Source organism: Pseudomonas sp. EA_15y_Pfl1_P101, assembly GCF_963970835.1.
Lineage (GTDB): Bacteria > Pseudomonadota > Gammaproteobacteria > Pseudomonadales > Pseudomonadaceae > Aquipseudomonas > Aquipseudomonas tritici.
The window spans coordinates 1-95829 of the sequence record NZ_CAXAPA010000020.1 but is presented as its reverse complement, the minus strand read 5'-3'; the positions used below and the strand labels follow the sequence as shown (position 1 = coordinate 95829).

Sequence of the window (95829 nt, the reverse complement as noted above, 5' to 3'; positions counted from 1 at the left end):
AGCCGTGATCGGCAGATGCGCGCCTTGGAACGCAAGGCACGCAAACTTGGATTGCAGCTGGTTAAAGCGGCTTAAATTTTAAGAGCAAAAACAATGAGTTATTTTTTGTTTGATAAGAGCGGGCTTGTTAGGTAAAGAGCACACACAAAAACGCCCGGCATAACCGGGCGTTTTGTATTGACTTGCTTAGCGAGCGCGGTAAGTGATGCGCCCTTTGCTCAAGTCATAGGGCGTCAGCTCGACGCGCACTTTGTCGCCGGTAAGAATACGAATGTAGTTCTTGCGCATCTTGCCGGAGATATGCGCGGTTACGACGTGCCCATTTTCCAACTCCACACGAAACATGGTGTTGGGCAGGGTGTCGACGACAGTGCCTTCCATTTCGAAGCTGTCTTCTTTCGACATGCAGTAAAGCCCTCGGTATCCAGTGAATGGCCCGGTGCAACTGCGCCAGGCAAAAGCGGCGTGCATTGTGCCCGAAAAAGGGTGTTTAAGCCAAGGGGTTCTAGTTATGTGTGACCCATCTTTGATTAATCAGCAGTTCAATGGGTCGATATTGGGTCTTGTAATTCATCTTTTTGCAGTTCTTGATCCAGTAGCCGAGGTACACCGCCTCCAGTTCCTGGCGCAGGGATTCGCCAATTTGCCAGAGGATCGCGAAGCGTCCCAGGCTACGGCGTTCTTCGTCAGGCTCATAAAAGGTGTAGACCGCTGAAAGCCCGTTAGGCAGCAAATCGGTCACGGCGACGGCCACCAAGCGGCCGTCCGCACGAAACTCGTAGAAGCGTGAGAAGGGCAGGTCGCGCACCAGGAACGTGGAAAACTGGTCGCGACTGGGCGGAAACATATCGCCGTCGGCGTGTCGTTGCTCGATATAACGCTGATACAGGTCGAAGTATTCTTCGGTGAAGCGCGGCTTGGCTGGCATCACCGTCAGGTCGGCGTTGCGCTTGAGGATGCGCTTCTGGTTACGGTCCGGCAGAAACTGCGCCACAGGGATGCGCGCCGGCACGCAGGCATTACAGTTCTGGCAATGCGGCCGGTACAGATGATCGCCACTGCGCCGAAAGCCCATTTCCGAGAGATCGGCGTACACATGCACGTCCATCGGCTGGCTGGGGTCGAGGAACAGTGTGGTGGCCTGCTCGTCGGGCAGATAGCTGCAAGAGTGGGGTTGAGTGGCATAAAACTTCAAACGCGCCAACTCGGTCATGATCAACCCTCGGATAAGCTTTGAAGTAAGTGTAAGTCAGGAGTGCGCAAGTCGCTTAAGAAACCCAAGGCCCGGCGTTGGGCTGGTCCAGATGGTCACGCAGGAAGCCTGCGAAGTCGCTGCGGGAAATGGCGCGGGCACCCAGGCTGTGCAGGTGGTCGTTGGGCATCTGGCAGTCGATCAGCACAAAGCCCCAGGCCTGTAGTTGGCGAGTCAGCGTGGCAAAGCCGAATTTCGAAGCGTTGTCGGCGCGGCTGAACATTGATTCGCCGAAAAACAATTGGCCCATTGCCAGGCCATACAGGCCGCCCACCAGTTCCCCGTCGTCCCAGACCTCTACCGAATGGGCGTAACCGCGCTGATGCAGTTCCAGGTAGGCGCTCTGGATGCTTTGGGTGATCCAGGTTCCATCGGTATAGGCGCGCGGTGCGGCGCAGGCCTGGATGACTGCAGCGAAGTCCTGGTCGAAGGTGACGCTGTAGCGCTGCTGGCGCAACAGTTTGCCCAGGCTGCGGGACACATGCAGCTCGTCGGGGAGTATGACGGTACGTGGGTCGGGCGACCACCAGAGGATCGGCTGGCCCTCCGAGAACCATGGGAAGCAGCCGTGACGGTAGGCTTGCACCAGTCGTTCGGCCGACAGGTCGCCACCGGCCGCGAGCAGGCCATTGGGCTCACGCATGGCCTTGGCCAGCGGGGGGAAGGTCAGTGAATCGCGTTGTAACCAGGTCAGCATGGCATCCAGGCTTGCGGAAGGGGAGGGGAGTGACAGGTATGACACCTGCTTGCGCAGTGCTGATTATTGTCGACATGGCGCCATCGGGCCAGCCCGAATCGGCCTTTCATGCGTATTAGCGTGAGCAGGTGTTTCTGCAACTCTGTGTCGGGGGCGCGGTCGTAATCGGGTTGGTTCGATGCAGGCCATTTGCCAAGCTGGCCTTGATTGATAAAAACAGCTCATAAGCCTTTGTCAGCAAAGACAATGCATGCTCAAATTGAACATGTTGTGAGACTCGATTGGCTAGGCTGCCGGGTGAAGGGCCAGGGCGTGGCATCGCAGTCACAAACCCGTACAATGCGGGCATTGTGGCGCTTTCCTCATTTCATCCAGCAATCGCCCAATGTTAAAAAGTAGATTCAACGACACTCGTTCATTTTTCAGCTGCTCGGATTGGGCAGTATTTGCAGTCATTCAACAGATGGACGCGCTAAAGGCGCAGGAAAAGACCCGTTTTGAAGAAATCCGCCGCAACACCTAAAGCAGCAGTCGTGCCGGCCTGGCGCCAGCACCTGCATTATCGCCTCAAGGAAGGTGCGCTGATCGCTATCGGCGCGCTGTGCCTGTTCCTGATGATGGCCTTGCTCACGTATGGCAAGGACGATCCCGGCTGGAGCCATAACAGCAAGATCGAAGACGTGCAGAACTTCGGCGGCCCCGCCGGTTCCTACAGCGCCGATATCCTGTTTATGGTGCTGGGTTACTTCGCGTATATCTTCCCGTTGCTGCTGGCGATAAAGACCTGGCAGATCTTCCGCCAGCGTCACGAGCCATGGCAGTGGAGCGGTTGGCTGTTTTCGTGGCGCCTGATCGGCCTGGTGTTCCTGGTGCTGTCCGGCGCGGCCCTGGCCCATATCCATTTTCATGCGCCGACCGGCCTGCCGGCGGGTGCGGGCGGTGCGCTGGGCGAAAGCCTCGGCGACCTGGCGCGCAAGAGCCTGAATATCCAGGGCAGCACCCTGATGTTTATTGCGCTGTTCCTGTTCGGTCTCACCGTGTTCACCGATCTGTCGTGGTTCAAGGTGATGGACGTGACTGGCAAGATCACCCTCGACCTGCTGGAGCTATTCCAGGGCGCGGCTAATCGCTGGTGGTCGGCCCGTGTGGACCGCAAACGCATGGTGGCCCAACTGCGTGAGGTGGACACCCGCGTCAACGAGGTGGTGGCCCCGAGCACGCCGGACCGACGCGAACAGGCCAAGGTCAAGGAACGCCTGATCGAACGCGAGCAAGCCCTGAGCAAGCACATGTCGGACCGCGAGAAGCAGGTGCCGCCAGTGATTGCCCCGGCGCCGCCCAAGGCCCCCGAGCCCAGCGCTCGCGTGCAAAAAGAGAAACAGGCGCCGTTGTTTGTCGACAGCGCCGTCGAAGGTACCTTGCCGCCGATCTCGATTCTCGACCCGGCCGAAAAGAAACAACTTAATTATTCCCCTGAATCCCTGGCGGCCGTCGGCCACCTGCTGGAAATCAAGCTCAAGGAATTCGGCGTCGAAGTGACGGTGGACTCGATCCACCCCGGCCCGGTGATTACCCGTTACGAGATCCAGCCGGCGGCGGGCGTCAAGGTCAGCCGTATTTCCAACCTGGCGAAAGACTTGGCGCGTTCCCTGGCCGTGACCAGCGTGCGCGTGGTGGAAGTGATCCCCGGCAAAACCACCGTGGGTATCGAAATCCCCAACGAAGACCGCCAGATCGTGCGCTTCTCCGAAGTCCTGTCGACGCCGGAATACGATAGCTTCAAATCGCCGGTCACCCTGGCCTTGGGTCACGACATCGGCGGCAAGCCGGTAATCACTGACCTGGCGAAAATGCCTCATCTGCTGGTCGCGGGTACCACCGGTTCCGGTAAGTCGGTGGGTGTGAACGCGATGATCCTGTCGATTCTGTTCAAGTCCGGCCCGGATGACGCCAAACTGATCATGATCGACCCGAAGATGTTGGAATTGTCGATCTACGAGGGCATCCCGCACCTGTTGTGCCCCGTGGTCACTGACATGAAGGACGCCGCCAACGCGCTGCGGTGGAGCGTTGCCGAGATGGAGCGCCGCTACAAGCTGATGGCGAAGATGGGCGTACGTAACCTGTCGGGTTTCAACGCCAAGGTCAAGGAGGCCCAGGACGCCGGCACACCGCTGGCCGACCCGCTGTACAAGCGCGAAAGCATTCACGACGAAGCGCCGCTGCTGACCAAGCTGCCGACCATCGTGGTGGTGGTCGACGAATTTGCCGACATGATGATGATCGTCGGCAAGAAGGTCGAAGAACTCATCGCACGTATCGCCCAGAAAGCTCGGGCGGCCGGTATCCACTTGATCCTCGCCACCCAGCGTCCCTCGGTGGACGTGATCACCGGTCTGATCAAGGCCAACATCCCGACGCGCATGGCGTTCCAAGTGTCGAGCAAGATCGACTCGCGGACCATCATCGATCAGGGCGGTGCCGAGCAACTGCTGGGCCACGGTGACATGCTCTACATGCCGCCAGGCACCAGCCTGCCAATCCGGGTGCACGGCGCGTTTGTTTCCGACGATGAAGTACACCGCGTGGTGGAAGCCTGGAAACTGCGCGGCGCGCCGGAATACAACGACGACATCCTCGCGGGCGTCGAAGAAGCCGGCAGTGGCTTTGACGGCGGCAGCAGTGGTGACGATGATGCCGAGACCGACGCGCTGTACGACGAAGCCGTCGCCTTCGTGCTGGAAAGCCGTCGCGCGTCGATTTCCGCCGTGCAACGCAAGCTCAAGATTGGCTACAACCGCGCCGCCCGCATGATCGAATCCATGGAAAATGCCGGCGTCGTGACCGCAATGAACACCAACGGCTCGCGCGAAGTCATTGCCCCTGGGCAGATGCGCGACTGACCCCGTGCCGCGTGGCAGCACGCGGCACGCTAACGACTCAATGAGGACTCCCATGCGTCTTATCCGCATGCTGTTGTTGCCGGCACTGGCCCTGACCGCTGTTTCGGCTCACGCTGACCCGGCTTCCGTCGCCAGCCTGAAGAACCTGTTGGACAAATCCCAAACGCTGACTGCGCGCTTTTCCCAGATGACCCTGGATGCCGGCGGCACCCAGTTGCAGGAAACCGCAGGCGAAATGGCTGTAAAGCGCCCTGGCCTGTTCTACTGGCATACGGAAGGCAAGGCTGAACAGACCATCGTTTCCGATGGCCAGAAGGTCACTCTGTGGGACCCGGACCTGGAACAGGCGACCATCAAGAAGCTCGACCCGCGTCTGAACCAGACCCCGGCGCTGTTGCTGTCGGGCGATGTGTCGAAAATCAACGACAGCTTCGACATCACGTCCAAGCAAACCAGCAACGTCATTGAGTTCACCCTCAAGCCGAAATCCAAGGACACCCTGTTTGACACACTGTCCCTGTCGTTTGGCAACGGCGTGATCAATAACATGCGACTGGTCGACAGCGTCGGCCAACGCACCGATATCCTGTTCTCCGGGGTCAAGGCCAACCAGCCTGTGCCGGCGTCCAAGTTCAAGTTCGACATCCCCAAGGGTGCCGACGTGATCCAGGAATAAATCCCCCAGAGGTTTCAAACGCTGCCCATGGATCTGTTTCGAAGTGACCCGATTGCTCAACCCCTGGCCGCGCGCTTGCGTTCGACCAATCTGGATGAGTACGTCGGTCAGGAACACCTGCTCGCGCGCGGCAAGCCTCTGCGTGAAGCCTTGGAGCAGGGCGCGCTGCATTCGATGATCTTCTGGGGGCCACCGGGCGTGGGTAAAACCACCCTGGCGCGGCTGCTGGCGAAGGTCTCGGATGCACACTTCGAAACGGTCTCGGCGGTGCTCGCCGGGGTCAAGGAGATCCGCCAGGCGGTGGAAGTCGCCAAGCAGCAGGCCGGGCAATACGGCAAGCGCACCATCCTGTTTGTCGATGAAGTGCATCGCTTCAACAAATCGCAGCAGGATGCGTTCCTGCCCTATGTTGAAGACGGCACGCTGATCTTTATCGGTGCCACCACCGAGAACCCTTCTTTTGAATTGAACAACGCCTTGCTTTCGCGGGCGCGCGTCTATGTGCTGAAAAGCCTGGACGAAGCGGCGATGCGAAAGCTGTTGCAGCGTGCGTTAAGCGAAGACAAGGGCCTGGGCAAGCGCCAGCTGAGTCTCAGCGATGAAGGCTTCAAGATTCTGATGAGCGCCGCAGACGGTGACGGGCGCCGCTTTCTCAACCTGCTGGAAAACGCCTCGGACCTCGCCGAAGACGGCAATGAAATTGGCGTCGAGCTCCTGCAAAGCCTGCTCGGCGATACGCGTCGGCGCTTCGACAAGGGCGGCGAAGCCTTCTACGACCAGATCTCGGCGCTGCACAAATCCGTACGCGGTTCCAACCCGGACGGCGCGCTGTACTGGTTCGCGCGCATGATCGACGGTGGCTGCGACCCGCTTTACCTTGCCCGCCGCGTGGTGCGTATGGCCAGCGAAGACATCGGCAACGCTGACCCGCGTGCGCTGAGCCTGTGCCTGGCGGCGTGGGAAGTTCAGGAGCGTCTGGGCAGCCCGGAAGGCGAGTTGGCAGTGGCCCAGGCCATTACCTATTTGGCCTGCGCACCTAAAAGCAACGCGGTGTATATGGGCTTCAAGTCCGCCCTGCGCGCAGCTGCCGAACACGGCTCCCTGGAAGTGCCGCTGCACCTGCGCAACGCGCCGACCAAGCTGATGAAACAACTGGGCTACGGTGATGAATACCGTTATGCCCACGATGAACCGGACGCCTATGCTGCCGGTGAAGATTACTTCCCCGACGACCTTGAGCCACAGCCGTTCTACCAGCCGGTGCCCCGTGGCTTGGAGCTGAAGATCGGTGAAAAGCTCAATCACCTCGCCCAACTCGATCAACTCAGCCCAAAACAGCGGAGAAAGTAGTGCTCAAGATGATTCTTGCCGTGTCCGCAGCCGGCATCGCTGGTACATTATTGCGTTTCGCCACTAGCACCTGGGTCAGCGCCAACTGGCCGAAGCATTTTTATGCGGCGACCCTGGCGGTCAACCTGGTGGGCTGTTTGATCATCGGGCTGTTGTACGGCTGGTTCCTGCTGCGCCCGGAAGTACCGATTGAAATTCGGGCTGGCTTGATTGTCGGCTTTGTAGGCGGTCTGACGACCTTTTCATCCTTTTCACTGGATACGCTGCGCCTGCTGGAAAGCGGGCAGGCCCTGGTTGCTTTCGTGTACCTGGGCATCAGCGTGTTCGGCGGGCTGCTCGCCACCTGGGCTGGCCTGTCCTTGACCAAACTTTGATAACGAGAGACCGACATGCTCGATTCCAAACTGTTACGTAGCAACCTTCAGGACGTAGCGGACCGCCTGGCATCCCGTGGCTTTGCCTTGGATGTCGCGCGCATCGAAGCGCTGGAAGAACAGCGCAAGACCGTCCAGACCCGCACCGAAGCACTGCAGGCTGAGCGTAATGCGCGTTCCAAATCCATCGGTCAGGCCAAGCAGCGCGGCGAAGACATCGCGCCGCTGATGGCGGATGTCGAGCGCATGGGCACCGAGCTCTCTGACGGCAAAATCGAGCTGGAAGGCATTCAGACCGAGCTGGATTCCATCCTGCTGGGCATCCCCAACTTACCGCATGAGTCTGTGCCGATGGGCGAAGACGAAGACGGCAACGTCGAAGTGCGCCGGTGGGGCACGCCAAAAGCCTTTGATTTCGAGATCAAGGACCACGTTGCCCTGGGCGAATTGACCGGCGGCCTGGATTTTGAGACTGCCGCCAAGATGTCCGGCGCACGCTTTGCCTTGCTGCGCGGCCCGATCGCGCGCATGCACCGCGCCCTGGCGCAGTTCATGATCAATCTGCACACCGCCGAGCACGGTTACGAAGAAGCCTACACCCCATACCTGGTGCAGGCGCCGGCGCTGATGGGCACCAGCCAGTTGCCGAAGTTCGAGGAAGAGCTGTTCAAGATCAGCCGCGACGGTGATGCCGATCTGTACTTGATCCCGACCGCCGAAGTGTCGCTGACCAATATCGTTGCGGGCGAGATCCTCGACGCCAAGCAACTGCCGTTGAAGTTCGTGGCTCACAGCCCGTGCTTCCGCAGCGAAGCCGGTGCATCGGGTCGTGACACTCGCGGCATGATCCGCCAGCACCAGTTCGACAAGGTCGAGATGGTGCAGGTCGTCGAGCCGTCGACCTCCATGGAAGCCCTGGAAGGCCTGACCGCCAACGCCGAACGCGTCCTGCAACTGCTGGAGCTGCCGTACCGCGTGCTGGCGCTGTGCACGGGCGACATGGGTTTCAGCGCCGTGAAGACCTACGACCTCGAAGTGTGGGTACCGAGCCAGGACAAATACCGCGAGATTTCGTCGTGCTCCAACTGCGGTGATTTCCAGGCGCGTCGTATGCAAGCGCGTTTCCGTAACCCGGAAACCGGCAAGCCGGAGCTGGTCCATACCCTCAACGGTTCCGGCCTGGCCGTAGGCCGTACGCTGGTGGCGGTGCTGGAAAACTACCAACAGGCTGACGGCTCGATCCGTGTGCCTGACGTGCTCAAGCCTTACATGGCTGGCGTTGAGGTCATCCGCTAAATGGAATTTCTGCCGCTGTTTCATAACCTGCGCGGCAGTCGTGTGTTGGTCGTCGGTGGTGGGGAGATTGCCTTGCGCAAATCCCGGCTGCTGGCCGACGCCGGTGCGGTGCTGCGGGTGGTTGCTCCCCAGATCGAAGACCAGTTGCGTGAGCTGGTGCAGGGCAGTGGCGGGGAACTGATGTTGCGCGGTTATCAGGAGGCCGACCTCGACGGTTGCACCCTGATCATCGCGGCAACGGACGACGAGCCGCTGAACGCGCAAGTGTCCAGCGATGCCAAGCGTCGTTGTGTGCCGGTCAATGTGGTGGATGCGCCGGCCTTGTGCAGCGTGATCTTCCCGGCGATTGTCGACCGTTCGCCCCTGGTGATCGCGGTGTCCAGCGGCGGCGATGCGCCGGTGCTGGCGCGCCTGATCCGCGCCAAGCTGGAAACCTGGATTCCGTCCACCTACGGTCAGTTGGCCGGGTTGGCGGCGCGGTTTCGTGCCCAGGTCAAAGGCTTGTACCCGGATGTGCAGCAACGTCGCGCGTTCTGGGAGGAAGTATTCCAGGGCCCGATTGCCGATCGGCAACTGGCCGGGCAGGGCGCTGAAGCTGAGCGTCTATTGATTGAAAAGGTCAACGGTGCACCACCAAATGCCCCGGGTGAGGTTTACCTGGTCGGCGCAGGCCCGGGCGATCCGGACCTGCTGACCTTTCGTGCCTTGCGCCTGATGCAGCAAGCCGATGTGGTGCTGTACGACCGCTTGGTAGCGCCGGCGATTCTCGAGTTGTGCCGCCGTGATGCCGAGCGCGTGTACGTCGGCAAGCGTCGCGCCGACCATGCTGTGCCGCAAGATCAGATCAACCAGCAACTGGTTGACTTGGCCAAGCAAGGCAAACGCGTACTGCGCCTCAAGGGTGGCGATCCATTCATCTTTGGGCGAGGTGGTGAAGAGATTGAGGAACTGGCAGCCCACGGCATCCCGTTCCAAGTGGTGCCGGGGATCACGGCGGCCAGCGGTTGCGCAGCGTATGCGGGCATTCCGCTGACCCACCGCGACTACGCGCAGTCAGTGCGATTTATCACCGGGCATTTAAAGAACGGTACGTCGGAACTGCCTTGGGATGACTTGGTGGGCCCCTCGCAGACCTTGGTGTTCTACATGGGCTTGATTGGTTTGCCGATCATCTGCGAACAGCTGATCAAGCATGGGCGGGCAGCTGATACCCCGGCGGCATTGATCCAGCAGGGCACCACGTCCAACCAGCGTGTGTTTACTGGCACGCTGGCCGACTTGCCGCGCATGGTGGCGGAGCATGAAGTGCATGCGCCGACATTGGTGATCGTTGGTGAAGTCGTGGTGTTGCGCGAGAAGCTCAAGTGGTTCGAAGGCGCTCAGTCGCAAGTCTGAACACCTGATGTAGTGAGCGGGGCAAGCTCGCTCACTACAAACCAAATACCGATTGGCCGGTCAATTTGTACCGATCATGTCCGGCATCAAACGCTTGCAACGGCCCCTTCGGTACAATCCCCGTCGGATTGATTGTCCGGTGGCTGGCGTAGTAATGCCCCTTGATGTGTTCAAAATCCACCGTCTCGGCCACACCTGGCCACTGATATATCTCCCTCAGCCAATTCGACAGATTTGGGCAGTCCGCAATCCGCCGCAAATTGCATTTGAAGTGGCTGTAATACACCGCATCAAAGCGAATCAGCGTGGTGAACAGGCGCACATCGGCTTCGGTCAGGTACTCCCCGGCCAGGTAGCGATGATCGCCCAGATGCTGTTCCAGGTGATCCAGTTCGGCAAACACATCATCAAATGCACTTTCATACGCCTGCTGCGAAGTGGCAAAGCCTGCGCGGTACACACCATTGTTCACCGCGGGATAAATGCGCTCGTTCAGCGCGTCGATGGTAGGGCGCAGCGCTTCTGGGTAAAAGTCCAGGGTGTTGCCGGTCATCCCGTTGAACGCACTGTTGAACATGCGGATGATTTCCGCCGATTCATTGCTCACGATGCGCTTCAGTTTTTTGTCCCACAGCACCGGCACAGTGACGCGCCCGGTGTAGTCGGCGGTATCGGCAGTGTAGCGCTGGTGCATGAAGGCGAAATCGTCGAGCGTGTCGCCGGTCGAGCCGTGGGCCTTGTCGAAGGTCCAGCCGTTTTCCAGCATCAGCCAACTGACCACGGACACGTCGATCAAGCTTTCAAGGCCCTTGAGCTTGCGCAGGATCAGGGTGCGATGGGCCCACGGGCAGGCGAGGGACACGTAGAGGTGGTAGCGACCGGCCTCGGCCTTGAAGCCGCCTTCGCCGCTCGGGCCTGGCGAACCGTCGGCGGTCACCCAGTTGCGGCGTTGCGCCTGTTCCCGTTGGAATGCGCCGTCTGCGCTACTTTCGTACCACTGGTCTTTCCAGCGTCCTTCAATCAGCAAACCCATGACTGGCTCCTCTGCTATTAAGCGTTGGAGGCCAGTCTAAAGGGCTGAGTTCGATTTAAAAGCGCAAAGACTGAAGGTGAATGATCGATTAAATCGATTTGTCCCGCGCGTCCCAGTATTGCTGGGCCAACACGAACGCCTGTTCCCGTGAGTGATCCAAGCCGCGCAAGGCCAGGGCCATGGTGGCGATCAGGGCCAGTTGTGGGTAGCTGTCTTCGACATCCCCGCGCCACACGGCCTTCAAGTGCTCGGGTTCCAACGTGGCAGGTTTGACGTGGCGCTGGGCGGAGAGGGCGCGCCATTCTTCGTCCCAGCTTTCGCCACCGCTGGTGCCGTACAAGTGGCTGGCCGAGTCGGGGTTGATCTCGATTTCGCCGCCATCGCCCTTCACGACAATCACATTGTCGCCGAGTAGGCCGCTGGCATCGCGGTGCACGCCTTGGTAACCGGGGTGGAAAATGCTTTGCAGGCCCAGGCGTGCATTCATCGGGTTAAGCAAGCGCGCCAGAGAGTGAATCGGCGAGCGCAGGCCCAGGGTGTTGCGCAGGTCGATCATGCGCTGCAACTGCGGCGCCCAATCGCCCAGTGGGATAAACGCCAGGTTGCCTCGTTGATAGGCGGCCTCGACCTGCTGCCAGTTACGGCACAGCGGGATCTGCAAGCCTTCCAGCAATTGCTCGGTGTACAGCCGCCCCGCCGTATGCGCGCCACCGCCGTGCATCAGGATGCGCACGCCATTTTGTGCCAGGCACTTGGCGGCAAGCAGGTACCATGGCAGGTGACGCTTCTTGCCGGCGTAGGTGGGCCAGTCGACATCCACGTTCAGCGCCGGGGCGTTGAGGCGTTCGCGCACGGCTTCGGTGAAGCCGGCGAGTTCTTCCGGGCTTTCTTCCTTGTGGCGCAACAGCATCAAGAAGGCGCCGAGCTGGGTGTCTTCGACTTTTTCGTCGAGCAGCATGCCCATGGCTTCGCGGGCTTCCTCGCGGGTGAGGTTGCGCGCGCCGCGCTTGCCTTTGCCCAGGATGCGCACGAACTGCGCAAACGGGTGCTCTGCAGGGGTTTCAAGGGTCAGCGGGGCAAAGTCGGTCATAAGCAATTCGTCGGCCTGGGCAGGCCCGCCAGCTTGGCGGCGAGTTTGGCGGGAGTGCCGTTGAACAGTTTGTTCAGGTGCAGGCTGTTGCCCTTTCCCGGGCCCAGCTTCAAGGCGGTGTACTTGATCAGCGGGCGGGTGGCGGGCGACAGCTGGAATTCGGCGTAGAACTGGCGCAGCAGTTGGAGGATCTCCCAATGGTCCGGGGTCAGCTCCAGCGTCTCAGCGGCGGCCAGGGCGATTGCCACCTCATCGGACCACTCGTTCAGGTCAACCAGGTAACCGTCCTTGTCCAGTTCCAAGGTGCGTGCGCCGACGGTCAGGGTGTTCATAGCCAGCTGTTGACCTTGTCGTAGTCGATCGACAGCTGCACGAAACCTGGGTAGTCCACGCTGTCGGCCCAGTCCGGCAGAGGCAAATGGCGCGCCTGCATGTCTTCGGCCAGCACAAAGACCTTCACGCCCTTGGTGTGCAGCGCCGGGTTGTGCAGCGCGTAGGCGCCATCGCCGCAGAGCAGGATGGCGTCCTTGGCGCCACAGATGCGCAGGCAGCTGTCGAGGCGGCTATCGGTAAACGGGGAGTGGGAAACCACATGGAGAGTCGACATCAGAGGGTCATCACCTGGTCGTAACGGTCAATCAACTGGGAGATCGCTTCGCTGTCCAGCGGCTGGGCGCTGGCGGGCGGCGCGAGGCCGCGCTCGGCCAGGCTGTGGCGGCAGACAAATACGTCATCGATGGCAAAAAGGCCCAGTGCCTGCAAGTTGGCGCTGAGGTCTTTTTGCTGCACGGCCTTGGCGTCCTGGTGCGGCGCCAGTTGGAACACGCCGTCATCGAGGAACAGCAGGCCAATCGGTAGATCGAAGGCGCCACCGGCCAGGACGATATCCAAGGCTTCCCGGGCACTTGGCCCGGACCATGGCGCCTGGCGGCTGATCACCAATAAGGATTTGGACATGTCACGGCCCTCCAAAGCAGATCAGGCGGTCAGCGGCCTGGGCGGCGTCATGCAACTGACCCAGGCCCGACAGCGCCCACGGCGCGTCCAAGTTCACCGCGCTGCGTTGATAGCGCGTGGCTTCCTCCTGGTTGAGCACGCCACGCCGCAGGGCGGCGGCGATGCACACCACGCCGTCGAGCTGGTGCTGGCTGACAAACTCACGCCATTGGCGGGCGATGTCTTGCTCATCCTGGGGCGCAACGATGTTATTGGACGCGCTATGCACGCCGTCCTGATAGAAAAACAGCCGCACAATCTCATGCCCGCCGGCCAACGCCGCTTGAGCGAACAGCAGGGCACGGCGCGAAGAGGGCGCATGGGCGGCGGAAAACAGTGCAATCGCGAACTTCATGGAACACTCTGCAAGCAAACGTGGGGCAATGATAAAGCCGCTGCCACGAAAAAGCCCGCCGTGATCAAAACGGTCACTGTTGGTGACTGTTCCGGCGATTGCCGGTCAGCGCAAGGCTGCCTAGTCTGTGTGCATTCAAAACAAAAATGGAGTGCCCATGTCAGGTCCCTTGGCGTCCCTCAAAGTGTTGGATTTTTCCACCTTGCTGCCTGGCCCGTTTGCATCGTTGATGCTGGCGGACATGGGCGCCGAGGTCCTGCGTATCGAATCGCCCACGCGCCTGGACCTGCTGCGGGTATTGCCGCCCCATGATCAGGGTGTTTCGGCGAGCCATGCCTACCTCAATCGCAATAAACGCAGCCTCGCGCTTGATCTCAAGCAGCCTGAAGCGCTGGAAGTCGTGCGGGCGTTGGTCAAGGCGTACGACATCGTGCTCGAACAGTTCCGGCCAGGGGTGATGGAACGCCTGGGCTTGGGGTATGAGGCGTTGAAGGCGATCAACCCAAAGCTGATTTACGTGTCGATCACCGGTTACGGCCAGACCGGGCCCTATAAGGACCGCGCCGGGCACGATATCAATTACCTGGCACTGGCCGGCGTGGGCAGCTACACCGGCCGTGCCGACAGCGGGCCGCTGCCGTTGGGCGTGCAACTGGCGGACGTGGGCGGTGGTTCGCTGCATGCGGTGGTGGGTTTGTTGGCGGCTGTTATCGCCCGACAGCAGAGCGGGGTCGGCCAATACCTGGATGTGAGCATGACCGATTGCTCGTTCAGCCTGAATGCCATGGCCGGTGCGGGTTACCTAGCGTGTGGGGTGGAGCCGGAGTGGGAGAGCCATGTGCTCAACGGCGGTAGTTTCTACGACTATTACCGCTCGCGGGATGGGCGCTGGATGTCGGTGGGCAGTTTGGAGCCAGGGTTTATGCAGCAACTCTGTGAAACGCTGGGACGGCCGGAGTTGGCGGCACAAGGCTTTTTGCCCAAGCCGGAGCAGCAAAAAGACCTTAAGCTGGCGCTGAAAGTCGAGTTTGAAAAGCGTAGCTTCGAAGAGTTGTGTGAGTTGTTTGCCGGGGTCGACGCTTGTGTCGAACCGGTGCTGAGCCTGAGCGAGGCAGTGGATCATCCGCAGTTAAAAGCGCGCGAACTGATCACCCAGGTGCCGCGGGGTGACGGTTCGACCCAGGCGCAACTGGCCTGCCCGTTGAAGTTTTCCGAGGGGGTGCCAGTGCCTCGGCATATCGGGGTTGCAGTGGGGGCGCACAGTGATGAGGTCTTGGCGGAGTTGGGGTTCAGTGCTCAGCGAATAGAGGAATTGCGCAGTGCCAAAGTCGTTGTGTAGCGCCTGAACCGGCGTCTTCGCGAGCAAGCCCGCTCCCACATTCGACTGTATTCCAAGGTCAGAACACGGTCGAATGTGGGAGCGGGCTTGCCTGCGAAGAGGCCCTCACTCCACCCGAGTTTCCCCGGTAAATACCAACGTCTGCCGACACCGCCGACACAAATACCGCCGCCCCTGCGCCACCATGCCATGTCGCTGCGACGAAAACGGAAAGTCGCTATCGGCACACGGGCATCGGTAAATGTAGCGAGTCACCTGACGACGCTTCACCTCATACGTGTGGCAACGGTCAGGCGGCAGTTCGTAAACCCCGCGCATGATCAATTGCCATTCCTCGCCATGGGGCTGAATGCGCTCGCCGAACAGTTGGTGGGCGATCAGGTGCGCCACTTCATGGGCCACGGTCTGTTTCAGGAAATGCTGGCTGTTTTCACGGTACAACTGTGGGTTGAAGCGCAGCAGGTTCTCGTGCAAATGCGCGACACCGGCCTTCTGGCCCCGCAGCTTGAGGCTGACCTGGGGGCGTTTGAAGCTTCGTTTGAAAAAGGATTCAGCTTGTTGGAAACAATCTTCGACGCGGGTATTGAGTTGCTCGGGCATGCTGTACATATCTCCAGAGACCCCAGTATGCCGCAAAGCTGAGTGTTTCCGAATCTGTCAGGCGCCGAATGGTCATGCATAACGCACAAAGCCACCTTGCGGTGGCCTTGCCTACGGTTTAAACGGATCAGTTGGTATAGATCGGACCTACGCCGAGGCCCCAGACAATCACGGTAAACGCCATGATCGCCACCAGTACCACCAGGCCTACGGCCAGCACCGAGCTGGAAAACAGGAAACCCTCATCCGGGTCGATGTTCATGAAGGTCGGCAACCCCACGTACAGCAGGTACACCGTGTAGCAAATCGCCGCCGTGCCCACGACCATGCCCAGCCACATATGCGGGTAGAGCGCCGCCAGCCCGCCGATGAACAGCGGCGTGGCGGTGTAGGTGGCAAACGCCACGCAGCGCGCCATGCTGGGGTTGGCGTCGTAGGTACGGGCCATCCAGTGGATGAACGCGCCCATCACCGCCACACCGCCAAGCATGGCGGCGTAGGACATGAGGGTCATCCACAGCGCGCTTTCCTGGGTCAGCATCACCGGCGAGCGGTTGCCGATGACCCAGCCAACCTGGGTGGTACCGATAAAGGCTGATACGGCGGGGATCGCCGCGAGAATCAGTGTGTGAGTGAGGTACATGTGGCTGATGCTTTCTTCTTTATCGCCACGAATTTCCCGCCACTCCTGGTCGGGATGGGTAAAAAGCCCCACGACGTGATGGATCATGCGAGTCACTCCTGTCGTTATTGCCATCGCCCCCCATCGGAGCGCCCACGGGCCAAATGGCCTCAAAGGTCCTGGATAGCTGTGCGACCTCTAGTCGCAGTATAGGAAGGTATGCCCGGAATAACTGTAGGGCCTTTAGAGCAAATTGCGCTGTAAACATTGGGCTTAATCGCGGCTAGGTCTGTCGGCGCCAAAGGGTCAACTGTGGCAGATGGCTTGCATGTGATCGCAACCTGTCAGAACTCGATAAGTTGACGGGCCCACCGCTATCGCAGGCAAGCCAGTTCCCACATTGGATCGGCGTCGCCCATTGAAGTATTTTTGCGTAAAATGCAGCGCTTTTCGTCACACACCTCCAGCGGATCCAAGCGCCATGGGCACACTTACGGTCAACCAGAACAAACTGCAAAAACGCCTGCGTCGCCTGGCCGGTGAAGCGGTCGCCGATTTCAACATGATCGAGGACGGCGACAAGGTCATGGTCTGCCTCTCCGGCGGCAAAGACAGCTACACCCTGCTTGATGTGCTGCTGCACCTGCAAAAGGTCGCGCCGATCACGTTTGAGATCGTTGCCGTCAACATGGACCAGAAACAACCGGGCTTCCCCGAGCATATGCTGCCGGCCTACCTCAAAGCGTTGGGCGTCGATTACCACATCGTCGAAAAAGACACCTATTCGGTGGTCAAGGAACTGATCCCGAAAGGCAAGACCACCTGCTCGCTGTGTTCGCGCCTGCGCCGTGGCACGCTTTATACCTTCGCCGATGAGATCGGCGCGACCAAGATGGCCCTGGGTCATCATCGCGATGACATCGTCGAAACCTTTTTCCTCAATATGTTCTTCAATGGCTCGCTCAAAGCCATGCCGCCCAAGCTGCGCGCCGATGACGGGCGCAACGTGGTAATCCGCCCGCTGGCGTATTGCAACGAGAAGGACATCCAGGCCTACTCCGACCTCAAGCAATTTCCGATCATCCCGTGCAACCTGTGCGGGTCCCAGGAAAACCTGCAGCGCCAAGTGGTCAAGGAGATGCTGCTGGACTGGGAGCGCAAGATGCCCGGTCGCACCGAAAGTATCTTCCGCAGCCTGCAGAACGTGCAGCCGTCGCAGTTGGCCGACCGCAACCTGTTTGACTTCACCAGCCTGAAAATTGATGAGAGCGCCGCTTCGCGCTTCGTTAATGTTGTGAACCTCTGAGCCTATTCAATGCTCTGACACACGGCGCTCGCGAGCGCCGTTTTCAATTCGAATCTCAGGAGAGGGCATGCGCGATTACAAGTGGCTGCACGAATATTGTCTGAACCGCTTCGGTTCGGCGGCCGAGCTGGAAGCCCACCTGCCTGTACCCAAGACCCCGGCGCAGTTACGCAAGATCAGTGATGACCGCTACCTGTCGACATTGGCGTTGCGGGTATTTCGCGCGGGTTTGAAGCACAGTGTGGTGGACGCCAAGTGGCCGGCGTTCGAGCAAGTGTTCTTCGGCTTCGATCCGGAAAAAGTTGTGCTGATGGGCGCCGAACACCTGGAGCGGTTGATGCAGGACACGCGGATCATCCGCCACCTGGGCAAGCTCAAGAGCGTGCCGCGCAATGCGCAGATGATCCTCGACATTGAACAGGAGAAAGGCAGCTTTGGTGCGTTTGTCGCCGATTGGCCGGTGACCGATATCGTTGGGCTGTGGAAGTACCTGAGCAAGCACGGCCACCAACTGGGCGGGCTGTCAGCGCCGCGTTTTTTGCGCATGGTGGGCAAGGACACGTTTGTGCCGAGTTATGACGTGGTCGCGGCGTTGAACGCGCAGAAGATCGTCGACAAGGCGCCGACCAGCCTGCGCGATTTGGCGACGGTGCAGGGCGCTTTCAACCAGTGGCATGCCGAGAGTGGCCGGCCGATGTGTCAGTTGTCGATGATGTTGGCCTATACGGTGAATCACTAACCTGTAGCAAGGCGGCGATTCAACTGGTGCCGCCACCGCACATAAAGCAACGCCGTACAAAACACCGCCAGACTCGCCAGCATCTCCAACACCCCGAACCACTGCCGGTTCGGGTCGTATGCCGCCAGCGCGCCTTTGATGAAATACAGGTTCACCACAAAACACATCCACGAATGCCCGCGCGCGCTGCCCAGCAGCATGCCGGGTGCCAGCACCAGCAGCGGCACCAGTTCGATCAGTAGGATCACCCACGGCCGGGCACCGTGCAGGTCGGCGACGAACAGGTAGTAAACGCAGAGCAACCCCGCCAAGCCCAAAAACGCCAGCAGGCTCAGCGTGCGCGCCACCTTGACCCGTGGCTCCAGCCACGCCTGGGGGGGCAGGACCTTAGGCTTCCTGGCCACGGCCGTTCTCCAGCAACGTAGCGGTTTTAGCCAGGCGCAGGCCCAAGGCGCGGCACAGGGTGATTTCGTGTTGATCGAGCATGCGCTTGCCGTCAGGCCCGGCATGGTGGCTGGCGCCATAAGGCGTACCGCCGCCCTGGGTGTCGAGCAATGCCTGTTCGCTGTAGGGCAGGCCGGTGATCAACATGCCGTGGTGCAACAGCGGCAACAGCATCGACATCAGCGTGGTTTCCTGGCCGCCGTGCAGGCTGGCGGTAGAGGTAAACACCCCGGCCGGCTTGCCGACGAGGGCGCCGGTGAGCCACAGGTTGCTGGTGCCGTCGATAAAGTACTTGAGCGGCGCAGCCATGTTGCCGAAGCGGGTTGGGCTACCCAAGGCCAGGCCCGAGCAATTTTTCAGGTCATCGAGGCTGGCATACAGTGCGCCTTCGTCCGGAATGCTCGGCGCGACGGCTTCGCACTCGGTGGAGATCGCCGGCACGGTGCGCAGTCGGGCCTCCATTGCGCCTTGTTCGACGCCTCGGGCAATGTGTCGGGCCATTTCGCTGACCGAACCGTTGCGGCTGTAGTACAAGATCAGCACATACGGCGCGCTCACGGCAGGATCTCCAGCACGTTCTCTGGCGGACGGCCAATGATGGCTTTATCGGTGGTTTCGAGGATCGGGCGTTCCATCAGCTTCGGGTGCTCGGCGATGGCGGCGATCAACTGTGCTTCGCTGAGGCTGGCATCCGCCAGGTTGAGGGTCTTGTATTCCTCTTCACCGGTGCGCAGCAGTTGGCGCGCGCTGATGCTCAGCTTGCCGAGCAGCGCCTTTAATTGCGCGGCGTTCAGCGGGATTTCCAGATAGCGCACCACGGTCGGGGTGAGGCCGCGGGCTTCCAGCAATTGCAGCGCACCGCGGGATTTCGAGCAGCGCGGGTTGTGATGAAGCGTCAGATCGGTCATGTGCGGGTCGCATCTTGCGTAAGGTGGCGGGTATTCTACCCGCGCTACGGCCCGTCCTTAAACCGTAAGAGGCGATAGGTCGCAGTCAACGTTCATTTTTGCGAAGGATTACCCCATGACTAAGCGACTGATCGGTGCATTGGCGATCATCACAACCCTGCTGCTCAGCGGCTGCGGTAATGACTACGGCGTTGACCAGTATGGCCAGAAAGTGGCGGCCGAACGCTTGGACAAGCAGTGGCTGGTGGTCAATTACTGGGCCGAATGGTGTGGCCCGTGCCGCACGGAAATTCCTGAACTCAATGCCTTGGCCGAACAGCTGAAGGCGCAGAACGTAGGGGTGTTCGGGGTCAATTTTGACAACGTGCAGGGTGAAGAGCTGAAAGCCGCCAGTGACAAGCTGGGCATCAAGTTCACCGTGCTGGCGCAGAACCCGGAGGGAATTTTTGATATCCCGCGCAGCGAAGCGTTGCCGGTGACCTACATCATTGATGACAAGGGCAAGGTGCGCGAGCAACTGATGGGTGAGCAGACGGCGGAAGGGGTGTTGGCTAAGCTGAAGGCTCTACGTGGCTGATTCTGTGGGAGCTGGCTTGCCTGCGATCGCATCGACTCGGTACCACAGACACACCGAGTCGCCTGCATCGCAGGCAAGCTCCCACAGGAAAGCCAGTGCGCAGTGAAATTAGCCTTCTTCCAGCCACAGGCGAATCGGCTTGCCCTCGGCCGGCCAGAAACGCGTTTGCTCGATCGGCGAGACATCCCAGCGCTGCACCCCTTGCAGGGCCTGGAAGAAGCGCTGCTCCTGCTCCATTAACGCCTCGGCGCACAGCTTGCGGGTGCTGCCGATCTTGCCGAAGCTGAGCTTGTTGCCCTTGATCGTGTACGGCGCAAACCAGTGGTTGCAACCGCCATTGCCGTAGGCGCGGCCATCGGTGCCGAGGGTGACGGTCAGGTGCGCGTAATCCATCAACGGCCGCTCACCAATCCATTCCACCACGTAGCTATGATCCCGCTTGAGCGTGACCGCGTCCCCGGCGCAACCCGTCAGGGCCGCCCCGAGGGCGGCGAGCAAGAGCAGGCCTCTCATTGCGCGGCCTTCTGGCATTTCGGGCAGCGGTGCTTGTCGCCTTCGCTGGCCCAGCCCAAGTCGGCAATGCGCGCATTGGCCGCCGGTTGCAGGGGTTCTTTGGTCAGCTTGGTTTCCACCGCGAATTCGAACGCCAACACCGCATCGCAGCTGTCGCAGTTGACCTTCCAGGTGTGAATCTCCAACTCGCCGAATTTCGGCCCCTGGGCCATGGCGACCCATTGGCCGGCCGGGCGGATGGAGTAGCGTGCGTCACCTTCGACGGTAAGGCGCATCGACAGGGTTTTACTGCCACGCAGGGTGACGATCAGCACGTCGCCATGCTTGATCGAACCACCGTTGCCAGTCACCTGATAACGGCCCGGCACCAGGGCGCGGCATTCGATCAGGGTGTGTTGCGGGCTCAGCAAACTGAAGCGGAAATCGTGTTCGGCCATGGATCCTCCAAATAGGCGCGGCATCCTATCACGGGTGCCTGCCTATCATGAGCCTGGTGTGTGACCGCTGATCATCCTTCGACAAGGTTCTGTGCTCGACCATCGGCCCATGCTGCAATGTTGGCCAAGGTGGTGCCGGCGATGGCCGCCAGGGCTTCGCGAGTGAGAAACGCCTGGTGGGCGGTGATGATCACATTGGGAAAGGTCAGCAGGCGCGCGAGTACGTCGTCCTGCAGCGGCAGGTCGGAGCGGTCCTCGAAAAACAGCTGCGCTTCTTCCTCATACACATCCAGCCCGAGGTAGCCGAGTTGGCCGTCCTTGAGTGCCTCGATCAGCGCCGGGGTGTCGACCAACCCGCCGCGACCGGTGTTGATCAGCATCGCACCCGGCTGCATCTGTGCCAGGGAGCGGGCGTTGATCAAGAGTTTACTGTCGGCGGTCAGCGGGCAGTGCAGGCTGATGATCTGCGCCTGGGCCAGCAACTCAGGCAGGCTCACGTAGCGCGCCCCCAATGCCAGGACCTGCGGGTTGGGGAAGGGGTCGTAGGCGAGCAGTTGGCAACCGAAGCCGGCCATTATCCTGGCGAACGTCGCGCCGATCTGCCCGGTGCCGACCACGCCGACGGTCTTGCCCACCAGGTCGAAACCGGTAAGGCCATGCAGGCTGAAATCGCCATCGCGGGTGCGATTGTAGGCGCGATGCAGGCGGCGGTTGAGGGCGAGGATCAGTGCGACCGCATGTTCGGCCACCGCGTGGGGCGAATAGGCCGGCACGCGCACGATGGTCAGGCCCAGGCGCTTGGCGGCGGCCAGGTCCACATGGTTGTAGCCCGCCGAGCGCAGGGCGATCAGCCGCGTGCCGCCCTTGGCCAAGTGCTCCAGCACCGCGGCGCTGAGGTCGTCATTGATGAAGGCGCACACCACTTCGTGCTGTTCGGCCAGGGCCACGGTGTCGAGGTTGAGCCGTGCAGGCTGGAATTGCAGCTCCAGGCCCGGTGGCAGCGGTTCACCGAGAAAACTGTCGCGGTCGTAGGTCTGGCTGCTGTAAAGAATGACGCGCATCAAAGGCTTCCTTGTTGATGAATTCAGGCATTGACCCTCGCTTCACCCGCAAGCCGTGCAATCGCCATGTCCAGTTCGTCCAGCGCGTGCAAGGCCTTGGCGTCGTCCTGTTTGAGCAGGGTCTCGGCGCGGTGGCAGGCGGCACGCAGTTGCGGTACGCCGCAATAACGGGTCGCGCCATGCAGGCGGTGCACGCGTTCGATCAGGGCGTTGTTGTCATTGGCATCGCGGGCGATGGTGATGGCCAGGCGGTCGGCTTCCAGGGAGGCCAGCAACATGGCGAGCATGTCCGCCGCCAGGTCAGCCTTGCCGGCGGCCAGGCGCAGGCCCTCTTCATGGTCGAGCACCGGCAATTGCACGCCAGGGCCGAGGCCGTCCGTTGGGCGTTCCGGGCTTTGGTTACGCAGGGCCAGGCCGGTCCATTTCAACACCACTTGGGCCAGTTGCCGTTCGCTGATGGGTTTGGTCAGGTAGTCGTCCATGCCGCTTTGCAGCAAGGCGCGTTTTTCGTTGGCCATGGCGTGGGCGGTGAGGGCGACCACCGGCAACGGCGTGCCGCTGCGCTCGCTTTCCCACTGGCGGATCGCCTCGGTGCTCTGGCGGCCGTCCATGCCAGGCATTTGCACGTCCATCAGCACCAGGTCGAAAGTGTCCTGTTTCACGGCGTCGACAGCCGCATACCCGCTTTCCACTGCACGCACCCGCGCGCCCATGTCTTCCAGCAGGGTTTGGACCAGCAGCAGGTTCGCCGGGTTGTCATCCACGCACAATACGCGCGGCGCCCGGCTGGACAGCGGCTCGCCCGGTTCGCTGCGCGATGGACGCGGGCTGATCAGATCGGACAGCGCGCGGCGCAGCTTACGCGTACACGCCGGCTTGGCCTGCAACTGGCTGTTGGGGTTGGGTACGGACTGGTTGAACAGCATCTGTTCAGTGGTGGGGCACAGCACCAGCACCTTGCAGCCCAGGTGTTCAAGGTCCCATAGATGCTGGTTGAGACGCTCGGGCGGGATGTCATTGGCCGTCACGCCAAGTACCGCCAGGTCAATCGCCTGGTCGGTCTGATGGGCACTGGTGATGCCGTTGGTCAAGCTTTCCAGGCTGTTGAACGGGGTGACTTCCAGGCCGCAGTCTTCCAGCTGGTGTTGCAGCGCCTGGCGCGCCAGTTCGTGGTTTTCCAGCACGGCCACGCGATGGCCCAGCAGTGGCGCGCAAGGCCGGTCTTCGACATCGTCACGGGTCTTGGGCAGGTTCAGGCTGATCCAGAACTCCGAACCTTCGCCCGGCGTACTGTCGACGCCGATTTCACCGCCCATCTGCTCGATCAGGCGCTTGGAGATCACCAGGCCCAACCCTGTACCGCCGGGCTGGCGCGACAGTGAGTTATCGGCCTGGCTGAACGCCTGGAACAGCGCGCGCACGTCCTGGCTGGACAGGCCGATGCCGGTGTCCTGCACGCTGATGCGCAGTTGCACGCTGTCTTCTTGCTCGTCCTCGATCATCGCCCTGGCCACGATGGTGCCTTCGCGGGTGAACTTGATCGCGTTGCTGATCAGGTTGGTCAGGATCTGCTTGAGGCGCAGCGGGTCGCCGACCAGCGCCAGCGGCGTGTCGCGGTAGACCAGGCTGACCAGTTCCAGTTGCTTGGCATGGGCGGCAGGGGCGAGGATGGTCAGGGTGTCTTGCAGCAAGTCGCGCAGGTTGAACGGGATGCTGTCGAGCACCAGCTTACCGGCTTCGATTTTCGAAAAATCGAGGATCTCGTTGATGATGCCCAGCAGGTTGTCGGCAGACTTTTCGATGGTGCCCAGGTAATCGAGCTGGCGTGGGGTCAGTTCGCTTTTTTGCAGCAGGTGAGTAAAGCCGAGGATACCGTTGAGCGGCGTGCGGATCTCATGGCTCATGTTGGCCAGGAACTCCGACTTGATGCGGCTGGCCTCCAGGGCCTCCTTGCGCGCCAGGTCCAGCTCGATGTTCTGGATCTCGATGGTTTCCAGGTTCTGGCGCACGTCTTCGGTGGCCTGGTCGATGCTGTGTTGCAGTTCTTCCTGGGCGTTCTGCAGGGTCTCGGCCATGCGGTTGATGCCCGAGGCGAGCTGGTCCAGCTCCTGGCTGCCCAACGCAGGCAAGCGGGTTTGCAAGTTGCCGTCCTTGAGTTGGGCGACCGCCTGCTTGATCTGGCCGATTGGTGAGTTGATCGTGCGACTGATGCGCAGGGCCAATGCCGCGGTGCAGATCAAGCCGATGGCAATCAGCAGCAGGCTGGCGAACAGGCTGCGGTAGCCGCGCAGCAACATGCCGTTGTGGGACAGTTCCACCTCGACCCAGCCCAGCAGGCGGTCGGCTTCATCCGGGATCAGGTCGCCCGCGAGGTTGCGATGACGACCAAACACCGGCAGCAGGTAGCGGGTGGCGTCATTACCGGTGCGCTGCAACAAATGGGAACTGTTGCCGATGGGCGCCTGGTTGAGCATGGTCGGGCCCGCATGGGCCAGGGAGATGCGGTCCGGACTGAGGAACGCCACGGTGCGCACGTCCGGCTGTTCCAGGGATTGAGTGGCGATGCGCTCCAGCAGCTCGGTGTTGCGGGCGCTCAGGGCCGGCGCCACCAGCGGAGCCAATTGCTCCGCGATCATTTCGCCGCGTTGCAGCAATTGGGTCTGCAGTTCCGAGAGTTGCATCCAGGTGAAGTAGCCCCCCAATAACGAGGCCATCAGGCTGGTCGGTAATAAGGTCAGCAACAGTACGCGGCCTTTTATCCCCATTCTTGTCAGCACGCTACTCTCCTGCCACCACATTGATATCTATGATTCGCACGGGCATCCGGCCCGCGCCACCTGCGCAGTGTAGCCATTTGCGCGGCGTGGAATCTTGCAAATTAATGACGTACGGCAATCTTGAGGTCATTTGGCGCCCGGTGGCGATTGCCTGCGGCAAGGTAATCTTGAATAATCGGCCATTGAGAATGACTTGCAGATACTAATGAATCCCGCATCAATCGGCCTGCCCAGTATCCTGACCATCGAAGATGACCCCGTGCTGGGCGCCTATGTCCATGAGCACCTGGGGCGCTGTGGTTTCCATGTGACCTGGTGCCAGAACGGCCAGCAGGGCCTGCAGATGGCGCGCGACCGGGCCTTCGACCTGGTGTTGATGGATATCCTTCTGCCGGGGCTTGATGGGCTGTCGATCCTGACCCATTTGCGCCAGAGCCATTCGATCCCGGTGATCCTGATGTCTGCACTGGGCGCCGAAGCCGATCGCGTCAGTGGGTTTCGCCTTGGCGCCGATGATTACCTGCCCAAGCCGTTCAGCATGATCGAGTTGCGTGTGCGCATTGAAGCCATCCTGCGTCGTGTGGCACTGGACCGTGGTCCGCTGCCAGCGCTCGCACCCGTGCGCGAGGATGCGCGAACCCTGCGCTTCGACGACGAACTGTGCGATGTCTTCCACTTGGCGCACCGCGCCGGCCTGACCCGCAGCGAATACCGCTTGCTCGAAACCCTGCATCGAAACAGCGAAGAGGTCCTCAGCAAAGCCTTCCTTTATCAGCATGTGTTGCAACGTGGTTACGCCCCTCATGACCGCAGCCTCGACATGCATATCAGCCAGATCCGTCGCAAGCTCAAGGCCATCGGCTACTCCGAGCGCGAAGTGCGCACGGTGTGGGGCAAGGGCTATGTGCTGAGCGGTCACGATGACGGCCTCTGAACGGTCCTTGAAACGACTGCCGGGCAAGCACTCATTATTCTGGAAACTGGCCTGCCTGCTGATCGCTTTCTGCTTGCTGATGATCTGGCTCAGTTGGTCATGGGGCCGTTACATGGAACAGAAGAACGCCTACCTGTCCGACGAGGCGCGGAGCACCTTGAGTGGTTACGCGGTGGAGGCTGAGCAGGCGTGGAGTCGTGGAGGGAGTGCGGGCGTCGACGCTTGGCTGCACGCGATGGGCAAGCGTGAAACCATCTGGATGGGAGTGATCGGGAATGACCTGCAATCGCTGAGCAGCTACCCGCTGACCGACAAGGAAAGCCAGCGCCTGACGTTTCTGCGTGGCCTGGATTGGCCGGTGAGCCGGCATGTCATCGGCCTGCCATGGCTGAAAATCCCGTTTCCCGACGACCCCGGCGCGGGTTCGCTGGTGATCGAGTTGCCGCAACGCTTCTTGCCGGGGCGCTACCAACTGTTCTGGCGCGTGGTGACCAACGGGGTGATCCCTGGCCTGTTTACCCTGTTGCTGTGCATTGGCTTGTATCGGCTGCTGATCATGCCCCTTAACCAACTGCGCGAGCAGGCCAATGCCTGGCGCGCCGATCAATTGAATACGCGGCTTTCCCTCGATGCCACCAGCCGGCAGGATGAACTGGGCGAACTGGGCCGCGCGTTCGACCACATGTCCGAGCGTTTGCAGGGCACTGTGGTGTTGCAGCAGCAGTTGCTGCGTGACATGTCCCATGAACTGCGTACGCCGCTGAGCCGCTTGCGGGTGGCCTGTGACAGTGAGCAAGACCTGGCGCAACTGCGCGAGCGGCTGGGGCGTGAGATCGACGCCATGCAGCGCCTGGTCGAAGACAGCCTGCAACTGGCCTGGCTGGACACCGAGCGCGCGCCGCTGCCCCAGGAAGATATCCAGCTTCAGGCGTTGTGGGACATGTTGCGCGAAAACGCGTGTTTTGAGAGCGATTGGCCGGCGTCGCGCCTGCCTTGCCTGCTAGGCGCGGATTGCTGGGTACGGGGCAACCTGAATGCGTTGGCGCAGGCCCTGGAAAACATCCTGCGCAACGCCATCCGCCATTCGCCTGTGGGCGGCGTGGTCAGCCTGGATGGCCGGCGTGAGGGGGATTATTGGCATGTGTGGCTGGAGGATCAGGGCGGCGGGATCGATGACGCAGACCTGGAACGGATCTTCGCGCCCTTTACCCGCCTGGACGGTTCACGCCCCGGCGACGGTGGCTTCGGCCTGGGCTTGAGCATTGCCCGCAACGCCGTGCAACGCCAGGACGGTACCCTGTGGGCGGAAAACACCGGGCAGGGCCTGCGGGTGCACCTGCGCCTGCGCGCTTGCTGAGCACGACAGGCTAGGCGCGACGCTGTTTGCGCTGTTTCCATTGGTGCGCCACCCACCAGCGCCAATAGCCCATCGTCAGGCAATAGGCGAGTGCGCCCAGCACCAACCCCAAAACGACTGAGCCCAGCAGGAACGGCTGCCACAACGTACTCAGTTGCCCGCTGATCCATTCCCAGCTCAGGTCGTCGGGCAGGCTGCGGGGGGGCACGTTCATCAGCCACGCGCCGGTCATGTAGGTGCAGATAAACACCACCGGCATGGTGATCGGGTTGGTCAGCCACACCAGGCTGACCGCGATGGGCATGTTGCCGCGCACGGTAATCGCCAGGACGGCCGCCAGCAGCATCTGCAAGGGAATCGGGATAAAGGCCGCGAACAAACCTACGGCCATCGCGCGCGCGACCGAGTGCCGGTTGAGGTGCCAGAGGTTCGGGTCATGCAGCAATGTGCCGAGAAACTGTAATGACTTGTGTTCCCTGATACTGCTGGGGTCAGGCATGTACCGTTTGAATAAGCGCCGTGGCATAAGGGGTCCAGGTCAGTTCGAGGGGCAAGTATGCTCGCATTCTATAAACAGAAAATTCAGACTTTGTGACAAAACATCATAGGCAATGTCGGACGCCCGGCTAAAACTGAGTGGATCACTTTAAAGGGATGATCCATGAGGACAGGGATGTTCGCGTTGGCGCTGGGGTTACTGGCCCTGCGTTTTTTACCTGCATTGCCGCCCACGGGATGGCTGATCGCCTTGCTGGTGCTGGCGTTGATGCTGTTGCCGTTTCGCACATACCCACTGGCGTTTTTCCTGGTGGGGCTGAGCTGGGCATGCATCAGTGCGCAGTGGGCGCTGGATGATCGCCTGAAGCCGACTCTGGACGGCCAGACACGTTGGGTGGAGGGGCGAGTCATTGGGCTGCCGCAGCAAACGGGCGAGGGGGTGCGTTTCGAATTGGCCGACAGCCGGTCGCGAAAGGCCCGCTTGCCCAAACGCATCCGAGTGTCCTGGCGTGGCGGGCCGCCTGTGCGCAGCGGTGAGCGCTGGCGCCTGGCAATCAACCTGAAGCGGCCGGCCGGGTTGCTGAATTTTCACGGATTTGACCGGGAAGCCTGGCTGCTCGCCCAGCGTATTGGCGCCACGGGCACGGTGAAGGACGGCGAACGTCTGGCTGCGGCGCACAGCGCCTGGCGGGACGGCGTGCGCCAGCGCTTGATGGCGGTGGATGCCTTTGGTCGGGAAGCAGGCCTGATCGCCCTGGTGCTGGGAGACGGCTCTGGATTGGCCGCCGCTGATTGGCAGGTGTTAAAGGACACCGGCACTGTGCATCTGCTGGTTATATCCGGCCAGCACATCGGCATGCTGGCGGGCTTGATCTACGGGTTGATCGCCGGGTTGGCACGTTATGGGCTCTGGCCCCGAACCTGGCCGTGGCTGCCGTGGGCGTGTGGCCTAGCGTTCACGGCTGCACTGAGTTACGGCTTGCTGGCCGGGTTTGGCGTGCCGGTGCAGCGCGCCTGTGTGATGGTGGGGCTGGTGCTGTTATGGCGGCTGCGCTTCCGGCACCTTGGGCTGTGGTGGCCGTTACTGTTGGCGCTCAATGGGGTGTTGGTGCTGGAGCCGTTGGCCAGTTTGCAGCCGGGGTTCTGGTTGTCGTTTGCGGCGGTGGCAGTGCTGATCCTGGCGTTTGGTGGGCGGTTGGGACCGTGGAGCGTGTGGCAGGCGTGGACCCGCCCCCAGTGGTTGATTGCCGTTGGATTGTTTCCTGTTTTGCTGGTGCTGGGGTTGCCCATCAGCCTGAGTGCGCCGCTGGCCAATCTGGTCGCCGTGCCCTGGATCAGCCTAGTGGTGTTGCCGCTGGCGTTGCTTGGGACAGCGTTGCTGGCGTTGCCGTTTATGGGGGAGGGATTGCTGTGGCTGGCGGGCGGGGCGTTGGATGGGTTGTTCAAGGGCTTGGCGTGGCTTGCCGGACAACTGCCTGCCTGGATTCCGACCGACGTACCGCAGGGGTATTGGCTGCTGAGCCTGCTCGGTGCGCTGCTGTTACTGTTGCCCAAGGGCGTGCCATTTCGGTTGCTGGGCTTGCCGATGCTGTTGCTGGCGGTGTTTCCCCCGCGTGAACTGGTGCCCCATGGGCAAGTGGAGGTGGTGCAGTTGGACGTTGGCCAGGGGCAGTCGCTGATCTTGCGCACTCGCCATCACACCTTGCTCTACGACGCCGGCCCGCGCTCCGGAACCTTTGATCTGGGCGCGCGCGTTGTGTTGCCGTCGCTGCAAAAACTCGGAGTAAAGACGTTAGACATGATGTTGATCAGCCATGCCGACGCGGATCATGCCGGCGGCGCGGGGGCGATTGCCAAGGGGATGCCAATCAAACGCGTGGTGGGCGGGGAAACCGAGGGCCTGCCGGCGTTTCTCGGTACGCAGCCGTGCAACAGTGGCGAACGGTGGACCTGGGACGATGTGACGTTCGAGCTGTGGCAGTGGCCGGACGCTATCAGCGGCAACCCGAAGTCCTGCGTGTTGCAGGTGCAGGCCAATGGCGAGCGTTTACTGTTGACCGGCGATATCGACCGCGCGGCGGAACAGGCAATGCTCGCCTCACCTCTGGCAGTGCCCACCCATTGGTTGCAGGCGCCACACCATGGCAGTCGCAGCTCTTCGTCCTGGGCGTTTGTGGAACGCCTTGCCCCTCGTTCTGTGCTCATTTCACGAGGGCGCAGCAATGCGTTCGGCCATCCGCATCCGCAGGTGATGGCGCGCTACCAGCGGTTGGGCAGCGAGGTCTATGACAGCGCCGAGCAGGGCGCCGTGCGCCTGCAACTGGGGGCATTTGCACCACCGGTTGTTGCGCGCAGTCAACGCAGGTTCTGGCGTGAACGGTTACCTTAGGCGCTTGTGGCCGCAGCCGATGGGGTCTGTGGCCGACGAACCTATATGGTAAAGTGGCGCACTTTTTCAAGGGGGCATTCACTGTGTGGGAATTGGTCAAATCCGGCGGCTGGATGATGTTGCCGATCATCATAAGTTCTATCGCCGCACTCGGCATCGTCGCCGAACGCCTGTGGACCCTGCGTGCCAGTCGCGTCACCCCCGAGCATCTATTGGGGCAGGTCTGGGCTTGGATCAAGAACAAGCAACTGGACAAGGAAAAACTCAAGGAACTGCGCGCCAACTCCCCGTTGGGTGAAATCCTTGCGGCCGGCCTGGCCAACTCCAAGCATGGTCGCGAGATCATGAAAGAGTGCATCGAGGAGGCTGCCGCCCGCGTCATCCATGAACTGGAGCGCTACATCAATGCCCTCGGCACCATCGCTGCCATGGCGCCATTGCTCGGTTTGCTGGGGACGGTGCTGGGTATGATCGATATTTTCAGCTCGTTCATGGGCTCCGGCATGACCACCAACGCGGCCGTATTGGCAGGTGGTATCTCCAAGGCGCTGATCACCACGGCAGCGGGCCTGATGGTCGGTATTCCTTCGGTGTTCTTCCACCGTTTCCTGCAACGGCGCATCGATGAGCTGGTGGTCGGCATGGAGCAGGAAGCCATCAAACTGGTGGAAGTCGTGCAGGGCGACCGTGACGTTGACCTGGTTGGGGGCAAAGCGTGAAATTTCGCCGCAAGCACCGGGAAAATGTCGATATCAACCTCGCGTCGCTCATCGACGTGGTGTTTATCCTGCTGCTGTTTTTTGTCGTCACCACCTCCTTTACCCGGCAAACCGAGCTGCGCGTCGACCTGCCGGAAGCCGTGAGCGGTTCGCCGGCCGAAGACCAGGAGGTCAAGCAACTGGACATCGCCATCAGCGCCGACGGGGTGTTTTCAGTGAATAACCAGTTGCTCGAAAAGAACGATCTCAACAGCCTGATGGATGCCTTGCAGAAAGAGTCCGGCGGCGATACCAAGCTGCCGCTGTCGATCAGTGCCGATGGCAAGACCCAGCACCAGGCTGTGATCACTGCGATGGATGCCGCCGGCAAGCTCGGTTTCAGCCATCTGCGCATGACCACCGTCGAGGCAGCGAGCCAACCCTGATGGCCATGTCCGATCGTTTGCTCAAGGCCTGGTACGAGGGCCATCCGATGCTCACGTTGCTGCGGCCGCTTGAATCCTTGTACCGCCGAGTGGTGCAGCGCAAGCGCGCACGTTTCCTTGCGGGTGAGGGCGAGATCTATCAGTCGCCGGTGCCCGTGGTGGTGGTCGGTAATATCACGGTGGGTGGCACCGGCAAGACGCCGTTGATCCTGTGGTTGATTGAGCACTGCCGACGTAGCGGCTTGCGCGTGGGGGTGGTCAGCCGAGGGTATGGGGCCAAGCCGCCGCAGTTGCCGTGGCGGGTCGAAGCCAACCACAGTGCTGAAGTGGCGGGTGACGAACCCTTATTGATCGTGCAGCGCTGCGGCGTACCGTTAGTGATCGACCCCGATCGCAGCCGTGCGGTCAAGGCGCTGCTGGCCAGTGAAACCCTGGACCTGATCCTCTCCGACGATGGCCTGCAGCATTACCGCCTGGCCCGCGACCTTGAATTGGTGCTGATCGACGCCGCCCGTGGCCTGGGCAACCGCCGTTGCCTGCCGGCGGGGCCGTTGCGCGAACCGGTGGAGCGGCTGCAGAGTGTCGATGCGCTGTTGTATAACGGCGCCGCAAGCGACCGAGACGATGGTTTTGCCTTTCGCTTGCAGCCTTGCGCACTGGTCAATCTGAAGACCGGCGAGCGTCAGCCGGTCGATCACTTTGCGGCGGGCCAGCAGGTGCATGCGGTCGCCGGCATCGGCAACCCGCAGCGTTTCTTCAACACCCTTGAAACGCTACACTGGCAGCCGATACCCCATGCGTTTGCCGACCACGCGCCGTACAGCGCCGAAGTCCTGAATTTTACACCGTCATTGCCGCTGGTCATGACCGAAAAGGACGCGGTTAAGTGCCGCGCCTTTGCCCAGCCCGACTGGTGGTACCTTGCGGTGGATGCGCTGCCGTCGCCGGCGTTTGTCGCCTGGTTCGACATGCAGCTGATGCGCCTGTTGCCTGCCCGTCTCTTGCCTTAAACCGCTTCTATCCAGGAAACACTCATGGACACCAAACTGCTCGATATCCTCGCTTGCCCGATCTGCAAAGGCCCGCTCAAGCTCAGCGCCGACAAAACCGAGCTGATCAGCAAAGGCGCCGGCCTGGCTTACCCGATCCGTGATGGCATCCCGGTAATGCTGGAAAGCGAAGCCCGCACCCTGACTACCGATGAGCGCCTGGATAAATGACCACAGCCTTTACCGTTGTCATTCCTTCCCGCTACGCGTCGACCCGTTTGCCGGGCAAGCCGCTGCAACTGATCGGCGATAAGCCGATGATCCAGTTGGTGTGGGAACAGGCCTGCAAAAGCAGCGCCGAGCGCGTGGTGGTGGCCACCGATGATCCGCGCATCATCGAAGCCTGCAAAGGCTTCGGCGCTGAGGCCGTGCTGACTCGCGAAGACCATAACTCCGGCACCGATCGCCTGGCCGAAGTGGCCACAAAACTCGGCCTGGCACCTGATGCCATCGTGGTCAACGTGCAAGGTGACGAGCCGTTGATTCCGCCGAGCGTGATCGACCAAGTGGCGGCCAACCTGGCCGCCCATGGCGAAGCGCGCATGGCGACCCTGGCCGAACCGATCGAAGACATCGACACCCTGTTCAACCCGAACGTGGTGAAAGTGGTCAGCGACATCAATGGGCTGGCGCTGACGTTCAGCCGTTCGACCTTGCCGTGGGCGCGCGACGCCTTCGCCAAAAACCCCGACGTATTGCCGGGAGGCGTGCCGTATCGCCGTCATATCGGCATCTATGCCTACCGTGCCGGTTTCCTGCATGACTTCGTCAGTTGGGGCCCGTGCTGGCTGGAAAACACCGAATCGCTGGAGCAACTGCGTGCCTTGTGGCACGGCGTGCGCATTCATGTGGGCGATGCGCTGGAAGCGCCGCCGGCTGGTGTCGATACGCCGGAAGACCTTGAGCGCGTCCGTCGCCTGCTGGGGGCCTGATGGAGGTCTTGTTTGTCTGCCTGGGCAATATCTGTCGCTCGCCCACCGCAGAAGGCGTGCTGCGCCATAAGTTGCGCGAAGCGGGTTTGACAGGGCAGGTCGAGGTAGCGTCCGCCGGTACGGGTGAATGGCATATTGGCAACCCACCGGATAAGCGCAGCCAGCGTGCGGCGCTGGTGCGCGGCTATGACTTGTCGGCCCAGCGAGCCCAGCAGGTCTCCCGTGCCGACTTTGCGCGCTATGACCTGATCCTGGCCATGGACCACAGCAACCTGCGCAACCTCAAGGCTATGCAGCCGGGCCAAGGCACAGCGGAGCTGGACCTGTTCCTGCGCCGCTACGATGGCGAAGTGGACGAAGTGCCAGACCCGTATTACGAAGGTGAACAAGGCTTCGAGCGGGTCCTGGACCTGATTGAACGCGCCTGTGATTTATTGGTGATCGAATTGAAGGGCCGGTTATGACCTTGCAGGTGCTCTCGCAGGTATCGCTCAAGCACTTCAATAGCTTTGGCATCGACGTACGCGCCCAGTTGTTCGCCGAGGCTCACAGCGACGATGACGTCCGCGAGGCCCTGGCTTATTCAGCCGCACATGCGGTGCCACTGTTGGTGATCGGCGGTGGCAGCAACTTGCTGCTGACCCAGGACATTCCTGCGCTGGTCTTGCGCATGGCGACCCACGGCGTCCGCGTGGTCCACGATGACGGCACGCAGGTGGTGGTCGAGGCGCAAGCGGGCGAAGCCTGGCACCCCTTCGTGTTGTGGACCCTGGAACAGGGGTTCTGTGGCCTGGAAAACCTCAGCCTCATCCCCGGTACCGTTGGCGCAGCACCGATGCAGAACATCGGCGCCTACGGCGTGGAGATCAAGGACGTATTCGCTGGCCTGACCGCCCTGGATCGCCACACCGGCGAACTGCGCGAATTCAGTCTGGAAGAATGCAACTTTGCCTACCGTGACAGCGTGTTCAAGCACGAAACCGGCCGCTGGCTGATCCTGCGGGTGCGCTTTGCCCTGAGCCGCACCCGCCACCTGAAACTCGACTATGGCCCGGTGCAGCAACGCCTGGCGGGGCAGGGGATCACTGAAGCGACGCCGAGCGACGTCAGCCGTGCGATCTGCAGCATCCGCCGGGAAAAACTGCCGGACCCGGCAGAGCTTGGCAATGCCGGGAGCTTCTTCAAGAACCCCTTGGTGTCCCAGGTGTTGGCGGCTGAGCTGCAGGCACTGTACCCGGACCTGGTGGCTTATCCGCAGCCCGATGGGCAGATGAAGCTCGCGGCCGGTTGGCTGATCGACAAGGCTGGCTGGAAAGGCTTTCGTGAGGGGGATGCAGGTGTGCACAAACTGCAGGCGCTGGTGTTGGTCAACTATGGAGGCGCCTCGGGGCACGATATTGCCAACCTGGCTCAGCGGATCCAGCAGGATATTGCGCAGCGCTTCAAGGTTGATCTGGAGATGGAACCCAACAAATACTGAAACCTGCTCTTAACGGCGTAAAAACAAAAATGCCCCGTATCTTTCGATACGGGGCATTTTTTATTGCGTTAACTAATCAGTCATCGCGGCTCATGATGCCGAAGATCTGCAACAGGCTGATAAACAGGTTGTAGATCGACACATACAGGCTCACGGTCGCCATGATGTAGTTACGCTCACCGCCGTGGATGATGGCGCTGGTCTGGAACAGGATGCACACCGAGGAGAACAGCACAAACCCCGCGCTGATCGCCAGTTGCAGGCCGCTGATTTGGAAAAACATACCTGCGACCACAGCCGCCAGCAGCACAAAGAAGCCTGCGGTGATGAAGCCGCCCAGGAAGCTCATGTCCTTACGGGTGATCAGCACGTAGGCCGACAGGCCACCAAACACCAAGGCCGTCATGGCAAACGCCGAGCTGACCACTTCCGCACCGCCGGCCATGCCGAGGTAACGGTTGAGGATCGGGCCGAGGATGAAGCCCATGAAACCGGTCAAGGCAAACGCCGACACCAGACCCCAGGCCGAGTCCCGCAGCTTGTTGGTCAGGAAGAACAGCCCATAGAAGCCGATCAGTACGACAAAGATGTTCGGGTAACCGACGCGCATCTGCTGAGCCACAAACGCCATTACGCCGCTGAATGCGAGCGTAAGGGCGAGCAAGCCATAGGTGTTGCGCAACACGCGGCTGACTTCAAGCTGCTCAGCCTGCGCGTTGCCATTCACTGCGTAATTCTGTTCGCGCATGGCGACACTCCTTCGGTTTTGAAACGTTCAGTCGCAAAGATCATAACAGACGCTCTGTAACAAGCGATGCCGAGAGTTTGACAGTGTGTTTCATTCGGGTATTATGGCGCCCGCTGAGACAGGATAGGCTACTATAATCCTGTGATGCGCAAGGGAAATTGGCAGAGTGGTTGAATGCACCGGTCTTGAAAACCGGCGAACGTTAATAGCGTTCCCAGGGTTCGAATCCCTGGTTTCCCGCCAAGATTCAAACAAAAGCCCCGCAAATGCGGGGCTTTTGTGTTTCTGGCGTTTGGGCAGGAAAGGCGGTTTTTGACAGGCGTTCCGAAACTTTTGGGTAGGCGTTCCGAAACTTTGCCTATTTGGAGGGTTTAGCGGTCGCGCCAATCCTCCTGTACACCCGCTTCGTGATCTCCTGCTTACTGTGCCCCAGTAGCAAGCTAGCGTCGCCAATATCGATGATTTCCGATGCCGCTTTCGGTCGGATGTCGCGAAACTGGAACCCGCCAATCTTTGCGGCGAGCAGCGGATCGCCCTGTTCGATTGCTTTGGCGCAGGCCTTCTCCCGTGCTTTGTCCCAGCGCAAGCGCAGCATCCCCTTCGTCATTCGCTTTCCGTGCCTGTTTATTAGCAGGTACTTCGAGACGTGACCGGCATTCCGCTCCGTTATTTCCCGAATCAACTTACCCAGGCTGTTCTCTCCCTCCGATGTGCGCATCAGAATCCTCAGCTTTAGGCCGGTCTTGCCTTGCGTGACGAGGAAGTAATCACCCTCTACGTCATCACTGCGCATGACGATCACGTCTGCCGGCCGTTGGCCCGTTAGGTAGCCCAGGTCCATGGCTTCCTTGAGTTCAGGCTCAGCCATTCCGTAGACCGCATCCCAAACCACGGCATTGGCGTAGTAGTCACGCGGTGTTTCCTTGTTCTTTCGGATGCCCTGGCACGGGTTCTCCCGCTCGGTCAGGCCCCATTCCCGCGCCATGTTGAAAACGTGGGAAAGCAGGGCGATTTCCCGGTTTGCCCGAACCCTGGCGGTGCGGGCGTCGCGGTATCCGGCGATGTTGGCTGGTGTGATCGAGTCGATTGGCGCCCCGTCGAACATGGGCCGAAGCTGTTTAAGTTCGGCCAGGTTGTCTTTCTGGGTACGCTCACCTTTTTTCGGAATGACGTCGCGGACGTATCGATCAAAGATCCCCTTCATCATCGTCAGGTCTGCTGGCTTTTCCTTGGCTTCAAGCTCTGCCCACTTCAAACGGGCTTTGCTCAAGTCTCCGCCGAGCGGGATTTCTTTTCCGGTCGAGTCTCTGTAGTAGTAACCGACCCATACTTTACCGTTCTTGCGAGGGCGTTTTCGACGCACCATTCCAGGCGGCAAGTCCCTGTTTTCAGTGTTTCGAGGCCGCATCTCAGTTCACCGTGGAGAAGTCAGGTGTCCAGGCTGGTCCCATCGCAGAAGTCGGCGCGAAGCTGCCTTTGTGCTCGTTCCAGGTTCCGGCCGGCTTTCCTTCGCCTGCAGCGGATCACATTGAGCAGCACATCTCATTGGATGAGGTCCTGAATATCCGTGCGCCCCACGTGTACCTGGTAGCAATCACCGGTGAGAGCATGCAGGGTATCGGGATCTTCGATGGTGACTTCGCCGTGGTGGATCGTGCTATTGAGCCTATGCATGGGCACGTGGTGGTGGCCCTGCTGAACAATGAGCCTGTCTGCAAGCGCTTGTGTAAGCGCGGCCGGGAGATCGTCCTGCTGTCCGAAAACCCCAAGTTCCCCGCACGCTACGTTCTTGAAGGCGACGAACTGTCGATCTGGGGCGTCATCACCAGCACAGTGCGCAGCCATGTCTAAGCACGAGCCAACCTTTGCACTGATCGACTGCAATAGCTTCTATGCCAGTTGCGAGCGGGTATTCCGGCCCGACTTGGCGAAGGTGCCCATAGTGGTGCTCAGCAACAACGACGGTTGTGTCATCGCCCGTAGCTACGACGCCAAGCCTTTCATCAAGATGGGTGAGCCTTATTTCCAAATTAAACACAAGCTCAAGCGTATGCGTCCGGCCAAGTCATCTACCCAGCCCCGCAAAGCCAAGACATGGTGTGCACTTAAATTTAAGTGGACACCAGTTCTAGCCTTTTAAGCGGGTATTTCATGCAGCCAACACGCCGTTCCTATTCCAAGTCCTTCAAGGCACAGGTCATTCAAGAGTGTGCCCAGCCCGGCGCTTCGATTGCCAGCATCGCACTCAGTCATAACCTCAACGCAAACCTCGTACACAAATGGATTCGGCTGCAATCGCAGAAAAGCACAGCGCTGCAACCTGCGTTTATTCCGTTACCTGTACCGCTGGCCGGGGCAAGCTTGCACCCGGCCTCATCGAATATCTGCGTTGAAATACAACACTCGCGCGGCACTGTAAAAGTGAACTGGCCCACTGAAAATGCTGCTGCCTGCGCGACCTTTCTTCGAGACCTTCTACGATGATTCGCATCGACTCCATCTGGCTCGCCACCGAGCCGATGGACATGCGCGCAGGCACCGAAACGGCGTTAGCCAAGGTGATCGCGGTGTTCGGTGCGGCGCAGCCGCACTGTGCTTATCTGTTCGCCAACCGCCGCGCCAATCGCATGAAAGTGCTGGTGCATGACGGCTTCGGAATATGGCTGACGGCGCGCCGGTTGAACCAAGGCAAGTTCCACTGGCCTGGCATTCGCCATGGTTCTGAAATGGAACTGGATACCGAGCAACTTCAGGCATTGGTGCTGGGTCTGCCATGGCAACGCGCAGGTTCTGGAGGCTCGATCACACTGCTCTAACGGCTGCCATTAGCCTATCGGTCTATCGCCGCGAAGCGCCTGCTCTGGCAAAATCCGGCGCATGACTTCTTCTCCCAATCTCGACCAAATGTCCCCCGACCAACTGCGTGCTTTGGCAGCGCAGTTGCTGTCGCAAGTCGACACGAAGGGCAAGAAAATCAACCGCGACCAAACGCTGATCGAGAAACTGACCCACGAGATCGCCCAGCTCAAGCGTTTGAAGTTTGCCAAGCGCAGCGAGCAGATGAATCCTGAGCAGGCCAGTTTGCTAGATGACCTGATCGATACCGATATCGCAGCGATTGAAGCAGAGCTTCAGGCCTTGCAGACAGTGCCAGCGGCGACCGAGAAAAAGCAGAAACCCAAGCGCACTGCATTACCGGCTGAGTTTCCACGCACACTGATCCATCACGAACCGGACAACACTCACTGCCCATGCGGCTGCGCCCTCAAGCGCATCGGTGAGGACGTTAGCGAGAAGCTGGACTACACGCCCGGCGTGTTCACCGTCGAACGCCATGTCCGTGGCAAGTGGGTCTGCGATGACTGCGAAACGCTGATCCAGGCACCGGTTCCGGCGCAGGTTATTGATAAGGGCATCCCGACTGCGGGCCTACTTGCACACGTCATGATTGCCAAGTTTGCGGACCATCTGCCGCTTTACCGTCAGGAATCGATCTTCGGTCGAGCGGGCCTGGCGATTCCACGCTCAACCTTGGCTCAATGGGTTGGCGTGACGGGCGTGCAGTTGCAGCCTCTGGTCGACGCGCTGCGCGAAGTAGTGCTTGGGCAACAAGTCATCCACGCAGATGAAACACCGGTGCAGATGCTCATGCCGGGAACAAAGAAAACTCACCGTTCCTATGTGTGGGCCTACGCCACCAGCCAGTTCTCGGACTTGGCAGCGGTGGTTTATGACTTCAGTCCCAGCCGTGCCGGTGAGCATGCTCGCAACTTCCTGCAAGGCTGGAAAGGTAAGTTGGTCTGCGACGATTTTGGCGGTTACAAGGCCAGCTTCGAACTCGGCGTGACCGAGATTGGCTGCATGGCCCATGCCCGGCGCAAATTCTTCGAATTGCACGCTACTAACAAGAGCCAGCTCGCCGAGCAGGCCCTGCGTTACATCCAGTTGCTGTACGAAATCGAGAGCGAAGTGCGCGATCTGGAGCCGGATTTACGGCGCCGAATACGGCAAGAAAAAGCCGTACCGGTGATGGATAGACTGCATGCCTGGATGATCGCCCAGCGTGATCTTGTGCCCGAAGGTTCGGCCATCAGCAGAGCACTCGATTACAGCCTCAAACGCTGGGCAGCGCTGTCGCGCTACCTCAATGACGGGGCCGTACCCATTGATAATAATTGGGCGGAGAACCAGATCCGACCATGGGCCCTTGGACGCAAGAACTGGCTCTTCGCCGGATCGCTACGCAGCGGAAAAAGGGCGGCGGCGATCATGAGCTTGATCCAGTCTGCGCGGCTGAATGGTCATGACCCGTACGCCTATCTAAAGGATGTTCTCACGCGCCTGCCGACGCAGCGGGCGAGTGAAATCGAGCAGCTGCTTCCGCATAAGTGGCAGCCGGTTTAATCACGCAAGACGTGATGCCCGGACGCATAGTGCGCCAGTTAAAGCTGGCGGAGGATAGTCGATGAAAGTTCGATACTGGTAAGAAATGGCGAATCAACCAGACCCCGAGTCATGCATGTTGCACCGTGAGGTGCAGGGTGAAGCGTTGACAGGGGAAACCGATGGGCCAGCCATTGAGCCGCGTAATCAGGAATCCGGGATGCCGATGCTGTTATGCGAAGCAGAAGGCAATACGGAGCATGGCGTTATACGCCAGTCATGCTCTGATCCCGCGCGGTCGGAGACCCTGTGCACGTCGGGAAGTCCTTCGCACAGAAACTGGGAGATCTCGGCAATGCCCGGTGCGCAAGCACCGGGCGGAGCAGGAAAGGCCAAAAGCCGTAACCCTGCTGTCTACGTTGTTGAGAAGTCGGATACGTCCGTAGTACCTGAGAAACCGTCGAACAAGGGGCCAAGCCCTGCGGAGAGGGTGGAGGAAAGGGACGTAGCCAAGGGAAACACCAACACTTCCCCCGCGCCCCGGACACAGAGCCGGATCAGTTGCGCGTCGATGGGACTTGAAGGTGTACGTGAAGCAGCCCGAAGGAATAAGGGCATGCAGTTCACGGCTTTGCTGCACCACGTTACACCGCAATTACTGGCGCAGAGCTTTTATGCCCTGCGCCGGGATGCAGCGGTGGGCGTGGACGGCATGTCGTGGCGAGAGTACGAAGAAGGTCTTCTCCAGCGGGTAAGTGATTTGCACGCACGGCTTCATAGTGGTGCCTATCGGGCAACGCCGTCGCGACGGGTCTATATTCCCAAAGCCGACGGTAGGCTGCGCCCGCTGGGCATTGCCTCTCTGGAGGATAAGATCGTACAACAAGCAGTTGTCACTGTTCTGAATGCGATCTATGAAGAAGACTTTCTAGGATTCTCGTATGGGTTTCGGCCGGGACGTAGCCAGCACGATGCGCTGGATGCATTAACGGTCGCGCTCAAGGGCCAGAGGGTGAACTGGATATTGGATGCGGATATCACGTCGTTCTTTGATGAGATCGACCATGAATGGATGCTGATGTTTCTGGGACACCGAATTGCAGATCGGCGCCTGCTCGGACTTATCTGCAAATGGCTTCAGGCGGGAATAATGGAGGAAGGCCGTAGGGTGGCTGCGGCCAAGGGGACTCCCCAAGGCGCAGTGATATCTCCGTTACTGGCGAATATCTATCTCCACTACGTGCTGGATCTGTGGGCAAGGCAGTGGCGCGAGCGCCACGCCCGTGGCGATGTCATCGTTGTGCGCTACGCGGACGACAGTGTTGTGGGTTTCAGGTTGAAATCGCAGGCCCAGCAATTCTTGCAGCAATTACGAGAACGACTGGCCAGGTTCGGTTTATCGCTTAATGCTTCGAAGACACGGCTGATTCAGTTTGGTCGTTTCGCTACGAGAAATCGCAGAGACCGAGGCTTGGGTAAACCGGAGACGTTTGACTTCCTAGGCTTCACACACTGTTGTAGTACCAACAGGATCGGTGGTTTTCAAATACTGCGTCTGACGGTCAAGAAGCGAATGCGTGCAACGCTGCTGGTCATTCGGGATGAGCTGAAACGTCGACGTCATGAGCCCATCCGGGTTCAAGGGCAATGGCTAAACCGAGTGGTCAGTGGGTATTTCAATTACCACGCGGTGCCGGGAAACCTAATACGTCTTGGCGGTTTTCGTTTGGCGGTATGTCGTCTATGGCGGCAAGCTCTCAAGCGACGCAGCCAGCGTAACCGGCTTCAGTGGTCACGCTACGGACGCCTTGCCGACCTCTATGTACCTAGCCCCAGAAATGCACATCCTTACCCTGAGGATCGCTTCGCGTCACATACCCGAGGCAGGAGCCGTATGCGGTAGTTCCGCACGTACGGATCTGTGCGGGGGGCGGCAGGTAATTGCCGTCCCTACCGCGACCGCTCAAGCAGCACGGCATTGTCACGTTCTCCTCCAACTATGCGCTTTACGGCGATATGAGCGAGCGTGTGATGAGCCTGATCGAGGCGATGGTGCCGGCAGTTGAGGTGTACAGCATCGACGAGGCATTCGCTGACCTGACTGGTATAGATGGACTGGATGCCCTAGGCCGGCAGATACGCGCCCAGGTGCTTCGTTGCACTGGTATCCCGGTCGGTGTTGGTATCGCTCACACTAAGACCTTGGCGAAGCTCGCAAACCACACCGCGAAGCGCCTGCAGTCCCAAACTGGTGGGGTGGTCAACATCACCGAACCGGTTAAGCGTGACTGGGTGCTACGCAATACGGACGTGGCGGAAGTTTGGGGCGTTGGCCGCAAGATGAAACTCCATCTTGATGCCATGGGTATCAAGTCGGCTATGGACCTGGCTAAGGCCGATCCGTGGACGCTCCGTAAGAGGTTCAGCATTGTGATCGAGAAGACGGCGAGGGAGTTGTCCGGTACTCGTTGCCTGGAGCTGGATGAGCCGGATCCGCCAAAGCAGGAGATCTGCTGCAGCCGCATGTTCGGCAAGAGGCTGACGGAGCTGCCGCCCATCAAAGAGGCGGTGGCCACCTATATGATGCGTGCATCTGAGAAACTCCGGGCTCAAAACTCGCTTTGCAAGAAGGTACGAGTGTGCATCCGCACTGGCATGTTCAACCCGGAGGAGGCGAAGTATGCCAATGGGGTGGTGGTGGATATGCCATATCCCACTGATGATGTCCGGCTGCTAACGCAGGCAGCAGTGGGTGCGCTTGATCGGATATTTAGGCCCGGCTTCAAGTACAGCAAGGCAGAGGTTATTTTGCTCAACTTGTGCCAACCCGGCGAGTACTCCGATGATCTGTTTGCAATGTCGCAACCAGCCGAGTCAACTCGGGTAATGATGGTGCTGGACGAGATTAATGGTCGGTGGGGTAGAGGTACATTGCGCTCGGCCAGTGTGCCTTCGACGCCAGCTTGGGCTATGCGCCGGGAGATGATGAGCCAGAGCTACACGACCAAGCTAGATCAGCTTTGGTCGATCACATGCAAATAACGACATCTTTCGGCGTGTTTGAGCCTAGCGTGATACCTCCATGCAGGAACGGACCGCTGCCGGGCAGCACAGGCAGAAAACGGCCAAAAGCAGCCCGTCAGGATCATGGCAAGCACAGCTGAACAGTTAAGGCGTCGGGGCTCACTGTCCGACTTATTCATGGAAAATCTTTCCCGCCGTTCGGGTATCGACACCTGCAGATGCGGCCCACAGCCATGCGGCAGCCGTTTAGAACACCATACTTTTTGATCGCTTGTATCGCATAGTTTGAACAGGAAGGCTCAAATCGGCAGGCATCTCGCAATCGAGAGGGAGCAACTCGCTGATAGCAGCGAATTGCTGAGACGGCGCAAAGCTTGATCATCGGGGCTTGCGCAAAGAAATCACGTAATAGTGGTTTAGCACGTTTTTCTTCCCCATTAACGCGTCGAAGCATCCTGGTTTGACTGAAACGCCAATCGTGTCAATCCGATAGAACTCCCACCCATCCTCAGCATGAGTGTTGACCACATTTTGTAGATAAACAGCGGCCTCGTTCCCCCGGTGCTCTTTCGCACGAACTTCAATGTTTGGCGGTACTTGAACCATTTTGTAGATGTACATCCGTGATCACCTTATGAATGCTTGTATTCCCTTGAATACAAAGCGCATTCGCTTTATATCTGGTTCCGAGTCGGATGAACAACCCGAATCGCACGCGCCCGGATCGGCCAGAAAAGAAAGCTCTCGCCTGGGCGCCTTCCGGCCATTGGCTGCCAATCGTGGAAAAGAGCTTTCGGCCGATTGTGTTGAAAAAGTCGCTCCGCTCAAACTGCCCGGATATTGACCGGGAAAAACGCCATTTTTGCACGCTGCTACGTGAAATCTGAGCCCGGAAGCCTCAGCCAAAAGTAAGGATTTGAATCTCAGACGCGTACTTTTCTGCCGTGGAAACTAAGGCCGACTTTTTCAACAGAATCGGCCAAAAGCAGTCATTCGTGACCATGTTCAGACCCCTTTGCACGACAACCACGCCCCCCAGAAAAGGCTGCTGAAGAAACGGGTAGCGTCTCCAAACCCGGCGTCATGCAAGAGTTTTTGAACCGCCGCCTCGGAATGTGGAGGATCAGCGCCTTGAAGGATTTTCCCAAGCTTGACCTTCACTTCATCCGCGCTGGCTCCATGCTGCCGCCACCGCTGCCCCCAGGCCGCAAGCAGTAACGGCTGGCTGGCATAAGCGTATTGATTCCCGGCGACAATCAGCGGTGCACCCGGTTTTAGATGAGCCCGAATGGATCGTAAAATTTGTCGCTTGGTTTCATCTCCATTGAGATGATGGAGTACACCGATCAAGGTCGCTGCGTCGTATGACTCGTCTGCTGCCAGGTCTTCAACTTGCCCAAGATGCATGGACGTTCTTTCAAGCAAGTTGTTTGCCTCTAACTGCTGCTTCGCTGCCTCCAGCATTGGCTCGGATGGGTCAACGGCCGTGAAGCGCCAACTCGGTTCTAGCTTGGCCATCGCAATAATTTCCTGCGCCGTACCGCCAGCGCCAACGACCAGTATTTTTGCCGAACTTGTATTGCCCAGGCTTGCCGCCAGCATGCACGCGGCCAAGTCTTGGCAGGCGTCATATCCAGCTAGCGCAATACGACTCTGTCGTCCGTACTCATTGGCTCGTGAGGTATCAAATTTTTCAGCTGAGTTGAGAGGGGATGATTTCAAGGCGGTTCTCCATGTTCTGAAATCAAGCTACGCCAGACACAGCAATAATAAAAATTCATTAATTTTATGTGGCACATTCCTGCAAGGAATGCGTGGCTCAAAAATTGCTGTTTGCTTGAGCTGATTCAGCCCCTTGTTGACAGTCAACTTTGGGTCGAAAGTCGTCAATCGCGAAGCGCAGCTATTGGCCGGGAGCTGCGGTACGCAACTGAAAGCTTCCGGCCCAAAAAAGCGGCTCCGAATCGCCGAATGAAGGCTAAGAAACCTGATCACCTATCACTATGATGGGTGCTCCGAAGGTTACATCAGATAGCCGAGTAGCCTCAGCTAATGCCCGTAAAGGGGCAGGCAAATCGAAAAGTGTCAGTGGATTCAGTGGGCGGCATTGCAGCTCATACCCCCTCAAGGCCTGGCGTGAATCGCGATGAACGTCTGACCAGTCGTACGCGAAGAACCCACGTTTGGCAAATTCAACGAAAGCGTTTACGCCAGCCCTGGCAGTGACCCGATCTATATCGGACACCTCCGGCAATGAAAGGACAAATTCTTCGGAGTTTTCGACGGAGGGCATTGCGGAATCAGGAACCGGCCCCGGCCCCCCCGTAGTGAAGAGCGCAACCTGCCCGACGGCGTCGGTGGCGACCCATCCAACATCAAAGTCCTGGAGAACGAAGGGAGCCACCATTTGCACCTACTTTATAAAAAGGGACGAGTTGATTTCCTAACTCTACTTGCCAGCCCAGAGTGTGTAAAAGCGCGTCGGCAAACTCTTAAAGCGGGAAGAAATTCGACGAGTTCATTGCCCCAGCTTTAAACATCCGGTTCTGGCCGATTACTGCCCGCTACGACAGGCAGAAATCGGCCATAGGCAGACGCTCAGCGATGGGGGCTGAACGATGTCTCCGCCCCCATCAGGAGCTTGAGAAAGCTTTCAGCCTCTGAACGGTTCTGGAACATTAAAGTGAAGGTGCCCAGTGTAAGCAAGCAACAAAGGGGAGATTCGATTTCTTCGAAAACGATTTTCACAGACGTCCTCCAGTCAAATCTTAACTAAGTAGTTACAGGAAGTAGCGGTTTGACCTGCCTTCCATCCTGAAACACCCGATCCTTACCATCATGCTTGGCTTTATACATATTGCTGTCGGCGCATTTGAGCACTGCTGACATGTCCGATGTCGCTCGGAACTGCGCGACGCCCGCGCTGCAAGTGAATTGATGCGGAGGCAATACACTGCAACGGATGTTGGCCAGCAGGCGCAACGCGTATTCATTAGCAACAGCATCATCTTCGCCCAACAACAAGACACCGAATTCCTCACCACCAATCCGCCCGACACTGTGGCTGCCAGGGGTGGATTTCAGGCACGCGGCCATTGCACACAAAATCTTGTCACCTACATCGTGACCGTACTGATCGTTTTTTAATTTAAACCCGTCAATGTCCAACATTATAAAGTAGCCGCTGTGACCTTCTGCCAATGCATTTTGGAAGATCCCCATAAACGCCCGTCGGTTAAGTAAGGAGGTGAGAAAATCTGTCTCTGCCAATGTCCTGAATTCACTTTCGACCAACAACACTGACTGCATGTTTCTTAGATAGGTAAAGCTGAGAGTGAAACCGATGGACACGGACGCAACGCAAAAAAAGACCAGATAAACTTCCAGTTCCCGGTAAAACCCAACGTCCAAAGTGGGCCACATCAGTATCCAGACCAGCAGTGTAGACAGAAGATAGTCCTGAACCGTGACGAATAAGATAGCACTGCTTACCACGATGATCACAGCTAGGGGCAGCGTAAAGACGCGCAGCTGCACATTGGTGTCAATCACATGCGAAAAGCCGAGTGACAAAACCAATATATAGACGCCGCCGAGCATTCTCCATATGCGGAAATCAGCAACTACGCGATGAACGTACCAAATAACCAACAACGATGCTGTAACCAACAGGTTTGGCAGCTTTAACGTTGTCGCAGGCTCAACCAGCAACACACAAAGCCAGGAAACAATTCCCGCCATTTCAATCTTGGTTACCGCTGGTGACAGCAGCGTTCGCATTCTTGGTCTGATTTTGAAAATCGCCGGCATCCCTAAACTCCTTTTCCGAAACGACCTGAATGTGATGTCAACGCCTGGACATACCTGATCAATGAATTAAGTGTGTTTCAGCATCCAAACGCCTGTTATCAATCAGAAAAACTGCACGCAAAAACTTCCATATTGCTTTCACCATAGGAGGAGGCGTTACCGCGACGCAGATAGAGCGTTCAATGCAGATCGCTGGTGACTCTACCAATGGCTTTCACTACTTGCTTTGCGCCTGACTGTATAGCCGCCATCGCCATACCTGCCTGTTCGGACAACTCCAATAAAACGTCGGCTTGGTCTCTGCTGCACTGGACATGCAACGCGGCTTCGCCGGCCAATTCTCGATTTTGCCTGACCACGCCGTTAATCTCCTGCGTGGCCACACTGGTACGGCCGGCGAGCTTGCGCACTTCATCCGCCACGACAGCGAATCCCCGCCCATGCACTCCAGCGCGTGCAGCTTCGATAGCGGCGTTAAGCGCCAAGAGATTTGTCTGGGTGGCAATGGCGCCGATCGTGTCGACGATGGAACCGATCAACTGCGACTGCGATTCCAGCGCGGTCATGCTATCGGTCACCAAGGCCATCTGTTGGGCAATATTCTGTGTGCCGAGCACGGAGTCGGCGACCAGTTCCATACCTCGGTTAGCTTTCACATCGGCATCTAGCGACACGTCGTAAGCCATGGTCGCTGCTTGTTTGATTCCGTCGGCTTTTTCAACTTGCTCGGTCACTACGCTGGCGAATTTGGCAATTTTATAAACCCGGCCGGAAGCATCTCTGATGGGATTGTAAGTAGCCTCCAGCCAAACCACTTTTCCGCTTTTATCTACCCGGCGAAAGCGACCAGCGTTAAACACGCCCTTGTTCAGACGCTTCCAGAACTCGGTGTAATGCGCCGACGCCACGTCCTCCGCCAGGCAGAACAGGCGGTGATGCTTGCCCTGTATCTCCGCAAGACTGTAACCCATGGCCTGGACGAACGATTCGTTGGCGTAAACGACCTCACCCGCGAGACTGAACTGGATGATCGCCATCGAGCGGTTCAGTGCGCTGAACATTTCGATGGCCTCCTGTTCGTCCCGCTCCAGCGGTGGTGCAACCATGCCGTAGCCTTGAAACGTCCGGTTCGCTGCAGCGATCCAGGCTATATTAAGTGTCACAGCACGGCCGTCGGAGGCACGATAGCGTTGCCGTTCGATGGCGCACAGGTTGGGTGCAAAATCATTCTGCAGTTCCGCGTTGATGTTACTCATTGCCATATTTGAAAGCTGTTCCAGCGAGTATCCCAGCGTTTGCGCAAATCGCTGGTTGGCCGAGATAATCTGGCCATCTCCATTGACACGTACTGAAAGAAAAACCGCTTCGATGTCGGCGACTGTCCCGAGCGCCAGGCACAATTCCTCTTGGCAGGTAAAAAGAGCATTCTTCAACTGGCGATTAAACACGCTGAACTCCGGCATAAACAATTACAACAAAAAGGACAGTGATTAAATCGCTCCCCAAAAGGACGATCGAATAACAAGCGAACTCATCGCGCTAACGCCCACAAACACTGCGAATACCACCAGGCTCGTTTTCTACTTCGCTCTCATCAACTCCCAACTCCATGCTGACACGTGCAATTGCAAAGTAGATTGACATGGCCCGCCGTATCAATTCGAGAAAGGCCGGACTTAACTCCACTAAACGTTTGTCGCATTTGAAATAGCCCAGTAATTGGCCTTCTTTGATCATGCGCTGCATATGCGTTTTGGACACGCCCAGACGCGATGAAAGCTCAACGTAAGAGGATACGTTGTAGCCGGTCTCTAACGAGCCGGTGCGCAGGGCATCAGCATAGAGTGCGAGCATCGGCAGATGACCGCCGTCCCGGTTGAGAATCCATTTCGCTTCAGGCAACAGCTTGTCGAGCAGGAAGTCACCTTCAAGTATCTTGGCAAACCCTCGAAAATATACGCGCGATAGATCAGCATTCTGCCCCAAACCCGATAACCAGCTGTCGTATGGAGAGAGCATTTGCGAAGGCATCAAATACGATTTGATTAGTTGCACGGTACTGCTTAGCGCTTTTTCCGTAGGTCGGAAACTGCGTTGACGTCCATCCTGGTCATGTAGCCGAACATCCAGATATCCGGCGATGGACAAGAATGAGCAATAAGAGTCCAGGCTGTTTCGAGACATATAGCCACGTTCTTGGCAAAATGCCTTTACTTTGGATAAAGGAGCTTTCTCGTCTTTGTAGCTGAAGCTCAATAAAGACAGGGCCACCATGAACCGGTCATATTTCCACAAATTTTTATAAAATGAAGGCTTTTCTCGATAGCTTTCCATGACCAAATCGAAATGCAGTAGAACAGCTTCATCTATATTGCCCCTGGTCATTTCGGAACTGGTCTCTTTCAAATACTCAAGCAGATCAGTCTTGTTCATCGAAGTTACACAACCCTTAATCGGTAATATCAAACAGCTACCAGTCGCAATACGCAGAGTATATGCGTATTCGAACCGCTGGCAGGTTCACCCCAAAAATGTTTTATGACCTGACGCGCTTCGATCACCGCTTATCCGAGTGTGTCTGATCGATGCCCAGCTGCCTAAAGATGCGCGGCGTGCATAAATCCCTTCGACCAATAGCAGCCATCAACGCGTCACTATAATTCCCGCCCGCCCTTGCATCATGATGCTCGCCACGATCCCCTCGTGGCACCGAACTATAGTTGCAGGATCTAACCCATCTTGGAGTGGGCCAGCGTGAATTCATCGCCCAGGATCCCGACGGTTATCTCATCAGGTTGGTAGAGCGGTTGGGTGAGAAGCCGATTTGCTCAATCTGAATTTGAATCTGAGTCAAGCCGATAGTCAGATTTGGGGTTAAGCGGACGTAGTTCAACGTCCGTTAATGGCCGAAAGCAGTCACGATGTATTTCGTAAATCTTTGGGCAATTCTGCGGCTTGCCTTCATTCGACGCGATGCTTGGGAGGGCAAAAACGGTTCCCAAACTCAAAACGCACCCCCTGCAGAATGCGGTCTGTAGCCTGACCGATTGCCATAAGTAATGGAACGCCGACGGCTTTCAGGGCATCGGCCCGCGTGAATTTGCATAGCGGTCTTGAAAACCGGCGAACGTTAATAGCGTTCCCAGGGTTCGAATCCCTGGTTTCCCGCCAAGATTCAAACAAAAGCCCCGCGAAAGCGGGGCTTTTGTGTTTCTGGCATCCGGTGACTCTTTCAGTTGAACACCTGATCGTTTCCGCATCATTTCAGGCAGTTTCCGCAACTCAATGTCAGCGGGTCGGTTTCACGATCTCCCCGACACGCCTGTAAACCGTCTCGGTGATGCGTTTGTCTGTATGCCCCAGTAGGCGGCTGGCATCGCCCAGGTCTAGGATTTCACTAGCGGCTTTCGGGCGGATGTCACGGAACTGGAACTGACGGATGCTTGCTGCCAGAACCCCGTCACCTGCCTCCCTGGCGATGACAATCGCCTTATCCCGCGCATCGTCAAAGCGCAGCCTCAGCATGTGCCTGGTCACCTGCCTCCCATCCTCAGTGACGATCAGATAAGGGTTTCTAACTCCACGGGCGCGTCTCTGTGCGATCAGGCGCTCAACCAACGCGCCTAAATCATTCATCGCGCCGGCGGCTGTCAGGCGGATTCGCAGCTTCTTTGACGTCTTGCCCTGAGATACCTGCAGGAATTCGTTAACCGCGTCGGCCTCCCGCATCGACAGCGTGTCGGCCGGGCGCTGGGCGGTCAGATACGCTAGGTCCATTGCGTCGCGCAGCTCTGAGGCTGCCACGGCATATACGGCGCTCCAGATTTCCTCGCTGGCGTAGAAGTCGCGCGGCGCCTCTTTGTTCTTGCGCACACCGGCCGCTGGGTTGGCTTCAGTTAATCCCCACTCGCGTGCGATGTTGTAGATGTGTGACAGCAGGGAGATCTCTCGGTTGGCGCGAACCTTGGCGGTGCGGCTGTCGCGATACTGCGCAATGATCTGCGGCGTTACCGCATCGATAGGCGCGTCACTGAACACGTTGCGCAGCTGTTTCAGGCTTAAACGGTTATCGCTCTGGGTCTTGGGCGTCTTACCTGGGATGATTTCGCGTTCGTACCGATCAAACACTTGGGCCAGCATGGCATTCTTCTTCGGCACCGGCTTGCAATCGAGCTTTGCCCATTCAGCCTTTGCGATATCCAAATCCCCCCCCCCCGAGCGGGATCTCCACCCGCTTCCCGTCTTCATTACTCCCGTCGTAGTAGTACCCAACCCACTCTTTACCGCCTTTCAGCGCGCGTACACGCCGAATCATTCGCGGCGGCAGGTCCCTGTTAGCCGCCTTTTTCGCTCGCATTTCGTCATCCTACCCGTGACAAGTCCAGCGACCAGGCTTCGGCCGCAACATTTTCTGCTGATGGTTTCACGCCTGCCAGCTTCATGCGGGCGTATACCCGGCCCACCACAGGTCTGCGCGATCGGGTCAGAACGTACTTCCAGCCGTTCAGATTGAGCCACGCGATCTGGCGCGAAGGGATCATATAGCCAGTGATTGCCGCTATCTCTTCTTTGGCAAGGGTTTCGCTTTGCATTTCCATCGTATGCACTCCTATACCTCTGGTTTGTCGAGTGAGCCCGTAGGCCGCGCTGTCTTGATGATATGAACGGCCAGGACGAAGCTGACCAGGAGCCAGCAGCAGGTGCCGGCGAAGGCGTAGAGGATGTCGGCCGTTTCGCCGTCGGCCAGAAGGCGTGGAGCGATTCAAAAGAACCAGCCGCCGCTGCCGACCAGGTACAGCAAAGCGCCCAGTAGGATCAGGATGAGTTTGATTGCGAACATGTGGTGTCCTTGCCGCGTTGGGCGGCAGAAGGTGGTGATGGGTTATGCGAGTGGGGCGTAAGTTTCGCCGCGACGCTCGGCAGAAGCCTTCCGGTACGTCTCGTTGGTGTAGGAGGCGTCTGGCTCTCGACGGATAAAGGTCATCGAGTAAGTGGCGCCTTTAGCGCGGTGCGTGCCAGCGCAGTACTTCTCGATCAGGTACTGGGCGTCTTGCTTGTCGCCTTTCTCTGCTCGACTGCCAGTGCCGATCGTTCCGCCTTTCCACGAGCCTTTCTCGGGGCCGGTCTCGCCATCAAATGCGATATCCAGCTCAACGAAAGTTCGCGTAGGGCGCATTGCACCGAAGTACTTTTTCACCCAGCCGGTACCGATTCGGTAAACGCGCTTCTCCATATGGCAATAGGCTCGTATTTCCTGGCCGTCATAGTCCTTAAGCAAAAACACATAGCGGGGCATTGTGTCTTTTATGGCCTGAGCTTCCTTGTAGCGAAGGCGAACACCTTTGCTCTTCTCGATATGCTCAACGCCGTTTGCGTCACACAGCGCATTCAGGACCAGATCGAATTCGCGCCAAGGGAATGAGAAGTACCGAGACTTTTCGGATTGCGAGTCCATTGTGCTAGGCCCGAAATTCGTGTGGATTCCTCGGGTTTGCAGGCGGAACCCGTACTTGCGAGCGTGATATTCGAAGTAGTCGAGATGCCCAAACTGTTCAAGCCGTCGCGCTGTAGCTTCTGGGCTCAATGTAGTGAAGGTGTGCTTCTGCGCCCAAGGCTTGATGATGTTGGGAAGTTTTATCCAGGCTGAATACTTCCAGACATGGATGATCAGCTTGTTTCCTGGGTAGTCGCCATTGTCGCCGGAGTCGATGGCGATGCCGAATATGCTGTCACGCTGGCCCTTGTAGTAGAGGTCGATGAAGTTCAGCAGCACGAACTTGTCGTGCCATGGATTCGCCCGGAAAACATTGCGGGCCCACCAAGCTTTTATGATTTCGAACATGCAGGAATACCTCGCCCGCCGCTCACCGGCAGGCATGTAGGGGGATTGGGGTTTGGTCTGTGTTGAATTACTATCTTCGGACAACAATTGATGGAAGGCGCCGGCCTATGGACTTGAATGAATCGCTAAAAAGTGCACGTCGTAGTGCCGCTGTGATTTCTCACCGCACAGGCGCTTTTGTACGTGTAGAAATGAAGTGGTTTTTTGCTGGTGCTATAGGCTCCTATCTTGGCCCCATTGTGTTTTATCTCTTTTCGGCTGATCCGGGGACCGCGACCTTTGGTGATTTTCTCAGGGTGGTTCAGTCATCGTCGGGAATAACATCTGCCCTAGTTTCTGCGACTTTATTTGTAGCGTTGAGAGCGCGCCTGTTACCAAGCACAAGCCGTGCTTGAGTAGGTGCGCGCTTGATGCGCATGTCTTCGTCAAAGAAATACTGGTCACCATCGAATATAACCAACGGCTCGCCGGACCACTCCTTGACGGGCATCGCTGCGAACTTCGCTTTGCGGCTTTCATCGTGACACTGTTGGCAGTAGCTCCGAATCTCGTGGATCGGATGATCCGGATTCTTCTCGCATTGGCGATGGGTGGCGCCACACCAGCGCGCCATATGCTCATCTTTGCCCCAGAAGCGGCCATCAGCGCCTACCCAGCCTGTCACGGTTTGGATGCTGGCAGCTTGTGGGATTCGTACATCACGACTTTTTCTTCAGGCATGACTTCGTCCTTGGCCGTTTTGATGGCCGGTTTATGCTTAAATTGGTGGATATGAAATGGATAGTTTTTCAGGGAGGAGCGCATATGTTTGCTGTCGGTGTGTCACTACTTGCGGTCGGCTTAGGGACATCTAACCCTGGCTTTTGGATACCCGGCATCGCCTTTATGGCTATCGGGCTCGCCCAACGAGCCAAGCGCTGACCTTCCTCGGCTTGCGCTACAGCCGCTTGAACTCGACCACCCAGACCCACGGGTTGGCTTCCCAGTCGCCGCCAATGGACTCCCATAACTCCCGCCAGGCCGCCGGGTACCAGTCTCGGTAATTCGGTGAAACGTCATCGCTTGCCAGCTCCGGCGGACACTGCAGGCCTTCCGCACGGATATCGCCGCGACTGATGTCCTTCAGCCGCTCGACGCGCACTTCGGTAATCTCCAGCAGGATGCGGTTGGCCCAGCGGGGCATGTGGATGCTTGGCTTCCAGGTCGGCTGCTCCTGCTCGTACGGGGCCAGCCCGTCGGCGGCGTAGACCAGTGTCCCGTCTTCGATCGCTTCACCGACCTCCAGGTCATCCGGTTTTAGGTAGGGGCCGCGCATGACTTCGAAGTGATCGCAGTACCAGGTCTCGCGCACCCACAGCCGGTCGCCGGGCTTGCCGTAGGGGCAAGGTGCGTACACTTCCAGTTCCTTTGCGCACCCTGCTTCGGTCGAGCCAAATACGCAGAAGCCGTAGCGCGGGTCACGCTGGCCTATTGCGCTCCAGCGATGACGATCCCCAGTCGGAATGGCAGTGCACTTCGTTAAAAGGAAGGGTGACAGGGTTGAGGTGGTATCAAAATGACACTATCGGTTGGCGGGTGCTATGCTCGGTTCCCTAACCAACCATGCGCATGGGTAGCTTATGTTTTTACGTCATCCTCTCTCGTCGATCCTCTTTTTGGCCTTGTTGGTTACAGGTTGCGCGAGCCAACCTGTATCCCTGAAACCAGCGGCGCCGATCCACGTGGAGCCCCTGGGCCAGAGTCTGCCTCAGACTAGTTTACGTACTGTGCTGATGAACCAGATTATCAGCAATGACCCCGTTGTCATCTCGTCGCTCAAGCCGGTACTCAGCGCCAATACCGACAACGATGGGCGTATTGCCGCGCTACGAAAGAAAGACGGTGGCGTGCTACCTGACGGTTACTGGACCCTTTACAAGCAAAATTTGGAATCGCTCCAGTACGACCTAAATCACCAGCACGACGCTGCACGAACCCAGTACATCGAAACCTACCGCGACGAGTTGAGCCGAGTAGGCGACGGTACGCTCCAAGCCATGGCCACGTCACCAAAAGCCTTGGATGAAAAGATTCGGCGCCAATGGAGTGCGCGCATGAGCGATAGAGCCGCGCGCTACATGGTCACCAGTGAGCAATCACTGAACGCCGCCACTGATGCCCATCTCAACCGCATGGCGTTGATGGATCGGCAATACAACGTATGCTCGCTTAATCCCGAATGCTGGGATGCACCGGTTAAAAAGTGATTTGATTCGATCGGGCCTTTTTCGTAAAAAGCTACCTATCATCACGGGCAGCTTTTGGCCGAGGCTGTGTAAAAACGTTTTCGAGCACGTCAGGTACTCACCACGGGACTGGAAATCGCGCTTCTACGCGAAACCCACATCTGCTGACGTGTCGATACGTTTCAGATTTAACGTAGACCATGAAGTCTCCTCATTTTTCCCTGCGATCCGAACGCCGCACAATGAGGGTGCATGCTCAGCTTGGACCCACCGCAATTGTCCCATTAATCTGTGGCTTTTCTGACGAGCTTTTACTCGTCATCTCTTTGTTTTTTTACTATTATCACTCACCTGCGCACTCAAGGAAGAGAGGCTGAGCGCCTTGAGTCTGGTAGAAAATTTACACTTGATCATTGAGTGAGTTTTACTTTTACCCAGCACCTAACGACTCAGCCAACCATAATTACTTCTTGGTGAAACCGATGTATAAACTGTGTGGCATCGCTGTAGTGGTAGGACTTGCCCTCTCTGGATGCGCTACGAAAACGCCAGAAAAATCCAAAGTGACTCCACCTCCTGCCGTCGTCCAGGAAGCGCCCCATGAAGCCCCCCCTGAAGTCGCACCTTCGACACCACCCAATTGGACTGTGCGATATGAGGCTGCACCTGCGGGCGCCAGTGCTGACTCCCACGTCCCTGCCTCTACGGAAGCTGATCAGTCGGAATCAGAAACAAACTTAAACCAAAACCGTGCAGAGCAATGCCGTAAAGAGCTGGACGTTTTGAAGGTTTACAACAAGGCGTCTTACGTTAAGTACGAGGCGGAGTACCAAACCATCGCTGCCAAGACCGCTAAATATATGGAAATCAAAGACTCATTAGGTCCTGACTTAAACTACATGGTTATGCCCGCTTATCAATTTCAAATTCGTGAGTTCTGCTTCCGCGTTAAGACCCGTCTATCGGAGCTTGTGCTTCGCCAAGCCAAATAGCCTCGTGCATGATGGTCAGCAAGTGGTTCTTCACCCGTAAGGCTGAAAAGCCCTTTTGATTTATCCAGGACCATAAAAGCCAATGCCCCGACTCGTCGGGGCATTGGCTTTTTAACGACGCGGGTTGCCAGACCCTAGGCTACGGTCTACTTCATATCTTCACTCACCCGCAACCTCTTCACCCGATACATCTCCCCATCCGCATGACTCAACAGCGTATCCGCATCCTCTCCATCCTTCGGATAAAACGCCACGCCGACACTGCAAGACGGCATTTTCACTCCGCCAAACTCGGCCCCCAGTGGATCAGCCATGACCGCAAGTATCTGCGCCACCTTCCCGGCAACCGTATCTGGCGACTGGATATCCGTGATCAGTACCGTGAATTCATCACCGCCCATCCGGGCCACTAGATCGCCTTCGCGCACACAGCGCTCTAGCCGTCGTGCAATCACACAGAGCACGCGATCGCCCATGGCATGACCATGCACATCGTTGATGCACTTGAAGTCGTTGATGTCCAGAAACAGCAATGCCAAGCTCCGGTTATGGCGCTGTGCGCTTTGCAGCGCACTGTCGAGCCGATCGTTGAACAGCGATCGGTTGGTGAGGGCCGTCAGCGGGTCATGATGGGCGAGGAAGCGTAACTCCTCCTCGGCCTGGGTGAGCGCCGTTATGTCCCGCGCGACTCCGATCCGCGCACCGACTTCTTTGGACCAGAAGGCCGCCCACAAAATGTGTACGACGCTGCCATCCTTGCGCAGATAACGGTTGCGGAAGTCGACGTGGGGTTGGCCACTCATGACCCGAACTATGGAAGCGCGGGTACGCGCCAGGTCTTCAGGGTGCATGTAGTGGATGATCAGGGTGCCGATCAGCTCTTCGGCGCGGTAGCCCAGCAGGGACTCACAGGCGTTGCTCACGAAGACAATCCGGTTGTCGCTGTCGACGACAAATACCGTATCCAGCATCAAGTGGATCAGTTTTGGATAGAGCGCTTGTAGGTCAACGGGCATGGGGCGTCCGGTTCAGATGGCCTGAGCATAGCCCGATCATGACGGGCGGCGGGGAGTCCTGCGAGTTTTTAATATCGTTCATACCCGTCGAGCCCGGTTATTCAGAACAGGTGCTCACACCTATGATCAGGCCCAGCCCCTCACTTGTTCGCTAAGCTGACCCGCCACAAGGCGTCTGCATTTTTTGCACCTACTGCAAGCACGAGCCATGGCTCATCAGTGGCGCTTGTTCTTATGCTTGTGCTTATTGTTGCCTTTGTGCTTTTTTCCGTCAGATCGATGGTTGCTCTTATCATCCGCCAGGTTGTTGCCGAGCGCGCCACCTGCAGCGCCACCGAGACCCGCTCCGATAGTCGAACCCGTTGTGCCGCCCAGACGATTGCCTATAAGTGACCCACCAGCAGAGCCAACGCCGCCGCCTATTGCAGCTTCTGTCCTCTTACCCTTCTGGGCACCGACTGCTCCACCGGCGGCACCACCTAAGCCTGCGCCTACTGCCGCGCCAGTTGACCCCCCCAGCTGTTGGCCGACGATATTGCCAAGTGCACCCCCAACGCCACCTCCAAGAGCGGCTGTACCATCACCGGCGGCTATCGCTCCTTGCGATATCAGAACACCCAAAGCCAGGGCGGGTAGTGTCATTTTCATTTTGTGAACCTCTATGGGCTGTCAGCAGGTGTTAATGTTTAAAGCACGCTTGGGATTAAACCCAAAGCTCGAAGTTCTGCGCGGGCGGCCTATGGCAAGAATGCTGGTCCCCGAATCGCGACATTGAATCTGACATTGAAACGCAGATGCCGACCTCACGAGCATAGACGGTGGAAGGCACTGGAAGTAGCGCCTGATAGCCAATCTCGCCGTCTCGCTATTCAACACTCACCACTTTTCCGTAAACCAGTATCTGGCGAGCTTCACTTGGTTTCTGAGGCCTGTCTGACCTTTGACACATACGTCTTCCAGTTCCTCGGCTGATTTTAGAGGGGCCTTCTTAAGGCTGGGCTTCAGACCGTCATTAAAGGTCGGTCCAAATTCTGGGCTGGCCTCTGAAAGGAGCCGGATCGCCTTTGCGTAATCGTCTTCAAGGTCTTGCGGGAGAGTGCCACATGCGGCTTTTGTATGCTGGTAGACCTGACCCCACATGAATCCCGATTTATCAGGCGTGCTCAGCTCCGAGTAAGTGTCTGCGGCAACACAGGTGCTGGAGAAAATCAGCGAGATTGCAGCCATGCAAATGTGCTGCTGGTTAATCAGCAAGCGCTTTGCATTGTCGTCACTCATTTACCCCTCCTGATCTCGAAAAAACGAACGGCAAGCTTATACAAGCACGGAGAAATAAACAGTCCGTTTCGGCGGTTCCACGGCCAAGGTTGTTCCTAATACTCGCCGAAACGTATGATCAGGCCGAGCGCCTCATCTGGTCGCTAAGCTTCACCTTCTATAAAGGACATGAGGATGGAAAAGCACTTCGGTAATTCAGGCCTGTTCAAGGCTGCTTCGTATCACTGCAACGAAACTCTGGGCAGCGGCATTGCCCGCTGGGAGTTGAAAAATATTGCGTTGAATACGAAGGAGTTTTTGATATGTCCAAAGAACTACTCGGAGTTTCTGCTCTAGGGTTGATGATCATCGGTGAGTTTTGTGCAATCTACAGTGAGGTGGTGACCGCCAAGCTGGCTCAAGCGGGCGACGGCTCATGGCACGCTTTCATCATGCCTGTTGTGTTGATGTGCTTTGCCGGGCTTTGTCTGCTGGGGGCTTATTGGCTGGGGTATCTTGCGGTCGGTGACATCTGGGTAGTGACGGTTGTATCCGTTACCTCTTTATTACTGCTGGAGCCCATCGTGATCTGGGCGCTGTTTCAGGAGCTCCCAGGGAGAGGCGCACTGATCGGGTTTTGCCTGGGCGCCTTAGGCATGCTGTCCACGATCTTGCTATAGCTGCACGCTCTGGCCCGGCAATCGAATGTCGGGCCAGATTATGGCTTATAGCTGGCAATACCTCTCGCTGCCGCAACTGCAACTGAATGTGAAGGCAGTCACACGCCGCTCAACAAAAAAGCTGAGCCACCGAAAGCAGGCAAATCAACTGAACAACCATTTGAGCTCGAATTGGATGTTTCATTGCCGTCTCCCTCAGGTACAGCTGCTGGGGAGTATGCCGGGGCGATATAGATAAACGCGCCAAGCCGTTAAAAGGGTGACATGCCACCCTGGGTCGCCAACAACACACGCAGCTGTTGCAAACAGTATAGAGCCTAAAAAAAAATCTTCACGTTTGAGCCCGTTCACCGGCCGGACGGTATCTGCTTACAACTATCTAGCCAGGGCCATTGCACTTTTTTTGATTTCTCCGCTCTATCCTTGTCCCAGCCCCGCCGATTCCCGCGTGGGCAGATGAACCAGATCGGGTGCCGATGGATCGCACGTTTCCTCGTTTCATTAGTCGACCGCTACGCCAGCCCTTGCTGCTGGCTGCCGTGTTGTTGCTCTGCGCCAGCGGTTGCAGCCAGCAACAGGGTCGGGATATCGCCAAGCAGTTCAGCAATGGCAAGCCTGATGAATTCTTCCAGACCAGTGTCGATCGCATGGCAACACTGGGCATGCGCGACAATTTGCAAAGCCTGTATTTGCTCATGAACAAGCTCTATCTGCGTAATCCCAGCCAGTGGCGTCAGTCGGGTTACCCGGATGCGGTGACTGCTGCGCGGGAGATTCGCCAGGCCATCGAGCAACGCCGATCCCTTCCTGCGCTGGGGGAACGCAGTGACTTGGCGGCCCTTAGCTATTCCTTGAGCCCGGAATTCAAAGGCGACCGCGTCGGCGCTTTTATCTATGCTATCGGCAGTATGATCGTGACTGCTCACGGTGGGCGCACGGAGTTTTACATCACCGATGCGATCCACCCTGAATTCGTGAGCAATGCTGCGCGCAATATCGAGAAGGCCACCTGGCTGCTGGGCAAGCGCCAGGATGCGAATGGGGTGTTGCTGCTGTTTTCCAACGAGATATCGGAGGAGGGCAGCAACCTCAGTTTCGCGGTGGAGTTCGGCAAGATTGTCGCGCGCCTCGATCTGCTGACCCAGATACTCGATGAGCGCTACCGGCGCATAGGTGTCAACTACGCGCAGAGCTTGTTGCTGATGAATTTTCTGCCGGTGCAGTAATCGTGCGGTAGCCGCCTGCCTCAAACCACTGGGCGAGGGCGTCTGCCCCCATAGGTTTGGAGATCAAGAACCCCTGGGCCTCCGAGCAGCCCCATTGAGTGATCAGTTCAAGGATATCCGCAGTTTCCACGCCCTCTGCAACCACCTTGTAGCTGAGCCCCCGTGCCAACTCGATCAGGCTCTTGACCAGACGCGCATCTTTTTCATGGGTTTTTATGTTGCTGATCAATGACTGGTCCAGCTTGACCGAATCAATGGGCAATTGGCGCAAGTACGTCCAATTGCTATAGCCCGTGCCGAAGTCGTCAATAGCAACGCCTATGCCGTATCCGCGGGCTCGTCCAAGTTGACGGCTGACCGTGTCTGCATCAGTCATCAACGCGCTTTCGGTAAACTCCAGCTCGAACGTGGCAGGGTCGAGTTGGAGCCTGTGGATGTCATTGATCATCTTGTCGATAAAACGCGGTGTTTCCAGGTCGCCCGCGGAGACATTCATAGCGATCCGAATCACCAGCCCTTGCTGTTTCCAGGACAGTGCCTGTCGGAGGACTGCGTCGAGTACCCAAAAACTGATCGAATGCATCAGCTCGGTTGTTTCCGCCAAGGGAATAAATTCCGAAGGAGGGATCGGGCCGAATAGCGGATGCTCCCAACGCAGCAATGCCTCGACACTGCTGCATTCACCCTGCGGCAGTTGGATCTTCGGCTGGAATACCAGGCTTAACTGATGACTGTCACGCATAGCGTCCGGCAACGAACTCAAGAGCATAAAAGCACGCTGCTGAGCCGCATCGTTGTGCGGTTGATAAAGCGACCACCCCAGGTTTCTGTCCCTGGCGTCGTCCGCTGCGGCAACGACGAGCCTGATCCAATCCTGCGGCTCGCTACTGGTGACTGCCAGGACACCAATACCGGCATGCATGAGAATTGGGATCCCGTGGCACTCGACTGGGGTATGAAAATCTTCAAGAATCCTGGCGCACACGCGCTCCAGAGGCGCGCTGCCTTTTGACAAAAAGCCGAAGCGTGTCGGGCTTATTTTATATAACAGGCATTGGCTGGGCAGGAGCGCGTGCAAACGTGCTTTGATCGCCAGGATCAGGTCCTGGACGAAGTTGTAGCCGAGCGCTTTGACCACGTTGTTCAAGAAGGCCGGGGAGACAATATCAACGGCAAAAACGTGAAAATGCTCGGACGTCGCCGCTGCTTGGCGGATGTCTTCCTCAAACCGCAGGCGGTTGAACAGCCCGGTAGGCTGGTCGATGTAAATGCGAGCGCGCGCGCCAGTAATGTGCATCATCACCAGCTCAGCGAAATACACCAGCATGGAAAAATCACGCTCGCTCATCGGCTCGCGGGGCACGGTATCGATGATACACAGACTGCCCAGCGAGAAGCCGTCAGCCGTCATCAGTGGCGCACTGGCGTAATACCGAATGTAGGGCGTGCCGGTGACCAGCGGGTTGTTTATAAAGCGCTCGTCGTTGTGCGAGTCGAGAATCTCAAGCGGTACCCGGTCGAACAGCGAATAAGCGCAAAATGAAATTTCGCGCGCGGTTTGCTCTTCTTCAATGCCAACGCGGGCTTTGAACCATTGCTGATGCTCATCGATGATTGAAATCAGCGCGATGGGCGCCCCGAAATAATTTGAGGTCATCGCGACCAGTTTTTCGAAGGCGACGTCGTGTTCGGCATCGCGAGCGCACAAGGCTGCGACGCGCTGCAAGCGTTGTACTTCATAGTCTGAAGTCGGAGTTGCTTCGCCCATGTTGACCCCTGCGTATACGTAAACTCGCCTGAAACCTATCAGCTACGGTGTCCTACCGGATTACCTACTTAGCTATCAGGACAATAGCAAATCATTGCGCAGGGTTGCAGCCTTGTGCCGGCGGTGGAGGCGAACGCTTGCCTCGTCGACACCGCTCGGAGCAATAGCGCACCTCGTCCCAGCAACGTGCCCATTTCTTGCGCCAGTTGAACGCCAGTCCACACACAGGGCAGGTTTTGGACGGGAGTTGGCCTTTTTTCATCGTATTGTCCCGTCCTGGCGAGGCTGCTTCAGGCCACTGAACACACCCAAAGGTGATTGTGGCGGTAGGGCGCGCGCGTGAGGTGAACGTTGCAGACCAGATACAGCCCTCGCCCCTGCAACGCTTCGGTCAGTTGTACGAGTGTTTCTGCTTGAAGAGTCATGAGCTTTCACCTCGCCAGAATGTCTGCGTTCACAATCCCTGACCAAAAGTACAATCTACACATTCAATTTTTTACGGGGGCATCGTTGTTTGCATTTCGTCGGTAAACGCTTATGCCTCGCAGCCAGCCGCCGATGCAGTGGTAAGCCCGGTTGAAACCGGATGCTGTGATTCAAGGAGGGTGTTATCAAATACCTAACTGTTGAGGAATTAGATGCCATCGCCGAGATCGAGACGACATCCAGCATCTTGCGGCTTACAACGCGCTTGACCGGAATGCGGTTTTCGGCGATTTCCAAAATGACCGATCGCCTTTGGGTCGCCTGCGCGGCTCATCAGCACCACGCTGGAGCTGCAACGCAACAAAACTGTGAAAGCGGCGCCTTGACAACGCCATCCCGTCAATCGTCCAGGCTGAAGGTCAACCATGCGGCGTGTTCAGTCTGACGGTTGATTTCCACGATCACACCCTTCACAACGCTACCATCAGGCAGCCTGACTTCCACGTGGTTAGCGTGTCCTGGCCACTGTACGGGCTGATCGACTTCCAGGCGTGCGATGGTCGGCGTGCCGCTTTCCGAAAGGCGCACGGTCACCTTTTCATTCAAGCACTCGTCTGGCTCAACGCCCAAGTGGCGAGAAGCCAACAACACACTGGCAGTGCCTTGATAAGTTTGAGACATGAGATTGCTTCCTTTAATAGCGGGCGGATTCAGGCGGTAGACCTCCTGCCTGAGCCAGAGGTTTCCACGGATTGATGGCCGGTTATGCAAGGCCTTAGAGAAAACTGGATGGTCGGCCCTATCCGCCAGTAGGGGGTTCCCGTTTTGCATGTAGGAGGCGGCCTATCCTGCGCCCCGTGGCTTGAAACACCTGTCTTCCGGCAATAGCCTCGGATTTTTCTGAAAGTGAAGCCTTCACGATGGGTAAGCGAAAAACGGTTTGGCCGACTGAACGCGAAATACGCCTGCGCTTTATCCTCTTCGCGGTGATCGACGCGGCAAGCGTTCAAGGTGTTTCCTCCGAGTTGTTACTGCCAGCGCACAAATTGCTGCGCGAGTCGCCGACTGAGGCGCAGGTATTGAAAACGTTGGGCGAAATTCTCGGCACTGATGAAATGGTTGGGTTCAGGTTTGCTCCAGGATCAGAAGCAGAAGAATTGATGCGCATGTTAGGGGAACCTGGCGGCTGAGTTCTTTGCGTCCAAAGTGACAGGATCTGCGAACGATCTACAGGTGAACTGAGTGTGCTGCAGTTTGGCTTTCACAGTATTTCGATCAGTGGGCGCAGACGTTTCCAATAATAGGGAGTGACCTCGCGGGCGTACCAGTCTTCCCACCTCGTGCCCCCGAATTCCAAGGACTTGCCCGATGCTGTTGCGCCACCCTCCGTTCCTGTTTGCCGCCCTGACGTTAAGCACACTGGTGCACGCCGAAGACCTGCAATTGGCCCCGGTCGAAGTCACCGGCAGCGAAGCCAGCGCCGGTGAAATGGCGCAGGCGCAGCTCAGAAGCGTGCCCGGCGTTACTAACTACATCGACATGAACAGCGTGCAGCAGGGGCGGGTGAGCACCAACGAAGACGTGTTCAAGTACCAGGCCGGGGTGTACGCCAAGGCAGCGAACAATGAAGGGGTGAAACTCTCGATTCGCGGTTCGGGCCTGAACCGCAGCCCCGGTTCCCATGCCTCCGGCGTGTATGAAATGTTCGACGGTCTGCCACTGACCGGGCCTGGTGGTACCCCCTATGAGTTGAAAGACCCCTTGTGGCAGAGCCGCGTTGAAGTGCTGCGCGGTGCCAATGGTTTTGACCAGGGCGCCCTGGCCCTCGGTGGCGCGGTCAACTACGTGACCCACACGGGCTACGATGCGCCTAAGTTGCAGGTGCGATACGAGGCGGGCAGCAAGGGTTACGCCCAGCGCGAGATCAGTTCCGGCCAGGTCTTGGGAGATGTCGACTATTACATCAGCCTCACCGACGCCGAGTCTGACGGCTATCAGCGCCAGAGCGCCGGCACCGGCAAGGGCGTGGCCGCTAACTTCGGCTACCGTTTCAACCCGGACCTGGAGACGCGCTTCTATTTCCGCTACCGCGAAACCACCAACGACACCCCCGGCAAGCTCACTCGCGCGCAAATCAGCCATGACCCGCGCGCGGCCAACAGCCTCAACGCCGCCCGCGACTCCAAGCGCCTGCAACCGGGCTCCACCTGGATCGCCAACAAGACCACCTTGCAGTTGGACGACAATTCCCGGGTCGAACTCGGGCTGGCTTACCACGACTACCCGATGGACCTACGCGAAGGCACCAACCGTCTTAAAGTTGCCTACACCGATGTCAGCGGCACCCTCAACTACATCCGCCAGGACACGCTGTTCGGCCACGACAGCAAAACTACGTTGGGCCTGCGCACCACCCAAGCGATGCCCAACAACGGCGCGTCGGAATATGTGCGCACACCGGCCGACAATACCGCTGGCTACGCCCCCGGCACCAAGACCCGCGACTACAGTTATCTGGGCGCCGACACCGTGCTGCATATCGGCAACGATCTGGAGCTGGTCCCTGACCTGTGGCTGACGACCGGCCTGGCCGCGATCTACACCCGGCGCGAAACCCAGGTCACCTACCCCGAAGGCCAGGCGCCGCTCAGCCAGCACGACTGGGACTACGCGCCGCGCATCGGCCTGCGGTATGACTTCACACCGCAATTGCAGGTGTACGGCAACCTGAGCCGCTCGGTCGAGCCGCCGCACGCGTGGTCGATGATATGGGGCTCCAACAAATACTTCACGAGTGGGCCGGCCGAAGGTTTGGCGCGCGAAGGCGTGAGCCTGGAAAACCAGACCGCCACCACCCTGGAAATCGGCGGGCGTGGCGAAGCGTGGCTCGGCCAATGGGACCTGGCGCTGTACCGCTCTGAAGTGCGCCACGAACTGCTCAGCGTGGAAACCCAGGCCCAAACGGCCACCCGCAATGCCATTGTCGCCGAAGCCAATGCCAGCCCCACTGTGCACCAAGGCCTGGAAGTGAGCCTGCTCAGCCCTTTGTGGAACGGCGGCCGCAACGGCCAGCTCTCCCTGCGCCAGGCCTATACCTTCAGCGACTTCCACTACCGCGACGACGACCGTTTCGGCGACAACACCTTGCCGGGCATCCCCAAGCACTACTACCAGGCGCAAGTGCGCTACAGCCACCCGACGGGTTTCTTTACCAGCCTCAATAGCGAATATTCCTCGCGCGTGGCGGTCGACTACGCCAACTCCTATTACGCTGCGTCCTACACCATCCTCGGCGCCACCTTCGGCTACAACGCGCCAAAGCAAGACTGGCAAGCCTGGGTCGACCTGCGCAACCTCACCAACCGCCGGTACGCCAATACGGTCACGCCAGGCTATGACGACAAAGGCCTGGATGTAGCGCGTTCGACGCCAGCGGATGGCCGCGGCCTCTACACCGGCGTCTCCTGGAGCTGGCGCTGACAGGCGCGCGACCTTCCAAACAATGCAATCAACGGTGCTCTCAGAAAGGGGGTGGCCCTTGCTCCTGCACCGATTTACTGGCATTGTCTGCGCAATTGGTAACACTTCCCATTTGAGATATTTTTGCGCATGCATGACATTCCCGCCGCGCTGGATGACTCCGTCCGGCAGCAGACCCTCAAGGCGATGTACAGCGAGCACCACGGCTGGTTGCACGGCTGGCTGCGCAAGAAACTCGGTTGCTCCCAGCATGCCGCCGACCTGGCGCATGACGCGTTCATCCGCGTACTGATGCTGGCCGAACCGCAAAATATCAAGGAACCCCGTGCCTTCCTGGCCACCACGGCAGGGCGGTTGTTGATCGACGGCGCCCGTCGTCGCCGTATCGAAAAAGCCTACATGGAAGCGTTGGTGATCCAGTGCGAAGATGCCGGCATGCCGGACCCGGCCGCGATTCATGTGGCGCTGCAAGCCCTGGAACGTATCGCCGAGATGCTCGCGGGCTTGCCTGCCAACGTCCGCGAAGCGTTCCTGTTGAGTCGCCTCGATGGGCTGACCTACAGCGAAATCGCCACGCGCCTGGACGTCTCTTCCAGCACCGTCAAAAACTACATCTCCAGCGCCCTGGTGCATTGCTACCACAGCCTGCACCCGACAGACACGCTGGAATGAGCGCCGAGCAGATCATCCAGCAAGCGGCGCAGTGGCTGACCCGCCTGCACGACGAGGATGCCAGCGACGCCGACCGTCACGCGTTTAATGCCTGGTGCCAGGCCGACCCGCGTCACGCCGTGACCATTGAACGCATGCGCGCCTTGTGGGGCAGCCTCGACACCTTGCCCGCCAAGCCCGCCCGTGTTGCCCTTAACCGCGCGTTTACCCCGCAACGTCCGCGTGGTGCGCAGGTGGCGGGCTTGCTCGGCGTGGTCTTGTGCGGCTGGCTGGGCTTGCAACACGTGCCGGTCTGGATGGCCGACCAGCGCACCGCCGTCGGCGAGCGCCGGCAGATTGCCCTCGAAGACGGCAGCCAGTTGCAGCTCAACAGCAACTCGGCAGTCGACGTGAAATTCGACGGGCATCAACGCGTGATCGAGCTGTTGCAAGGTGAACTCTGGGTCGAAGTGGCCAAGGATGCGCAGCGGCCTTTTGTGGTCCGCACCGACCAAGGCACGGCCACCGCATTGGGTACACGCTATCTGGTCAAGCGGGCGGCAGACGGCACCACGGTCGTCACGGTGATCGAGTCCAGCGTGGCGGTCAAAGGTGAAGCCAGCGATGGTGTCAAGGTCACGGCCGGCCAGCGTTCGGTCCTTGACCACGGCCGCGCCCAGCCGCCGCAAGCCATCGTCGATGCCGACCCGGATGCTTGGACCCGCGGCCTGCTCAAAGTCAACGACCAACCCCTGAGCGAGGTGCTGCAAACCCTCGCCAGCTATCGCCATGGCATGCTGCGCTTCGACCCTCAGGCCCTGCAGAACCTGCGGGTATCGGGCGTCTTCAAGCTGGATGACACGGCGGCGGCGCTGTCGTCACTGGCGGATAACCTGCCGATCCAGGTGGAGTACTTCACCGACCTGCTGGTGGTGGTCAAGCCGCGCTAGCCTTCGTTCTGGCGCAGTCGCTTGTACAAGGTATTGCGGCTCACCCCCAGCTCGCGTGCCAGGTGGGAAATATTCCCGCCGGCAGCCTTCAAGCGCTGGTTCAGGTCGAGGCTGTCATCCAGCTCGTCATTGGCGGGCCGTGGCGCCGCTACGTCCAAATCCACAAAAAAGTCATCCGGTAGATGCTCCGGGCGGATCGGCTGTTCCTCCGCCATGGCCAGTGCCACCCGCAGCACACTGCTGACCTGGCGCAAGTTCCCCGGCCATGGATGCTGATCGAACAGCGCCAGCACTTCGGCGCTCAGGCCCGCCCATTGGGTCGGCTCGCGGTGTTGCTGCCACAGTTGCTGGAACAGCGCCTGCTTGTCCGTACGCTCGCGCAACGGCGGCAGCTCCAGCGTCAGGCCGCCGATACGGTAGTACAAATCCTCACGAAACCGCCCAGCCTTCACGCGTTCGCGTAACGCGTGGTTGGTGGCCGAGATGATGCGTAAATCCACCGGGAACAACTCGCTGCTGCCCACCGGCTGTACGCAACGCTCCTGCAATACCCGCAGCAGGCGGGCCTGTGTCGGCAGCGGCATATCACCGATTTCATCCAGAAACAGCGTGCCCTTGTCGGCCTTGCGGATCAGCCCGATGCTGCCTTTTTGATTGGCGCCGGTGAACGCGCCTTTTTCGTAGCCGAACAGTTCCGATTCCACCAGTTCAGCGGGAATCGCCGCGCAGTTCACCGCAATGAACGCCTTCTGGCTGCGCGAGCTGGCCTGGTGCAGGGCTTTGACGAACACTTCCTTGCCCACGCCGGTTTCACCGTGGATCAGCAGGGGGATGTCCTTCTCCAGTAAGCGCTCGGCCTGACGCACGGCTTTCTCCACGCGCACATCGCCAAAATGCAGGGTATTGAGGCCAATCGACGTGGGTTTCGCCGGCACCGGTTCAGTGAATATGCGGGCCTGCACGGGCCTCTGCTGAGGCCGCTTCAACAGGCACTGGAACCGGTTGCGTCCCGCCGCTTGCAGCGAGAAGGGCAACCCCTCCGGTTGGTTCAACAATTCCAGCAACGACACCTTGAACAAACTGTCGATCATCACCCGCGACAAACTGATGCCCAACAGGTTGTCGGCACGACGGTTGGCCGACAGCACTTGGCCGCTCTCATCAAAAATCAGCAGACCGGCCCACTGGCTATCCAGATTGCTCAAGCCAGTGTTAAAGGTCAGTTGGAAATGTTCACCGCGAAACAGGTTGAGGATGAGCCGGTTTTCCACGGTCTGGCTCATCATCTTAACCATGCCCAAGGTGTGGGAGGGCGGCAGGTAGCTGTCGCTGGACACATCCAGCACCGCGATGATCTCGCGCTGGGCATCAAAGATCGGCGCCGCTGAGCCCGTCATGAAGCGGTTGGCCTTGAGAAAGTGCTCGTCGTGTTCGATACGCACCGCCTGGGCACAGGCCAGTGCGGTGCCGATAGCGTTGGTGCCGCTGGAACGTTCCACCCAACTGGCGCCGGGGTTGAAGCCCCGAGCCAGCTTGGGCTCGATAAAACGCTGGGTGCCCCAGCGGGTCAGCACCTGGCCCTGGTTGTCAGCCAACATGATCAGGCAATTGGAGTTGCTGAGGATGTTCTCGTAGTAGGGCAGCACTTCTTGATGGGTGGTTTGCACCAGCGAGTGCTGGCTTTCGAGCAATTGGCTGATGCACTCGGCGGGCAGTTGGTCGAAGCTGGGCGTGCTCTGGTGGTCCAGGCCGAAGGCGCGGCAACGGCGCCAGGATTCCTGGATAAGGGTGTCGTGAGCCAAGGGTTCGGCCATGGGGTCGACCTTCGTTTTTATTATTATTGGGCTTGCACAATTTATCTGAAGAAACCGGCCACGTATGCCCTGTGTTGTTGATGAGAGTGTTGTTCATAACTGTTCATTGTCAAGGCGCTGATTGTTCAGTTGTTCAGCCTGCATTGTTCATTTCTGTTCACGCCTGAACATCCCATTCAGCCCATTTCCTTGCGCATCAGACACTTGCGGTTTTGGCACGAAACTCGCTCTGACATCTCGCCAGATTCATTCCAATAATAAAAAAGGTCGTGTCATGTCATTGACCCTGGAAAATGTCTCCCGCGTTGTCGAAGGCCAAACCTGGATCGACGACGCCAACCTGCGTTTCGAAGCCGGCTCCTTCAACGTCCTGCTCGGTCGCACCCTGTCCGGCAAGACCAGTCTGATGCGCCTGATGGCCGGTTTGGACAAACCCAGCAGTGGCCGCATCCTGATGAACGGTGTGGATGTCACGCAAAAGCCGGTGCGCCTGCGCAACGTGTCGATGGTGTATCAGCAGTTCATCAACTACCCGACCATGACCGTGTTTGAGAACATCGCCTCGCCGTTGCGCCAGGCTGGTGTGTCCGACGAGGTGATCCAGGGCAAGGTGCTGGAAACCGCGAAGATGCTACGCATCGAGAAATTCCTCCAGCGCCACCCGCTGGAACTCTCCGGTGGCCAGCAGCAACGCACGGCCATGGCCCGCGCGTTGGTCAAGGACGCCGAATTGATCCTGTTCGATGAGCCGTTGGTGAACCTGGACTACAAACTGCGCGAAGAGCTGCGTCAGGAAATGCGCGAACTCTTCGCAGCACGTCACACCATTGCCATCTACGCCACCACCGAGCCCAATGAAGCGTTGGCCCTCGGTGGCACCACCACCATTCTTCACGAAGGCCGGGTGATCCAGAGCGGTAAAGCCGCCGAGGTGTATCACCAGCCGCAGACCGTGCTGGCCGCTGAGCTGTTTTCCGAACCGCCGATCAACCTGATGCCAGGGCGTATCAGTGGCAACGAAGTGAGCTTCGCCAATTTCGTGCACTTCCCGCTGAACGTCGACCTGCGCCCCATCGGCGAAGGCGATTTCCGTTTTGGCGCACGCCCCAGCCATATCAGCCTGGTACCGAGCAACGACGACGACCTAGAACTGGCGGTGACCGTGGAAGTCGCGGAGATCAGCGGCTCGGAAACCTTCCTGCACGTACGCAGCGAACACTTCCTGCTGGTGCTGCACCTGTCGGGGGTGCACGAATACGACGTCGACGCGCCGATTCGCGTGTATATCCCCACCCATAAACTGTTTGTGTTCGATGGCCAGGGCCGTTTGGTCCAGGCCCCCGGGCGCCGTGTCGCGAGGGTTGCCTGATGGCCGAGATCCATTTGCAGAACCTGGCGCATAGCTACAGCCCTACGCCGAGTGGTCCTGAGGACTACGCGATTCGGGAAATGAACCACGTGTGGGAGCAGGGGGGAGCCTACGCCTTGCTCGGGCCGTCCGGCTGCGGCAAGTCGACCTTGCTCAATATCATTTCCGGCCTGCTCAGCCCGTCTGAAGGCCAGGTGCTGTTCGACGGCAAGGCGGTCAACGAACTCACTCCGGAAAAACGCAACATTGCCCAGGTGTTCCAGTTCCCGGTGGTGTACGACACCATGACGGTGTTCGACAACCTGGCATTTCCCCTGCGCAACCAGGGCATGGCTGAGGCGAAAATTCACAGCAAGGTGCAGGAAATTGCCGAAGTCCTCGACCTGCACAGCCTGTTGAGCAAAAAAGCACGCAACCTCACCGCCGACGAAAAGCAGAAAGTCTCCATGGGCCGTGGCCTGGTGCGCGACGACGTGTCGGCGATCCTGTTCGACGAACCGCTGACGGTGATCGACCCGCACCTCAAATGGAAGCTGCGGCGCAAGCTCAAGCAGATCCACGAGCAATTCAACATCACCATGGTCTACGTGACCCACGACCAGTTGGAGGCCTCGACCTTCGCCGACAAGATCGCGGTGATGTACGGCGGCCAGATCGTGCAGTTCGGCACGCCCCGTGACTTGTTCGAACGGCCGAGCCACACCTTTGTCGGCTATTTCATCGGCAGCCCTGGGATGAATCTGATCGAGGTGCAGGCCGAGGCGGGTGGGGTGCGGTTTGCCGGCACGCACCTGCCATTGTCCGAGGCTTTGCAGCAACGTATTGCCAGCACCGATTACAAGAAATTGCAGGTAGGTATCCGTCCGGAATTTATCCACGTGTGGGACGAGCACAGCCCTGACGCCCTGCAGGCTGATGTCACACACCTTGAAGACCTCGGCACCTACAAGATCCTCACCCTCAACCTTGACGGCGCCACGCTCAAAGTGCGTCTGTCCGAAGATAAAGCGGTGCCCGAAGGCAAGGCTTCCATCAGTTTCCCGTCGCAATGGCTGATGGTGTATGCCGACGATTACCTGCAGGAGGCGCTGCCATGAACAAGGTGCAGAACAACAAGGCCTGGTGGCTGGTGTTGCCGGTGTTCCTGCTGGTGGCGTTCAGTGCGGTAATCCCGATGATGACCGTGGTCAACTATTCGGTGCAGGACATCTTTGACCAATCCAGCCGCTACTTCGTCGGTGTGGAGTGGTACAAGCAAGTGCTGCTCGACCCGCGTCTGCATGATTCGCTGCTGCGTCAGTTCATCTACTCGGCCTGCGTGCTGCTGATCGAAATCCCGCTGGGCATCGCCATCGCCCTGACCATGCCGACCAAGGGCCGCTGGTCGTCGCTGGTGTTGATCATCCTGGCCATTCCGCTGCTGATTCCATGGAACGTGGTGGGCACTATTTGGCAGATTTTCGGGCGCGCCGACATCGGTTTGTTGGGTTACAGCCTCAACGCCCTGGGCATCAGCTACAACTACGCGGCCAACACGGCGGACGCCTGGGTCACCGTGCTGGTAATGGACGTGTGGCACTGGACGTCGCTGGTAGCGCTGCTCTGTTATTCGGGACTGCGCGCCATTCCGGATGTGTACTACCAGGCTGCGCGGATTGATCGGGCATCCGCCTGGGCAGTTTTCCGACATATCCAGTTGCCGAAGATGAAAAGCGTGCTGCTGATCGCGGTAATGCTGCGTTTCATGGACAGCTTCATGATCTATACCGAGCCCTTCGTCCTCACGGGCGGTGGACCGGGTAACGCCACCACCTTCCTGAGTCAGACACTGACCCAGATGGCCGTAGGCCAATTCGACCTGGGCCCGGCGGCGGCATTCTCGCTGGTGTATTTCCTGATCATTCTGTTGGTGTCCTGGCTGTTCTACACCGCCATGACCCACTCCGACGCCAATCGCTGAGGCCGCCAACATGAGCAAGCGCAAGCTTATACCGCTGCTGATCTACATCCTGTTCCTGCTGGTGCCGATCTATTGGCTGATGAACATGTCCTTCAAGAGCAACACCGAAATCCTCGGCGGGCTGACGCTGTTTCCGCAGGATTTCACCCTGGCCAACTACAAGGTGATCTTCACCGATCCAAGCTGGTACACCGGCTACCTCAACTCGCTGTACTACGTGAGCCTGAACACGGTGATCTCCTTGAGCGTGGCGCTGCCGGCGGCCTATGCGTTTTCGCGCTACCGTTTCCTCGGCGACAAGCATCTGTTTTTCTGGCTGCTGACCAACCGTATGGCGCCGCCGGCGGTGTTTTTGCTGCCGTTCTTCCAGCTGTATTCGTCGATCGGTCTGTTTGACACGCACATCGCCGTCGCCCTGGCGCACTGCCTGTTCAACGTGCCGTTGGCGGTGTGGATCCTCGAAGGCTTCATGTCCGGCGTACCTAAGGAAATCGACGAAACCGCCTACATCGATGGCTACTCGTTTCCTAAGTTTTTCGTGAAGATTTTTATCCCGTTGATTGGCTCCGGTATCGGTGTGACCGCGTTTTTCTGCTTCATGTTTTCCTGGGTCGAACTGCTGCTGGCGCGCACCCTGACCTCGGTCAACGCCAAGCCTATTGCGGCGGTGATGACGCGCACGGTCTCGGCGTCGGGTATCGATTGGGGCGTACTGGCGGCGGCGGGGGTGTTGACTATCCTTCCCGGCATGCTGGTGATCTGGTTTGTTCGCAACCACGTGGCCAAGGGCTTTGCCCTGGGCCGGGTCTGAGGAGTCGATGATGGAATGGATGGCCTGGACCACCCCCACGGCGCTGTTCTTTGGCGGCATAGCCCTGATCCTGGCGGGCATGACCACTTGGGAACTGCGCTCGCCGAGTATCCCCCGGCGGGGGGTTCTGCCGATCAGCACCACCCGTGGTGATCGTTTGTTTATCGGTCTTCTCGGTAGCGCTTACCTGCATTTGCTGGTCATCGGCGTTACCGACTGGAGCATCTGGGTGGCGTCCGCGCTCTCCCTGGTATGGCTGTTGAGTGTGATGCGTTGGGGCTGAAGCCCTTGTGAATAAACCACCTGGAGGTCTCTATGTTGAATAAAAACAATAAGCTGCGACATAGCATTTCATTGGCCGCCGTACTGGCCCTCAGCGGTTTGAGCGCCTCGGCCTGGGCCGATGCGTATGAAGATGCCGCAAAAAAATGGATCGGCAGCGAGTTCAAGCCGTCGACGCTCACCGAAGCCCAACAGCTCGAAGAGTTGAAGTGGTTCATCAAAGCCGCCGAACCCTTCCGTGGTATGAAGATCAACGTGGTGTCGGAAACCCTCACCACCCACGAGTACGAGTCCAAGGTGCTGGCCAAGGCCTTCACTGAAATCACCGGGATCAATCTGACCCACGACCTGCTGCAGGAAGGCGACGTGGTGGAGAAACTGCAAACCCAGATGCAGTCCGACAAGAACATCTATGATGGCTGGGTCAATGACTCGGACCTGATCGGTACGCACTTTCGCTACGGCAAGACCGAATCCATCACCGACCTGATGGCCAATGAAGGCAAGAGCTTCACCTCACCGACCCTTGACCTCAAGGACTTCATCGGCATCTCATTCACCACTGCGCCGGACGGCAAGATCTACCAATTGCCCGACCAACAGTTCGCCAACCTCTACTGGTTCCGCGCCGACTGGTTCGAGCGTCCGGAGCTGAAAGCCAAGTTCAAGGAAAAATACGGCTACGACCTCGGTGTGCCGGTGAACTGGTCGGCCTATGAAGACATCGCCAAGTTCTTCAGCGAAGACGTCAAGGAAATCGACGGCAAGCGCATTTATGGGCACATGGACTACGGCAAGAAGGACCCGTCCCTGGGCTGGCGCTTCACCGATGCCTGGTTCTCCATGGCCGGTGGCGGCGACAAGGGCCTGCCCAACGGCTTGCCGGTGGACGAGTGGGGCATTCGTGTGGAGGACTGCCACCCGGTGGGCTCCAGCGTCACCCGTGGCGGCGACACCAACGGCCCGGCCGCGGTATTTGCCACACAGAAATACGTGGACTGGATGAAAGCCTACGCGCCACCGGAAGCGGCGGGCATGACCTTCTCCGAATCCGGCCCGGTGCCGTCCCAAGGCAACATCGCCCAGCAGATCTTTTGGTACACCGCGTTTACCGCCGATATGGTCAAACCGGGCCTGCCGGTGGTGAATGCCGACGGCACGCCGAAATGGCGCATGGCGCCGTCACCTGTCGGACCGTATTGGGAAAAGGGCATGAAGAAGGGCTATCAGGACGTCGGTTCCTGGACCTTCCTCAAGTCGACGCCGGAGAAACAGAAACTCGCGGCCTGGCTTTACGCGCAGTTCGTGACCTCGAAGACCGTGTCACTGAAGAAAACCATCGTTGGCCTGACGCCGATTCGTGAGTCCGACATCAACTCCCAGGCCATGACCGACATGGCGCCGAAACTGGGGGGGTTGGTGGAGTTCTACCGCAGCCCGGCCCGTACCGAATGGTCGCCAACCGGCACCAACGTGCCGGACTACCCACGCCTTGCGCAACTGTGGTGGAGCAACATTGCCGCTGCTGCCAGCGGCGAGAAAACCCCGCAGCAAGCGCTGGACAACCTGGCCAAGGAGCAAGACGCGATCATGGCGCGCCTGGAACGCTCCAAGGTGCAGCCGGTGTGCGGTCCGAAAATGAACCCCGAGCGTGACGCGCAATACTGGTTCGACCAGCCGGGCGCGCCAAAACCGAAACTGGCGAATGAGAAGCCCAAAGGCGAGACCGTGAGCTACAGCGACCTGCTCAAGTCGTGGGAGGCGGCGCGTAAGTAAGCGCTTTGAGTGAAGCAAAACGGCACTCAGGTGCCGTTTTGTTTTTCCGACACTCACAGCATGCAAATTTCAGAACGATACAAATCAAAGGTGGGGCTGGCTTGCCAGCTCCCACCTGTTGTCCTGCGGTGACTTGACGATCACGCCGCCTGTGGCTGAACCAGCAACTCCCCCTCGACATCCTTGACCAACTCACTGGCCAAAAACAGCGGTGCCAGGCGTTTATGCAGTTGTGGCTCGACAAACTCCTTCACCGTCTCCAGCGCCAGTACGCCGCTCAACGGCAACTCGGCCTTGGTGTACGACAACCAGGCTTTCTTCAGTGCCTGCAACACATCACTGCCGGCGGTGGTGGCGAAGCGGCGGTGGGTAGGTTTACCGTCAAAAGTGAAGGTGTGCTGGAACGTGTAGCCGGTTTCATCACCCTGGCTGGCGGTGCAGCGGATGCAGGTGCACGGGCCTTCGCCGAAAGCGCTGCGCAGGTAGGCGTTGAAGTCCACCACGGGTTTGAGTGACAGGCGCTTATCCACCTCGAACAGGTCCCCGGTCATTTTTTCGTCAGTGTTCAACGTCCATTTCCTCGCAGATTCGGCGGTTTTTCAAAGCGCGGCACAATAGCAGCCGAGCGCCTGTTTGTGGGTGATTTACATAACAATAGACCTCGATATTCTTTTCCCGTCTTAAAAATCGTGGCTACCCTCGTTCACCTTCTCAAAAGTGCGGCAGAACCCCATCACCCTCAAGCGCTTCTCTTGGACCCTTCTGGTTGCCTCGCTGGCGTGCTGAAAAAAAAGGCCGACAGCTGGAAGGACTACTTCTTTGAAGAAGCCGACAGTGGTAACGGTAGCTGACCCCCCCCAAAGTGAATTTGCAGTGTTTGAGGGGTCAGCGGAAAAACTCACCGGGTGTGGCCTCGAACTGTTGCCGAAACGCATTGATAAACGCCGACGTCGACTCATACCCACACCCCAACGCGACATCTGTTACCCGCTCGCCTTGCTCCAGGGCGGGCAGGGCGGTGAGCAACCGCAAGCGCTGGCGCCATGCGCGAAACGTCAGCCCGGTATCCCTCAAAAACAACCGGCTCAACGTCTTCTCACTCACGTCCAGCTTTTGGCTCCACTGGCCCAACGTTGTCTGCTGCTCCGGGTGCAGGTTTAAACTGCGGTAGATCTGGCGCAAGCGCGGGTCCAGTGGCAGCGGCAGCATCAAATCAACCTGCGGCGCCGCCGCCAGTTGGTCCAGTACCACCTGCGCCAAACGCCCATCCGGCCCATCCTCGGCATATTCCACCGGCAGTTCGCTGAAGCTGCGGATCAACTCGCGCAGCAAACTGCTCACTTCCAACACATGACAGCGTTCAGCCGCCCAGGCCGTGACGCTGCAATCGAGGTACAGGCTGCGCATTTCCGTGTGGGGCGAGCTGAACACGCGGTGTGGCATTCCTGCCGGTATCCACACCGCGCGCTGTGGCGGCGCTACGAAACGGCCGACGCTGGTCTGGATCTCCAGCACCCCGGAAATCGCGTAGGACAATTGCACCCAAGGGTGGCTGTGCCGACGGGTCAGCGCGCGGTTGGGCAGCGATTCAGTGCGCCCATATACCGGCCGTGGCAGGCTGGAGAGCCCGGGCACACTGCGGCGGACGGTCTTGTCATGTCCTTTAGGCGGCATTTACTGGCTCATTGGCGTTAGTCGGTAATAAACCGTTACGTTAGAGTCGCGGTGACGCTCTTGGCAACCCCTGGAAGATCCTGCTTATGACCCGCCCGCGTTTCCTGCCCGACAACTTCACCCTGACGCTGATCGCCACGGTGATCCTCGCCTCCCTGTTGCCCGCCAGCGGCCAGACCGCCGTGGCCTTCGGCTGGGTCACCAACCTGGCCATTGCGCTGCTGTTTTTCCTGCACGGCGCCAAGCTGTCGCGCCAGGCCATTGTTGCTGGCGCCGGTCACTGGCGCCTGCACCTGCTGGTGTTCAGCCTGACCTTCGTGCTGTTTCCGCTGTTGGGCCTGGCGCTCAAGCCGCTGTTGTCACCGCTGATCGGCAACGACCTGTACATGGGCATGCTCTACCTCTGCGCTTTACCGGCTACCGTGCAGTCGGCGATTGCCTTCACGTCCCTGGCACGCGGCAATATCCCGGCGGCGATTTGCAGTGCGGCGGCCTCCAGCCTGTTTGGCATCTTCCTCACGCCGCTGTTGGTGACGTTGCTGCTCGACGTGCACGGTGACGGCGGCTCGACCGTCGACGCAATCCTGAAAATCAGCGTGCAATTGCTGCTGCCGTTCATCGCCGGGCAGATCGCGCGTCGCTGGATTGGTGAGTGGGTGGGGCGCAATAAATCCTGGCTGAAATTCGTCGATCAAGGCTCGATCCTGCTGGTGGTGTACGGCGCGTTCAGCGAAGCGGTCAATGAAGGCATCTGGCACCAGATCCCTCTGTGGGAGCTGGGCGGGCTGGTGGTGGCGTGCTGCGTGTTGCTGGCCTTGGTGTTGGTGGCGTCGGCGGTGCTGGGCAAGGCCTTCGGCTTTAACCAGGAAGACCGCATCACCATTCTGTTCTGCGGCTCGAAGAAGAGCCTCGCGACCGGCGTGCCGATGGCTCAGGTGCTGTTTGCCGGCGCGACCATGGGCGTACTGATCCTGCCATTGATGCTGTTTCACCAGATCCAACTGATGGTGTGCGCGGCACTGGCCCAGCGTTACGCCAATCGGCCAGAATCGATTCAGGAGCTGACGGCGCAAGTCGATCCTTGAGGCTCGTGTTACTATTTTTCCGCGCTGCTCAAGGGCCGGCACTGGGCCGGCTTGATCAACGCGGAAACTGAGTAGACCGACCCGTCAATGAGCATTTCAGCCGCAACCCCCCAAACCAATTGGCAACCGGTCATCGCCCTCGCGTTGGCCGCCTTTGTGTTCAATACCACCGAATTCGTGCCCGTTGGGCTGCTCAGTGCCATCGGCGCCAGCTTCGACATGCCGGTGTCCAGCGTCGGCCTGATGCTCACGATCTACGCCTGGATCGTGTCCCTGACCTCCCTGCCGGTGATGCTGCTCACCCGCAACATCGAACGGCGCAAGCTGCTGATCGTGCTGTTTTGCATGTTTATCGTCAGCCACATTCTCTCCAGTGTCGCCAACAGCTTCGGCCTCCTGATGCTCAGCCGCATCGGCATTGCTTTGTCCCATGCGCTGTTCTGGTCGATCACCGCGTCGCTGGCGGTACGTCTGGCGCCGGAAGGCAAGCAGGTGCAAGCCCTCGGCCTTCTGGCCACCGGTACTTCCCTGGCGATGGTCCTGGGCATTCCGCTGGGTCGCCTGCTCGGCGAAGCCATGGGCTGGCGCACCACGTTCCTGGTGATCGGCGCCTTCGCTGCCGCGCTGGTGTTCTGGCTGGCGCGCACCTTGCCGCTATTGCCGAGCCAGAACTCCGGCTCCCTGCGCAGCCTGCCGCTGCTGTTCAAGCGCCCGGCGCTGGTAGCGCTTTATGTGCTTACCGCGATGACCGTCACCGCGCAATTCACCGCCTACAGCTACATCGAACCCTTCGTCGAAGGCGTGGCCGGTATGAGCGGCAGCGCGGTGACCCTGATCCTGCTGGTATTCGGCGGCGCGGGCATCATCGGCTCGCTGCTGTTCAGCCTGGTGCACCGCTTCAACCCGCATGTATTCGTCGTCGGCGCGGTATTTATTCTGGCCGCGTGCCTGGCGCTGCTACTGCCGTTGAGCGGTGCGCAATCCTACCTGGTGGTGCTGAGTATTTTCTGGGGCATGGCGATCATGGGCTTTGGCCTTGCCATGCAGTCCAAAGTGCTGGTACTGGCACCGGACGCCACCGACGTGGCCATGGCGATGTTCTCCGGCATTTACAACATCGGCATCGGCGGCGGCGCCCTGATGGGCAGCTGGGTCGGCAGCCAGTTCGGCTTCGCCTGGATCGGCGCGGCGGGCGGGTTGCTGGCGGCGGTGGCGTTGATTGGGTATTGCTTGGCGATCAGGCAGTTTGGGCCGGGTGTGCCCAGGTAGGAGCAAACAAGCTCGCTCCTACGACCAGACAAGTCTTACACAGTATTTTGATACCCATTGCTACCGTCGCCCAGGGCCGCCCACCGCCTGTGGTGACGGCACTTGAACAGCAATGGAGTTGATTGTGCATAAGCGTTTGACCGCAGAATTCATGGGTACTTTCTGGCTGACATTCGGCGGCTGTGGCAGCGCCATCCTGGCGGCGGCATTCCCGGATTTAGGCATTGGTTTTGTGGGCGTTTCGCTGGCGTTTGGTCTCACGGTATTGACCATGGCCTACGCGGTAGGGGGAATCTCCGGCGGGCATTTCAACCCTGCGGTGACCATTGGCCTATGGGCGGGGCGCCGCATTCCTGCGGGGGATGTGCTGCCGTACATCGCGGCGCAGGTCAGCGCAGCGATTGTCGCCGCTGCGGCGTTGTACCTGATTGCCAGCGGGCAGCCGGATTTCGCTGTGGGTGGTTTTGCCGCCAACGGTTACGGCCCATTGAGCCCAGCCCTCTTCGACATGAAGGCTGCGGTGCTGGCCGAACTGATCGCCACGTTTTTCTTCGTATTCATCATCATGCGCGTGACCGCACCGGGTGCTGTGCCTGGTTTTGCGCCGATTGCCATCGGCCTGGCGCTGACCTTGATTCACTTGGTTCTGATCCCGGTGACCAATACGTCGGTGAACCCCGCCCGTAGCACCGGGCCGGCGTTGTTTGCCGGGGGCGAGTATAGGGTGCAGTTGTGGTTGTTCTGGGTGGCGCCGGTTGTTGGCGGGGTGTTGGGCGCGTTGGCAGCTCGCACATTGGGCGAGCAAAAGCCGGCTTGAAACTTTATACATTTGAGAAAATCGGTACAGCCTTAAAGCTCGACAGTGTTGGCTCTGGCAGTTGCCGCTGCACGCTGGTGAGAAAGGGTTCCCAAGTGACCTTGGCTTCGCCGGGGTATCTGGCGGGCTCGTTCACGGAGTGTGTGGAGAGAGTGATTCCGCATTTGCAGCGCAAGGGGTTGTTCCGCACGGCGTATGAAGGGAGACGTTGCGCGAGTACATGGGCCTCGCTGATCTCACATGCTGAACGCGCTCAATGTGGGAGCAGGCAAGGCAGCCCCCACAGTTCTAGCGGGGTGACCCTTAGTCCACGCAAATCGCCCGGCCGAGCTTGCCTTTTTCCACCGTCGCCGAGCAGCCGAAGTGGCTGTTGTCCGCTTGGCAGGTGCCGCTGATCGGCGTGCTGCCAGTTTGGGTGGTGACACTGGTCTGGCACTCGCCATCACACTGACTAGAGTCGGTACACGCCTTGCCTGCATCCTTGTACGGCGTGATGCATTTCCAGCTCTGCAACTTGCCGACTTGCTTCATCGTGCCGCCGCCTGCCAGGCAAGTCGATGCGGTGGAGTCTTGCGCAGGTGGCGTGTTAGGTGCTGTTGAAGTGCAAGCCGATACCAACAGCAGGGCGGCCAGGCCGATCATCAATTTCATGCAAAAGTCCTCATTGGGTAAGCGCAGCGGTGCAGTGTACGGGCAATTGGACTACTTTGATTGACGAGCGATCCCTACCCGGTAGTTACCCATGCACGCGTTATGGAAGCGGTATTTGGCCTTGCTGGAAAACGATCTGAGCACACAGATTTTCGACAACGTGAAAAACCTGCTGGTGTGCGCGCTGTTGTTTGCGGCAGGGACCAATACGCTCGTGGGCCAGCAGGACCTGTTTATCGGGGTGTTTGCCTCCAGCGTGGCCGGCTGGGGGCTTATTGTGCTGTCGATGCTGTTGATGCTGTTGAACGTCAGCGATGGCATCCGTCGATTGGCCAAGCTGCGTTATCACCTGGCGCTACAGCTGTTGTTGATCCTGGTGTATCTGGTGGTGGCCGAGCGGGTGGTAGAGATTGTGTGGGGCTTCCGCGCGCATTGAAGTATCCTCCGCGCCCCGCTTATTACCGATTCAAAGACAGATGACAGGACAAGATATGCAGGCGCTGCTGGACTCGATCCTTGACGAAGTGCGCCCCCTGATCGGCCTCGGCAACGTCGCCGACTACATCCCCGCGCTGGCGGATGTGCCGGCCAACCAGATCGGCATCGCCGTGTACGGCAACGACGGCTCGGCCTACCGCGCCGGTGACGCCGATACGTTGTTCTCGGTGCAGAGCATCTCCAAGGTGTTCAGCCTGGTACAGGCCATCGATCACGGCGGCGAAACCATCTGGGAACGCCTGGGCCACGAACCGTCCGGGCAACCGTTCAACTCCATGGTGCAACTGGAATTCGAGTGCGGCCGCCCACGTAATCCGTTTATCAATGCGGGCGCGCTGGTGATCTGTGACATCAACCAATCGCGCTTTGCCGTGCCAATTCTTTCGATGCGCGACTTTGTACGGCGCCTGTCCGGCAACCCGCAAATCCTGGTGAACAGCGTCGTCGCCGACTCCGAAGCCCAGCACGGCGCGCGCAACGCGGCCATGGCTTACCTGATGAAGTCCTTCGGTAACTTCCACAACGATGTAGACGCGGTGCTGCACAGCTACTTCAACTACTGCGCGTTGCAGATGAGCTGTCTGGACCTGGCCAAGGCGTTCAGCTTTCTCGCCAACGAGGGCACCAGCGCCCACAGCGGCGAGCAAATCCTGACCGCGCGCCAGACCAAGCAAGTCAACTCGATCATGGCCACCAGCGGGCTGTATGACGAGGCGGGGAACTTCGCCTATCGCGTGGGATTACCCGGCAAAAGCGGTGTGGGCGGCGGGATTGTCGCGGTGGTCCCGGGGCAGTTTACGGTGTGCGTGTGGTCGCCGGAGCTGAACGCGGCGGGGAACTCGCTGGCGGGGATGAAGGCGTTGGAGTTGTTGAGTGAGCGGATCGGATGGTCGGTGTTTTGAGGTCTCGGACGGGAAGTACGCAAATGTTGGTTCGCAAGCCGGGTGTGAGGACATGGGACACACATTGAGGTAAAGTCGAGTCTGCGTTCAACGCTTGAGGTGATCTATGCTAACTGCCATTGATCTGCCCCTGCCCTGAGCCGGAGACCAACATGTCACGTAAAAAAGTTAAGCCACAAATCACTGAGGCGCAGATTCAGGCTTGAGCACCACCCCCCGCGTCCGGCTGTTCGCCGGACCGAACGGGAGTGGAAAGAGCACGTTCAGCTCGAAAGTTCCGGCTCATTTGCTGGTGAACTACATCAACCCTGATGCAATTGAGTTGAGCATCCGTGAAACGGGGGTGTTTGAATTCGCTGCGTTTGGGCTTGATCAATATGCCATTCGGGCGATTCCGTTCTAACGTGGCCATACATTACTTTTAAAATTCCCTGATTCTCTTGCCAAGCTCGAAGACCTGATCGTGGACGGCGATCAAATCGCTTTTCCCTCACGACAAGTCGACTCTTACATAGCGTCTGCGTTGTCTGACTTTATTCGAGTTTCCTTGGTTGAGGAACGGGTGAGTTTCCGTGCCTAAATCAGGACACACGGTGAAGAGTGTTTCTGGGGGATTTGGACTGTCTTTGATCATGGTGAAGTTCCTTTGTAAATGGAGCTGCCACGATTCGCGGTCAACCGAATTAGGGTGGCAGCTATACGCGGGTTGACCGACCGGCCAAAGAAGCAAAACCGGCATACCCGAAGGTATCCCGCGTACAGCTGCCGCGACACAATACATCAGGCGTAAAAAAAACGCCGAAGATCGGTGTAGTTGCAGTTGCTCTTTGAAGTCGGACGGTCAAATCCGGTCGCTGAATTGGCAGCGACGGCAGAGAGGTTAGTCAGCGCACTTCCGAGCGACAACCTGAAACAGTTGTGAGAAATATCCGAGAATCTGGGGCGCAGTGCCAGCTCCCACATTTTGACTTTCATTGCTCTTTGGGAGTTATGTGAGTCCCAACAAAAAATGCGCCCCTCGGGGCGCATTTTTTTGTGGTCAGCTATCGCCTATTCAGGCAATCGCGTTCCAAGCCCGATCACCGTTCTCGTCTTTAATACGAGTCGGCAACCCCATCACGTCCAGCGCTTTCAGGAACGGCTCAGCGGGCAGTTCCTCGACGTTGGCCATGTGCTTCACATCCCACTCACCGCGCGCTACCAGCAGCGCAGCGGCTACGGGGGGAACGCCTGCGGTGTACGAGATGCCCTGGCTGTCTGTCTCGGCAAAGGCTTCTTCATGGCACGCCACGTTGTAGATGAACATCTCACGCGGCTGGCCGTCCTTGGTGCCTTTGACCAGGTCGCCGATGCAGGTCTTGCCGGTGTAGCCCGGCGCGAGCGAAGACGGGTCGGGCAGTACGGCCTTGACCAGTTTCAGCGGCACGACTTCCAGGCCTTCGGCGGTGGTGACCGGCTTCTCGGAGAGCAGGCCGAGGTTTTTCAGTACGGTGAACACGTTGATGTAGTGTTCGCCGAAGCTCATCCAGAAGCGCACGTTGGGCACGTCGAGGTTTTTCGACAGTGAGTGCACTTCATCGTGGCCGGTGAGGTAAAGGTTCTGCGAACCGACGACCGGCAGGTCGTCGGTGCGTTTGACTTCGAACATGGTGTTGCTGGTCCACTGGCTGTTCTGCCAGCTCCATACCTGTCCGGTGAACTCGCGGAAGTTGATTTCCGGGTCGAAGTTGGTGGCGAAGTATTTGCCATGGGAGCCGGCATTGACGTCGAGGATGTCGATCGAGTCAATGCGGTCGAAATGCTGTTGCTGCGCCAGCGCGGCGTACGCGTTGACGACACCTGGGTCGAAGCCCACGCCAAGGATGGCGGTGATGTTCTTCTGTTTGCACTCTTCCAGGTGGTTCCATTCGTAGTTGCCGTACCACGGCGGGGTCTCGCAGACCTTGCCCGGCTCTTCGTGGATCGCGGTGTCGAGGTACGCAACGCCCGTGTCGATGCAGGCACGCAGTACCGACATGTTGAGGAACGCGGAACCCACGTTGATGACGATCTGCGATTCGGTCTCGCGGATCAGGGCCTTGGTCGCTTCCACGTCCAGGGCGTTCAGCGCGAAGGCCTGGATGTCGGCGGGAACCTTGAGGCTACCCTTGGCCTTGACGCTGTCGATGATGGCCTGGCATTTGGAGATGTTGCGCGACGCGATAGCAATACGACCGAGTTCGTCGTTGTGCTGCGCGCACTTGTGGGCCACCACCTTGGCGACACCTCCTGCACCAATGATAAGAACGTTCTTTTTCAATTGCTTTATCTCTCCTTTATCCGCCAGCTTACGAAAGGCTGGACAGGTAGTCGTCGTAACCAAATTCACGAACCACTTCGACTGTACCGTCGAGTTGTTTCACTACGATGGACGGCATTTTCAGGCCGTTGAACCAGTTTTTCTTGACCATGGTGTAGCCCGCGGTGTCGATGAACGACAGCCGATCGCCGATGGCCAGCGGACGATCAAATTGATACTCGCCGAAGATGTCCCCGGCCAGGCAGGATTTGCCGCACACCATGACGGTGTGTTCACCCTCGCTCGGTGCCAGCTTGGCGTTGAGGCGATAGATCAGCAGGTCCAGCAGGTGGGCTTCGATGGAGCTGTCTACCACGGCGAGGTTTTTGCCGTTGTAGAGAGTGTCGAGCACGGTGACTTCGAGGGAGGCGCTGTTGGTGATTGCCGCTTCGCCCGGTTCCAGGTAGACCTGCACGCCGTACTTCTCGGAGAACGCCTTCAAGCGCGCGCAGAACGCGTCCACGGCATAGTCTTCGCCGGTGAAATGGATGCCGCCGCCAAGGCTGACCCACTCGACCTTGTGCAGCAGCGCGCCGAAGCGTTCTTCGATGGTGCCGAGCATTTTGTCGAACAGGCTGAAATCGCCGTTCTCGCAGTTGTTGTGGAACATGAAGCCGGAGATCTGATCAATGACGCCGTCGATCTTCACCGGGTCCCATTCGCCGAGGCGGCTAAACGGGCGCGCCGGGTCGGCCAGGAGGTAGTCGGAGCTGCTCACCTGCGGGTTCACGCGCAGGCCACAGGTCTTGCCTTCGGAACGTTCGGCAAAGCGCTGCAGCTGGCTGATCGAGTTGAAGATGATCTTGTCGCAGTTGTCCAGCATCTCTTCGATTTCATCGTCGGCCCAGGCCACACTGTAGGCGTGCGCTTCACCTTCGAATTTCTGGCGGCCGAGCTTCAATTCATACAGCGACGACGAGGTGGTGCCGTCCATGTACTGCTGCATCAGGTCGAACACCGACCAGGTGGCAAAGCACTTGAGCGCCAGCAACGCCTTGGCGCCGGACTGCTCGCGCACATAAGCAATCTTCTGCATGTTGACCAGAAGTTTCTGTTTATCGATGAGGTAGTACGGCGTTTTGATCATTTTTGAGAGCCTGCGGCGGTGCCTGCCAAAAAAGGACACGCATTGTGCCCGCACTTGGATCAGATCGAAAGGTTAGTGGGCGGAATTTGCTGCCCTTGGTTTTCAATAATACCTGGGGAGTATGACCATCTATGGGCATACCCCACATTTTGATCTGTGTATAGCAAGTCAGGTGCCATCAAACTGTCATCTCCTTACCGCCGGAATGCCACATTCTCCCGGTACTGTCCTCGCCAATGAGATCGATCTCAAGCGAGTAACCATGACTGACCTGAAAGACGTCGCACGGCTGGCTGGCGTATCCCGCGCCACCGCCGCCCGCACTTTTGCTTCCCCCGACCAGGTGCGCCCGGCGACGCGTGAGCAGGTGTTTGCCGCCGCCCGCGAGCTGGGCTTTCGTCCTAATCTGCTGGGTCGCCAATTGCGCCTGCAAACCACCCAGTTGATCGGTGTGGTGGTGCCCAACCTGCTCAACCCGGTGTTCGCTGAACAGTTCCAGGCCATGGAGCGCGCGGCACGTTCGCGCGGCTACAGCCTGTTGCTGGCGACCACCGACTACAGCAGCGAACGCGAAAGCATTGTGGTGGAAGAGTTGCTCCGCCAGCGCGTCGACGGCCTGGTGCTGACGGTCACAGATGCCGAAAGCAACGTCGTGCTCAGCAGCCTGAACACCGAGAAAACCCCGTTCGTATTGGCCTATCACCAACCGAGCAACCCCAATTACAGCGCGGTGTCGGTCGACAACCGGGCCGGCATGGCCATGGCCACGCGGTATTTACTCGAAGCCGGGCACCGGCGCATCAGCATGGTCGCCGGCCCCGCGTTGCAATCGGACCGCGCTCGCCTGCGCTATGCCGGCTACTGCGATGCCATGCAGGAATACGGCCTCAAGAGCCGTCCGGTGATCGAAATGCCGGCCCACACCCAGGCTGAATTCGCCGCCATCGAACCTTTCCTCCACGGCGACGATGCACCCACCGCCTTGGTGTGCTCCAACGATTTCCTGGCGATCAGCCTGATCGCCGAACTGCGTCGCAACGCCTGGAACGTGCCCCAACAGCTTTCGGTGATGGGCTTCGACGGCATCAGCCTCGGCACCCAGATGCACCCGACCCTGTGCAGCGTGGTGCAGCCCATTGCGCTGTTGGCCAGCACCGTGATTGACCAACTGCTGGCGCAAATCGTCGGCAATGCTCCGACGTCCCATTGCCTGCCTTGCCATATCCGGCCTGGCGAAAGTACTCAACCCTACGAGGAGACCCTTGATGCGCGCACTCAGTAAAACCCTGGCAGCCCTGTTGCTGTGCGGTGCGGCCAGCGTGGCCCAGTCCGCCGAAACCGCGATCTGCTACAACTGCCCGCCGGACTGGGCCGATTGGGGCACCCAGCTCAAGGCCATCGCCGGCAGCACCGGCGTGCAGGTGCCGCTGGACAACAAGAACTCCGGCCAGTCCTTGGCGCAGTTGGTAGCCGAAAAAGCCGCACCGGTCGCCGATGTCGTCTACTACGGCGTGACCTTCGGCCTGCAGGCGCAAAAAGCCGGCGTGGTCGACACCTACAAACCCAAGGCCTGGGAGCAGATCCCCGCTGGCCTGAAAGACCCGGCCGGGCATTGGTTCGCGATCCACTCCGGCACCTTGGGCATCATGGTCAATGTCGACGCGCTCGGTGGTTTGCCGGTGCCGCAAAGCTGGGCTGACCTGCTCAAACCGGAATACAAAGGCATGGTCGGTTACCTTGACCCGTCCAGTGCTTTCGTCGGCTACGTGTCGGCAGTGGCGATCAACCGCGCCATGGGCGGCGACCTGGACAACTTTGCCCCGGCCATCGATTACTTCCAGAAACTCGCGAAAAACGCCCCCATCGTGCCCAAGCAAACCGCCTATGCGCGGGTGCTGTCCGGCGAATTGCCGATCCTGGTGGACTACGACTTCAACGCCTACCGCGCGCGCTACAAAGACAACGCCAACGTCGCCTTCGTGATTCCGAAAGAAGGCAGCATCAGCGTGCCCTACGTGATGAGCCTGGTCGCCAATGCACCACACCGCGCCAATGCCGAAAAAGTCCTCGACTTCGTGCTGTCGGACGAAGGCCAGGCGCTTTGGGCCAAGGCTTACTTGCGCCCGGTGCGGCCAATGAAAATGCCGGCTGACGTGGCCGCGCAGTTCCTCCCGGACAGCGACTACGCCCGTGCCGGTGTGGTGGACTACGAAAAAATGGCCGCTGTGCAGGAAGCCTTCGCTGCCCGATACCTTAACGAGGTCAAGTAAGTGGCCGCATCGGCAAGACATGCAGCCTGGGCGCTGGCCCCGGCTTTTGCAGTACTGCTCGCGTTCTGGTTGTTGCCGCTGGCACACCTGATGATGCTTGGCGCCGAGAGCCGCGACAGCAGTGGCAGCGGCTATTGGCAGGTGCTCAGCAGCGCGCAGTACCTGGGCAGCCTTGGGCAAACCCTGATCCTGGCGGTGCTGGTGACGTTGGTCGCGTTAGTGATCGGCGGCATCAGCGGCGTATTCCTCGCCCGACAGCAGTTCTTCGGGCGCTCGGCGCTGGTGGCGTTGCTCACTTTTCCTTTGGCCTTTCCCGGCGTGGTGGTGGGCTTTCTGGTGATTCTGTTAGCAGGGCGCCAAGGTCTGTTTGCCGCCCTGGGCCTGCAACTGGCCGGTGAACGTTGGATCTTCGCCTACTCGTTGGCGGGGCTGTTTGTGGGCTACCTGTACTTCTCGATTCCGCGAGTAATTCTCACGGTAATGGCCGCCTGCGAAAGCCTCGACCGCAGCCTGGAGGAGGCCGCGCATTCACTGGGCGCAGGGCACTGGCGCGTGGTCTGCGACGTGATCGTGCCCGGTTTGGCACCCGCGTTGGCGTCCTGTGGGGCGATCTGCTTTGCCACGTCCATGGGCGCTTTCGGCACCGCCTTTACCTTAGGCACGCGGCTCAATGTCACCCCGGTGGCGATCTACAATGTATTCACCAACTACGCCAATTTTGCCGTCGCCGCTGCGCTGTCGGTGGTACTCGGTGCGGTGACCTGGGCGGTGTTGCTGCTCACGCGACGCCTGGTGAAAAACGCGGGGACTGTGCTGTGAAACGCTCATCGCTGTTTGTGATTCAACTGCTGTTCACCCTGCTGGTGTGCGCCTTCATGCTGGTGCCGGTGCTGATGTCGTTGCTGGCCGGGCTGACCCGCAACTTTTTCGTGGGTGTGTCCAGTGGCTTGACCTTCGATTGGGTTATTCAGGTGTGGCAGGCCTATTCGCCGACTGTGTGGCTGTCGCTGCAGTTGGCCTTGGCCTGCGCGGTGTGCGTCTGTGTCATCGGTGTGCCGGCAGCCTACGCCTTGGTGCGCATGAACAACCGCTTCAGCCGCGCCTTCGAAGAGTTGATGGTGCTGCCGGTGGCCATGCCCGGCCTGGCGAGTGCGCTGGCCTTGCTGCTGACCTACGGCCAGTTCGGCAGCTTTCGCAGCAGTTGGCTGTTCATCCTCGTCGGCCATGTGCTGTTCACTTTGCCGTTCCTGGTACGCCCGGTGATGGCGGTGATGCAGCGTCAGCAATTGCCGGTGCTGGAGGAGGCGGCGGCCAGCCTAGGTGCGGGGCCGATCAAGCGCTTTTTCAGCGTGGTGGTGCCCAACTGCCGGACGGGGATTCTGGCGGGTGTGCTGATGGTGGTCACCTTGTCCCTGGGTGAATTCAACCTGACCTGGATGCTGCACACGCCGATGACCAAAACCTTGCCCGTCGGCCTGGCCGACAGCTACGCCTCGGCGCGTCTGGAAATCGCCAGCGCCTACACCCTTATCTTTTTGCTGATGATCGTGCCGCTGCTGATTGCACTGCAGGCCATCAGTGCCCGTTTGTCCCGTGGAGAGCGTCGATGACCGCTATCACTATCTGCCTGCAAGGTTGTCGCAAGGCGTTCGCCGATGGCACCGTGGCCGTGCATGACTTGAACCTGACCGTCGAAGGCGGCGAAACCCTGGCGATCCTTGGCCCGTCCGGCTGTGGCAAAACCACCACGCTGCGCCTGATTGCCGGCTTGGAGCGCCCGGATGTGGGCCAGGTGTTTTTCGGTGACCAGAACGTGACCCGCCTGCCCATCGAGCGGCGCGATGTGGGTATGGTGTTTCAGAACTATGCGCTGTTTCCCAACTTGGATGTGGCGGGCAATATCGTCTACGGCCTGAAAATTCGCGGCATGTCGGCACCGGAGCGCAACAAGCGTTGTGACGAACTGCTGGAACTGGTGGGTTTGCAGAACCACGGCAAGCGTAGCATCCATGAACTCTCCGGCGGTCAGCGTCAGCGCGTGGCCTTGGCCCGTGCGTTGGCGCCGCGCCCCAAGGTTTTATTGCTGGATGAACCTCTGGCGGCGCTGGACGCGCAACTGCGCGAACGCCTGCGCAGCGAGTTGAATGAACTGCTGCGCGGGCTCGGCATTACGTCGGTGTTCGTCACCCACGACCAGGGTGAAGCCATGGCGCTGGGCGATCGCATCCTGGTGATGGAACACGGTCGCGTCGCCCAGTTGGCCAGCCCACGGGACATCTACCAGAAACCGGCCAACGCCTTCGTCGCGGGTTTTGTCGGCAACCTCAATGCGTTCGCGGTGATTGAACCGTCGGCCCATGGCTTGAAAGTCTGCGGCGGCGAGTTGCCGTGGCACGAAGCCAACCTGCCGGGCACGGTCTACTGCCGCCCCGAACACCTGCGGGTGATGGAGGGCGAGGGGCACCTGCACGGCCATCTGCTGGCGCAGTTTTTCCAGGGCGCGCAAAGCCGCCTGTTGGTGGATGTCGGCGGCCCGCAACCGCTGTTGGTCGACAGCAGCGACAACCAGCTGTACGCCGTCGGCGCGCCGATTTCCCTGGCGGTTGCGCCGCACATGTTGTTCACCCTGAATGCTTGAGAATCTATTGTGAATCGTCCGTTTCTCGTCGCGCAGATCAGCGACCTGCACCTCAAAGCCGGCCAGCGCCTGACTTACGGCGTCGTGGATACCCTGGGTGCGTTGCGCCGCGCCGTCGACCACTTGAACGCCAGCCACCCACGGCCCGATATCGTGGTGATCAGCGGTGACTTGGTGGACTTCGGTCGCGCCGATGAATACGCCGTGCTGCACCCCGAACTGGCACGCCTGCACATGCCCTGCTACCTGGTGCCTGGCAACCATGACACACGCGGGCCGTTGCTGGAGGCGTTCCGTGACCATCCTTATTTGCCAATGTCGGCAGATGGCCCGTTGGACTGGGTGGTGGACGAGTATCCGCTGCGCCTGATCGGCCTCGACTCCACCATTCCCGGCGGCCATGGCGGGCAGTTGCTGGACAGCCAATTGCAGTGGCTCGATGAGCAACTGGCGCGGCGTCCTGATGCCCCCACCTTGCTGATCCTGCACCACCCGCCGTTCATCAGCGGCATCGGCCATATGGACCGCGAACCCTTCATCAACGCCGCCGGCCTGGAGCAGGTCGTCGCACGCCATCCGCAAGTGGAGCGGCTGTTGTGCGGGCATCTGCATCGGCCGATGCAGCGACGTTTCGGCGGTAGCTTGAGTTGTGTGTGTCCCGGCACGTCTCACCAGATCGTGCTGGATTTGCAAGAAGCGGCGCCCGCGCATTTCAACCTGGAACCGGCGGGCTATTTGTTGCATCACTGGGAGGCGCAACAAGGTTTGATCAGCCATAACGGCGTGTTCGGGGACTACCCGGGGCCGTACCCGTTTTATGACGCTCATGGCTTGATTGACTGAGGTTTTACGGAGGTTCACTTCGCGCAACGAAGTCGTAAATGTTAGTTAACGCACCGGCCAACCCGAGTTTGGCCGCGTGCTTCCTGCTGCCCATTTTTTGCGCCCGGAACTTGGATTCCGCGCCGGAGTTCGTCCTGATGAAAGCCACTTTGAATATATTAAGCGTATTGACCGGCGGCCTGGGCATTGCCCTGAGCCCCTTGGCTTCGGCTGATTTCTTGAGTGACAGTAAAGCCAACGTGAGCATGCGCAACTTCTACTTCAACAACGACAACCGTGACGGCGCCGCCGCACCGTCGAAGACTGAAGAGTGGGGCCAGGCGTTTATCCTCAACTATCAGTCAGGCTTTACCGATGGCACTGTGGGGTTTGGCCTGGATGCGGTCGGCATGCTCGGCCTGACCCTCGACAGCGGCGCCGGGCGCCATGTGGGCAGCTCGATGATCCCCAACGACGACGGTAAGGCCGCCGATAGCTGGAGCCGTGGCGGTGCCACCGCTAAGGCGCGTTTTGCCAAGACCGAGGCGCGCTACGGTTACCTGCGGCCGAACCTGCCGATCCTGGTGAGCAACGACGGCCGCCTGTTACCGCAGTCGTTCGAAGGCGGGCAAATCACCAGCAAGGACATCGACAACCTGACCCTGGTCGGCGGCCAACTGCAACACACCACCGGTCGAGGCTCCAGTGATCGCAGCGGCCTGGCCGCGGCCGGTGGCACTCAGGAAAGCAATAAATTCAACTATGCCGGTGCCGACTACCAGCTAACCAAGGACCTGATGGTCCAGTACTACTACGCCAACCTTGAGGATTATTACCAGCAGCACTTTGCCGGGCTGATCCACGTGTTGCCGCTCGGCGAATACGGTTCGCTGAAGACTGACCTGCGTTACTTCAAGACCACGTCCGACGGCAAAAACAGCACCGTCGCCGGTCGTGCCGAAGGCTACAAACTTGGCGGTTATACCAAGAGCGGCACCGGTGAAATCGACAACAACACCTGGAGCGCGGCGTTCATCTATTCCCTGGGCCCACACGCGATTACTGCCGGTTACCAGCAAGTCTCGGACGACAGCAACTTCGCCCAACTCAACCAGGGCGGTTTGGTGAATAAAGGGGAGGGTGGTTCCAGCCTGTACCTCTACACCGACCGCACCGTGCAGACCTTCATCCAGGCCGGTGAGCGCACGGCGTTTGCGCAATATGCCTATGACTTCGCTTCGCTCGGGGTGCCTGGCTTGAAGGCGTCGCTCATGTACTTGAAGGGCGAGCATATCCTCACCACCAGCGGTAATGACGCGAGCGAGTGGGAGCGGGATATTTCCCTGGATTACGTGGTGCAGAGCGGTACGTTCAAGAACGTTGGGTTTGGCTGGCGTAATGGGGTTTCGCGCAGCGAGGTCGCACGGGATCAGGACCAGAATCGGCTGTTCGTGAGTTATTCGATTCCATTGATGTAAACACCTTCCAAACACCGCGAAACCCAATGTGGGAGCCGTCGAGCCCCAGCGAGGCCGCGATGACGGTGGCACTGCCGATAGAGATGCCGCCTGACACACCGCCATCGCAGCCTCGCTGAAGCTCGACAACTCCCGCAGTTTAATCTGAGTAACCGTGCAGACTGTGCCCGTCCCAGTCGCCCTTCAGTGCCTTTGCATGCGTTGCCGTGTCATCCGCCACTTGGTGAAAGCCACAGCGAAGATAAAACGCTGCGGCTTCGGGTGTATCAGTCGACAGGCGAACCGATTGGAACTGCGCGCGGGCATGTTCCAGCAGCTGTTGCACCAGTGCTTTTCCGACATTGCGACCGCGTACGGCAGGCGCAACGTAGACGCGACGTAGTCGTCCCGTGCCTGGAGGTGCATAGGGGTCACAGTTAAGACCGCCGATTGCAACCAGTGTCCCTTCACAAAATACGCCCAACAGGCACTCGCCCGGTTGTTCGAATCGGTTGGCGTGGTCATCCCACTCGGTCACCAGGCGCGTCAGGAATCTGAATCCTTCAGCGACGGCCTGCGCTTCCAGCACGCGGATCTGTTCTGGAAGTCGTTCGAGTTTACGTATGGAAGGAAGGGTGTCCTGGCATTTTCTGGAGTGGCTGTGGTTGGCGGCATCCATGCAAATTCTACTCTTGATAAATACCCACGCGATTACAACCCTGAAAACCCAGAAGATCAAATGCGGGAGTCGCCCGCTCACTACCTATCAACATGAGCGGATCTTGTGATCATCTCGAATAAAATGAGTTTGTCTCACTGTCTGCATCTGCCGACAATGGCTCCATAAATATTGACATTGGAGTTGTAAGTCATGGCAGTCGCTCATTCCCTTGGTTTTCCGCGCATTGGACGCGATCGTGAATTGAAAAAAGCGCAGGAAGCGTTCTGGAAGGGCGAACTTGACGAAGCCGGCCTGCGCGCCGTTGGCCGTGACCTGCGCAAGACCCACTGGGACTTGCAAAAACAGGCCGGCATTGAACTGCTGCCAGCCGGTGACTTCGCCTGGTACGACCAGGTACTGACCCACTCACTGATGTTCGGTGTGATCCCGGAGCGGTTCCGCCCGGTGGATGGCAACGCCACGTTGCAGACCCTGTTCGGCATGGCCCGTGGTGTCAGCGACAGCTGCTGCGGCGGTGCCCACGCCCAGGAAATGACCAAGTGGTTCGATACCAATTACCACTATCTGGTGCCTGAATTCAGTGCGGATCAGCAGTTTCACTTGGGCTGGGAGCAACTGTTCGAAGAAGTCCAGGAAGCCCGCGAACTGGGCCACAACGTCAAGCCGGTGGTGATCGGCCCGCTGACTTACCTGTGGCTAGGCAAGGCCAAGGGCGGCGACTTCGACAAGCTCGATTTGCTTGACCGTTTGCTGCCGCTGTACGGCCAGATCTTCCAGCGCCTGGCAGAACTGGGCGTGGAATGGGTACAGATCGACGAGCCGATCCTGGTGCTGGACCTGCCGCAGGATTGGAAAAACGCCTTTGAACGTGCCTACAACCAGATCCAGCGCGACCCGTTGAAAAAGCTGGTGGCGACTTACTTCGGTGGCCTGGAAGAGAACCTCGGTTTGGCCGCCAACTTGCCGGTGGATGGCCTGCACATCGACCTGGTGCGTGCGCCGGACCAGTACCCGACCATCCTCGACCGCCTGCCGGCGTATAAGGTGCTGTCCCTGGGCGTGGTCAACGGCCGTAACGTCTGGCGTTGCGACCTGGAAAAGGCCTTGGCTACCTTGCAGCACGCCCATGAGAAACTGGGTGATCGTTTGTGGGTTGCGCCGTCCTGTTCCCTGTTGCACAGCCCGGTGGATGTGGGCCGTGAAGACAAATTAGATACTGAGCTGAAAAGCTGGCTGGCGTTTGCCGTGCAGAAGTGCGCTGAAGTTGCCGTGTTGGCACGTGCGGTCGACGCGCCAGAAGCGCCAAGCGTACTGGCGGCCCTGGCTGAGAGCCGCGCCGTACAAGCGGCCCGCGCCGCGTCGCCGCGTATCCACAAACCTGCGGTGCAAGCCCGTGTGGCTGCGATCACCGCCAAGGACAGCCGGCGCCAGTCACTGTTTGCCCAGCGCATCGAGAAGCAACGTGCTGGCCTCAAACTGCCGCTGTTCCCGACCACCACCATCGGTTCGTTCCCGCAGACCGCGTCGATTCGCCTGGCGCGTCAGTCGTACAAGGCTGGAAAACTGAGCGAAGCCGAATACGTCGAAGCCATGCACAGCGAGATCAAGCACGCCGTGGAGGTGCAGGAAAACCTCGGCCTGGACGTGCTGGTGCACGGTGAAGCCGAGCGTAACGACATGGTCGAGTACTTCGCCGAACAACTGGACGGCTATGCATTCACCCGCTTCGGCTGGGTGCAGAGCTATGGTTCGCGCTGCGTGAAACCGGCGGTGATTGTGGGCGACTTGAGCCGCCCGAAAGCCATGACCGTCGAATGGATACGCTACGCCCAAGGCCTGACAGGCAAGGTGATGAAGGGCATGCTGACCGGCCCGGTGACGATGCTGATGTGGTCGTTCCCCCGCGAAGACGTGAGCCGTGAAGCGCAGGCCCGTCAATTGGCCCTCGCCATTCGTGATGAAGTGGTGGACCTGGAAGCCGCCGGTATCAAGATCGTGCAGATCGACGAAGCCGCATTCCGCGAAGGCCTGCCGCTACGCCAGGCGCAGTGGCAGTTTTATCTGAATTGGGCCACCGAAGTATTCCGCCTGTGCGCCTCAGGTGTGCGTGACGAAACCCAGATCCACACCCACATGTGCTACAGCGAATTCAACGATGTGATCGAAAGCATCGCGGCGATGGATGCTGACGTGATCACCATCGAGACTTCACGTTCGGATATGGCGTTGCTGGATGCGTTTGAAGCCTTCGCTTACCCGAATGACATTGGGCCGGGCGTGTATGACATCCACTCGCCGCGCGTGCCGGATGCTTCGGAGATGGCCAATCTGTTGCGCAAGGCGGCGAAGCGGATTCCGGCGGAGCGGTTGTGGGTGAACCCGGATTGTGGGTTGAAGACGCGAGGTTGGCCGGAGACGGAAGCGGCATTGATCCACCTGGTGACGGCAGCCCGTCAACTGCGCGCCGAACTGGCCTGATTCCTGAGTCAAACACAGTCAAAAATGTGGGAGGCCCCACTACATCTTCGACGTAGCGCTGTCGCGCATCAAACTGGTTCATCGTAAGGTTATAGAACGCGTGCGGGGCAAAGGCCGTAGCCAGCACTGGTGTGTCAGCACCCGAGTG

General features: G+C 59.0%; 99 protein-coding genes, 1 tRNA gene and 8 pseudogenes. 60 read left to right on the top strand and 48 right to left on the bottom strand.

Annotated features, from left to right (window positions below; all coding sequences use genetic code 11):
* Positions 1 to 186: 186 nt before the first annotated feature.
* The 3 genes from infA to aat form a co-directional block, all read right to left on the bottom strand.
* Positions 187 to 405 (bottom strand): translation initiation factor IF-1, encoded by a 219-nt coding sequence (infA, locus tag AACY36_RS25485; protein ID WP_002553999.1) that lies wholly within the window; start codon positions 403 to 405, stop codon positions 187 to 189.
* Positions 406 to 505: 100 nt separating this feature from the next.
* Complete coding sequence (locus AACY36_RS25480) at positions 506 to 1213, bottom strand: arginyltransferase (RefSeq protein WP_339421017.1); 708 nt, start codon at positions 1211 to 1213, stop codon at positions 506 to 508.
* A 55-nt stretch (positions 1214 to 1268) separates the two neighbouring features.
* On the bottom strand, positions 1269 to 1949 hold the full coding sequence (gene aat, locus AACY36_RS25475; RefSeq protein ID WP_339421019.1) for a leucyl/phenylalanyl-tRNA--protein transferase: 681 nt from the start codon (positions 1947 to 1949) through the stop codon (positions 1269 to 1271).
* Positions 1950 to 2446: 497 nt separating this feature from the next.
* Between aat and AACY36_RS25470 the strand changes: the two genes are divergently transcribed.
* The 6 genes from AACY36_RS25470 to cysG are packed head-to-tail and all read left to right on the top strand — an operon-like array spanning position 2447 to position 9943.
* Positions 2447 to 4852, top strand: coding sequence for a DNA translocase FtsK (locus AACY36_RS25470; protein ID WP_339421021.1), 2406 nt, complete (start codon positions 2447 to 2449; stop codon positions 4850 to 4852).
* 52 nt (positions 4853 to 4904) lie between these two features.
* Positions 4905 to 5528: an outer membrane lipoprotein chaperone LolA gene (lolA, locus tag AACY36_RS25465; RefSeq protein WP_339421023.1), complete on the top strand. Its 624-nt coding sequence runs from the start codon at positions 4905 to 4907 to the stop codon at positions 5526 to 5528.
* A gap of 27 nt (positions 5529 to 5555) precedes the next feature.
* Positions 5556 to 6878, top strand: coding sequence for a replication-associated recombination protein A (locus AACY36_RS25460; RefSeq protein WP_339421025.1), 1323 nt, complete (start codon positions 5556 to 5558; stop codon positions 6876 to 6878).
* Positions 6878 to 7252, top strand: a complete 375-nt coding sequence (gene crcB, locus AACY36_RS25455) for a fluoride efflux transporter CrcB (protein ID WP_339421027.1) — start codon at positions 6878 to 6880, stop codon at positions 7250 to 7252. The genes AACY36_RS25460 and crcB overlap by 1 nt, the downstream gene beginning before the upstream one ends.
* A gap of 15 nt (positions 7253 to 7267) precedes the next feature.
* Positions 7268 to 8548 (top strand): serine--tRNA ligase, encoded by a 1281-nt coding sequence (gene serS / locus AACY36_RS25450; RefSeq protein ID WP_339421029.1) that lies wholly within the window; start codon positions 7268 to 7270, stop codon positions 8546 to 8548.
* Positions 8549 to 9943: a siroheme synthase CysG gene (gene cysG / locus AACY36_RS25445; RefSeq protein WP_339421031.1), complete on the top strand. Its 1395-nt coding sequence runs from the start codon at positions 8549 to 8551 to the stop codon at positions 9941 to 9943.
* Positions 9944 to 9977: 34 nt separating this feature from the next.
* Here cysG and AACY36_RS25440 read toward each other — a convergent pair whose 3' ends face one another.
* The 6 genes from AACY36_RS25440 to tusD all read right to left on the bottom strand — a co-directional run bounded on the left by AACY36_RS25440 (position 9978) and on the right by tusD (position 13417).
* Positions 9978 to 10976 carry a glutathione S-transferase family protein gene (locus AACY36_RS25440; RefSeq protein WP_339421033.1) on the bottom strand — a complete coding sequence of 333 codons (999 nt, stop codon included), beginning with the start codon at positions 10974 to 10976 and terminating at the stop codon, positions 9978 to 9980.
* Between the two features lie 88 nt (positions 10977 to 11064).
* Positions 11065 to 12066 (bottom strand): glycosyl transferase family protein, encoded by a 1002-nt coding sequence (locus tag AACY36_RS25435; RefSeq protein WP_339421035.1) that lies wholly within the window; start codon positions 12064 to 12066, stop codon positions 11065 to 11067.
* Positions 12063 to 12398: a TusE/DsrC/DsvC family sulfur relay protein gene (locus tag AACY36_RS25430; RefSeq protein ID WP_339421036.1), complete on the bottom strand. Its 336-nt coding sequence runs from the start codon at positions 12396 to 12398 to the stop codon at positions 12063 to 12065. The genes AACY36_RS25435 and AACY36_RS25430 overlap by 4 nt, the downstream gene beginning before the upstream one ends.
* A complete protein-coding gene (tusB, locus tag AACY36_RS25425; protein ID WP_339421037.1) occupies positions 12395 to 12673 on the bottom strand; it encodes a sulfurtransferase complex subunit TusB in 279 nt (92 codons plus the stop codon). The genes AACY36_RS25430 and tusB overlap by 4 nt, the downstream gene beginning before the upstream one ends.
* Positions 12673 to 13023, bottom strand: a complete 351-nt coding sequence (tusC, locus tag AACY36_RS25420; RefSeq protein ID WP_339497698.1) for a sulfurtransferase complex subunit TusC — start codon at positions 13021 to 13023, stop codon at positions 12673 to 12675. Before tusC ends, tusB begins: the two co-directional genes overlap by 1 nt.
* 1 nt (position 13024) lies before the next feature.
* Positions 13025 to 13417, bottom strand: a complete 393-nt coding sequence (gene tusD, locus AACY36_RS25415) for a sulfurtransferase complex subunit TusD (RefSeq protein ID WP_339421039.1) — start codon at positions 13415 to 13417, stop codon at positions 13025 to 13027.
* A gap of 157 nt (positions 13418 to 13574) precedes the next feature.
* Here tusD and AACY36_RS25410 point away from each other — a divergent pair, with 157 nt between their 5' ends.
* A complete protein-coding gene (locus tag AACY36_RS25410; protein ID WP_339421041.1) occupies positions 13575 to 14756 on the top strand; it encodes a CaiB/BaiF CoA transferase family protein in 1182 nt (393 codons plus the stop codon).
* A 105-nt stretch (positions 14757 to 14861) separates the two neighbouring features.
* Here the strand turns inward: AACY36_RS25410 and AACY36_RS25405 are convergent, their stop codons facing one another.
* Together AACY36_RS25405 and AACY36_RS25400 are read right to left on the bottom strand one after the other, a co-directional pair.
* The gene (locus tag AACY36_RS25405; protein ID WP_065872224.1) at positions 14862 to 15356 is read right to left on the bottom strand and encodes a SprT family zinc-dependent metalloprotease; all 495 of its coding nucleotides are present in this window, start codon (positions 15354 to 15356) and stop codon (positions 14862 to 14864) included.
* Between the two features lie 127 nt (positions 15357 to 15483).
* A complete protein-coding gene (locus AACY36_RS25400; RefSeq protein WP_065872086.1) occupies positions 15484 to 16086 on the bottom strand; it encodes a Yip1 family protein in 603 nt (200 codons plus the stop codon).
* Between the two features lie 373 nt (positions 16087 to 16459).
* On the opposite strand from AACY36_RS25400, the gene ttcA reads away from it, so the two are divergent.
* Positions 16460 to 17284, top strand: a complete 825-nt coding sequence (gene ttcA, locus AACY36_RS25395) for a tRNA 2-thiocytidine(32) synthetase TtcA (protein ID WP_339421045.1) — start codon at positions 16460 to 16462, stop codon at positions 17282 to 17284.
* A 67-nt stretch (positions 17285 to 17351) separates the two neighbouring features.
* Positions 17352 to 18023: a DNA-3-methyladenine glycosylase I gene (locus AACY36_RS25390; RefSeq protein ID WP_010209632.1), complete on the top strand. Its 672-nt coding sequence runs from the start codon at positions 17352 to 17354 to the stop codon at positions 18021 to 18023.
* On the opposite strand, the gene AACY36_RS25385 is transcribed toward AACY36_RS25390, so the two are convergent.
* From AACY36_RS25385 to arsC, 3 genes are read right to left on the bottom strand one after another with little or no spacing between them, the layout of a single operon-like run.
* Positions 18020 to 18427, bottom strand: coding sequence for a DUF2069 domain-containing protein (locus tag AACY36_RS25385; protein WP_339421048.1), 408 nt, complete (start codon positions 18425 to 18427; stop codon positions 18020 to 18022). The two genes, AACY36_RS25390 and AACY36_RS25385, sit on opposite strands and share 4 nt — an antisense overlap.
* Positions 18411 to 19025 carry an NAD(P)H:quinone oxidoreductase gene (gene wrbA, locus AACY36_RS25380; RefSeq protein WP_339421050.1) on the bottom strand — a complete coding sequence of 205 codons (615 nt, stop codon included), beginning with the start codon at positions 19023 to 19025 and terminating at the stop codon, positions 18411 to 18413. Before wrbA ends, AACY36_RS25385 begins: the two co-directional genes overlap by 17 nt.
* A complete protein-coding gene (gene arsC / locus AACY36_RS25375; protein ID WP_339421052.1) occupies positions 19022 to 19375 on the bottom strand; it encodes an arsenate reductase (glutaredoxin) in 354 nt (117 codons plus the stop codon). Before arsC ends, wrbA begins: the two co-directional genes overlap by 4 nt.
* Positions 19376 to 19490: 115 nt before the next feature.
* On the opposite strand from arsC, the gene AACY36_RS25370 reads away from it, so the two are divergent.
* The gene (locus tag AACY36_RS25370; protein WP_339421053.1) at positions 19491 to 19952 is read left to right on the top strand and encodes a TlpA family protein disulfide reductase; all 462 of its coding nucleotides are present in this window, start codon (positions 19491 to 19493) and stop codon (positions 19950 to 19952) included.
* Positions 19953 to 20060: 108 nt separating this feature from the next.
* Here the strand turns inward: AACY36_RS25370 and AACY36_RS25365 are convergent, their stop codons facing one another.
* The 4 genes from AACY36_RS25365 to AACY36_RS25350 form a co-directional block, all read right to left on the bottom strand.
* Complete coding sequence (locus AACY36_RS25365; protein WP_339421054.1) at positions 20061 to 20465, bottom strand: META domain-containing protein; 405 nt, start codon at positions 20463 to 20465, stop codon at positions 20061 to 20063.
* Positions 20462 to 20902, bottom strand: coding sequence for a hypothetical protein (locus AACY36_RS25360; RefSeq protein ID WP_339421055.1), 441 nt, complete (start codon positions 20900 to 20902; stop codon positions 20462 to 20464). Before AACY36_RS25360 ends, AACY36_RS25365 begins: the two co-directional genes overlap by 4 nt.
* Positions 20903 to 20973: 71 nt before the next feature.
* Positions 20974 to 21963, bottom strand: a complete 990-nt coding sequence (locus AACY36_RS25355) for a 2-hydroxyacid dehydrogenase (RefSeq protein ID WP_339421056.1) — start codon at positions 21961 to 21963, stop codon at positions 20974 to 20976.
* Between the two features lie 23 nt (positions 21964 to 21986).
* Positions 21987 to 24740 carry a response regulator gene (locus AACY36_RS25350; protein WP_339421058.1) on the bottom strand — a complete coding sequence of 918 codons (2754 nt, stop codon included), beginning with the start codon at positions 24738 to 24740 and terminating at the stop codon, positions 21987 to 21989.
* Positions 24741 to 24945: 205 nt separating this feature from the next.
* On the opposite strand from AACY36_RS25350, the gene AACY36_RS25345 reads away from it, so the two are divergent.
* Both AACY36_RS25345 and AACY36_RS25340 read left to right on the top strand, forming a co-directional pair.
* Positions 24946 to 25674 carry a response regulator transcription factor gene (locus AACY36_RS25345; RefSeq protein ID WP_339421059.1) on the top strand — a complete coding sequence of 243 codons (729 nt, stop codon included), beginning with the start codon at positions 24946 to 24948 and terminating at the stop codon, positions 25672 to 25674.
* Positions 25661 to 27031 carry a sensor histidine kinase gene (locus AACY36_RS25340; protein WP_339421061.1) on the top strand — a complete coding sequence of 457 codons (1371 nt, stop codon included), beginning with the start codon at positions 25661 to 25663 and terminating at the stop codon, positions 27029 to 27031. The genes AACY36_RS25345 and AACY36_RS25340 overlap by 14 nt, the downstream gene beginning before the upstream one ends.
* Positions 27032 to 27041: 10 nt before the next feature.
* On the opposite strand, the gene AACY36_RS25335 is transcribed toward AACY36_RS25340, so the two are convergent.
* Positions 27042 to 27557: a DUF2062 domain-containing protein gene (locus tag AACY36_RS25335; RefSeq protein WP_339421063.1), complete on the bottom strand. Its 516-nt coding sequence runs from the start codon at positions 27555 to 27557 to the stop codon at positions 27042 to 27044.
* A gap of 135 nt (positions 27558 to 27692) precedes the next feature.
* On the opposite strand from AACY36_RS25335, the gene AACY36_RS25330 reads away from it, so the two are divergent.
* The 8 genes from AACY36_RS25330 to murB all read left to right on the top strand — a co-directional run bounded on the left by AACY36_RS25330 (position 27693) and on the right by murB (position 34523).
* Complete coding sequence (locus AACY36_RS25330) at positions 27693 to 29918, top strand: DNA internalization-related competence protein ComEC/Rec2 (RefSeq protein ID WP_339428207.1); 2226 nt, start codon at positions 27693 to 27695, stop codon at positions 29916 to 29918.
* Positions 29919 to 30001: 83 nt separating this feature from the next.
* Complete coding sequence (locus tag AACY36_RS25325) at positions 30002 to 30637, top strand: MotA/TolQ/ExbB proton channel family protein (protein WP_339421067.1); 636 nt, start codon at positions 30002 to 30004, stop codon at positions 30635 to 30637.
* A complete protein-coding gene (locus tag AACY36_RS25320; protein ID WP_339421069.1) occupies positions 30634 to 31062 on the top strand; it encodes an ExbD/TolR family protein in 429 nt (142 codons plus the stop codon). Before AACY36_RS25325 ends, AACY36_RS25320 begins: the two co-directional genes overlap by 4 nt.
* Positions 31062 to 32072 carry a tetraacyldisaccharide 4'-kinase gene (gene lpxK / locus AACY36_RS25315; RefSeq protein ID WP_339428208.1) on the top strand — a complete coding sequence of 337 codons (1011 nt, stop codon included), beginning with the start codon at positions 31062 to 31064 and terminating at the stop codon, positions 32070 to 32072. Before AACY36_RS25320 ends, lpxK begins: the two co-directional genes overlap by 1 nt.
* Positions 32073 to 32096: 24 nt before the next feature.
* Positions 32097 to 32282: a Trm112 family protein gene (locus tag AACY36_RS25310; protein ID WP_003174668.1), complete on the top strand. Its 186-nt coding sequence runs from the start codon at positions 32097 to 32099 to the stop codon at positions 32280 to 32282.
* Complete coding sequence (kdsB, locus tag AACY36_RS25305) at positions 32279 to 33043, top strand: 3-deoxy-manno-octulosonate cytidylyltransferase (RefSeq protein WP_339421073.1); 765 nt, start codon at positions 32279 to 32281, stop codon at positions 33041 to 33043. Before AACY36_RS25310 ends, kdsB begins: the two co-directional genes overlap by 4 nt.
* A complete protein-coding gene (locus tag AACY36_RS25300; protein WP_339421075.1) occupies positions 33043 to 33507 on the top strand; it encodes a low molecular weight protein-tyrosine-phosphatase in 465 nt (154 codons plus the stop codon). The genes kdsB and AACY36_RS25300 overlap by 1 nt, the downstream gene beginning before the upstream one ends.
* A complete protein-coding gene (gene murB, locus AACY36_RS25295) occupies positions 33504 to 34523 on the top strand; it encodes a UDP-N-acetylmuramate dehydrogenase (protein WP_339421076.1) in 1020 nt (339 codons plus the stop codon). The genes AACY36_RS25300 and murB overlap by 4 nt, the downstream gene beginning before the upstream one ends.
* A 76-nt stretch (positions 34524 to 34599) precedes the next feature.
* On the opposite strand, the gene AACY36_RS25290 is transcribed toward murB, so the two are convergent.
* Positions 34600 to 35271, bottom strand: coding sequence for a Bax inhibitor-1/YccA family protein (locus AACY36_RS25290; protein WP_003174664.1), 672 nt, complete (start codon positions 35269 to 35271; stop codon positions 34600 to 34602).
* A 152-nt stretch (positions 35272 to 35423) separates the two neighbouring features.
* Here AACY36_RS25290 and AACY36_RS25285 point away from each other — a divergent pair.
* Positions 35424 to 35514, top strand: a tRNA-Ser gene (locus AACY36_RS25285).
* A 115-nt stretch (positions 35515 to 35629) separates the two neighbouring features.
* Here AACY36_RS25285 and AACY36_RS25280 read toward each other — a convergent pair.
* Positions 35630 to 36679 (bottom strand): tyrosine-type recombinase/integrase, encoded by a 1050-nt coding sequence (locus AACY36_RS25280; RefSeq protein WP_339421077.1) that lies wholly within the window; start codon positions 36677 to 36679, stop codon positions 35630 to 35632.
* Between the two features lie 11 nt (positions 36680 to 36690).
* On the opposite strand from AACY36_RS25280, the gene AACY36_RS25275 reads away from it, so the two are divergent.
* The 7 genes and pseudogenes from AACY36_RS25275 to AACY36_RS25245 all read left to right on the top strand — a co-directional run.
* On the top strand, positions 36691 to 37122 hold the full coding sequence (locus AACY36_RS25275; RefSeq protein WP_339497695.1) for a LexA family protein: 432 nt from the start codon (positions 36691 to 36693) through the stop codon (positions 37120 to 37122).
* Positions 37115 to 37411 (top strand): Y-family DNA polymerase, encoded by a 297-nt coding sequence (locus tag AACY36_RS25270; RefSeq protein ID WP_339421079.1) that lies wholly within the window; start codon positions 37115 to 37117, stop codon positions 37409 to 37411. Before AACY36_RS25275 ends, AACY36_RS25270 begins: the two co-directional genes overlap by 8 nt.
* Before the next feature lie 11 nt (positions 37412 to 37422).
* Complete coding sequence (gene tnpA / locus AACY36_RS25265) at positions 37423 to 37755, top strand: IS66-like element accessory protein TnpA (RefSeq protein WP_339421080.1); 333 nt, start codon at positions 37423 to 37425, stop codon at positions 37753 to 37755.
* Positions 37752 to 38087, top strand: a complete 336-nt coding sequence (gene tnpB, locus AACY36_RS25260; protein ID WP_339421081.1) for an IS66 family insertion sequence element accessory protein TnpB — start codon at positions 37752 to 37754, stop codon at positions 38085 to 38087. Before tnpA ends, tnpB begins: the two co-directional genes overlap by 4 nt.
* A gap of 61 nt (positions 38088 to 38148) precedes the next feature.
* Positions 38149 to 39675, top strand: coding sequence for an IS66 family transposase (gene tnpC / locus AACY36_RS25255; RefSeq protein WP_339421082.1), 1527 nt, complete (start codon positions 38149 to 38151; stop codon positions 39673 to 39675).
* 595 nt (positions 39676 to 40270) lie between these two features.
* A complete protein-coding gene (gene ltrA / locus AACY36_RS25250) occupies positions 40271 to 41557 on the top strand; it encodes a group II intron reverse transcriptase/maturase (RefSeq protein WP_445262744.1) in 1287 nt (428 codons plus the stop codon).
* A 59-nt stretch (positions 41558 to 41616) separates the two neighbouring features.
* Positions 41617 to 42696: pseudogene (locus AACY36_RS25245) on the top strand (Y-family DNA polymerase); the annotation flags it as partial.
* Between the two features lie 157 nt (positions 42697 to 42853).
* Here AACY36_RS25245 and yidD read toward each other — a convergent pair.
* Together yidD and AACY36_RS25235 are read right to left on the bottom strand one after the other, a co-directional pair.
* Entirely contained in the window at positions 42854 to 43060 is a 207-nt protein-coding gene (gene yidD / locus AACY36_RS25240) for a membrane protein insertion efficiency factor YidD (protein ID WP_339497694.1), read from the bottom strand.
* Positions 43057 to 43299 carry a hypothetical protein gene (locus tag AACY36_RS25235; RefSeq protein ID WP_010457973.1) on the bottom strand — a complete coding sequence of 81 codons (243 nt, stop codon included), beginning with the start codon at positions 43297 to 43299 and terminating at the stop codon, positions 43057 to 43059. Before AACY36_RS25235 ends, yidD begins: the two co-directional genes overlap by 4 nt.
* Before the next feature lie 74 nt (positions 43300 to 43373).
* Between AACY36_RS25235 and AACY36_RS25230 the strand changes: the two genes are divergently transcribed.
* Positions 43374 to 43565 (top strand): hypothetical protein, encoded by a 192-nt coding sequence (locus AACY36_RS25230; RefSeq protein ID WP_339439147.1) that lies wholly within the window; start codon positions 43374 to 43376, stop codon positions 43563 to 43565.
* A 118-nt stretch (positions 43566 to 43683) separates the two neighbouring features.
* Here AACY36_RS25230 and AACY36_RS25225 read toward each other — a convergent pair whose 3' ends face one another.
* The 5 genes and pseudogenes from AACY36_RS25225 to AACY36_RS25210 all read right to left on the bottom strand — a co-directional run bounded on the left by AACY36_RS25225 (position 43684) and on the right by AACY36_RS25210 (position 48921).
* Positions 43684 to 44400 carry a class I SAM-dependent methyltransferase gene (locus tag AACY36_RS25225; RefSeq protein ID WP_339439148.1) on the bottom strand — a complete coding sequence of 239 codons (717 nt, stop codon included), beginning with the start codon at positions 44398 to 44400 and terminating at the stop codon, positions 43684 to 43686.
* A 1050-nt stretch (positions 44401 to 45450) separates the two neighbouring features.
* Positions 45451 to 46488, bottom strand: a complete 1038-nt coding sequence (locus tag AACY36_RS25220; RefSeq protein ID WP_339437743.1) for a GGDEF domain-containing protein — start codon at positions 46486 to 46488, stop codon at positions 45451 to 45453.
* A 179-nt stretch (positions 46489 to 46667) separates the two neighbouring features.
* Positions 46668 to 47063 (bottom strand): annotated as a pseudogene (locus AACY36_RS28465) (methyl-accepting chemotaxis protein); the annotation flags it as partial.
* Positions 47064 to 47219: 156 nt separating this feature from the next.
* Positions 47220 to 47951 (bottom strand): annotated as a pseudogene (locus AACY36_RS28460) (PAS domain-containing protein); the annotation flags it as partial.
* 76 nt (positions 47952 to 48027) lie between these two features.
* Complete coding sequence (locus AACY36_RS25210) at positions 48028 to 48921, bottom strand: hypothetical protein (RefSeq protein ID WP_339497693.1); 894 nt, start codon at positions 48919 to 48921, stop codon at positions 48028 to 48030.
* A gap of 311 nt (positions 48922 to 49232) precedes the next feature.
* Here AACY36_RS25210 and AACY36_RS25205 point away from each other — a divergent pair.
* Positions 49233 to 49325, top strand: a pseudogene (locus AACY36_RS25205) (VOC family protein); the annotation flags it as partial.
* 451 nt (positions 49326 to 49776) lie between these two features.
* On the opposite strand, the pseudogene AACY36_RS25200 reads toward AACY36_RS25205, so the two are convergent.
* The 6 genes and pseudogenes from AACY36_RS25200 to AACY36_RS25175 form a co-directional block, all read right to left on the bottom strand.
* A pseudogene (locus tag AACY36_RS25200) lies at positions 49777 to 50845 on the bottom strand (tyrosine-type recombinase/integrase).
* A 4-nt stretch (positions 50846 to 50849) separates the two neighbouring features.
* Positions 50850 to 51086 (bottom strand): DUF4224 domain-containing protein, encoded by a 237-nt coding sequence (locus AACY36_RS25195; protein WP_339456335.1) that lies wholly within the window; start codon positions 51084 to 51086, stop codon positions 50850 to 50852.
* An 11-nt stretch (positions 51087 to 51097) separates the two neighbouring features.
* Positions 51098 to 51328, bottom strand: a pseudogene (locus AACY36_RS25190) (hypothetical protein).
* A gap of 42 nt (positions 51329 to 51370) precedes the next feature.
* On the bottom strand, positions 51371 to 52330 hold the full coding sequence (locus tag AACY36_RS25185) for a hypothetical protein (protein ID WP_339497692.1): 960 nt from the start codon (positions 52328 to 52330) through the stop codon (positions 51371 to 51373).
* Between the two features lie 301 nt (positions 52331 to 52631).
* Positions 52632 to 52994 (bottom strand): hypothetical protein, encoded by a 363-nt coding sequence (locus AACY36_RS25180; RefSeq protein WP_339420869.1) that lies wholly within the window; start codon positions 52992 to 52994, stop codon positions 52632 to 52634.
* A 273-nt stretch (positions 52995 to 53267) separates the two neighbouring features.
* Positions 53268 to 53867: a hypothetical protein gene (locus tag AACY36_RS25175; protein ID WP_445262856.1), complete on the bottom strand. Its 600-nt coding sequence runs from the start codon at positions 53865 to 53867 to the stop codon at positions 53268 to 53270.
* A gap of 235 nt (positions 53868 to 54102) precedes the next feature.
* On the opposite strand from AACY36_RS25175, the gene AACY36_RS25170 reads away from it, so the two are divergent.
* Together AACY36_RS25170 and AACY36_RS25165 are read left to right on the top strand one after the other, a co-directional pair.
* A complete protein-coding gene (locus tag AACY36_RS25170; protein ID WP_339420866.1) occupies positions 54103 to 54576 on the top strand; it encodes a hypothetical protein in 474 nt (157 codons plus the stop codon).
* Positions 54577 to 55037: 461 nt separating this feature from the next.
* Positions 55038 to 55547, top strand: a complete 510-nt coding sequence (locus AACY36_RS25165; protein WP_339420865.1) for a hypothetical protein — start codon at positions 55038 to 55040, stop codon at positions 55545 to 55547.
* A gap of 146 nt (positions 55548 to 55693) precedes the next feature.
* Here the strand turns inward: AACY36_RS25165 and AACY36_RS25160 are convergent, their stop codons facing one another.
* From AACY36_RS25160 to AACY36_RS25150, 3 genes are all read right to left on the bottom strand, one after another.
* Positions 55694 to 56563 carry a sensor domain-containing diguanylate cyclase gene (locus AACY36_RS25160; RefSeq protein ID WP_339428210.1) on the bottom strand — a complete coding sequence of 290 codons (870 nt, stop codon included), beginning with the start codon at positions 56561 to 56563 and terminating at the stop codon, positions 55694 to 55696.
* 216 nt (positions 56564 to 56779) lie between these two features.
* A complete protein-coding gene (locus AACY36_RS25155) occupies positions 56780 to 57211 on the bottom strand; it encodes a glycine zipper domain-containing protein (RefSeq protein ID WP_339428211.1) in 432 nt (143 codons plus the stop codon).
* A gap of 228 nt (positions 57212 to 57439) precedes the next feature.
* The gene (locus AACY36_RS25150) at positions 57440 to 57841 is read right to left on the bottom strand and encodes a hypothetical protein (protein WP_339428212.1); all 402 of its coding nucleotides are present in this window, start codon (positions 57839 to 57841) and stop codon (positions 57440 to 57442) included.
* Between the two features lie 341 nt (positions 57842 to 58182).
* On the opposite strand from AACY36_RS25150, the gene AACY36_RS25145 reads away from it, so the two are divergent.
* Together AACY36_RS25145 and AACY36_RS25140 are read left to right on the top strand one after the other, a co-directional pair.
* Complete coding sequence (locus AACY36_RS25145) at positions 58183 to 58500, top strand: hypothetical protein (RefSeq protein ID WP_339420879.1); 318 nt, start codon at positions 58183 to 58185, stop codon at positions 58498 to 58500.
* 476 nt (positions 58501 to 58976) lie between these two features.
* On the top strand, positions 58977 to 59726 hold the full coding sequence (locus AACY36_RS25140) for a hypothetical protein (protein ID WP_339438322.1): 750 nt from the start codon (positions 58977 to 58979) through the stop codon (positions 59724 to 59726).
* Here AACY36_RS25140 and AACY36_RS25135 read toward each other — a convergent pair.
* The 3 genes from AACY36_RS25135 to AACY36_RS25125 form a co-directional block, all read right to left on the bottom strand.
* A complete protein-coding gene (locus tag AACY36_RS25135) occupies positions 59677 to 61494 on the bottom strand; it encodes a sensor domain-containing phosphodiesterase (RefSeq protein ID WP_339438323.1) in 1818 nt (605 codons plus the stop codon). The genes AACY36_RS25140 and AACY36_RS25135 overlap by 50 nt on opposite strands.
* 91 nt (positions 61495 to 61585) lie before the next feature.
* Positions 61586 to 61756, bottom strand: coding sequence for a DUF2256 domain-containing protein (locus AACY36_RS25130; RefSeq protein WP_339420851.1), 171 nt, complete (start codon positions 61754 to 61756; stop codon positions 61586 to 61588).
* A gap of 28 nt (positions 61757 to 61784) precedes the next feature.
* Positions 61785 to 61919, bottom strand: a complete 135-nt coding sequence (locus AACY36_RS25125; RefSeq protein ID WP_339420849.1) for a hypothetical protein — start codon at positions 61917 to 61919, stop codon at positions 61785 to 61787.
* Positions 61920 to 62104: 185 nt separating this feature from the next.
* Between AACY36_RS25125 and AACY36_RS25120 the strand changes: the two are divergent.
* Positions 62105 to 62254 (top strand): annotated as a pseudogene (locus AACY36_RS25120) (GAF domain-containing protein); the annotation flags it as partial.
* A 65-nt stretch (positions 62255 to 62319) separates the two neighbouring features.
* On the opposite strand, the gene AACY36_RS25115 reads toward AACY36_RS25120, so the two are convergent.
* A complete protein-coding gene (locus AACY36_RS25115) occupies positions 62320 to 62601 on the bottom strand; it encodes a hypothetical protein (RefSeq protein WP_339420847.1) in 282 nt (93 codons plus the stop codon).
* A 239-nt stretch (positions 62602 to 62840) separates the two neighbouring features.
* On the opposite strand from AACY36_RS25115, the gene AACY36_RS25110 reads away from it, so the two are divergent.
* The 4 genes from AACY36_RS25110 (at position 62841) to AACY36_RS25095 (ending at position 67001) form a co-directional block, all read left to right on the top strand.
* The gene (locus tag AACY36_RS25110) at positions 62841 to 63110 is read left to right on the top strand and encodes a hypothetical protein (RefSeq protein ID WP_339420845.1); all 270 of its coding nucleotides are present in this window, start codon (positions 62841 to 62843) and stop codon (positions 63108 to 63110) included.
* 178 nt (positions 63111 to 63288) lie between these two features.
* Positions 63289 to 65400 (top strand): TonB-dependent receptor family protein, encoded by a 2112-nt coding sequence (locus AACY36_RS25105; RefSeq protein WP_339497688.1) that lies wholly within the window; start codon positions 63289 to 63291, stop codon positions 65398 to 65400.
* A 129-nt stretch (positions 65401 to 65529) separates the two neighbouring features.
* The gene (locus AACY36_RS25100; protein ID WP_339420841.1) at positions 65530 to 66072 is read left to right on the top strand and encodes a sigma-70 family RNA polymerase sigma factor; all 543 of its coding nucleotides are present in this window, start codon (positions 65530 to 65532) and stop codon (positions 66070 to 66072) included.
* Positions 66069 to 67001 carry a FecR family protein gene (locus AACY36_RS25095; RefSeq protein ID WP_339420839.1) on the top strand — a complete coding sequence of 311 codons (933 nt, stop codon included), beginning with the start codon at positions 66069 to 66071 and terminating at the stop codon, positions 66999 to 67001. The genes AACY36_RS25100 and AACY36_RS25095 overlap by 4 nt, the downstream gene beginning before the upstream one ends.
* On the opposite strand, the gene AACY36_RS25090 is transcribed toward AACY36_RS25095, so the two are convergent.
* The gene (locus AACY36_RS25090; RefSeq protein ID WP_339420837.1) at positions 66998 to 68815 is read right to left on the bottom strand and encodes a sigma-54-dependent Fis family transcriptional regulator; all 1818 of its coding nucleotides are present in this window, start codon (positions 68813 to 68815) and stop codon (positions 66998 to 67000) included. The genes AACY36_RS25095 and AACY36_RS25090 overlap by 4 nt on opposite strands.
* 274 nt (positions 68816 to 69089) lie before the next feature.
* Here AACY36_RS25090 and AACY36_RS25085 point away from each other — a divergent pair, with 274 nt between their 5' ends.
* The 6 genes from AACY36_RS25085 to AACY36_RS25060 are packed head-to-tail and all read left to right on the top strand — an operon-like array spanning position 69090 to position 75013.
* Entirely contained in the window at positions 69090 to 70184 is a 1095-nt protein-coding gene (locus AACY36_RS25085) for an ABC transporter ATP-binding protein (protein WP_339420835.1), read from the top strand.
* Positions 70184 to 71281 (top strand): ABC transporter ATP-binding protein, encoded by a 1098-nt coding sequence (locus AACY36_RS25080; RefSeq protein ID WP_339420833.1) that lies wholly within the window; start codon positions 70184 to 70186, stop codon positions 71279 to 71281. The genes AACY36_RS25085 and AACY36_RS25080 overlap by 1 nt, the downstream gene beginning before the upstream one ends.
* Entirely contained in the window at positions 71278 to 72144 is an 867-nt protein-coding gene (locus AACY36_RS25075; protein WP_339420831.1) for a carbohydrate ABC transporter permease, read from the top strand. Before AACY36_RS25080 ends, AACY36_RS25075 begins: the two co-directional genes overlap by 4 nt.
* Before the next feature lie 10 nt (positions 72145 to 72154).
* The gene (locus AACY36_RS25070) at positions 72155 to 72955 is read left to right on the top strand and encodes a carbohydrate ABC transporter permease (protein ID WP_339428215.1); all 801 of its coding nucleotides are present in this window, start codon (positions 72155 to 72157) and stop codon (positions 72953 to 72955) included.
* 10 nt (positions 72956 to 72965) lie between these two features.
* Positions 72966 to 73238: a DUF2160 domain-containing protein gene (locus AACY36_RS25065; RefSeq protein WP_027607297.1), complete on the top strand. Its 273-nt coding sequence runs from the start codon at positions 72966 to 72968 to the stop codon at positions 73236 to 73238.
* 32 nt (positions 73239 to 73270) lie between these two features.
* Positions 73271 to 75013, top strand: a complete 1743-nt coding sequence (locus AACY36_RS25060; protein WP_339420828.1) for an ABC transporter substrate-binding protein — start codon at positions 73271 to 73273, stop codon at positions 75011 to 75013.
* 140 nt (positions 75014 to 75153) lie between these two features.
* On the opposite strand, the gene AACY36_RS25055 is transcribed toward AACY36_RS25060, so the two are convergent.
* A complete protein-coding gene (locus AACY36_RS25055; protein WP_339420826.1) occupies positions 75154 to 75582 on the bottom strand; it encodes a hypothetical protein in 429 nt (142 codons plus the stop codon).
* A 316-nt stretch (positions 75583 to 75898) separates the two neighbouring features.
* The gene (locus AACY36_RS25050) at positions 75899 to 76687 is read right to left on the bottom strand and encodes an AraC family transcriptional regulator (protein WP_339420824.1); all 789 of its coding nucleotides are present in this window, start codon (positions 76685 to 76687) and stop codon (positions 75899 to 75901) included.
* An 86-nt stretch (positions 76688 to 76773) separates the two neighbouring features.
* On the opposite strand from AACY36_RS25050, the gene AACY36_RS25045 reads away from it, so the two are divergent.
* From AACY36_RS25045 to AACY36_RS25030, 4 genes and pseudogenes are all read left to right on the top strand, one after another.
* Positions 76774 to 77772: a bile acid:sodium symporter family protein gene (locus AACY36_RS25045; RefSeq protein WP_339436940.1), complete on the top strand. Its 999-nt coding sequence runs from the start codon at positions 76774 to 76776 to the stop codon at positions 77770 to 77772.
* An 87-nt stretch (positions 77773 to 77859) separates the two neighbouring features.
* Complete coding sequence (locus AACY36_RS25040) at positions 77860 to 79041, top strand: sugar transporter (RefSeq protein WP_339420820.1); 1182 nt, start codon at positions 77860 to 77862, stop codon at positions 79039 to 79041.
* A 112-nt stretch (positions 79042 to 79153) separates the two neighbouring features.
* The gene (aqpZ, locus tag AACY36_RS25035; protein WP_339420818.1) at positions 79154 to 79858 is read left to right on the top strand and encodes an aquaporin Z; all 705 of its coding nucleotides are present in this window, start codon (positions 79154 to 79156) and stop codon (positions 79856 to 79858) included.
* Between the two features lie 107 nt (positions 79859 to 79965).
* Positions 79966 to 80105 (top strand): annotated as a pseudogene (locus tag AACY36_RS25030) (LLM class flavin-dependent oxidoreductase); the annotation flags it as partial.
* A 56-nt stretch (positions 80106 to 80161) separates the two neighbouring features.
* On the opposite strand, the gene AACY36_RS25025 reads toward AACY36_RS25030, so the two are convergent.
* Entirely contained in the window at positions 80162 to 80509 is a 348-nt protein-coding gene (locus AACY36_RS25025; protein WP_339420816.1) for a hypothetical protein, read from the bottom strand.
* A gap of 91 nt (positions 80510 to 80600) precedes the next feature.
* On the opposite strand from AACY36_RS25025, the gene AACY36_RS25020 reads away from it, so the two are divergent.
* The 3 genes from AACY36_RS25020 to AACY36_RS25010 all read left to right on the top strand — a co-directional run bounded on the left by AACY36_RS25020 (position 80601) and on the right by AACY36_RS25010 (position 82312).
* Entirely contained in the window at positions 80601 to 80945 is a 345-nt protein-coding gene (locus AACY36_RS25020) for a hypothetical protein (protein ID WP_339420814.1), read from the top strand.
* A 55-nt stretch (positions 80946 to 81000) separates the two neighbouring features.
* Positions 81001 to 81909 (top strand): glutaminase B, encoded by a 909-nt coding sequence (glsB, locus tag AACY36_RS25015; protein WP_339420877.1) that lies wholly within the window; start codon positions 81001 to 81003, stop codon positions 81907 to 81909.
* A gap of 202 nt (positions 81910 to 82111) precedes the next feature.
* A complete protein-coding gene (locus AACY36_RS25010; RefSeq protein ID WP_339420812.1) occupies positions 82112 to 82312 on the top strand; it encodes a hypothetical protein in 201 nt (66 codons plus the stop codon).
* Positions 82313 to 82963: 651 nt separating this feature from the next.
* Here AACY36_RS25010 and AACY36_RS25005 read toward each other — a convergent pair.
* Both AACY36_RS25005 and AACY36_RS25000 read right to left on the bottom strand, forming a co-directional pair.
* A complete protein-coding gene (locus tag AACY36_RS25005; protein ID WP_339420810.1) occupies positions 82964 to 84208 on the bottom strand; it encodes a saccharopine dehydrogenase family protein in 1245 nt (414 codons plus the stop codon).
* A gap of 28 nt (positions 84209 to 84236) precedes the next feature.
* Positions 84237 to 85334: a carboxynorspermidine decarboxylase gene (locus AACY36_RS25000; protein WP_339420808.1), complete on the bottom strand. Its 1098-nt coding sequence runs from the start codon at positions 85332 to 85334 to the stop codon at positions 84237 to 84239.
* A 262-nt stretch (positions 85335 to 85596) separates the two neighbouring features.
* Between AACY36_RS25000 and AACY36_RS24995 the strand changes: the two genes are divergently transcribed.
* The 7 genes from AACY36_RS24995 to AACY36_RS24965 all read left to right on the top strand — a co-directional run bounded on the left by AACY36_RS24995 (position 85597) and on the right by AACY36_RS24965 (position 92542).
* Positions 85597 to 86616 carry a LacI family DNA-binding transcriptional regulator gene (locus AACY36_RS24995; RefSeq protein ID WP_339420806.1) on the top strand — a complete coding sequence of 340 codons (1020 nt, stop codon included), beginning with the start codon at positions 85597 to 85599 and terminating at the stop codon, positions 86614 to 86616.
* Positions 86600 to 87604 (top strand): ABC transporter substrate-binding protein, encoded by a 1005-nt coding sequence (locus AACY36_RS24990; RefSeq protein WP_339420804.1) that lies wholly within the window; start codon positions 86600 to 86602, stop codon positions 87602 to 87604. The genes AACY36_RS24995 and AACY36_RS24990 overlap by 17 nt, the downstream gene beginning before the upstream one ends.
* Complete coding sequence (locus tag AACY36_RS24985) at positions 87605 to 88423, top strand: ABC transporter permease (protein WP_339420802.1); 819 nt, start codon at positions 87605 to 87607, stop codon at positions 88421 to 88423. It abuts the gene before it with no gap.
* Entirely contained in the window at positions 88420 to 89214 is a 795-nt protein-coding gene (locus AACY36_RS24980; RefSeq protein ID WP_339420800.1) for an ABC transporter permease, read from the top strand. Before AACY36_RS24985 ends, AACY36_RS24980 begins: the two co-directional genes overlap by 4 nt.
* Entirely contained in the window at positions 89211 to 90242 is a 1032-nt protein-coding gene (locus AACY36_RS24975) for an ABC transporter ATP-binding protein (protein WP_339420798.1), read from the top strand. Before AACY36_RS24980 ends, AACY36_RS24975 begins: the two co-directional genes overlap by 4 nt.
* A 9-nt stretch (positions 90243 to 90251) precedes the next feature.
* Positions 90252 to 91085 carry a phosphodiesterase gene (locus tag AACY36_RS24970; RefSeq protein ID WP_339420796.1) on the top strand — a complete coding sequence of 278 codons (834 nt, stop codon included), beginning with the start codon at positions 90252 to 90254 and terminating at the stop codon, positions 91083 to 91085.
* Positions 91086 to 91222: 137 nt separating this feature from the next.
* Entirely contained in the window at positions 91223 to 92542 is a 1320-nt protein-coding gene (locus tag AACY36_RS24965; RefSeq protein ID WP_339420794.1) for an OprD family porin, read from the top strand.
* 139 nt (positions 92543 to 92681) lie between these two features.
* Here AACY36_RS24965 and AACY36_RS24960 read toward each other — a convergent pair whose 3' ends face one another.
* Entirely contained in the window at positions 92682 to 93200 is a 519-nt protein-coding gene (locus AACY36_RS24960) for a GNAT family N-acetyltransferase (RefSeq protein ID WP_339428502.1), read from the bottom strand.
* Positions 93201 to 93392: 192 nt separating this feature from the next.
* Between AACY36_RS24960 and metE the strand changes: the two genes are divergently transcribed.
* Positions 93393 to 95681 carry a 5-methyltetrahydropteroyltriglutamate--homocysteine S-methyltransferase gene (gene metE, locus AACY36_RS24955; protein ID WP_339420792.1) on the top strand — a complete coding sequence of 763 codons (2289 nt, stop codon included), beginning with the start codon at positions 93393 to 93395 and terminating at the stop codon, positions 95679 to 95681.
* The last annotated feature ends 148 nt before the right edge of the window (positions 95682 to 95829 follow it).

Bases quoted from the DNA above. Each gene is read 5' to 3' on its own strand.
- tusD (WP_339421039.1), bottom strand. From the start codon at position 13,417: ATGAAGTTCGCGATTGCACTGTTTTCCGCCGCCCATGCGCCCTCTTCG.
- infA (WP_002553999.1), bottom strand. From the start codon at position 405: ATGTCGAAAGAAGACAGCTTCGAAATGGAAGGCACTGTCGTCGACACC.
- AACY36_RS25185 (WP_339497692.1), bottom strand. From the start codon at position 52,330: ATGTTCGAAATCATAAAAGCTTGGTGGGCCCGCAATGTTTTCCGGGCG.
- ttcA (WP_339421045.1), top strand. From the start codon at position 16,460: ATGGGCACACTTACGGTCAACCAGAACAAACTGCAAAAACGCCTGCGT.
- arsC (WP_339421052.1), bottom strand. From the start codon at position 19,375: ATGACCGATCTGACGCTTCATCACAACCCGCGCTGCTCGAAATCCCGC.
- AACY36_RS25040 (WP_339420820.1), top strand. From the start codon at position 77,860: ATGAGCATTTCAGCCGCAACCCCCCAAACCAATTGGCAACCGGTCATC.
- AACY36_RS25155 (WP_339428211.1), bottom strand. From the start codon at position 57,211: ATGAAAATGACACTACCCGCCCTGGCTTTGGGTGTTCTGATATCGCAA.
- AACY36_RS25045 (WP_339436940.1), top strand. From the start codon at position 76,774: ATGACCCGCCCGCGTTTCCTGCCCGACAACTTCACCCTGACGCTGATC.
- tusC (WP_339497698.1), bottom strand. From the start codon at position 13,023: ATGTCCAAATCCTTATTGGTGATCAGCCGCCAGGCGCCATGGTCCGGG.
- tnpA (WP_339421080.1), top strand. From the start codon at position 37,423: ATGCAGCCAACACGCCGTTCCTATTCCAAGTCCTTCAAGGCACAGGTC.
- kdsB (WP_339421073.1), top strand. From the start codon at position 32,279: ATGACCACAGCCTTTACCGTTGTCATTCCTTCCCGCTACGCGTCGACC.
- AACY36_RS25060 (WP_339420828.1), top strand. From the start codon at position 73,271: ATGTTGAATAAAAACAATAAGCTGCGACATAGCATTTCATTGGCCGCC.
- AACY36_RS25390 (WP_010209632.1), top strand. From the start codon at position 17,352: ATGCGCGATTACAAGTGGCTGCACGAATATTGTCTGAACCGCTTCGGT.
- AACY36_RS25345 (WP_339421059.1), top strand. From the start codon at position 24,946: ATGAATCCCGCATCAATCGGCCTGCCCAGTATCCTGACCATCGAAGAT.
- ltrA (WP_445262744.1), top strand. From the start codon at position 40,271: ATGCAGTTCACGGCTTTGCTGCACCACGTTACACCGCAATTACTGGCG.
- AACY36_RS25280 (WP_339421077.1), bottom strand. From the start codon at position 36,679: ATGCGGCCTCGAAACACTGAAAACAGGGACTTGCCGCCTGGAATGGTG.
- serS (WP_339421029.1), top strand. From the start codon at position 7,268: ATGCTCGATTCCAAACTGTTACGTAGCAACCTTCAGGACGTAGCGGAC.
- AACY36_RS25025 (WP_339420816.1), bottom strand. From the start codon at position 80,509: ATGAAATTGATGATCGGCCTGGCCGCCCTGCTGTTGGTATCGGCTTGC.
- AACY36_RS25090 (WP_339420837.1), bottom strand. From the start codon at position 68,815: ATGGCCGAACCCTTGGCTCACGACACCCTTATCCAGGAATCCTGGCGC.
- AACY36_RS25335 (WP_339421063.1), bottom strand. From the start codon at position 27,557: ATGCCACGGCGCTTATTCAAACGGTACATGCCTGACCCCAGCAGTATC.
- AACY36_RS25310 (WP_003174668.1), top strand. From the start codon at position 32,097: ATGGACACCAAACTGCTCGATATCCTCGCTTGCCCGATCTGCAAAGGC.
- AACY36_RS25480 (WP_339421017.1), bottom strand. From the start codon at position 1,213: ATGACCGAGTTGGCGCGTTTGAAGTTTTATGCCACTCAACCCCACTCT.
- AACY36_RS25270 (WP_339421079.1), top strand. From the start codon at position 37,115: ATGTCTAAGCACGAGCCAACCTTTGCACTGATCGACTGCAATAGCTTC.
- AACY36_RS25135 (WP_339438323.1), bottom strand. From the start codon at position 61,494: ATGGGCGAAGCAACTCCGACTTCAGACTATGAAGTACAACGCTTGCAG.
- AACY36_RS25075 (WP_339420831.1), top strand. From the start codon at position 71,278: ATGAACAAGGTGCAGAACAACAAGGCCTGGTGGCTGGTGTTGCCGGTG.
- AACY36_RS25300 (WP_339421075.1), top strand. From the start codon at position 33,043: ATGGAGGTCTTGTTTGTCTGCCTGGGCAATATCTGTCGCTCGCCCACC.
- AACY36_RS25020 (WP_339420814.1), top strand. From the start codon at position 80,601: ATGCACGCGTTATGGAAGCGGTATTTGGCCTTGCTGGAAAACGATCTG.
- AACY36_RS25360 (WP_339421055.1), bottom strand. From the start codon at position 20,902: ATGGCCGAACACGATTTCCGCTTCAGTTTGCTGAGCCCGCAACACACC.
- AACY36_RS25230 (WP_339439147.1), top strand. From the start codon at position 43,374: ATGAACAACCCGAATCGCACGCGCCCGGATCGGCCAGAAAAGAAAGCT.
- AACY36_RS25095 (WP_339420839.1), top strand. From the start codon at position 66,069: ATGAGCGCCGAGCAGATCATCCAGCAAGCGGCGCAGTGGCTGACCCGC.
- AACY36_RS25400 (WP_065872086.1), bottom strand. From the start codon at position 16,086: ATGATCCATCACGTCGTGGGGCTTTTTACCCATCCCGACCAGGAGTGG.
- AACY36_RS25410 (WP_339421041.1), top strand. From the start codon at position 13,575: ATGTCAGGTCCCTTGGCGTCCCTCAAAGTGTTGGATTTTTCCACCTTG.
- AACY36_RS25115 (WP_339420847.1), bottom strand. From the start codon at position 62,601: ATGTCTCAAACTTATCAAGGCACTGCCAGTGTGTTGTTGGCTTCTCGC.
- AACY36_RS25330 (WP_339428207.1), top strand. From the start codon at position 27,693: ATGAGGACAGGGATGTTCGCGTTGGCGCTGGGGTTACTGGCCCTGCGT.
- AACY36_RS25170 (WP_339420866.1), top strand. From the start codon at position 54,103: ATGAACCAGATTATCAGCAATGACCCCGTTGTCATCTCGTCGCTCAAG.
- AACY36_RS25065 (WP_027607297.1), top strand. From the start codon at position 72,966: ATGGAATGGATGGCCTGGACCACCCCCACGGCGCTGTTCTTTGGCGGC.
- AACY36_RS25290 (WP_003174664.1), bottom strand. From the start codon at position 35,271: ATGCGCGAACAGAATTACGCAGTGAATGGCAACGCGCAGGCTGAGCAG.
- AACY36_RS25050 (WP_339420824.1), bottom strand. From the start codon at position 76,687: ATGCCGCCTAAAGGACATGACAAGACCGTCCGCCGCAGTGTGCCCGGG.
- AACY36_RS25405 (WP_065872224.1), bottom strand. From the start codon at position 15,356: ATGCCCGAGCAACTCAATACCCGCGTCGAAGATTGTTTCCAACAAGCT.
- AACY36_RS24960 (WP_339428502.1), bottom strand. From the start codon at position 93,200: ATGGATGCCGCCAACCACAGCCACTCCAGAAAATGCCAGGACACCCTT.
- glsB (WP_339420877.1), top strand. From the start codon at position 81,001: ATGCAGGCGCTGCTGGACTCGATCCTTGACGAAGTGCGCCCCCTGATC.
- AACY36_RS25210 (WP_339497693.1), bottom strand. From the start codon at position 48,921: ATGAACAAGACTGATCTGCTTGAGTATTTGAAAGAGACCAGTTCCGAA.
- AACY36_RS25440 (WP_339421033.1), bottom strand. From the start codon at position 10,976: ATGGGTTTGCTGATTGAAGGACGCTGGAAAGACCAGTGGTACGAAAGT.
- AACY36_RS25145 (WP_339420879.1), top strand. From the start codon at position 58,183: ATGATCATCGGTGAGTTTTGTGCAATCTACAGTGAGGTGGTGACCGCC.
- AACY36_RS25070 (WP_339428215.1), top strand. From the start codon at position 72,155: ATGAGCAAGCGCAAGCTTATACCGCTGCTGATCTACATCCTGTTCCTG.
- AACY36_RS25165 (WP_339420865.1), top strand. From the start codon at position 55,038: ATGTATAAACTGTGTGGCATCGCTGTAGTGGTAGGACTTGCCCTCTCT.
- tnpB (WP_339421081.1), top strand. From the start codon at position 37,752: ATGATTCGCATCGACTCCATCTGGCTCGCCACCGAGCCGATGGACATG.
- AACY36_RS25105 (WP_339497688.1), top strand. From the start codon at position 63,289: ATGCTGTTGCGCCACCCTCCGTTCCTGTTTGCCGCCCTGACGTTAAGC.
- AACY36_RS25100 (WP_339420841.1), top strand. From the start codon at position 65,530: ATGCATGACATTCCCGCCGCGCTGGATGACTCCGTCCGGCAGCAGACC.
- AACY36_RS25000 (WP_339420808.1), bottom strand. From the start codon at position 85,334: ATGATCAAAACGCCGTACTACCTCATCGATAAACAGAAACTTCTGGTC.
- AACY36_RS25235 (WP_010457973.1), bottom strand. From the start codon at position 43,299: ATGTACATCTACAAAATGGTTCAAGTACCGCCAAACATTGAAGTTCGT.
- AACY36_RS25080 (WP_339420833.1), top strand. From the start codon at position 70,184: ATGGCCGAGATCCATTTGCAGAACCTGGCGCATAGCTACAGCCCTACG.
- AACY36_RS25160 (WP_339428210.1), bottom strand. From the start codon at position 56,563: ATGCCCGTTGACCTACAAGCGCTCTATCCAAAACTGATCCACTTGATG.
- AACY36_RS25340 (WP_339421061.1), top strand. From the start codon at position 25,661: ATGACGGCCTCTGAACGGTCCTTGAAACGACTGCCGGGCAAGCACTCA.
- AACY36_RS25435 (WP_339421035.1), bottom strand. From the start codon at position 12,066: ATGACCGACTTTGCCCCGCTGACCCTTGAAACCCCTGCAGAGCACCCG.
- aat (WP_339421019.1), bottom strand. From the start codon at position 1,949: ATGCTGACCTGGTTACAACGCGATTCACTGACCTTCCCCCCGCTGGCC.
- AACY36_RS25365 (WP_339421054.1), bottom strand. From the start codon at position 20,465: ATGAGAGGCCTGCTCTTGCTCGCCGCCCTCGGGGCGGCCCTGACGGGT.
- AACY36_RS25370 (WP_339421053.1), top strand. From the start codon at position 19,491: ATGACTAAGCGACTGATCGGTGCATTGGCGATCATCACAACCCTGCTG.
- yidD (WP_339497694.1), bottom strand. From the start codon at position 43,060: ATGATCAAGCTTTGCGCCGTCTCAGCAATTCGCTGCTATCAGCGAGTT.
- AACY36_RS25125 (WP_339420849.1), bottom strand. From the start codon at position 61,919: ATGACTCTTCAAGCAGAAACACTCGTACAACTGACCGAAGCGTTGCAG.
- AACY36_RS25355 (WP_339421056.1), bottom strand. From the start codon at position 21,963: ATGCGCGTCATTCTTTACAGCAGCCAGACCTACGACCGCGACAGTTTT.
- lpxK (WP_339428208.1), top strand. From the start codon at position 31,062: ATGGCCATGTCCGATCGTTTGCTCAAGGCCTGGTACGAGGGCCATCCG.
- tusB (WP_339421037.1), bottom strand. From the start codon at position 12,673: ATGTCGACTCTCCATGTGGTTTCCCACTCCCCGTTTACCGATAGCCGC.
- AACY36_RS25150 (WP_339428212.1), bottom strand. From the start codon at position 57,841: ATGAGTGACGACAATGCAAAGCGCTTGCTGATTAACCAGCAGCACATT.
- metE (WP_339420792.1), top strand. From the start codon at position 93,393: ATGGCAGTCGCTCATTCCCTTGGTTTTCCGCGCATTGGACGCGATCGT.
- AACY36_RS25140 (WP_339438322.1), top strand. From the start codon at position 58,977: ATGGATCGCACGTTTCCTCGTTTCATTAGTCGACCGCTACGCCAGCCC.
- lolA (WP_339421023.1), top strand. From the start codon at position 4,905: ATGCGTCTTATCCGCATGCTGTTGTTGCCGGCACTGGCCCTGACCGCT.
- AACY36_RS25460 (WP_339421025.1), top strand. From the start codon at position 5,556: ATGGATCTGTTTCGAAGTGACCCGATTGCTCAACCCCTGGCCGCGCGC.
- cysG (WP_339421031.1), top strand. From the start codon at position 8,549: ATGGAATTTCTGCCGCTGTTTCATAACCTGCGCGGCAGTCGTGTGTTG.
- AACY36_RS24975 (WP_339420798.1), top strand. From the start codon at position 89,211: ATGACCGCTATCACTATCTGCCTGCAAGGTTGTCGCAAGGCGTTCGCC.
- AACY36_RS24995 (WP_339420806.1), top strand. From the start codon at position 85,597: ATGACTGACCTGAAAGACGTCGCACGGCTGGCTGGCGTATCCCGCGCC.
- tnpC (WP_339421082.1), top strand. From the start codon at position 38,149: ATGACTTCTTCTCCCAATCTCGACCAAATGTCCCCCGACCAACTGCGT.
- AACY36_RS25430 (WP_339421036.1), bottom strand. From the start codon at position 12,398: ATGAACACCCTGACCGTCGGCGCACGCACCTTGGAACTGGACAAGGAC.
- AACY36_RS25130 (WP_339420851.1), bottom strand. From the start codon at position 61,756: ATGAAAAAAGGCCAACTCCCGTCCAAAACCTGCCCTGTGTGTGGACTG.
- AACY36_RS25110 (WP_339420845.1), top strand. From the start codon at position 62,841: ATGGGTAAGCGAAAAACGGTTTGGCCGACTGAACGCGAAATACGCCTG.
- AACY36_RS25220 (WP_339437743.1), bottom strand. From the start codon at position 46,488: ATGCCGGCGATTTTCAAAATCAGACCAAGAATGCGAACGCTGCTGTCA.
- AACY36_RS24965 (WP_339420794.1), top strand. From the start codon at position 91,223: ATGAAAGCCACTTTGAATATATTAAGCGTATTGACCGGCGGCCTGGGC.
- murB (WP_339421076.1), top strand. From the start codon at position 33,504: ATGACCTTGCAGGTGCTCTCGCAGGTATCGCTCAAGCACTTCAATAGC.
- AACY36_RS25195 (WP_339456335.1), bottom strand. From the start codon at position 51,086: ATGGAAATGCAAAGCGAAACCCTTGCCAAAGAAGAGATAGCGGCAATC.
- AACY36_RS24990 (WP_339420804.1), top strand. From the start codon at position 86,600: ATGCGCGCACTCAGTAAAACCCTGGCAGCCCTGTTGCTGTGCGGTGCG.
- aqpZ (WP_339420818.1), top strand. From the start codon at position 79,154: ATGGAGTTGATTGTGCATAAGCGTTTGACCGCAGAATTCATGGGTACT.
- AACY36_RS25085 (WP_339420835.1), top strand. From the start codon at position 69,090: ATGTCATTGACCCTGGAAAATGTCTCCCGCGTTGTCGAAGGCCAAACC.